General features: G+C 64.9%; 96 protein-coding genes (1 of these 96 only partly in view). 59 read left to right on the top strand and 37 right to left on the bottom strand.

The features are described 5' to 3' along the window. On the top strand, nucleotides 1-207 hold the final stretch of the coding sequence (locus FSY45_RS13315; RefSeq protein WP_003069542.1) for an ABC transporter substrate-binding protein. Its footprint begins 798 nt before the window's first position; 207 of the gene's 1,005 nt are visible here — the last part of the coding sequence; its start codon lies beyond the left edge, outside the window; its stop codon occupies nucleotides 205-207. Between the two features lie 27 nt (nucleotides 208-234). Here the strand turns inward: FSY45_RS13315 and FSY45_RS13310 are convergent, their stop codons facing one another. The 8 genes from FSY45_RS13310 to FSY45_RS13275 form a co-directional block, all read right to left on the bottom strand. Beyond that, nucleotides 235-1,536, bottom strand: a complete 1,302-nt coding sequence (locus FSY45_RS13310) for a cyclopropane-fatty-acyl-phospholipid synthase family protein (protein ID WP_148748105.1) — start codon at nucleotides 1,534-1,536, stop codon at nucleotides 235-237. A 47-nt stretch (nucleotides 1,537-1,583) separates the two neighbouring features. After that, entirely contained in the window at nucleotides 1,584-2,483 is a 900-nt protein-coding gene (locus FSY45_RS13305) for a hypothetical protein (protein ID WP_080944431.1), read from the bottom strand. After that, entirely contained in the window at nucleotides 2,480-3,541 is a 1,062-nt protein-coding gene (locus FSY45_RS13300; RefSeq protein WP_046461139.1) for a GNAT family N-acetyltransferase, read from the bottom strand. Before FSY45_RS13300 ends, FSY45_RS13305 begins: the two co-directional genes overlap by 4 nt. Nucleotides 3,542-3,729: 188 nt before the next feature. Continuing rightward, nucleotides 3,730-5,103, bottom strand: a complete 1,374-nt coding sequence (locus FSY45_RS13295; protein WP_003069536.1) for an aspartate aminotransferase family protein — start codon at nucleotides 5,101-5,103, stop codon at nucleotides 3,730-3,732. 265 nt (nucleotides 5,104-5,368) lie between these two features. Next, nucleotides 5,369-7,279: a DNA helicase RecQ gene (gene recQ / locus FSY45_RS13290; RefSeq protein ID WP_003069534.1), complete on the bottom strand. Its 1,911-nt coding sequence runs from the start codon at nucleotides 7,277-7,279 to the stop codon at nucleotides 5,369-5,371. A 137-nt stretch (nucleotides 7,280-7,416) separates the two neighbouring features. Then, nucleotides 7,417-8,151, bottom strand: coding sequence for a histidine utilization repressor (gene hutC / locus FSY45_RS13285; RefSeq protein ID WP_223305653.1), 735 nt, complete (start codon nucleotides 8,149-8,151; stop codon nucleotides 7,417-7,419). Nucleotides 8,152-8,196: 45 nt separating this feature from the next. Beyond that, nucleotides 8,197-9,345 carry an acyl-CoA dehydrogenase family protein gene (locus FSY45_RS13280; RefSeq protein ID WP_003069530.1) on the bottom strand — a complete coding sequence of 383 codons (1,149 nt, stop codon included), beginning with the start codon at nucleotides 9,343-9,345 and terminating at the stop codon, nucleotides 8,197-8,199. Between the two features lie 32 nt (nucleotides 9,346-9,377). After that, nucleotides 9,378-10,667: a CaiB/BaiF CoA-transferase family protein gene (locus FSY45_RS13275; RefSeq protein ID WP_187427556.1), complete on the bottom strand. Its 1,290-nt coding sequence runs from the start codon at nucleotides 10,665-10,667 to the stop codon at nucleotides 9,378-9,380. Between FSY45_RS13275 and FSY45_RS13270 the strand changes: the two genes are divergently transcribed. The 6 genes from FSY45_RS13270 (at nucleotide 10,646) to hutH (ending at nucleotide 16,874) form a co-directional block, all read left to right on the top strand. Then, entirely contained in the window at nucleotides 10,646-11,578 is a 933-nt protein-coding gene (locus FSY45_RS13270) for a LysR substrate-binding domain-containing protein (protein WP_080944432.1), read from the top strand. The two genes, FSY45_RS13275 and FSY45_RS13270, sit on opposite strands and share 22 nt — an antisense overlap. 262 nt (nucleotides 11,579-11,840) lie before the next feature. Continuing rightward, nucleotides 11,841-12,809: an ABC transporter substrate-binding protein gene (locus tag FSY45_RS13265; protein ID WP_034363122.1), complete on the top strand. Its 969-nt coding sequence runs from the start codon at nucleotides 11,841-11,843 to the stop codon at nucleotides 12,807-12,809. 17 nt (nucleotides 12,810-12,826) lie between these two features. Beyond that, complete coding sequence (locus FSY45_RS13260; RefSeq protein WP_034351359.1) at nucleotides 12,827-13,690, top strand: ABC transporter permease; 864 nt, start codon at nucleotides 12,827-12,829, stop codon at nucleotides 13,688-13,690. Then, nucleotides 13,690-14,469, top strand: a complete 780-nt coding sequence (locus FSY45_RS13255; protein ID WP_003069521.1) for an ABC transporter ATP-binding protein — start codon at nucleotides 13,690-13,692, stop codon at nucleotides 14,467-14,469. The genes FSY45_RS13260 and FSY45_RS13255 overlap by 1 nt, the downstream gene beginning before the upstream one ends. A gap of 10 nt (nucleotides 14,470-14,479) precedes the next feature. Further along, a complete protein-coding gene (gene hutC / locus FSY45_RS13250) occupies nucleotides 14,480-15,247 on the top strand; it encodes a histidine utilization repressor (protein ID WP_003069519.1) in 768 nt (255 codons plus the stop codon). A 67-nt stretch (nucleotides 15,248-15,314) separates the two neighbouring features. After that, on the top strand, nucleotides 15,315-16,874 hold the full coding sequence (gene hutH / locus FSY45_RS13245; protein ID WP_046461141.1) for a histidine ammonia-lyase: 1,560 nt from the start codon (nucleotides 15,315-15,317) through the stop codon (nucleotides 16,872-16,874). A 140-nt stretch (nucleotides 16,875-17,014) separates the two neighbouring features. On the opposite strand, the gene hutC (FSY45_RS13240) is transcribed toward hutH, so the two are convergent. Then, nucleotides 17,015-17,731: a histidine utilization repressor gene (gene hutC, locus FSY45_RS13240; protein WP_012836657.1), complete on the bottom strand. Its 717-nt coding sequence runs from the start codon at nucleotides 17,729-17,731 to the stop codon at nucleotides 17,015-17,017. A gap of 144 nt (nucleotides 17,732-17,875) precedes the next feature. Here hutC (FSY45_RS13240) and FSY45_RS13235 point away from each other — a divergent pair, with 144 nt between their 5' ends. The 10 genes from FSY45_RS13235 (at nucleotide 17,876) to hutG (ending at nucleotide 30,581) form a co-directional block, all read left to right on the top strand. Further along, on the top strand, nucleotides 17,876-19,345 hold the full coding sequence (locus FSY45_RS13235) for a cytosine permease (protein ID WP_045839262.1): 1,470 nt from the start codon (nucleotides 17,876-17,878) through the stop codon (nucleotides 19,343-19,345). A gap of 42 nt (nucleotides 19,346-19,387) precedes the next feature. Next, entirely contained in the window at nucleotides 19,388-21,085 is a 1,698-nt protein-coding gene (gene hutU / locus FSY45_RS13230) for a urocanate hydratase (RefSeq protein ID WP_003069512.1), read from the top strand. A gap of 20 nt (nucleotides 21,086-21,105) precedes the next feature. After that, nucleotides 21,106-22,437: an amidohydrolase gene (locus FSY45_RS13225; RefSeq protein WP_046461197.1), complete on the top strand. Its 1,332-nt coding sequence runs from the start codon at nucleotides 21,106-21,108 to the stop codon at nucleotides 22,435-22,437. Between the two features lie 108 nt (nucleotides 22,438-22,545). Then, nucleotides 22,546-23,112 carry a HutD family protein gene (locus tag FSY45_RS13220; protein WP_046461142.1) on the top strand — a complete coding sequence of 189 codons (567 nt, stop codon included), beginning with the start codon at nucleotides 22,546-22,548 and terminating at the stop codon, nucleotides 23,110-23,112. 139 nt (nucleotides 23,113-23,251) lie between these two features. Then, complete coding sequence (gene hutI, locus FSY45_RS13215; RefSeq protein ID WP_046461143.1) at nucleotides 23,252-24,514, top strand: imidazolonepropionase; 1,263 nt, start codon at nucleotides 23,252-23,254, stop codon at nucleotides 24,512-24,514. 25 nt (nucleotides 24,515-24,539) lie between these two features. After that, nucleotides 24,540-25,928, top strand: a complete 1,389-nt coding sequence (locus FSY45_RS13210; RefSeq protein WP_046461198.1) for an FAD-binding oxidoreductase — start codon at nucleotides 24,540-24,542, stop codon at nucleotides 25,926-25,928. Continuing rightward, complete coding sequence (locus tag FSY45_RS13205) at nucleotides 25,925-27,067, top strand: histidinol-phosphate transaminase (protein WP_003070563.1); 1,143 nt, start codon at nucleotides 25,925-25,927, stop codon at nucleotides 27,065-27,067. Before FSY45_RS13210 ends, FSY45_RS13205 begins: the two co-directional genes overlap by 4 nt. Nucleotides 27,068-27,070: 3 nt before the next feature. Next, nucleotides 27,071-28,300: an MFS transporter gene (locus FSY45_RS13200; protein WP_046461144.1), complete on the top strand. Its 1,230-nt coding sequence runs from the start codon at nucleotides 27,071-27,073 to the stop codon at nucleotides 28,298-28,300. Further along, the gene (locus FSY45_RS13195) at nucleotides 28,297-29,724 is read left to right on the top strand and encodes a formimidoylglutamate deiminase (RefSeq protein WP_046461145.1); all 1,428 of its coding nucleotides are present in this window, start codon (nucleotides 28,297-28,299) and stop codon (nucleotides 29,722-29,724) included. Before FSY45_RS13200 ends, FSY45_RS13195 begins: the two co-directional genes overlap by 4 nt. A 41-nt stretch (nucleotides 29,725-29,765) precedes the next feature. Continuing rightward, entirely contained in the window at nucleotides 29,766-30,581 is an 816-nt protein-coding gene (hutG, locus tag FSY45_RS13190; protein ID WP_046461146.1) for an N-formylglutamate deformylase, read from the top strand. A gap of 7 nt (nucleotides 30,582-30,588) precedes the next feature. Here the strand turns inward: hutG and soxR are convergent, their stop codons facing one another. Further along, a complete protein-coding gene (gene soxR, locus FSY45_RS13185; protein ID WP_046461147.1) occupies nucleotides 30,589-31,059 on the bottom strand; it encodes a redox-sensitive transcriptional activator SoxR in 471 nt (156 codons plus the stop codon). A gap of 341 nt (nucleotides 31,060-31,400) precedes the next feature. On the opposite strand from soxR, the gene FSY45_RS13180 reads away from it, so the two are divergent. From FSY45_RS13180 to bioF, 11 genes are all read left to right on the top strand, one after another. Further along, on the top strand, nucleotides 31,401-32,600 hold the full coding sequence (locus FSY45_RS13180) for an efflux RND transporter periplasmic adaptor subunit (protein ID WP_046461148.1): 1,200 nt from the start codon (nucleotides 31,401-31,403) through the stop codon (nucleotides 32,598-32,600). A gap of 11 nt (nucleotides 32,601-32,611) precedes the next feature. Continuing rightward, nucleotides 32,612-35,806 (top strand): efflux RND transporter permease subunit, encoded by a 3,195-nt coding sequence (locus FSY45_RS13175; protein WP_046461149.1) that lies wholly within the window; start codon nucleotides 32,612-32,614, stop codon nucleotides 35,804-35,806. Continuing rightward, nucleotides 35,799-37,271, top strand: a complete 1,473-nt coding sequence (locus tag FSY45_RS13170; RefSeq protein WP_046461150.1) for an efflux transporter outer membrane subunit — start codon at nucleotides 35,799-35,801, stop codon at nucleotides 37,269-37,271. The genes FSY45_RS13175 and FSY45_RS13170 overlap by 8 nt, the downstream gene beginning before the upstream one ends. Beyond that, nucleotides 37,268-37,942, top strand: a complete 675-nt coding sequence (alkB, locus tag FSY45_RS13165) for a DNA oxidative demethylase AlkB (RefSeq protein WP_046461151.1) — start codon at nucleotides 37,268-37,270, stop codon at nucleotides 37,940-37,942. Before FSY45_RS13170 ends, alkB begins: the two co-directional genes overlap by 4 nt. A gap of 66 nt (nucleotides 37,943-38,008) precedes the next feature. Then, nucleotides 38,009-39,085, top strand: coding sequence for a homocysteine S-methyltransferase family protein (locus FSY45_RS13160; protein WP_003070538.1), 1,077 nt, complete (start codon nucleotides 38,009-38,011; stop codon nucleotides 39,083-39,085). A gap of 188 nt (nucleotides 39,086-39,273) precedes the next feature. Continuing rightward, the gene (locus FSY45_RS13155) at nucleotides 39,274-40,419 is read left to right on the top strand and encodes a Fe-S oxidoreductase (RefSeq protein WP_148748104.1); all 1,146 of its coding nucleotides are present in this window, start codon (nucleotides 39,274-39,276) and stop codon (nucleotides 40,417-40,419) included. 259 nt (nucleotides 40,420-40,678) lie between these two features. Then, nucleotides 40,679-41,674: a porin gene (locus FSY45_RS13150; RefSeq protein ID WP_003070535.1), complete on the top strand. Its 996-nt coding sequence runs from the start codon at nucleotides 40,679-40,681 to the stop codon at nucleotides 41,672-41,674. Between the two features lie 547 nt (nucleotides 41,675-42,221). Then, entirely contained in the window at nucleotides 42,222-43,214 is a 993-nt protein-coding gene (gene bioB / locus FSY45_RS13145; RefSeq protein ID WP_046461199.1) for a biotin synthase BioB, read from the top strand. A gap of 131 nt (nucleotides 43,215-43,345) precedes the next feature. After that, a complete protein-coding gene (bioA, locus tag FSY45_RS13140; RefSeq protein WP_046461200.1) occupies nucleotides 43,346-44,689 on the top strand; it encodes an adenosylmethionine--8-amino-7-oxononanoate transaminase in 1,344 nt (447 codons plus the stop codon). After that, the gene (gene bioD / locus FSY45_RS13135; protein WP_046461154.1) at nucleotides 44,686-45,369 is read left to right on the top strand and encodes a dethiobiotin synthase; all 684 of its coding nucleotides are present in this window, start codon (nucleotides 44,686-44,688) and stop codon (nucleotides 45,367-45,369) included. Before bioA ends, bioD begins: the two co-directional genes overlap by 4 nt. After that, nucleotides 45,366-46,562 (top strand): 8-amino-7-oxononanoate synthase, encoded by a 1,197-nt coding sequence (gene bioF / locus FSY45_RS13130; protein ID WP_080771140.1) that lies wholly within the window; start codon nucleotides 45,366-45,368, stop codon nucleotides 46,560-46,562. Before bioD ends, bioF begins: the two co-directional genes overlap by 4 nt. Before the next feature lie 35 nt (nucleotides 46,563-46,597). Here the strand turns inward: bioF and FSY45_RS13125 are convergent, their stop codons facing one another. After that, a complete protein-coding gene (locus tag FSY45_RS13125; RefSeq protein WP_046461155.1) occupies nucleotides 46,598-48,079 on the bottom strand; it encodes a PLP-dependent aminotransferase family protein in 1,482 nt (493 codons plus the stop codon). A gap of 108 nt (nucleotides 48,080-48,187) precedes the next feature. On the opposite strand from FSY45_RS13125, the gene FSY45_RS13120 reads away from it, so the two are divergent. The 3 genes from FSY45_RS13120 (at nucleotide 48,188) to FSY45_RS13110 (ending at nucleotide 51,664) form a co-directional block, all read left to right on the top strand. Then, nucleotides 48,188-49,417 (top strand): benzoate/H(+) symporter BenE family transporter, encoded by a 1,230-nt coding sequence (locus FSY45_RS13120; protein WP_034363383.1) that lies wholly within the window; start codon nucleotides 48,188-48,190, stop codon nucleotides 49,415-49,417. A 4-nt stretch (nucleotides 49,418-49,421) separates the two neighbouring features. Then, a complete protein-coding gene (locus FSY45_RS13115; RefSeq protein ID WP_003070520.1) occupies nucleotides 49,422-50,246 on the top strand; it encodes a YggS family pyridoxal phosphate-dependent enzyme in 825 nt (274 codons plus the stop codon). 218 nt (nucleotides 50,247-50,464) lie between these two features. Next, nucleotides 50,465-51,664: an aspartate aminotransferase family protein gene (locus FSY45_RS13110; RefSeq protein WP_003070519.1), complete on the top strand. Its 1,200-nt coding sequence runs from the start codon at nucleotides 50,465-50,467 to the stop codon at nucleotides 51,662-51,664. Nucleotides 51,665-51,798: 134 nt separating this feature from the next. Here the strand turns inward: FSY45_RS13110 and alr are convergent, their stop codons facing one another. Continuing rightward, a complete protein-coding gene (gene alr, locus FSY45_RS13105) occupies nucleotides 51,799-52,905 on the bottom strand; it encodes an alanine racemase (RefSeq protein WP_003070517.1) in 1,107 nt (368 codons plus the stop codon). A 133-nt stretch (nucleotides 52,906-53,038) separates the two neighbouring features. Between alr and lplT the strand changes: the two genes are divergently transcribed. Further along, on the top strand, nucleotides 53,039-54,340 hold the full coding sequence (gene lplT / locus FSY45_RS13100) for a lysophospholipid transporter LplT (protein WP_003070514.1): 1,302 nt from the start codon (nucleotides 53,039-53,041) through the stop codon (nucleotides 54,338-54,340). An 87-nt stretch (nucleotides 54,341-54,427) separates the two neighbouring features. Continuing rightward, nucleotides 54,428-55,312 (top strand): DMT family transporter, encoded by an 885-nt coding sequence (locus FSY45_RS13095; protein WP_003070512.1) that lies wholly within the window; start codon nucleotides 54,428-54,430, stop codon nucleotides 55,310-55,312. 129 nt (nucleotides 55,313-55,441) lie between these two features. Here FSY45_RS13095 and FSY45_RS13090 read toward each other — a convergent pair whose 3' ends face one another. Together FSY45_RS13090 and FSY45_RS13085 are read right to left on the bottom strand one after the other, a co-directional pair. After that, nucleotides 55,442-55,957, bottom strand: a complete 516-nt coding sequence (locus FSY45_RS13090; protein WP_003070509.1) for an AmiS/UreI family transporter — start codon at nucleotides 55,955-55,957, stop codon at nucleotides 55,442-55,444. Nucleotides 55,958-56,081: 124 nt separating this feature from the next. Then, nucleotides 56,082-57,224, bottom strand: a complete 1,143-nt coding sequence (locus tag FSY45_RS13085) for a helix-turn-helix domain-containing protein (protein ID WP_046461156.1) — start codon at nucleotides 57,222-57,224, stop codon at nucleotides 56,082-56,084. A gap of 161 nt (nucleotides 57,225-57,385) precedes the next feature. Between FSY45_RS13085 and FSY45_RS13080 the strand changes: the two genes are divergently transcribed. Together FSY45_RS13080 and FSY45_RS13075 are read left to right on the top strand one after the other, a co-directional pair. Then, nucleotides 57,386-59,512 (top strand): PQQ-dependent dehydrogenase, methanol/ethanol family, encoded by a 2,127-nt coding sequence (locus tag FSY45_RS13080; RefSeq protein WP_046461157.1) that lies wholly within the window; start codon nucleotides 57,386-57,388, stop codon nucleotides 59,510-59,512. A 104-nt stretch (nucleotides 59,513-59,616) separates the two neighbouring features. Further along, on the top strand, nucleotides 59,617-61,047 hold the full coding sequence (locus tag FSY45_RS13075) for an aldehyde dehydrogenase family protein (protein ID WP_046461158.1): 1,431 nt from the start codon (nucleotides 59,617-59,619) through the stop codon (nucleotides 61,045-61,047). A gap of 55 nt (nucleotides 61,048-61,102) precedes the next feature. On the opposite strand, the gene FSY45_RS13070 is transcribed toward FSY45_RS13075, so the two are convergent. The 9 genes from FSY45_RS13070 to FSY45_RS13030 all read right to left on the bottom strand — a co-directional run bounded on the left by FSY45_RS13070 (nucleotide 61,103) and on the right by FSY45_RS13030 (nucleotide 70,907). After that, nucleotides 61,103-61,855: a ProQ/FinO family protein gene (locus FSY45_RS13070; RefSeq protein WP_003070502.1), complete on the bottom strand. Its 753-nt coding sequence runs from the start codon at nucleotides 61,853-61,855 to the stop codon at nucleotides 61,103-61,105. Nucleotides 61,856-61,931: 76 nt separating this feature from the next. Next, a complete protein-coding gene (glcF, locus tag FSY45_RS13065; protein ID WP_046461159.1) occupies nucleotides 61,932-63,185 on the bottom strand; it encodes a glycolate oxidase subunit GlcF in 1,254 nt (417 codons plus the stop codon). Between the two features lie 18 nt (nucleotides 63,186-63,203). Beyond that, the gene (gene glcE / locus FSY45_RS13060) at nucleotides 63,204-64,352 is read right to left on the bottom strand and encodes a glycolate oxidase subunit GlcE (RefSeq protein ID WP_046461160.1); all 1,149 of its coding nucleotides are present in this window, start codon (nucleotides 64,350-64,352) and stop codon (nucleotides 63,204-63,206) included. Between the two features lie 132 nt (nucleotides 64,353-64,484). Next, entirely contained in the window at nucleotides 64,485-65,837 is a 1,353-nt protein-coding gene (locus FSY45_RS13055; RefSeq protein WP_046461161.1) for an ammonium transporter, read from the bottom strand. A gap of 39 nt (nucleotides 65,838-65,876) precedes the next feature. Further along, nucleotides 65,877-66,215, bottom strand: coding sequence for a P-II family nitrogen regulator (glnK, locus tag FSY45_RS13050; RefSeq protein WP_003059648.1), 339 nt, complete (start codon nucleotides 66,213-66,215; stop codon nucleotides 65,877-65,879). Nucleotides 66,216-66,232: 17 nt separating this feature from the next. Beyond that, the gene (locus FSY45_RS13045) at nucleotides 66,233-66,985 is read right to left on the bottom strand and encodes a TorF family putative porin (RefSeq protein ID WP_046461162.1); all 753 of its coding nucleotides are present in this window, start codon (nucleotides 66,983-66,985) and stop codon (nucleotides 66,233-66,235) included. Between the two features lie 375 nt (nucleotides 66,986-67,360). Further along, nucleotides 67,361-68,689 carry a sulfatase gene (locus FSY45_RS13040; RefSeq protein WP_046461163.1) on the bottom strand — a complete coding sequence of 443 codons (1,329 nt, stop codon included), beginning with the start codon at nucleotides 68,687-68,689 and terminating at the stop codon, nucleotides 67,361-67,363. Nucleotides 68,690-68,802: 113 nt separating this feature from the next. Beyond that, nucleotides 68,803-69,795, bottom strand: coding sequence for a Bug family tripartite tricarboxylate transporter substrate binding protein (locus FSY45_RS13035; protein WP_046461164.1), 993 nt, complete (start codon nucleotides 69,793-69,795; stop codon nucleotides 68,803-68,805). Nucleotides 69,796-69,935: 140 nt separating this feature from the next. Continuing rightward, nucleotides 69,936-70,907 (bottom strand): tripartite tricarboxylate transporter substrate binding protein, encoded by a 972-nt coding sequence (locus FSY45_RS13030; RefSeq protein WP_046461165.1) that lies wholly within the window; start codon nucleotides 70,905-70,907, stop codon nucleotides 69,936-69,938. A gap of 92 nt (nucleotides 70,908-70,999) precedes the next feature. Between FSY45_RS13030 and FSY45_RS13025 the strand changes: the two genes are divergently transcribed. After that, complete coding sequence (locus FSY45_RS13025; protein WP_046461166.1) at nucleotides 71,000-71,551, top strand: MarR family winged helix-turn-helix transcriptional regulator; 552 nt, start codon at nucleotides 71,000-71,002, stop codon at nucleotides 71,549-71,551. Nucleotides 71,552-71,635: 84 nt separating this feature from the next. Beyond that, nucleotides 71,636-73,174 carry a YifB family Mg chelatase-like AAA ATPase gene (locus tag FSY45_RS13020; protein WP_046461167.1) on the top strand — a complete coding sequence of 513 codons (1,539 nt, stop codon included), beginning with the start codon at nucleotides 71,636-71,638 and terminating at the stop codon, nucleotides 73,172-73,174. A gap of 13 nt (nucleotides 73,175-73,187) precedes the next feature. On the opposite strand, the gene FSY45_RS13015 is transcribed toward FSY45_RS13020, so the two are convergent. Beyond that, nucleotides 73,188-74,117, bottom strand: a complete 930-nt coding sequence (locus FSY45_RS13015) for a LysR substrate-binding domain-containing protein (protein ID WP_046461201.1) — start codon at nucleotides 74,115-74,117, stop codon at nucleotides 73,188-73,190. A 111-nt stretch (nucleotides 74,118-74,228) separates the two neighbouring features. On the opposite strand from FSY45_RS13015, the gene FSY45_RS13010 reads away from it, so the two are divergent. Together FSY45_RS13010 and FSY45_RS13005 are read left to right on the top strand one after the other, a co-directional pair. Then, nucleotides 74,229-75,407, top strand: a complete 1,179-nt coding sequence (locus FSY45_RS13010) for a YbfB/YjiJ family MFS transporter (RefSeq protein ID WP_003070479.1) — start codon at nucleotides 74,229-74,231, stop codon at nucleotides 75,405-75,407. Between the two features lie 34 nt (nucleotides 75,408-75,441). After that, nucleotides 75,442-76,509: a nitronate monooxygenase family protein gene (locus tag FSY45_RS13005; protein WP_046461168.1), complete on the top strand. Its 1,068-nt coding sequence runs from the start codon at nucleotides 75,442-75,444 to the stop codon at nucleotides 76,507-76,509. A 130-nt stretch (nucleotides 76,510-76,639) separates the two neighbouring features. Here FSY45_RS13005 and FSY45_RS13000 read toward each other — a convergent pair whose 3' ends face one another. The 4 genes from FSY45_RS13000 to FSY45_RS12985 are packed head-to-tail and all read right to left on the bottom strand — an operon-like array spanning nucleotide 76,640 to nucleotide 81,605. Further along, on the bottom strand, nucleotides 76,640-78,445 hold the full coding sequence (locus tag FSY45_RS13000; RefSeq protein WP_046461169.1) for a feruloyl-CoA synthase: 1,806 nt from the start codon (nucleotides 78,443-78,445) through the stop codon (nucleotides 76,640-76,642). Between the two features lie 20 nt (nucleotides 78,446-78,465). Beyond that, nucleotides 78,466-79,413, bottom strand: coding sequence for a 3-hydroxyacyl-CoA dehydrogenase NAD-binding domain-containing protein (locus tag FSY45_RS12995; RefSeq protein WP_046461170.1), 948 nt, complete (start codon nucleotides 79,411-79,413; stop codon nucleotides 78,466-78,468). Further along, nucleotides 79,410-80,618, bottom strand: a complete 1,209-nt coding sequence (locus FSY45_RS12990; RefSeq protein WP_046461171.1) for an ABC transporter substrate-binding protein — start codon at nucleotides 80,616-80,618, stop codon at nucleotides 79,410-79,412. The genes FSY45_RS12995 and FSY45_RS12990 overlap by 4 nt, the downstream gene beginning before the upstream one ends. 48 nt (nucleotides 80,619-80,666) lie before the next feature. Then, on the bottom strand, nucleotides 80,667-81,605 hold the full coding sequence (locus FSY45_RS12985) for a 3-keto-5-aminohexanoate cleavage protein (RefSeq protein ID WP_046461172.1): 939 nt from the start codon (nucleotides 81,603-81,605) through the stop codon (nucleotides 80,667-80,669). A 191-nt stretch (nucleotides 81,606-81,796) separates the two neighbouring features. On the opposite strand from FSY45_RS12985, the gene FSY45_RS12980 reads away from it, so the two are divergent. After that, nucleotides 81,797-82,441 carry a Crp/Fnr family transcriptional regulator gene (locus tag FSY45_RS12980; protein ID WP_223305655.1) on the top strand — a complete coding sequence of 215 codons (645 nt, stop codon included), beginning with the start codon at nucleotides 81,797-81,799 and terminating at the stop codon, nucleotides 82,439-82,441. Here the strand turns inward: FSY45_RS12980 and FSY45_RS12975 are convergent. Then, nucleotides 82,438-83,367, bottom strand: a complete 930-nt coding sequence (locus tag FSY45_RS12975) for a LysR substrate-binding domain-containing protein (RefSeq protein ID WP_012836702.1) — start codon at nucleotides 83,365-83,367, stop codon at nucleotides 82,438-82,440. The two genes, FSY45_RS12980 and FSY45_RS12975, sit on opposite strands and share 4 nt — an antisense overlap. A 134-nt stretch (nucleotides 83,368-83,501) precedes the next feature. Here FSY45_RS12975 and FSY45_RS12970 point away from each other — a divergent pair, with 134 nt between their 5' ends. From FSY45_RS12970 to FSY45_RS12925, 10 genes are all read left to right on the top strand, one after another. Next, nucleotides 83,502-84,515 carry a tripartite tricarboxylate transporter substrate binding protein gene (locus FSY45_RS12970; protein WP_046461174.1) on the top strand — a complete coding sequence of 338 codons (1,014 nt, stop codon included), beginning with the start codon at nucleotides 83,502-83,504 and terminating at the stop codon, nucleotides 84,513-84,515. Between the two features lie 22 nt (nucleotides 84,516-84,537). Beyond that, nucleotides 84,538-85,428 carry a MaoC family dehydratase N-terminal domain-containing protein gene (locus FSY45_RS12965; protein ID WP_046461175.1) on the top strand — a complete coding sequence of 297 codons (891 nt, stop codon included), beginning with the start codon at nucleotides 84,538-84,540 and terminating at the stop codon, nucleotides 85,426-85,428. Nucleotides 85,429-85,489: 61 nt separating this feature from the next. Beyond that, nucleotides 85,490-86,656 (top strand): acyl-CoA dehydrogenase family protein, encoded by a 1,167-nt coding sequence (locus FSY45_RS12960; RefSeq protein WP_046461176.1) that lies wholly within the window; start codon nucleotides 85,490-85,492, stop codon nucleotides 86,654-86,656. Nucleotides 86,657-86,820: 164 nt separating this feature from the next. Continuing rightward, entirely contained in the window at nucleotides 86,821-88,017 is a 1,197-nt protein-coding gene (locus FSY45_RS12955) for a CaiB/BaiF CoA-transferase family protein (protein WP_046461202.1), read from the top strand. Between the two features lie 34 nt (nucleotides 88,018-88,051). Next, a complete protein-coding gene (locus tag FSY45_RS12950; RefSeq protein WP_046461177.1) occupies nucleotides 88,052-89,416 on the top strand; it encodes an MmgE/PrpD family protein in 1,365 nt (454 codons plus the stop codon). Between the two features lie 91 nt (nucleotides 89,417-89,507). Continuing rightward, nucleotides 89,508-90,506: a tripartite tricarboxylate transporter substrate binding protein BugD gene (locus FSY45_RS12945; protein WP_003070447.1), complete on the top strand. Its 999-nt coding sequence runs from the start codon at nucleotides 89,508-89,510 to the stop codon at nucleotides 90,504-90,506. Between the two features lie 22 nt (nucleotides 90,507-90,528). Further along, the gene (locus FSY45_RS12940) at nucleotides 90,529-91,401 is read left to right on the top strand and encodes a CoA ester lyase (RefSeq protein ID WP_046461178.1); all 873 of its coding nucleotides are present in this window, start codon (nucleotides 90,529-90,531) and stop codon (nucleotides 91,399-91,401) included. 71 nt (nucleotides 91,402-91,472) lie between these two features. Then, nucleotides 91,473-92,330, top strand: coding sequence for an SDR family NAD(P)-dependent oxidoreductase (locus tag FSY45_RS12935; protein WP_046461179.1), 858 nt, complete (start codon nucleotides 91,473-91,475; stop codon nucleotides 92,328-92,330). An 82-nt stretch (nucleotides 92,331-92,412) separates the two neighbouring features. Continuing rightward, nucleotides 92,413-92,841, top strand: a complete 429-nt coding sequence (locus FSY45_RS12930; protein ID WP_046461180.1) for a DUF4878 domain-containing protein — start codon at nucleotides 92,413-92,415, stop codon at nucleotides 92,839-92,841. 17 nt (nucleotides 92,842-92,858) lie between these two features. Continuing rightward, nucleotides 92,859-93,428: a YiiX/YebB-like N1pC/P60 family cysteine hydrolase gene (locus FSY45_RS12925; RefSeq protein WP_223305656.1), complete on the top strand. Its 570-nt coding sequence runs from the start codon at nucleotides 92,859-92,861 to the stop codon at nucleotides 93,426-93,428. A gap of 10 nt (nucleotides 93,429-93,438) precedes the next feature. On the opposite strand, the gene FSY45_RS12920 is transcribed toward FSY45_RS12925, so the two are convergent. The 4 genes from FSY45_RS12920 to FSY45_RS12905 all read right to left on the bottom strand — a co-directional run bounded on the left by FSY45_RS12920 (nucleotide 93,439) and on the right by FSY45_RS12905 (nucleotide 98,186). Next, nucleotides 93,439-94,209, bottom strand: coding sequence for an ABC transporter ATP-binding protein (locus FSY45_RS12920; RefSeq protein WP_003070442.1), 771 nt, complete (start codon nucleotides 94,207-94,209; stop codon nucleotides 93,439-93,441). After that, nucleotides 94,206-94,967: an ABC transporter ATP-binding protein gene (locus FSY45_RS12915; protein ID WP_046461182.1), complete on the bottom strand. Its 762-nt coding sequence runs from the start codon at nucleotides 94,965-94,967 to the stop codon at nucleotides 94,206-94,208. Before FSY45_RS12915 ends, FSY45_RS12920 begins: the two co-directional genes overlap by 4 nt. Beyond that, the gene (locus FSY45_RS12910; protein ID WP_046461183.1) at nucleotides 94,964-96,889 is read right to left on the bottom strand and encodes an ABC transporter permease; all 1,926 of its coding nucleotides are present in this window, start codon (nucleotides 96,887-96,889) and stop codon (nucleotides 94,964-94,966) included. The genes FSY45_RS12915 and FSY45_RS12910 overlap by 4 nt, the downstream gene beginning before the upstream one ends. 94 nt (nucleotides 96,890-96,983) lie before the next feature. Next, nucleotides 96,984-98,186 (bottom strand): ABC transporter substrate-binding protein, encoded by a 1,203-nt coding sequence (locus FSY45_RS12905; RefSeq protein ID WP_046461184.1) that lies wholly within the window; start codon nucleotides 98,184-98,186, stop codon nucleotides 96,984-96,986. Between the two features lie 398 nt (nucleotides 98,187-98,584). Between FSY45_RS12905 and FSY45_RS12900 the strand changes: the two genes are divergently transcribed. Next, nucleotides 98,585-99,358: a ferredoxin--NADP reductase gene (locus FSY45_RS12900; protein WP_003059561.1), complete on the top strand. Its 774-nt coding sequence runs from the start codon at nucleotides 98,585-98,587 to the stop codon at nucleotides 99,356-99,358. 105 nt (nucleotides 99,359-99,463) lie between these two features. On the opposite strand, the gene FSY45_RS12895 is transcribed toward FSY45_RS12900, so the two are convergent. Beyond that, nucleotides 99,464-100,444 carry a YihY/virulence factor BrkB family protein gene (locus tag FSY45_RS12895; RefSeq protein ID WP_046461185.1) on the bottom strand — a complete coding sequence of 327 codons (981 nt, stop codon included), beginning with the start codon at nucleotides 100,442-100,444 and terminating at the stop codon, nucleotides 99,464-99,466. A 365-nt stretch (nucleotides 100,445-100,809) separates the two neighbouring features. Here FSY45_RS12895 and FSY45_RS12890 point away from each other — a divergent pair, with 365 nt between their 5' ends. Then, entirely contained in the window at nucleotides 100,810-102,348 is a 1,539-nt protein-coding gene (locus FSY45_RS12890; protein ID WP_046461186.1) for an acetyl-CoA hydrolase/transferase family protein, read from the top strand. A gap of 128 nt (nucleotides 102,349-102,476) precedes the next feature. On the opposite strand, the gene garD is transcribed toward FSY45_RS12890, so the two are convergent. From garD to FSY45_RS12875, 3 genes are all read right to left on the bottom strand, one after another. Next, the gene (garD, locus tag FSY45_RS12885; protein ID WP_046461187.1) at nucleotides 102,477-104,042 is read right to left on the bottom strand and encodes a galactarate dehydratase; all 1,566 of its coding nucleotides are present in this window, start codon (nucleotides 104,040-104,042) and stop codon (nucleotides 102,477-102,479) included. 160 nt (nucleotides 104,043-104,202) lie between these two features. Then, nucleotides 104,203-105,201, bottom strand: a complete 999-nt coding sequence (locus FSY45_RS12880) for a tripartite tricarboxylate transporter substrate binding protein (RefSeq protein WP_012836720.1) — start codon at nucleotides 105,199-105,201, stop codon at nucleotides 104,203-104,205. 50 nt (nucleotides 105,202-105,251) lie between these two features. Beyond that, nucleotides 105,252-106,547 (bottom strand): glucarate dehydratase family protein, encoded by a 1,296-nt coding sequence (locus FSY45_RS12875; protein ID WP_046461188.1) that lies wholly within the window; start codon nucleotides 106,545-106,547, stop codon nucleotides 105,252-105,254. A 101-nt stretch (nucleotides 106,548-106,648) separates the two neighbouring features. On the opposite strand from FSY45_RS12875, the gene FSY45_RS12870 reads away from it, so the two are divergent. The 7 genes from FSY45_RS12870 to FSY45_RS12840 all read left to right on the top strand — a co-directional run. Continuing rightward, nucleotides 106,649-107,446, top strand: coding sequence for a FadR/GntR family transcriptional regulator (locus FSY45_RS12870; protein ID WP_041743873.1), 798 nt, complete (start codon nucleotides 106,649-106,651; stop codon nucleotides 107,444-107,446). A gap of 307 nt (nucleotides 107,447-107,753) precedes the next feature. Beyond that, nucleotides 107,754-108,731, top strand: a complete 978-nt coding sequence (locus FSY45_RS12865) for a tripartite tricarboxylate transporter substrate binding protein (RefSeq protein ID WP_003070432.1) — start codon at nucleotides 107,754-107,756, stop codon at nucleotides 108,729-108,731. A gap of 42 nt (nucleotides 108,732-108,773) precedes the next feature. Continuing rightward, nucleotides 108,774-109,685, top strand: coding sequence for a 5-dehydro-4-deoxyglucarate dehydratase (kdgD, locus tag FSY45_RS12860; RefSeq protein WP_012836723.1), 912 nt, complete (start codon nucleotides 108,774-108,776; stop codon nucleotides 109,683-109,685). Between the two features lie 56 nt (nucleotides 109,686-109,741). Next, entirely contained in the window at nucleotides 109,742-110,701 is a 960-nt protein-coding gene (locus tag FSY45_RS12855) for a tripartite tricarboxylate transporter substrate binding protein (RefSeq protein WP_046461189.1), read from the top strand. Nucleotides 110,702-110,808: 107 nt separating this feature from the next. Continuing rightward, nucleotides 110,809-111,774 (top strand): 2-hydroxyacid dehydrogenase, encoded by a 966-nt coding sequence (locus FSY45_RS12850; RefSeq protein ID WP_046461190.1) that lies wholly within the window; start codon nucleotides 110,809-110,811, stop codon nucleotides 111,772-111,774. A 37-nt stretch (nucleotides 111,775-111,811) separates the two neighbouring features. Next, nucleotides 111,812-113,149 carry an enolase C-terminal domain-like protein gene (locus tag FSY45_RS12845; RefSeq protein WP_046461191.1) on the top strand — a complete coding sequence of 446 codons (1,338 nt, stop codon included), beginning with the start codon at nucleotides 111,812-111,814 and terminating at the stop codon, nucleotides 113,147-113,149. Between the two features lie 163 nt (nucleotides 113,150-113,312). Continuing rightward, nucleotides 113,313-114,057: aldehyde dehydrogenase family protein (locus tag FSY45_RS12840; RefSeq protein WP_148748103.1), on the top strand; the 745-nt coding region annotated here is incomplete at its 3' end.

The following is a 114,057-nucleotide window of genomic DNA, read 5'->3' as shown; positions in this document are numbered from 1 at the left end:
GCAGCGTATCTGGCGTTTCATGCCGAGGCCAGCGGTTTCCCGGTGCCAGCGGTCAAAGCCTCTGTGGCATTGAGTAATCTGCCCGCTCAGGCCTATCCGGAGCAAGGCTTGCATTTGATCTCCGAGGCCAAACGCTTCCTGCTCAATGAAAAATTGGTGCGCAAGGATTTTTCCGTTGAGAGCTGGAAGATTCCCGGGTTTTCATGAGCTTTTCTTCTGACAAGATCATTGGAATCAAGCGATATTTTCCCTTGCTTCAGTGGGATCTGTCATAGCGGAGACTCTGCATTTCTGTCCGGACTCCCTGGCTTTCAGTGCTGTCTCGCGCTCGGCGATATAGCTGCGCGTGAGCGGTACGGCATCCTGCCTGCGCGCCAGCTGAACCTGGAAGATGGCGATGTCCTGATAGCGGAACGCGGTCTCCGACATGGACAGATAGAACTCCCACATGCGGCAGAAGCGCTCGTCATACAGGGCGGCGGCTTCGGCACGGCGTGCCATGAAACGCTCGCGCCACAGGCGCAGGGTCTGGGCATAGTGCAGGCGCAGCACCTCGATATCGCAGATCACCAGCCCCGCGCGCTCTATGGCCGGCGTGAACTCCGACATCGACGGGATATGGCCGCCGGGAAAGATGTAGCGCTCTATCCAGGGATTGTTGAAGTCGGGCACATCGCTGTTGCCGATGAAGTGCAGCAGCATCACGCCGTCCTCGCTGAGCAGCTCATGGCATTTGCGGAAGAAGGCGTCATGGAATCTCGTGCCCACATGCTCGAACATGCCGACAGAGACGATGCGCTCGAACGGCCCCTGTGTGTCGCGGTAGTCTTCCAGCCGGTACTCCAGCCGCTCGCCATGGATGGACTGCGAGGCCCTGGACTGCGCGCCGGCCAGCTGCTCCGTGGACAGCGTGATGCCTGTGACATGGCCGGCACCGCCCACCTCGGCCAGATAGCGCGAGAGACCGCCCCAGCCGCAGCCTATGTCGAGCACGCGCTGGCCCGGCTCGATCAGCAGCTTGGCGGCGATATGGCGCTTCTTGGCCAGCTGTGCCGTTTCCAGGTCTTCGTTGCCCTGCTCGAAATAGGCGCAGGAGTACTGGCGCTCGCTGTCGAGAAACAGCTGATAGAGCCGGTCGTCCAGATCGTAGTGATGCGCCACGTTGGCACGCGACTTGCCGCGCAGATTGTTCTGCAGCAAGGGCCGCAGCTTCATGCGCCAGGCATCGAGCAAGCGTACCGTGGCGCTGACGGGCACAAGCCTGGCGCCGCGCAGCACCAGCTCCAGCACGTCATAGACCGTGCCTTGCTCGACCAGCAGGCGCTGCTGCATGAACAGCTCGCCAAAGTTGAGGTCGGGATCGCGCAGCAGTGCAATGACGGCGCGTCTGTCGGCAAAACGCAGACGCGCCTGGGGTTGGCCGCCGTCGCCGAAGATCAGCGCCTTGCCTGAAGGGGTGGTGACTTCGAGCCGTCCCGTTTTGACCAGAGGTGCAAATACCTGTTGCAGCAATTTTTCGGTCAACCGGTCCAGCATGTCAGCTCCTTGAAGTGAAGTGTTGAAAAGTGGTCGGTGGAATCGCTCTAACTCGTGCTGCTGAGCGCTATGTGCTGTATCAGCCGCTGGTTCAATGCATGCTGCCCGGCCTGCCAGCCGGCCAGCGTAGCGGCGTCAATCTGTGTGTCCTGGCCGTCGCCCGCGCTCATCAGTCGTTTCCACCAGGTGCCATAGTGCCATGACGACACGTCACCCGTGATATCACTGCCCGTGATCTGTCCGCGCAGCGCATCGATCAGCTGCACGGCCTGCTCTTCCAGCATCCGGCCCTGGTCCCAGTTGGTGCGCACGACTTCGGCGGCGAACACATCCTTGTCTATGCTCAGATAGGTGTCCTGCGGCCAGTCATGCAGATGGTTGGACAGCGTCTGTACCAGCTCCGAGATATTGGCAAAGCTGCGAAACGCCTTGCCCGCGCCCAGGCGCCGGGCCCAGCCGGTGTCCACGCCGCAGCTCCAGTAGGTGAGCTTGCCGGCGCGCAGCGGCCGCAGATAGTTTTCCCAGGCGTGGCCCGAGCCTATGTCCTGCGAGGTGATGCCTGCCACATGGACCTGCGACACGGCCGGGTGCATGGCCACGCGTCGCACCCAGGAGCCGCAGTGCACGCCCCAGGGAAAGCGCATATTGTCCGGGTGGTTGTCCAGCACCACCACGCGCAGCGGATGCTTGGCGCTGAAGCCCTTCTGGGCGATGCAGCGCTCGATCAGCGGCCAGCTCAGATGGTGAAAGTCGCCGCTGCCCATGAGCACGGTACCGTGCTGCGCGGGCAACTGCTCCTGCATGGCCAGGCTGAAGCGCCTGAAGCTGCGCAGGCCGCAGCCAAAGCGCACCAGCTCCTGCCACTGGGCGAGCGCAAGCCGCTTCTCCTGGAGCAGCGGGCCTACCGATCCATCGACATCCAGCACCACAGGTGTTTGTTGCATCATGGCTTGTCACTCCACTGGCGATCGCTTTCAAACAGACCGGAGAAGCGTCGCCCCAAGGCGCGCAGCACGGGATTGCGGATGAAGACCAGATGCTGCGTCATGGTGAAGCTGGCGCCGAGCTGGGCCTTGACTTCCGGGTCGGTCCAGCCCGCCACATAGTGGGACAGGCCCCGCTCCAGTGCGTATTCGAGATTGACCATCCAGCTCACGAAATAGAGATTCGCTTCGCGCGCTGCGGGGTAGCACAGACCTATGTATTTGTCGATCAACCTGCCGTCATGCTCGAAGCACAGATTCCAGCCCAGCAGAGCATCGCTTTGCCGATCCCGGTACTCGAACACGATGCCGCCGTTGTCCGCATCGCGCAGTAAGTCGGCAAAGAAGCCGCGCGTGAGTTTGTCGAAGTGAATGTCGCTTTGCGCATACACCGCATCAAACAGCGCATAGTAGGCGTCCACCTGGGCATCAGCGGCAAAGGCTGCGCCGGTAGGGATACGCTGGACGGAGAGCTGTGCGCGGCTCTTGAGCTTGCGCCTGAGGCTGCTGCGGCGGTTCTTGGACAGGCCGGCCAGATACTCGTCCGTGCTGGCAAAGCCAAGAGGTACATAGGCCAGTGCCTGGCCTTCGAGCGCCACAAAGCCTTGCTCGGCCAGTGCCTGGGACAAGGCCTTGGCAAAGTCGTTGTCGCTGGCGCTCAGCAGGGGTGATGCCTGCGGCAGATCCTTGACGATGGTGAGCATGGTCCGGCCCGCCACGGCGCGCAGTTGCCGCGCCAGCGTGGCCGCATCCACGCCCTGGGGCAGGGGCGCATACTCGCTGACCGTGCTGCCGATGAAGTCCGTCTTCAGCCTGAGCCTGGAGCTCAGCCAGCGCCCGCCCGGCAACGACAGAAGACGCGCCTTGAGCGCGTCTTCTGCGGTGGTCAGCAAATCGAAGGGGGCGGTGAATGCTGGCGCCGGCCATTCCTTCAGCAAGGCAAAGCCTTCTGGAGGATGGTTGGAGAACTGCTGCAGCAAGCCACTGGGTTCGAGCTGGTTGCGGAAATTTTCCGTCGCCATTTCGCCTTTTTGTAGTCGGTTTTGATGGCGCCTGAGTGTGTCTGCAGCGCAGAAAACTGGCACAACCCAAGCAAGAGACAACGAGCAAGACCTGGGCGGCCCCCGCCGCCGCACAGCGAGGCTGTCTTCCCCTTCCCGAAGACAGAGGGGGAAGCGGCGGGGCCGCCTAGGCAAAGCCGCTCAGGGGGTTACGCCTTTTTAGCCTTGGTCAGCAACTGATCCAGCAGCACCATGGCTTCGTCGATCTCGCTGCGCGAAATCATCAGCGAAGGCGCGAAGGTGATCACGTTCTTGTAGTAGCCGCCCACGTCCAGCACCAGGCCGCGTTTCTGGCCCTGGTATTCCAGGCCGCCTTCGAGGCCGATGTCCACCATCTTGTCCAGCAGCGCCTTGTTGGGCGTGAAGCCGTCCTCGGTGCAGATTTCGGCACGCAGCGCCAGGCCCAGGCCGTCCACATCGCCGATTTCCTTGTGGCGCTTTTGCAGCTCCTTGAGGCCTTCGAGGAAGTAGGCACCTGATTCGCGCACCTGACGACCGAAGTCCATCTCGTGGGTCATCTTCATGACTTCCAGGCCCAGGGCCGTACCCAGCGGGTTGGAGGCAAAGGTGGAATGGGTGGATCCGGGCGGGAACACCGTGGGGTTGATCAGCTCTTCGCGTGCCCACAGGCCGGACAGCGCATTCAGGCCATTGGTCAGGGCCTTGGCAAACACCAGCACATCGGGCTGGATGCCGAAGTTTTCCACCGACCACAGCTTGCCGGTACGCCAGAAGCCCATCTGGATTTCATCGACCACCAGCAGTACGCCATGGTCGTCCAGTACCTTCTTCAGGCCGGTAAAGAAGTTGGCAGGTGGGATCACGTAGCCACCGGTGCCCTGAATGGGCTCGATGTAAAAGGCTGCGTATTCGCACTGATTGGTCTTGGGGTCCCAGACCGCGTGGTATTCGTTTTCGAACTTGCGACGGAAGTCGGCCACGATGGATTCCGCGTACTCCTCTGCCGTCATGCCCTTGGGGCGGCGGAAGGGGTAGGGGAAGGGGATGAACTGTGCTCGGTCGCTGAAATGGCCGAAACGGCGGCGATAGCGGTAGCTGGAGGTGATCGAGGACGCGCCCAGCGTACGGCCGTGATAGCCGCCTTCGAACGCGAACATCAGGCTCTTGCCGCCGCTGGCGTTGCGCACGACCTTCAGCGAGTCCTCGATGGCTTGCGCGCCGCCCACGTTGAAGTGCACGCGGCCGTCGTGGCCCCATTTGCTCTTGGCGTCTTCGGCAATGAACTTGGCCAGTTCGATCTTGGTGGGGTGCAGATACTGGCTGGCCACCTGGGGCAGCTCCTGCAGCTGCTCGATCATCTTGGCTTCAAGACGCTTGTTCTTGTAGCCGAAGTTGACGGCCGAATACCACATCTGCAGATCGAGGTAGGACGTGCCGGCATCGTCGTACATATAGCTGCCTTCGCAGCCCGTGAAGATCTTTGGAGGATTGACGTAGTGGACGGTGTCGCCAAACGAGCAGTATTTGGCTTCGTCAGCCAGCAATTGGGCAGTATTGATCACAGCAGAAAGCGCTCCGCAAAAATGGATTCGGTCAACGGTATGCGGCAGCAGTGTGCGTTTGCAATATTTCCGGGCTGTCGAGCATTTGTGTGGGAATTGTGGAGAGCTCTGCGTCGGGCGATTTCCAGCGCCGCAAACGGCGGCAACAGGTGTCCGGGCGCGCGCAGCTGCCAGCAGCAGCTTGCCCGACCCTGTTCAAGGTCCGGGGCGCGGCTTGCTGCAGGTCCTTGAGGCGGCGTCCAGACCGCTGTCGAATCCGGGCCGATCAGCCCAGTGCTACCACGCGCAGCACCTCGGCACCATAGGCATCGAGCTTCTTGGCGCCCATGCCGCTGACGCCCTGTAGCTCCTGCAGGCTCTGGGGATTGAGTTCGGCAATCGATGCCAGGGTGGCGTCGTGGAAGATCACATAGGCCGGCAGATTGTGAGATTTGGCCACTTCGGCGCGCCAGGCCTTGAGGTTGATGAAGCGCACCTGTGCGTCGGGACCCAGATTGACCGCAGCTGCATTGGCAGCGGACTTCTTGCCCTGCTTCTTGCTGCGCGATGCGGCCACGGCCTCGCGCAGCTGTACCTGCACCTCGCCCTTGAGCACGGCACGCGAGCCCGCGGCCAGGCACAAGGTGTCAAACACATGGCCGCTGTTCTCGCTCACCACCTTGTGCAGGCCCAGGGCCCCCGTGGCCAGCAACTGGCGCATCACAGCGCGCAGCTGTGGCTCCGAATACTCCTTGCCGATGCCGAAGGTGGATACCTTGTCATGCCCGTACTGCGTGACCTTGTCCGTCTCCTTGCCGCGCAGCACGTCCATGATGTGGCCCGCACCATAGGTCAGGCCGCTGGCCTCGTGCACGCGGAAGATGGTGGACAGCAGCTTGCGTGCCGCATCCGTGCCATCCCATAGCGCCGGCGGTTCCAGGCAGTTGTCGCAGTTGCCGCAATGGGTGCGGGCAACGGCCTGCAGTGGCTTGCCATCCAGGCTCGGCTCCTGTCCATACTGCTCGCCAAAATAGGCCAGCAGCCGCACGCGGCGGCAGTCCGTGGCCTCGGCCAGACCGAGCAGGGCATCGAGCTTGCCGCGCATCACCTGCTTGAACTGTTCTTCGGCGGGGCTTTCGTCGATCATGCGGCGCTGGTTGACCACGTCGCTGAGACCGTAGGCCATCCAGGCATCGGCGGGCAGGCCGTCGCGGCCCGCACGGCCGGTTTCCTGGTAGTAGCCCTCGATGTTCTTGGGCATGTCCACATGGGCCACAAAGCGCACATCGGGCTTGTTGATGCCCATGCCGAAGGCGATCGTGGCGCACATCACCACGCCTTCTTCGCGCAGAAAACGGTCCTGATGATTCTGGCGCATTTCCTGGGGCAGGCCGGCGTGATAAGGCAGGGCATTGATGCCGTTTTGCACCAGGGTCTGGGCCAGCTCCTCGACACGCTTGCGCGACTGGCAATAGACCACGCCGGCCTCGCCCTCATGCTCGCGCTCGATAAAGCGCAGCAGCTGGTTGCTGACGTCCTTTTTCTCGGCGATCTTGTAGCGGATGTTCGGGCGGTCGAAACTGCTGATGAAATGCTGGGCTGCTTCCAGCTGCAGGCGCTCGATGATGTCGGCGCGCGTCAGCGCATCGGCCGTGGCCGTCAGCGCGATGCGCGGCACCTCGGCATAGCGTTGGTGCAGCACGCTCAGCGCGCGGTATTCGGGGCGGAAGTCGTGTCCCCACTGACTCACGCAATGCGCTTCGTCGATGGCGAACAGCGACAGCTTGCCCTGGGCATGCAGATCGTCGAGCAGACCCAGAAAACGTGGCGTGTTCAGCCGCTCGGGAGCGGCATAGAGAAGGGTGATGTCGCCGCTTTGCAGGCGCAGCTCCACCTCCTGCGTCTCGTCGTAGCTCAGGGTGGAGTTCAGATAGGCGGCGCTGATGCCGGCCTCATGCAGCGCCCCGACCTGGTCGTGCATGAGCGCGATCAGCGGCGAGACCACGATCGTCACGCCATGGCCGAGCTGCTGGCGCGCAATGGCCGGAACCTGGTAGCACAGCGATTTGCCGCCGCCCGTGGGCATGAGCACCAGCGCATCGCCGCCGTTGATGACATGCGAGACGATGGCCTGCTGGGGGCCACGGAATTGCTCGTAGCCAAAAACGGCTTGCAGAATGGATTGCGCGGAAGACACCGGGTACTCTTGAATCGATAGCTGGTAGCGCCTGCTGGATATGGGGAAGAGGCCGATTTTGCCTCTGGTGCAAGCATCAGGACTGGCCCTATTGTGCGCCGCGACCCGGCGCGCTGCCCAGGCCGGGTTATGCGCAATCAGCCAGCCTGCCCTATGGTGGAGGGTGAAAAATGCGCATCCAGCTCGTAGAGATCGGCGGGATAGGTCAGGCGCACAAAGGTGATGGGCAACTGCCCGGTCCAGGTACGGCGGTCGATCACCAGACAGGGAAAGCCGGGCTTGATCTCCAGCAAGCCGGCGGTTTCCTCGCTGGCCGCTTCGGCACGAATGCGGTGTTCGGCCGAGCTCCAGGGCACGTGGTTGACCATCCATGAGCTGGGACTGTGCTCGGTGAAAGGCTCGTGCTCGGCGTCCGGCACGGATTCGAGATTGATCAGGCGGTCTTCGATGCAGAACGGACGCGATCCCGCCATGTGCAGGCACAGCACATGGACGATGGAGGCAGGCCGGGCCATGCGCATGGCCTCCATGTCCTCGCGCGTGCTGCGCCGCTGCGTGCGGCCGAGCAGCCTGCTCGAATACTCCTGGCCCATGCCCAGCACCACCTGGCGCAGATCGGGAATCTCCAGCACGGCAGAGCTGGTTTGCGGGCGCGTCACAAAGCTTCCCGCCTTGCGCTTGCGCACCAGCAGACCGGCTTCTGCCAGCTTGTTGAGCACCTTGCTCACCGTCATGCGCGAGCATTGGTAATGGACGGTCAGCTCCATCTCCGACGGGATGCGATAGCCGGGCGGCCAGCGGCCACTGAGAATGTTCTGTTCAATCTCGGTGAGAATTTTCCCGTGCAGCGACATGGAAGAGTGTTTGTCCATGGAGTGGATTACACCAGCAAATCCGGCCGGGTGCCGCTGCGCCTTCTAAGCGTTCAATACGGAGCGTGCAATGATGGTGCGCTGAATCTCGGAAGATCCTTCGTAGATGCGCAGGATGCGGGCATCGCGCACATAGCGCTCCAGGGGCATTTCCCGGGTATAGCCGTAGCCGCCATGAATCTGCAGCGCCTCGTCGGTCACGAAGCCCACCATTTCCGAGGCGAACAGCTTGGCCATGGCCGACTGCTGGGTGAAGGGCTGGCCCTGCTGGCGCAGTGCCAGGGCCTGCATGGTCAGCGCCCAGGCGGCTTCCAGGCGCAGCTTCATGTCGGCGAGCTTGAACTGTATGCCCTGCTTGTTGGCTATCGGTTCGCCGCCCACCAGACGCTGGTTGGCCCAGTCGGCCGCTGCCTTGAGTGCGGCCTCGGCAATGCCCAGAGAGGTCGCAGCCACGTCCAGGCGGCTGTTGTCCAGCACCTTCATAGCAGTCTTGAAGCCGCTGCCCTCGGCGCCGAGGCGATTGGCCGCCGGGACACGCACGCTGTCCAGCGAAACTTCAAAAGCATGGCCGCCGCGAATGCCCATGAGCTTCTCGGGCGACGAAATCTGTATGCCGGGCAGATCGCGCGGCACGATGAAGGCGCTGACCCCGCGTGCCGCAGCCTCCGCATCGGTCTTGGCGAACACCACCATGAAGCGGGCCTCCGCCGCATTCGAGATGAAGTGCTTGACGCCCGTGATCAGATAGTCGTCGCCGTCGCGCACGGCCCGGGTACGCATGTCTGCAGGGTGGGAGCCGCCGCGCGGCTCGGTCAGCGCAAAGGCCGCCAGCCATTCCCCACTGGCGCAGCGCGGCAGCCATTGCTCGCGCTGCGCCTCGTCACCGCCGATGAGAACGGCATCCGTGCCCAGGTAGTGAGCACCGATCATGGACGAGGTCGCGGCGCAGGCGCGCGAGATGGCGACCAGCGACATCAGCATGGCGGTGGGGGTGACGCCCGGTCCGCCAAAGCGTTCCGGCAGATTCATGCCCATCACGCCCAGTGCGGACAGGCCGGGCACATGGCGCGTGGCGGAAAAGGCTTCCTCGTCCATGGCCTGGGCCACGGGGGCCAGGGTTTCCTCGGCAAAGCGTGCAACGGCATCGGCAACGGCCTGATCTTCTTCGGTCGCGCCCAGACGAATCAATGACATGGCGGTCTCTCCTTGTTTTCTGTCAATCAAAATCAACCCAAAGCGCCTGCTTCGCGCAAGGCGGCAATGGCGTCCGTGCTGCGGCCCAGCCAGCTTTGCAGCAGCAGCTCCGTGTGCTCGCCCAGGGCCGGTGCGCGTTGCGCCCGATTGGGCAGAGCGCCGTTGAAATGCACGGGCTGTGTCGGCAGCTGAAGGCCCGGAAGGCGTTCGTCCTCGACCTCGCAGAGCAGGCCACGCGAGCGGATCTGCTCGGAGTTCAGGGCCTGCTCTATGTTCCAGATGGGGGCTGCGGGAACGCCTGCCGCTTCGAGCCGCGCCACCACATCGGCCACATCGTGCTGCGTGCTCCAGCCCTCCAGCGCGGCGCGCAATGCGGGCTCGTTGGCCGAGCGGGTTTCATCGCTGGCAAAACGCGGATCGCTGGCCAGCTCGGGCAGGTCCATCGCGGCAGCGGTGGCGTCGAACAGCTTCTTGTTGAGCACGGCCAGAGCGTAATGGCCGTCACGTGCCCTGTAGACGCCAAACGGCGCCGAGAGCGGATGTCGGTTGCCCACACGCCGGGCAGGCTGGCCGGTGAACAGATAGCGCGACATCGATGTCGCCAGAAAGCTCAGCGTGGTGTCGAACATGGCGACATCGACATGCTGGCCGACTCCGGTTCTCTGCGCCTGCAACAGGGCCGCCAGTGTCGCCCAGGAGGCAAACAGGCCGGCAACCACATCGCTGACCGCCTCGCCGACCAGGGTGGGCGCGCCTTGAGGCTCGCCCGTGGCCTCCATCAGGCCGCTCATGGCCTGAACAATGATGTCGTAGGCCGGGCGGTGGGCCAGCGGGCCGGTCTGGCCGAAGCCGGAGACGCTGACATACACCAGCCGGGGATTGAGGGCGCGCAGCGTTTCGGGGCCGATGCCAAGGCGCTCGGCCACGCCCGGCCTGAAGTTCTCGACCACCACATCGACCTGCCGGGCGAGCTCATGCACCACGGCGACCGCATCCGCATGCTTGAGGTCCAGCACCAGGCTTTGCTTGTTGCGATTCATGACTGTGAACAAGGCGCTTTGCTCGTTCTTCATGGGGCCGATGGCGCGGTAGTCGTCGCCCTGAGGCGGCTCCACCTTCACGACTTCCGCGCCCAGATCGGCCAGCAAGGCCGTGGACATGGGGCCCGCCAGAACCCGGGTGAAGTCCAGGATGCGGATGCCGTCCAGCGGACGGGAGGCAGTTTTTTCGGTTGATGCAAGCATGGGAGTCCTGCTGTTGATCTGAAGCGATGCCTGCATGCTGCCCAAAACATGAATCAATGGAAAATATTCATTTCCCATTCACTGGATTCAAAAAATTGATTCAGATAAATCTGCGCCAGCTCGAATATTTTGTCGCCGCCGCACGCCACGGCAGCACGGCCAAGGCGGCGCTGGCCATCAATGTTTCACAGCCCTCCATCTCCAAGGCGATTGCCGACCTGGAGGCCCAATGGGGCGAGAAGCTTTTTGTGCGCAAACATGCCGTCGGGCTGGACCTGACCGCGGCAGGACTGGCCAGAAGCCGGGAGGCCCTGAGTCTTCTGGAGGCTGCGCAACTGCTTCAGGAGCCACGCAAGCAGGCGGTTTCCGGCACGCTGAGGCTGGGCTTTCTGAGCACGCTGGGCGCGCTGTGGATTCCGCAACTGCTCACCCAGATGCAAAAGCGCCACCCGTCCATCGACATCGAGCTGATCGAAGGGGACATCGCCTCCCTGACGCGGCAAGTGGAGCGAGGGGAGATCCATGCCGCACTGCAATATGACCTGGGCCTGGCTCGCCCTTTGTTGACCATGCACCCGGTTGCCGCGTTGCCGCCCTATGCCTTGCTGCCTGCCAGGCACGCCCTGTCTGCGGCGCCCAGCGTGAGCCTGGCGGAGCTGGCCCAGTCGCCGTTGCTGCTGATCAACCTGCCTCAGAGCCGAGAGTACTTTCTCTCGCTGTTTCGGGAGGCGGGCGTGGTTCCCACGGTGAACTATGAACTGGCGTCGATAGAACTGGTGCGTTCCATGGTCGCCAACGGGCATGGCGTCAGCGTTCTGACCACGCGGCCGGTGGTCGACCGAACCCACGACGGCAAGCGGCTGGTCTGCAAAAGAATCAAGGGCCGCGTCGCCAAGCAGGCCGTGGTGCTGTCGGTGCCCAGGAGCAATGCCTCGGCGCTGATTGCACCATTTCTGACCGTGGCAAAAAGCGTGATTGCACCCGACTAGCGCAACGCGGGTGCTGTTTTGGTGCGCGACCCCAGGAGCCGGCGGTGGCGGTCTGTGGGCGAGCGAGTTGGCACATAGCTTGCTCTTGTGGATTGTTGACTCATGTCTATACAGCTGGGAAATGCGGCAACTATGGCGCTCGGGTAAGCCTGTATATACATGTTCAATCAGCAATCGCAAACTTCGCTGTCTGCACTGTCGTGCAAGGCTTGAAGTCCGCATCAACAACCGAACTGCTCTGGCATCGACCGAGGAGAGTCCCATGAAATCGACACGTCGCGTTCCAATCTGGCAACTGGCATTAGCCGCAACCGTTCTAGTGTCTGCTGCACAACATGCAGCGGCTCAGGAGACCAAGATCGTCCTGGGCATGTCGGGATGGACAGGCTTCGCGCCGCTGACGCTCGCGGACAAGGCCGGGATCTTCAAGAAAAACGGCCTCAATGTCGAAATCAAGATGATTCCCCAGAAGGACCGGCATCTGGCGCTGGCCTCGGGGGCCGTGCAATGCGCCGCCACCACCGTGGAGACGCATGTGGCCTGGAACACCAATGGTGTGCCGATCGTGCAGATCTTCCAGATGGACAAGTCCTATGGCGCGGACGGCATTGCCGTGCGCAACGACGTCAAGAACTTTGCCGATCTGAAAGGCAAGACCGTCGCCGTCAGCGCGCCGGGTACGGCTCCCTACTTCGGGCTGGCCTGGATGCTGAACAAGAACGGCATGACCATGAAGGACATCAAGACCGTGTCGCTGGAGCCTCAGCCTGCGGCACAGGCCTTTGTCTCCGGTCAGAACGATGCGGCCATGACCTATGAGCCCTATCTGTCCACGGTGCGTGCCAACCCCAGCGCCGGCAAGATTCTGGCCACCACCATCGACTACCCGATGGTGATGGATACCGTGGGCTGCGATCCCAAGTGGCTCAAGGCCAACACGGCAGCCGCCAAGGCGCTGACCCAGTCCTATTTCGATGCCATCGCCATGATCAATTCCGACAAGGAAAAGAGCTACGAAATCATGGGCGCGGCCGTCAAGCAAAGCGGCGAGCAGTTCGGCAAGTCGGCAGCCTTTCTGAAATGGTCGGACAAGGAGGCCAACCAGAAGTTCTTTGCCAGCGATCTGCTGCCTTTCATGAAGGAGTCTGCCGCCATCCTCAAGGAAGCTGGCGTGATCCGCAGCATTCCTGAGAACTACGGCGTCATGTACGACGCCAGCTTCATCAAGTAAGCGCAAAGAGGTTGCAAATGGAAGCGGTATCACCTTCTATCAAGTCTGCATCACCCGCATCGGTTCAGGTGGCATCGCCTTCCGTGAGGCCGGCTCGCCGGCGCTATATGGCCCCTTTGGAGCCCGTCAGCCCCAAGGCCAAATGGCTGCTGGGCACGGGCTTCTTCGTGCTGTTCCTGCTGATCTGGTCGGCCGTCACCTTTGGCGGACTGGTCTCGCCGACCTTTCTCGCCAGCCCGCTGACGATGCTGCGCGAAGGCATTTTGCTGTTCACGGAGTTCGACTTTCACCATGACATCGGCATGACTGTATGGCGCGTCATGGGGGGCTTCATCCTGGCCAGCGTCGTAGCCGTGCCGCTGGGCATTGCCATGGGGGCCTGGAAGCCTGTGGAGGCGTTCTTCGAGCCCTTTGTCTCGTTCTGCCGCTACCTGCCCGCCTCGGCTTTCATCCCGCTGCTGATTCTCTGGGCCGGCGTGGGCGAAGCCCAGAAGCTGTTGGTCATCTTCATCGGCTCCGTGTTCCAGATCACCCTCATGGTGGCCGTGACCGTGGGCGGTGCGCGCAAGGACCTGGTGGAGGCCGCCTACACACTGGGCGCCAGCAATACCGGCATCGTCAAGCGGGTGCTGATTCCCGGTGCCGCACCGGGCATCGCGGAAACCCTGCGCCTGGTGCTGGGCTGGGCCTGGACCTACGTGATCGTCGCAGAGCTGATCGGCTCGTCCTCGGGCATCGGGCACATGATCACCGACAGCCAGGCGCTGCTCAACACCGGACAGATCATCTTCGGCATCATCATCATCGGGCTCATCGGTCTGGTGTCGGATTTCATCTTCAAAACCGTCAACCGTCGCATGTTCGAATGGAGTTCCCTGTGATGAACCAGCTGTCCATTCAAGGCGTTTCGCGCACCTTCACCAGCCACAAAGGCGTCAGCACCCAGGCTCTTTTGCCGGTGGATTTCGAGGTCCGCGAGAACGATTTCGTGACCATTCTCGGGCCCTCCGGCTGCGGCAAATCGACAATGCTGCGCATTGTTGCGGGCCTGGATTTTCCGACGACAGGGCAGGTGCTGTTGGACGGGAAACTGGTGCAGGAGCCCGGCGCCGACCGCGGCATGGTGTTTCAAAGCTACACCTTGTTCCCCTGGCTGACCGTGGCGCAGAACATCCGCTTCGGACTGCGCGAGAAAGGCGCGAGCGAAGCCACCCAGAAAGAGCGTAGCGACTATTTCATTGCCAAGGTGGGTTTGCGCGGGTTCGAGAATCACTACCCCAAGCAGCTGTCTGGAGGCATGCAGCAACGCACGGCGATCGCGCGTGCGCTGGCCAACGACCCCAAGATCCTGCTCATGGACGAGCCCTTCGGTGCGCTGGACAACCAGACCCGGGTTCTGATGCAGGAATTGCTGCTGGGCATCTGGGAGGCCGAGCGCAAGACGGTGATGTTCGTGACCCACGATATCGATGAAGCCATCTTCATGGCCAATCGCGTGGCCGTGTTCAGCGCGCGTCCGGGTCGCATCAAGGCAGACATTCCGGTCCATCTGCCGCACCCGCGCCACTACACCGTCAAGACCTCGCCCGAGTTCATGGAGCTCAAGGCCCGGTTGACGGAAGAGATTCGCGCCGAGTCACTGGCTGCGGCTGCTCACTGAGGCCTGCATCATGAATGTCCGAGATCCTGCCCAGCGCAAAACGGCTCCTGCAGCCCAGATGCCACTCGCGTTGTACCAGCAGGTCAAGGACCATGTGCTGCGCAAGATCGGCGACGGTTCGCTGGCGGCCGGTGCGCGCGTGCCTTCCGAGCAGGAGCTGGTCAACGAGTTCGGCGTGGCGCGCATGACGGTGAACCGTGCGCTGCGCGAACTGGCAGAGCAGGGCGTGATCGTGCGCGTGGCGGGTGTCGGCTCCTTCGTGGCCGAGGAAAAGCCGCAATCGACCCTGCTGCGCATCGCCAATATCGGTGAAGAGATCACCCAGCGTGGGCATGACCATCGCTTCGAGCTGCTCGATATGCGCCGCGAGTCCGCCTCGCCCGAAGTCGCTGCGGCGCTGGATCTCGCGGTCGGCGCTTCGGTCTTTCATCTGCATGGCGTGCACTTCGAAAACGAGCTGCCGGTTCAGATCGAAGACCGCTATGTGAACCCCCGTCTGGTCCCCGACTTCATGGACCAGGATTTCTCTGCCGTGCAACCCTCGGTCTATCTGGTGCGCAATGTGCAGTACGACCAGATCGAGCATGTGGTCGATGCGATCTTGCCGACGGCCGAGCAGGCCCGGCTGTTGCAGATGGCTCTCGACCAGCCTTGCCTGATGCTCACGCGCCGTACCTGGCTGCGCGGCGTCCCTATCACCTGGGTGCATTGCGTGCATCCGGGCATGCGCTACCGACTCGGTAGCCGTTTCCGAACCGATTCAGTGCACGGCGGCTGATCCCGGCCAGGCCCTTGAATCCCTCAGTACGTTTTTGTTTCTCTTGACTGTATAGACAGGTATAGCCATGAACACTACCACCACCCAAGAGCTCTCGAACTCCGAACTGGAACTGCATCCCGGCGAGCTCACGCTGGCTCAGCTGCGCCGCATTCAGGACGGCGGCGTGCAGCTCAGCATGGCGCAGGCCGCCTATGCGGCCATGCGCAAGGCCGAGGCCCATGTGCAGCACATCGTCGATGAAGACCAGGTGGTCTACGGGATCAACACCGGTTTCGGCAAGCTGGCTTCGACCAAGATCGCGCATGAGCGCCTGGCCGAGCTGCAGCGCAATCTGGTGCTTTCGCACAGCGTGGGCACGGGCGAGCCGCTGCCGGATCATGTGGTGCGCCTGGTGCTGGCCACCAAGGCCGTGAGTCTGGCCCGCGGGCATTCGGGAGCCCGCACGGCGCTGGTGGACGCGCTGCTGGCGCTGGCCAATGCCGATGTCCTGCCCGTGATTCCCTCCAAGGGTTCGGTGGGCGCTTCGGGCGATCTGGCGCCGCTGTCGCACCTGGCCTGTGTGCTGATCGGCGAGGGGCAGGCCAAGGTGGGTGGCAAGCTCGTTTCCGGCCGTGAGGCCATGCAGCATATCGGCCTGGAGCCCTTTGTGCTCGGCCCCAAGGAAGGGTTGGCGCTGCTCAATGGAACCCAGGTCTCCACCTCGCTGGCGCTGGCGGGTCTGTTCCAGGCCGAAAGCGTGCTGGCCGCAGGCCTGGTGGCCGGTTGCCTGACGCTGGAAGCCATACAGGGTTCCATCAAGCCCTTCGATGCGCGCATCCACGCGGCACGCGGCCAGCATGGACAGATCGCCGTGGCGGCTGCCGTGCGCTCGCTGCTGGACGGCAGTGCCATCGACCCCTCGCACCCCAATTGCGGGCGCGTGCAGGACCCCTATTCCATCCGCTGCGTGCCGCAGGTCATGGGCGCCTGCCTGGACAATCTCAGCCATGCTGCGCGCGTGCTGGTCATCGAAGCCAATGCCGCCTCGGACAATCCGCTGGTGTTCGACAACGGCGACGTGATTTCGGGCGGTAACTTTCATGCCGAACCCGTGGCTTTCGCCGCCGACATCATGGCCTTGGCGATCGCTGAAATCGGCGCCATCTCCGAGCGTCGCATGGCCTTGCTGCTGGACACCGGACTGTCGCGCCTGCCGGCCTTTCTGATCGAGGACAGCGGCGTCAACTCGGGCTTCATGATCGCCCAGGTCACGGCGGCTGCCCTGGCTGCCGAGAACCAGTGCCTGGCCCATCCCAGCAGCGTGACCAGCCTGCCCACCTCGGCCAACCAGGAAGACCATGTCTCCATGGCCACCTATGGCGCGCGTCGCCTGGCCGACATGGCCAGAAACACGGCGGTGATCGTGGGCGTGGAGGCCATGGCCGCGGTCCAGGGCATGGATTTCGACCGCCGGCTCAAGAGCTCGCCGCTGATCGAGGAGCAGTACGCGTTGATCCGCAGCCAGGTGCCTTACCTGGACAAGGACCGCTATCTGGCCCCCGATATCGAAATCATGCGTCTGTGGGCGCTGGAAACCGCCTGGCCCGAGGTGCTGCAGAGCATTCTGCCGAGCACGGAGCGCTGAAACTGCTGCCTACAACCCACACCGCAAAAATCGCCGGTGCCCCAGGCCAGGGGTTCCGAGCAAGAGCCTCAGCCGGCCGCGCCGCCTCGCAGCGAGGGCGCTGTCCCCTTGGGGGAAAGCGGCGCAGCCGCTCAGGGGGATCAAAAACTTCCCGCGAACTGGTAGCGCGAAGCCGGGTGCCACAGGGCCGAAACCGAGGCCACCTGGCCCTGGGAGCGGGTTCTGCGGCGCAATACCAGACAGGGTTCGGTGACCTCCATGCGCAAAAGCTCCGCCACCTCGGCCGTGGGCATGCTCGCTTCGATGGAGAAATTCACGCCCTGCAGCGGAGCCACGCGCACCAGATAGGCATTGGGCGTCTGGCTTGCAAAGTCCTGGCTCAGATAGTCGGGAGCCACGGCCGGATTCACATAGCGGTCTTCGACCTGGATGGGGACATCGTTCTCGAAGTGCACGACCACGGAGTGAAACAGATGGGTGGCGGTGCTCAGCTCGAACTGGCGCAGCAGGGCGGCATCGACCTTGCAGCGCTCGAGCCGCTGCAGCTCCCCCCGGTGCCGGTGGCCGCGCGCACCAATTTCGTCGGCGATATTGCGCAGCTCGACCAGGGTGGCCTGGTACTTCTGCTGGGCCACGAAAGTGCCCGAGCCCTGGACGCGCGTCAGTGTCTTTTCGTCGCTGAGCTCGCGCAGCGCGCGGTTGACGGTCATGCGCGCCACATTGAACTGCTTGACCAGGGCGGCCTCGCTGGGAATGGCCTGGCCTTCCTGCCATACGCCACTTTGAATCTGCTGCAGCACATGGTCTTTGATGCGCTGGAACGCAGGTACGGCGGCGGTGGTATCGGTTCGCGACATAGGGTTTGTGTGGATCAGAAAAGCTGTCTAGATGATTGACGTGGGTGGGAGTAAATCACAAAATTCGTCTATACAACTTCGCGGAAATAAATGAAAGTTGTTCGGACATATAAGAGACATCCAGAGGGATTGACGGAGCAATTCATGAGTATTGATACAGCCACGCTGGGTTCCTCTGGCGCCATCGAGACCAGAACCATAGACATGGTTCCGGAGAGCGAGCGCCATGGCTCGCCCTCCAGCCAGTTCACCCTCTGGTTCGGAGCCAATTGCCAGATCACGGCCATTGTCGACGGAGCGCTGGCCATCGTGTTCGGCGCGGAGGCCATGACGGCCATCATCGGTCTGCTGATCGGCAACATCCTCGGCGGCATCGTCATGGCCCTGCACTCGGCCCAGGGCCCGCGCCTGGGCCTGCCCCAGATGATTTCCAGCCGCGTGCAGTTCGGCGTCAAGGGCGCGGCCCTGCCGCTGCTGCTGGTGATCCTCATGTACCTGGGCTTCGCGGCCACGGGCACGGTTCTCTCGGGCCAGGCCATCAACCGCATGTTCGATTTCTCGGCCCCGCAGACCGGCATGATCATCTTCGGCACGCTGACCGCCATCGTGGCCGTGGTGGGCTATCGCCTCATCCACGTGCTCGGCCGCGTGGCCACGGTGATCGGGCTGCTGGGCTTTGCCTACCTGGCCGTGCGCCTGGGCATGCAGTACGACGTGGCCAGCGCCTTCGGCCAGAAGCCCTTCACCTGGGCGAGCTTCCTGCTCACCATCGCGCTGTCGGCCGGCTGGCAGATGACCTTCGCGCCCTACGTCGCCGACTACTCGCGCTACCTGCCGTCCAACACGCCTACGTCGCGGGCTTTCACCACGACCTTCATGGGCAGCGTGATCGGCGCGCAGATCGCCATGACGCTGGGCGTGCTGGTCGCCGCGCTGGGGGGCCAGTTCCTGAAGAACCAGGTCGGCTTCATCGGTGACCTGGCCGGCCCGGCCGCCATCGTGATCTACCTGGTGATCGTCTCGGGCAAGCTCACGGTGAACTGCCTCAATGCCTACGGCGGCTTCATGACCATCCTGACCACGGTCAGCGGCTTCAACAACAAGACGCAGATCTCGCCCGTCGCGCGCATCGCCTACATCGTCGGCTTCGTGCTGCTGTCGCTGGTGGTGGCCTTGCTGGCCAGCGCCGATTTCCTGAACAACTTCAAGAACTTCGTGCTGCTGCTGCTCGCCGTCTTCGTGCCATGGAGCGCGGTGAATCTGGTGGACTACTACCTGGTGTCCAAGGAGCGGGTCGACATTCCCGCGCTATACGACCCCCAGGGCCGTTATGGCAGCTACAACTTCATGGCGCTGGGTTGCTATGTGCTGGGCATCCTGGTGCAGATCCCGTTCCTGAACCAGGCGCTGTACAAGGGTCCGCTCGCCTCCATGCTGGGCGGTGCCGACATCTCCTGGATCGTCAGCCTCCTGGTGACATCGCTGGTGTACTACCCACTGGCCAAGCGGTCCATGAAGGTGCCTGCGGCCATGATCTATCCCAAGTGCAGCCCGGCCCCAGCCGTCGAGCCCGACTTCTACGCCGAGGCAACCCGCTTCCGAGCCGAGCCGTAACGCCTTTTCCATATTCTCTCCATTACTGTCAAAGGAGCAGCCATGACTACCCCTAACGATTCGCGCATCGACCCCACCCGCGTCATCCGCGCCCCTCGCGGCAACCAGCTCAGCTGCAAGAACTGGCTGACCGAAGCGGCCTACCGCATGATCCAGAACAACCTCGACCCCGAGGTCGCCGAGAACCCGCAAGCCCTGGTGGTCTACGGCGGCATCGGCCGCGCCGCCCGCAACTGGGAGTGCTACGACCAGATCCTGGCTTCCCTCAAGGAACTCAATGAGGACGAGTCCCTGCTGGTCCAGTCGGGCAAGCCTGTGGGCGTGTTCAAGACCCATCCGGGCGCGCCCCGCGTGCTGATCGCCAACTCCAACCTGGTGCCCAAGTGGGCCACCTGGGAGAAGTTCAACGAGCTGGACCGCAAGGGCCTGTTCATGTACGGCCAGATGACGGCCGGCAGCTGGATTTACATCGGCAGCCAGGGCATCGTGCAGGGCACTTTCGAGACCTTTGTCGAAGCCGGTCGCCAGCACTACAACAACGACCTGACCGGCAAGTGGATTCTCACGGCCGGCCTGGGCGGCATGGGCGGCGCCCAGCCCCTGGCCGCCACGCTGGCCGGCGCCTGCTCGCTGAACATCGAATGCAAGCAGTCCAGCATCGACTTCCGTCTGCGCACCCGCTATGTGGACAAGCAGGCCAAGGACGTCGACGACGCGCTGGCCCTGATCAAGCATCACACCGAAAAGGGTGAGGCGGTCTCCATCGCGCTGCTGGGCAATGCCGCTGAAATCCTGCCCGAGCTGGTCAAGCGCGCCAAGGCCGGCGGCCCCAAGCCCGACATCGTGACCGACCAGACCTCGGCCCACGACCTGATCAACGGCTACCTGCCCGTGGGCTGGACCGTGGCACAGTGGGAAGCAGCCGCTGCCGACCCCAGCCAGCACGCCAAGCTGACCAAGGCCGCGGCCCAGGGCTGCGCCGTGCACGTGCAGGCCATGCTGGACTTCCAGGCCATGGGCATCCCCACGGTGGACTACGGCAACAACATCCGCCAGGTGGCCTTCGACGAGGGTGTGAAGAACGCCTTCGACTTCCCCGGTTTCGTGCCCGCCTACATCCGTCCGCTGTTTTGCGAGGGCAAGGGCCCGTTCCGCTGGGTGGCGCTGTCGGGCGACCCCGAGGACATCTACAAGACCGACGCCAAGATCAAGGAACTGTTCCCCGAGAACAAGCACACCCACCGCTGGCTGGACATGGCGCGCGAGCGCATCGCCTTCCAGGGCCTGCCCGCACGTATCTGCTGGCTGGGTCTGGGCGAGCGCCACAAGGCGGCCCTGGCCTTCAATGAAATGGTCAAGAACGGCGAACTCAAGGCCCCCATCGTCATCGGCCGCGACCACCTGGATACCGGCTCCGTGGCCAGCCCCAACCGTGAGACCGAAGCCATGAAGGACGGCACGGATGCCGTCTCCGACTGGCCGCTGCTCAACGCCCTGCTCAACACTGCCGGCGGCGCCACCTGGGTCAGTCTGCACCACGGCGGCGGCGTGGGCATGGGCTACTCGCAGCACTCCGGCATGGTCATCGTGGCCGACGGTACCGATGAAGCTGCCGCGCGGCTGGCGCGCGTGCTGGTCAACGACTGCGGCTCGGGCGTGATGCGCCATGCGGACGCAGGCTACGAGCTGGCCATCGAGACCGCACGCAAGCAGGGCCTGAAGCTGCCCATGGTGAAGTAAGCGCCATGGCCGCCGCGCACATGACTCAACGGAGAAGCCTCCGTGCTCCCGCATTGCTGCGCGGCGTTGCCCTGGCTGCGGCGCTGCTGGTGCCCGGCTGGGCGGCCGCGCAGGAGCCCGCCGCGATCGATCGCCTGCTGGGCCAGATGTACCCGCAGCTGGATACGCTGTACAAGGATCTGCACGCCCACCCCGAACTGGGCTTTGCCGAGACCCGAACCGCCGCCCGGCTGGCGAAGGAACTGCGCGGCCTAGGTTTCGAGGTGACGGAGCAGGTCGGCAAGACCGGCGTGGTGGCCCTGCTGCGCAACGGCACGGGCCCCACGGTGATGGTCCGTACCGACATGGACGCGCTGCCTATGGAGGAAAAGACCGGCCTGCCCTATGCCAGCCGCACCAAGACCACCTGGAACGGCCGCGAGACCTTCGTAGCGCATAGCTGCGGCCACGACGTTCACATGGCGGCGTGGGTCGGCGTGGCGCGCACGCTGTCGGCTCTGAAGTCGCAGTGGCGCGGCACGCTCATGCTGGTTGCCCAGCCCGCGGAAGAAACCGGCGCCGGTGCGCGTGCCATGCTGGCCGACGGCCTGTTCACCCGCTTTCCCAAGCCCGACGTGGCGCTGGCGCTGCACACCGACCCGCGCCCCATCGGCACCGTCAGCTATGCGGTGGGGCCGATGACCTCGGCTGCCAACGAGGTGCAGATCACCTTCAAGGGCCGTGGCGGCCACGGCTCGGCGCCACACAAGGCGCTCGATCCGGTGATGATTGCCGCGCGCTTCATCGTCGACGTGCAGTCGGTCGTCAGCCGTGACAAGGACCCGATGGAGTTCGGCGTCGTCACCATCGGCGCGATGCAGGCAGGCAGCTCGGGCAACATCATCCCCGACCGGGTGGTGCTGCGCGGCACGATCCGCAGCTACGCACCGGCGGTGCGGGCACAACTGCTCGACGGCGTGCGCCGTGTCGCGCTTGCCTCGGCCGCAGCGGCTGGCGCGCCGGAGCCCGATATCGCGCTGCCGGACACCAGCTCCGCCACCGTCAATAACCCGGCCGTCGTGGCGAAGGTCGAGTCGGTGCTGAAGGCCGCATTGGGGGCCGACAACGTGACGCGCACGCCGCCGCTGACCACCAGCGAAGACTTCGCCGAATACGGCGCCGAGGGCGTGCCCTCGATGTTCTTCCTGGTCGGCGTCACCGACCCGCAGGAAGTGGCCGCCTCGCAGCGCCCCGGTGGCAAGCCGCTGGTGTTCAACCACTCGCCGCAGTTCGCGCCGCTGCCGGAGCCTTCCATCAAGACCGGCGTGAAGGCCATGAGCCTGGCGGCGCTGGGCTTCCTGGACAAGCCTTGACACGCATCATTGCTTGCCAGACGGCTGCGGCCCCTGCTCGGTACTTCCGCGCTGGGGCACGCCGGTTCTAGCGCGGCGTTTTGTTTTAATTTTTTGTGCTTTTGATCGATGCAACGCTTTGACCTGAACCAGATTGCGCCCAGCCCGTGGAAGAACGGGGGCGGCAGCACGCGCGAGATTGCCTGCTGGCCGCAGGGTGCGGGCATGGACAGCTTTGGCTGGCGCGTGAGCGTGGCCACGATTGCCCAGGCCGGCCCGTTTTCTGCATTTCCGGGCATAGACCGCCAGATCATGCTGCTCGATGGCGACGGGGTACGGTTGCACAGCGCCCATGCCGGGCTCGAGCATGCATTGACCGAGCGCTGGCAGCCATTCGCCTTTTCGGGCGATATGGCGCTGGATTGCGATCTGCTGGGCGGGCCGTCCAGCGACTTCAATGTCATGACCCGGCGCGGACAGTGGTCGGCCAGTCTGGAGCAGCTCGGCGGCCGGGCCGAGGCGGGGCTGAGCGCCGCAGGGCTTTGCATGGTGCTGGAGGGGGGCTGGAAATGGGCCGACGGGCGGATACTGCAAGCCGGTCAAGGCCTCTGGTGGACCAGCCCCCAGGCCGAGCCGCTGTTGGCGCAGGACGAGCAGGCCAGGCTGATCCTGGTCAGCCTGACGCCGCACAGCTAAAACACGAGCAGCTTGCACCCTTGAATTGGACGTTTCAATGCGTATTGATATGAAAAATCAGGAGTGGCAAGCGCATGAAGCTATGAAATCAGTAGTTTCATGGTTTGAATTGCCGTAATCGAACACTAGGAGCATCGCCATGACGCAAGTTATTTCCCATCCCGCAGTCTCTGCCGACGGCTGCTGGTACAACCTGCGTCTGGCGCCGGAGCTGTATGTCTCCGAAGTGGCGGATATTCCCGAGGGCACGCTGGCCTGTCTCGTGGTGCAACAAGGCCGCATGGTCTGGGTGGGCCCGCAGGATGCCATGCCCGCCGAATACCAGGCGCTGCCCCGGCATGATGGCGCAGGGCGCCTGGCCACGCCGGGCCTGATCGACTGCCACACCCACCTGGTCTATGGCGGCGAGCGTGCCAACGAGTTCGCCATGCGCCTGGCCGGGGCCAGCTACGAGGAAGTGGCTAGGGCCGGCGGAGGCATCGTCTCCAGCGTCAGGGCCACGCGCGAAGCGTCGGAGGACGAGCTGGTGGCGCTGGCGCTGCCGCGTCTCGAGCAGTTGCTGGCCGAAGGCGTGACGGCCATAGAGATCAAGTCGGGCTACGGCCTGGCCCTGGAACACGAGCGCAAGCAGCTGCGCGCCGCACGGCGCCTGGGCGAGTTGTGTGCCGTGACCGTGCGCACCACCTTTTTAGGGGCCCATGCGCTGCCGCCTGAGTACGCGGGCCGCAGCCAGGAATACACGGATCTGGTCTGTCAGGTCATGCTGCCGGCGCTGGCCGCCGAAGGCCTGATCGATGCCGTCGACGTGTTCTGCGAGCGCATCGCCTTCTCGCTGGCCGAGACCGAGCAGGTCTTTCGGGTGGCCAAGGCCTTGGGCCTGCCCGTCAAGCTGCATGCCGAGCAGCTGTCGAATATGGAGGGTGCAGCCCTCGCGGCCCGCTATGGCGCGCTGTCCTGCGACCATATCGAGCACTTGTCCGAACACGGCATTGACGAGATGAAGAAGGCCGGTACCGTGGCCGTGCTACTGCCCGGAGCCTTCTATACGCTGCGCGACACCAAAGTGCCGCCGATTGAGGAATTAAGGGCCGCCAAGGTCCCCATGGCCGTTTCTACCGATCACAATCCGGGTACCTCCCCGTGCTTGAGCTTGCTGCTCATGGCCAATATGGCTTGCACGCTGTTCCGTCTGACGGTTCCCGAGGCTCTGGCGGGCATCACCCGGCATGCCGCGCAGGCTCTGGGTCTGCAGGACGAGCAAGGCCTGATTGCCGTGGGCCGTCCCGCCAACTTCGTGCTCTGGCCCGTGAAGCAGGCTGCCGAACTGGCCTACTGGTTCGGCAGCAAGCCTGACTGTACGGTGGTGCGCCAGGGCCTGATTGCGCAGCAAGCCAAAGCCTGAAAGCGGGGAGCGCGAAAGGTTGCTGATGTCTCACGAACAATTTCTCAATGAACTGATTTCCACCCTGGGCGCCGATGTCGCGCTGCGCGGCACGGACACGCCCGAGCGTAGCCGCACCGACTGGAGCGGCACGCCCCCCCAGCAGCCGCTGGCGCTGGTGCGCCCACGGACCACGGAGGAAGTCAGCGCGGTCATGCGTCTGTGCAGCGCCCACAGGGTTGCGGTGGTTCCGCAGGGCGGGCTGACCGGGCTGGCCGGTGCCGCGGTCCCTACGGAGGGCGCTGTCGCGCTGTCGCTGGATCGCATGAACCGCATCGAGGACATCGATGCCAAGGCCGGGCTGATGCAGGTGCAGGCCGGCGCCACCCTGCAAGCCGTGCAGGAGGCGGCCGTCGATGTCGGCATGGTGTTCGGTGTGGATCTCGGTGCTCGCGGCAGCTGCCAGATCGGCGGCAACGTCTCCACCAATGCGGGCGGCAACGGCGTGCTGCAGCACGGCATGATGCGCGAGCAGGTGCTGGGCCTGGAAGTGGTGCTGGCCGACGGCACGGTGCTGCCCATGCTGCGCCCCATGATCAAGAACAACACGGGTTATGACCTCAAGCAGTTCTTCATCGGTGCCGAAGGCACGCTGGGCATCATCACGCGCGTGCTGCTGCGCCTGCGCCCCGCGCCCCAGGCCACGGCCACGACGCTGGTGGCCATGCCCGATTTCGACTCGGCGCTGGCCGTGCTCAAGCGCATGCAGTCGCGCTTCGGCAACAGCGTCGCGGCCTACGAGCTGATGTGGGACAGCTTTGTGCAGGCCTCCATGGCCTGGCTCAAGCTCGCTGCGCCTTTTGAGCAGCGCTACCCCTTGCTGGCCCTGATCAATGTGGATGGCAAGGACGAGGCGCAGCTGCAGGGCGATCTGCAGCAGGTGCTTGAGGAAGCCATGGAAGCCGGCGAGGTGCTCGATGCCATCGTGGCCCAGTCGGTCGCCCAGGTGCAGCAGCTGTGGAAGCTGCGCGAGGCCCCGGCCGAGCTCAACAACAATATGCATCCCGCGATCAACTTCGACGTGAGCCTGCCCCAGGCCGACATCGGCCGCTTTGCCGAAGCCTGCATGCAGGCTTTTGCCGCGCGCTGGCCTGCGCACCAGGCGCTGTACTTCGGTCATGTGGGCGACGGCAATCTCCATGTCTCGGTGGATGGCAAGACCGTCAACGGCGAATGCGAGCAGGTGGAGGAGCTTCTCTACCGCATCGTGGGCGAGATGCAGGGCAGCGTCTCCGCGGAGCACGGCATAGGTCTGCACAAAAAGCCGTATCTGAGCAACAGCCGCACGCCCGCAGAGCTGGCGGCGATGCGGGCCATCAAGCTGGCCCTCGATCCCCTGGGCCTGATGAATCCCGGAAAGGTGTTTGATCTATGACGAATTCCCTGGTGGCCTCGCTGGCCCGGGCCCAGGTGCGCCCGCTGCCCGCGTACAACGCCGGCCTGTCCAACGAAGCGGTGCGGGCGCGCTATGGCGTGACCGATATCGCGCGACTGGCCAGCAATGAAAATCCCTTCGGTGCCAGCGCCTCGGTGCGCCGGGCGATTGCCGAGGTGGCCAACGATGTGGGTAACTATCCCGATGCCAACTGCACGGCCTTGCGCGAAGCCATTGCCGAGCGCACGGGGCTGCCCGCCGGGCGCCTGGTCTTCGGCGACGGCTCGGAAGACCTGATCAAGATTCTCTGCGAGGTCTTTCTCGCTCCCGGCGATCTGGTGGTGACACAGCGTCCCGTGTTCGGCCTGCACGAAATCTATCCAAAGATGATGGGCGCGGAGGTCGAGCTCCTCGACCTCAACGAGGAGCTGGGCTTCGATCTGGGCGCCTGGTGCGCTGCCGTGGCCAAGGCCCCCAAGATCGCCTTCCTGCCCAACCCGTCCAACCCCGTGGGCTGCATGATGGATGCGGCGCAGTTTGCGCAGGTGCTGGAGGCCACGCCCGCCAACACCGTGCTGGTGGTGGATGAGGCCTATTACGAATACGCGCTGCATGACGATGACTACCCCGATGTGCTGGCCATGCTGGAGGCGCGTGTCGGGCCCTGGATCGTGCTGCGCACCTTCTCCAAGGCCTGGGGCCTGGCCGGTCTGCGCGTGGGCTACGGCATGGCCGACAGCGCCGAGCTGGTGGGCCTGATGGACAAGGTGCGCTCGCCCTTCAACGTGAACATGGCGGCCCAGCGCGCAGCGCTGGCCGCCTGGAACGATCCCGCGCACATGCGCAGCGGTGTGGCGACCACGGTGGCGCTGCGCGAAGATCTGCGCAGACAGCTGCTGGCGCTGGCAGGGCCGGGCCGGCCGCTGCAAGGCCTGCGCATTGCGCCTTCGGTGGCCAACTTCCTGTTTCTCGACCTCGGCCGTCCCAATGGCCCGGTGACCGAAGCGCTGCTCAGGCAGGGCGTGATCGTCAAACCCTGGAAGGAGCCGGGCTTCGAGCATTTCCTGCGCGTGTCCATAGGCACCGAAGGCGACAACGCGCGTTTTGTACAGGCCTTGCTGGCCGCACTCGAGGCCTGAGCCATGAAGCTGTTCCGGGGCTGGACGATTGTGGCGGCGGCCCATGGCCTGCTCGCCCTGGCCTTCGGCGCAGCTTATTCCTTTGGCGCTTTTTTCAAGAGCATCCAGACGCAGTTCGATGCGGGCCGTTTCTCGGTGGGCTCGCTGTTTGCCGTGACGGCTTTGCTGTACTACTGCGTGGGCGCTGTTGCCGGCCCTCTGGCCGACCGCATAGGCCTGCGCCGCGTGACCGGTGCGGGGGTCTTGCTGCTGGCCACAGGCTTTGCGCTGGCCAGCCAGACCCGCTCGCTGGCGCAGCTGTTCGTGGTTTTCGGCCTGTTCGTGGGCGGTGGTGTGGGCCTGATCTACGTACCGGCCCTGGTGGCCGTGCAGCGCTGGTTCATACGGCTGCGCAGCCGTGCCTCCGGCCTGGCCTCGGCCGGCACCGGCGTCGGCACCTTCGCCGCGCCGCTGTTTGCGGGCTGGCTGCTGGAGTTGCAGAGCTGGCAGATCACCATGCAGTGGTTTGCGCTGGCCATCTTGCTGCTGGGACTGCCGGCCGCGCTGTCCATGGTCGGCCAGCCATCGCAGCTGGGTCTGAGCTGCGACGGCGATCCTCACCCTGCCCAGGCTGCAGCCCAGGCGCAGGGCATGGAGCTGTCCCAGGCCGTGCGCAGCAGCAGCTTCGGCTGGTTTTTCCTCGCCATTTTCCTGGCTTCGGTGAGCCTGTTTGCGGCCCTGGTGCATATCGCTCCCATGGCCCAGGGCCTGGATATCGATGCCGTTTCAAGCCAGTGGCTGATCGCCCTGATAGGCGCTGGCAATGTGCTGGGCCGGCCCCTGCTGGGCGGTCTCGGCGACAGGCTGGGAGCTCTGCGTCTGCTTATGGGTCTGAGCATTTTTCTGGCCCTGCTGCACTTGCTGTGGTGGCAGGCCCATGGCTGGGCCGCGCTTGCCGTGTTTGCCCTGCTGTTCGGCGCGGCGCATGGCGGCTGCATCGCCCTGTTTCCCGTCCTTGCCGCCCAGTGGTTCGGCACCTTGCGGCTGGGTGCCATTTTGGGCATTCTTTACATCAGCGTGGGGCTGGCGGCAGTCGTCGGCGCCAGCGCGTCCGGCTGGGTGTTCGACCAGACTGGCGGCTACACCCAGGCCATCCAGGTCAGCGCCGCGCTGGCCTTGCTGGCTGTGGCTGCGCTGGCGCTTGCGGCCCGTGGCCAGCGTTTGGTTTCCTCTCCTTCAGGCATTTCGAAATGATCATGCACTCTTCCTCCTCCAGCGGCACACTTTTTGCCGAAGACGCCTTACTGCCCACGGGATGGGCGCGCAATGTCCTGCTCAGCTGGGATGAGGGCGGGCGTCTGGCCGAGGTGCTCACCGATGTGGATCCGCAAAGCGGCGAGGCCGGCGAGGTCGATACCGCCATCCGCGCCGCCGGCCCGGTGATCCCAGGCATGCCCAATCTGCACTCGCATGCCTTCCAGCGTGCGTTCGGCGGTCTGACCGAGTTCCGTGGCCAGGCGCAGGACAGCTTCTGGAGCTGGCGCAAGCTGATGTACGGCTTTGCCAACCGCATGACACCCGAGGCGCTGGAAGCGATTGCGACCTGGCTGTACCTGGAGATGATGGAGGCAGGTTACACCTCGGTCTGCGAGTTCCACTATGTGCACCATGATGTAGGCGGCAAGCCCTATGCCAACGATGCCAGCCTGTCCCTGGCGCTGCTGCGTGCGGCGCAGAAGACGGGCATAGGCATGACCTTGCTGCCCGTGCTCTATCAGACCAGCGGCTTCGGGGGCCTGCCGCCTCGTGGGGATCAGGCCCGCTTCATTCGCAGCACGGACAACATGCTCTCCTTGCTGCAGCAGCTGGAGCCCGTGACCAGGGCGCAGCAGGCAGCCCTGGGCCTGGCTCCGCATTCGCTGCGCGCCGTGCCGCCGGACAGCCTGAAAGCCGCGCTCGCAGGCCTGCACGCCATGCTGCCCAAGGCGCCGGTGCACATTCATATCGCCGAACAGACCCAGGAGGTGGACGACTGCCTGGCCTGGAGTGGCCAGCGCCCCGTGCAATGGCTGCTCGAGCATGCGCCCGTCGATGCGCGCTGGTGCCTGGTTCATGCCACGCATATGACGCCCGAGGAATATGCGGGCGCGGCTCGCAGCGCTGCCGTGGCCGGCATCTGTCCCACCACCGAAGCCAATCTTGGTGATGGGATTTTCGATATGCCGGTGTGGCTCAGGCATGGCGGCCGCTGGGGCATTGGCTCGGACAGCCACGCCACGGTCAACGCGGCCGAAGAGCTGCTGATGCTCGAATACAGCCAGCGCCTGAACCTGCGCCAGCGCAATGTGCTCGGCGGCGGTGCCCAGCCCCAGGTGGCGACCTCCATGACCTTGCAGGCGGTGGCCGGCGGTGCCCAGGCATCCGGCCGCGCCATTTCCGGTCTGGCCGTGGGCCAGCAGGCCGACTTCGTGGTGCTCGATGCCCGGCATGTGGCCCTCAACGGCCTGCCAGCCGACAGCGGCCATGCAGCCCATGTGTTTGCAAGCCATCGCACCTCGGCCATAGCCGATGTCTGGGTTCGCGGCCAGCAGCGCGTGCAGGCAGGCCGCCATGCGCTGCACGAGGTCGCGCAACAGGGCTTTGTCCTGGCCCGCAAGGCATTGCTGCAAGGCGCCTGAGGGTGGCTGCATTCAGATTTTTGACAGAAGAGAGACGCTCCATGAGCCAAGCCATCGCCCCCTTTGTCTTCCACCAGGGTACGGCACCGCTGCTGATTTCCATGCCGCATACCGGCACCCATGTACCGGCCGACATTGCGGCCAGGCTCACGCCCGAAGGGCGCGAAGTCCACGACACCGACTGGCATATGCCGCAGCTCTACGACTTCGCCAAGGCGCTGGGCGCATCCATTCTGGTTGCCACGCATTCGCGCTATGTCATCGATCTGAACCGTCCGCCCGATGGTGCCAGCCTCTATCCGGGCCAGAGCGTGACCGGGCTGTGTCCGGTTGACGGCTTCGACAGCAAGCCCCTGTATGCCAGCAAGGACCTGGAGCCCGACGAGGCAGAAGTCGCGCGCCGCCGCGAACTCTACTGGCAGCCCTATCATGCGCAGCTGCGCGCCGAGCTCGACCGCATCAAGAGCCAGCATGGCGTGGCCATGCTGTGGGATGCACACAGCATCCGCTCGGTGCTGCCGCGCTTTTTCGAGGGCAAGCTGCCCGACCTGAACCTGGGCACCGCCGACGGCAAGAGCTGCGCGCCGGCGCTGGCCCAGCAACTGCTGGACATTGCACGGCAGGCACCGGGCCACACCAGCGTGCTCAACGGTCGCTTCAAGGGTGGCTTCATCACGCGCAACTATGGTCAGCCGGAGCAGGGCTTTCACGCCGTGCAGCTGGAGATGACGCAGTCCAGCTATATGCAGGAGCAGATGCCTTTTGACTACCTGCCCGAGGTCGCGGCCCGTATCCAGCCCACCATGCAGCGTCTGCTGCAGGCCGTGCTGGCCTTCGCCCAGACCAGCGGCCGCTGAGCCCAGGCTAGTGGCCCTCGGCCTGCAGCTCGTCGCCTAGCCAGCGGCGGGGCCCTGGGCCGCCGCGCTGGCATTGGTCGCCGGGGTTGTACATGCTGCAGACCTTGAGCGACAGACAGCCGCAGCCTATGCACTGGTTGAGGCTGTCGCGCAGGCGCTGCAGCTCGGTGATGCGCTCGTCCAGCCGCTGCTGCCAGATGCGCGACATCTTCTGCCAGTCGCCGCCTGTAGGCACGTGCCGCGTCGGCAACCGTGCCAGCTGCGCGGCGATCTCCTCCAGCGTGAAGCCCACACGCTGCGCAAACACGATGTAGGCAATGCGCCGCAGGCCCGAGCGGTGGTAGCGCCGCCTGCCGCCGGGGCTGCGCACCGATTCGATCAGACCCAGCGACTCGTAGAAGCGCAGCGCCGATGCGTTGACGCCGCTGCGCTGCGCGAAGTCGCTGATGCTCATCAGCGGATCATCCTCAGTTTTCATGATGTCTTTATCCGGAGCTTGACTTAAAGTTCACTTGAACTTGAAGAATGCCGCCATTGTGATCGATAGCCGGTGGAGCCGCAATCAGCGGCCCAAGTGCTGGCCGGAGTTCTTCTGATATCCGTAGCTGTATTCGCTTGATGAAAAACGACTTCAGATGGTTTTGTGCCTGAAGTCATTTGGTGAATTGCGGCAGCAGCTATCTTTATTGAATCTCTCTCAGCCACCTGCCAATGCTTGTCACAAGCCTGGCTGCTCCTGCGTCTTGTAGGCAGAGGTGGCCGTTCCGTCAGGCCTGCTGCCGCCAGCAGGGCGGGCGCATTCATTCTGGGAGAGTCCATATGTCAGTCCATTCCACGCCGCCGCTGCGGCCCTTGCTGCTGGCCGGCGGCCTCGCGGCGCTGGTCCTGCTTTCGGGCTGCGACCGTCCCGGCGCGGGCGATGCCCATGCCGGCAACGGCCCGCCGCCCGCGCCCGAGGTGCAGGTAGTCGAGGTTGCCTTGCAGGCCATACGCCCCTGGGACGAGTTCAATGGCCGCATCGAGGCCGTGGAGTCGGTGCAGCTGCGCTCGCGCGTGTCGGGCTATATCGAGCGCATCGCCTTCGTCGAAGGCCAGGAGGTGAAGAAGGGCCAGCTGCTGTTCGTGATCGACCAGCGGCCCTATCGTGCGGCCCTGGCCAGCGCCCAGGCCCAGCTCGAACGCGCGCGTGCCGCTGCCGGGCTGGCGCAGACGCAGGACCAGCGCGCGCGCCAGCTGGTGGCCGAGAATGCGGTCTCGCGCGAGGAGGCCGACACGCGGGCCGCAACGCTGGCCCAGGCCACGGCCCAGGTGCGTGCGGCCGAGGCCGAGCTGGCCACCGCACGGCTGCAGCTCGACTTCACCGAGGTGCGTGCGCCCATCACGGGCCGTGCCAGCCGCGCCCTGCTCACCGTGGGCAATATGGCCCAGGCCGACCAGAGCGTGCTGACCACCCTGGTCTCGCAGGACCCGGTGTATGCGTATTTCGATGCCGACGAGCACAGCTTTCTGCGCTACCAGAAGGCAGGTCTGGCCGGCCTGAGGGGCCAGGGCCGCGCGGTGCGCGTCGCCCTGGTCGGCGACAGCGGCTTTCCCCATGCGGGCACGCTGGACTTCAGCGACAACCAGCTCCAGTCGGGCACGGGCACCATGCGTTTGCGCGCGCGCCTGGCCAACCCAGACCGGATGCTGACGCCAGGCCTGTTCGCACGCGTGCAGATGCAAAGCGGCCCGGACCGGCAAGAGGCCGAGACCCAGGCGCTGCTGATCGACGACAAGGCCGTGCTCACCGACCAGGACCGCAAGTACGTATATGTGGTGGGCGCAGGCAATCTGGCCGAGCGCCGCGACCTTACGCTGGGTCGCATGGTCGATGGCCGGCGCCTGGTAGAAAAAGGCCTGGCTGCGGGTGACCGGCTGGTGGTGGGCGGCGTGCAGCGCATCTACTACCCCGGCATGCCCGTCAATCCCAGGCCGGTGGCATCAGCTACCGCGCAGCCCGTGCCCGCCGCTGCGCAGTAAGGGGGAGTGCCATGGACTTCTCCAAATTCTTCATAGACCGGCCCATCTTCGCGGTCGTGCTCTCCATCATCATGTTCGCCGTCGGTCTGGTGGCCATTCCGCAGCTGCCAGTGGGCGAGTACCCCGAGGTCGTGCCGCCCAGCGTGGTGGTGCGCGCCACCTATCCGGGAGCCAATCCCAAGGAGGTCGCAGAGTCGGTGGCCGTGCCGCTGGAGGAAGCCATCAACGGGGTCGAAGGCCTGATGTACATGAAGTCGGTCGCGGCTTCGGACGGCAGCCTGCAGGTGGTCGCCACCTTCCGCCCCGAAATCGACCCCGACACCGCCGCCGTGCGCGTGCAAAACCGCGTCAGCCAGGCCCAGAGCCGGCTGCCCGAGGAGGTGCGGCAGTTCGGCGTGACCACGCAGAAGCAGGCGTCCACGCCGCTGATGTACGTGGGCCTGGTCTCCAAGGATGGCAAGCATGATGCGCTGTACCTGCGCAACCATGTCACGCTCAAGATCAAGGATGTGCTGGCGCGCATTCCTGGCGTGGGCGACGTGGGCATCTACGGCGCGGGCGACTATGCGATGCGCGTCTGGCTGGACCCGCACAAGGTGGCAGCACGCCAGCTCACGGCCGGCGAGGTGATCGCCGTCATCCGCGAGCAGAACATCCAGGTCTCGGCCGGTCAGCTGGGCGCCGAGCCCAGTGCACAGAAGTCCGACAAGCTGCTGTCCATCAATGTGCGCGGGCGGCTGAAGACGGCCGAGGAGTTCGGGGACATCGTGCTCAAGAGCGGCGAGGGCGGCCAGGTCGTGCGTCTGGCCGACGTGGCGCGCATCGAGCTGGGCGCCAGCGACTACACGCTGCGCTCGTGGAGCGACACCAAGAACATGGCGGCCGTGGGCATCTTCCTGTCGCCGGGTGCGAATGCACTGGGCGTGGCCGAGCAGGTCTATGCGGCCATGGACCGGCTCTCCAAGGACCTGCCCGAAGGCGTGGCCTTCGAATCCGTCTGGGACCCCACGGTCTTTGTGCGCGACTCGATCAAGGCCGTGCAGAGCACGCTGATCGAGGCCGTGATCCTGGTGGTGCTGGTGGTCATCGTCTTTCTGCAGACCTGGCGCGCCTCCATCATTCCGCTGCTGGCTGTGCCCGTGTCCATCATCGGCACTTTTGCGGGCCTGTACCTGCTGGGCTATTCCATCAACACGCTGACGCTGTTCGGCCTGGTGCTGGCGATCGGCATCGTGGTGGACGACGCCATCGTCGTGGTCGAGAACGTGGAGCGCTACATCGAGCAAGGCCACAGCCCGCAGGAGGCGGCCCATCTGGCCATGAAGGAGGTCTCCGGGCCCATCATCGCCATCGCACTGGTGCTGTGCGCGGTCTTCGTGCCCATGGCTTTTCTCAGCGGCGTCACGGGCCAGTTCTATCAGCAGTTCGCGGTGACCATCGCCATCTCCACGGTGATCTCGGCCATCAACTCGCTGACCCTGTCACCGGCACTGGCGGCCAAGCTGCTGCAGCCGCACGGCGCACCGCGCGACGCGCTGGCACGCGTCATCGACAAGGGCCTGGGCTGGCTCTTCCGGCCCTTCAACCGCTTCTTCGATCGCAGCGCCCACGGCTACCAGAACTCGGTGGGCCGCTCGCTGCGCCGACGCGGCCTGGTGTTCGCGGTCTATGCGGCGCTGCTGGCCGGCACTGCCGTGCTGTTCCATGCCGTGCCCGGGGGCTTCATCCCCATGCAGGACAAGCTCTACCTGTTTGCCGGCGCCAAGCTGCCCGAAGGCGCGTCGCTGAACCGCACCGATGCGGTCACGCGCCAGATGGTGGAGACGGCCAAAAGCGTGGATGGCGTGGACATGGTCGCGGCCTTCGCGGGCTTCAATGCGCTGCAGTCCACGACCACGCCCAATCTGACCAGCTCCTACATCATGCTCAAGCCCTTCGGCGAGCGCACACGCAGCGCCGAGGCCATCAATGCCGAACTGGGTGCCAAGTTCGCGCAGATCGAGGGCGGCTTCGCCTATGCGCTGATGCCGCCGCCCATCCAGGGCCTGGGCAACGGATCGGGCTATTCGCTGTTCCTGCAGGACCGCGCAGGCCTGGGCTATGCAGCGCTGCAGCAGGCGCTTGAGGCCTTTCAGGCCGAGATTGCCAAGACGCCGGGCATGACCTACCCGGTCAGCAGCTACCAGTCCAACATTCCGCAGCTGGAAGTGAAGGTGGACCGCATCAAGGCCAAGGTCCAGGGCGTGGCGCTGACCGATCTGTTCCAGACCCTGCAGGCCTATCTGGGCTCGGTCTACGTCAATGACTTCAATGCCTTCGGCCGCGTCTGGCGCGTGATGCTGCAGGCCGATGCCGACTACCGTCAGGCCGTGGAGGACATTGCCCAGTTGCGCACGCGCAACGCGCGCGGCGAGATGGTGCCCATAGGCTCCATGGTCACCGTGGTGCCCAGCTACGGACCCGATCCGGTGCTGCGCTACAACGGCTTTCCGGCCGCCGACCTGATCGGCGACTCCGATCCGCGCCTGCTGTCCTCGGCCGAGGTGCTGACCAAGCTGCAGGAGATCGCGCAGCGCACGCTGCCGCGCGGCATCGAGCTGGCCTGGACGGATCTGAGCTACCAGCAGGTCGAGCAGAGCCATGCCGCGGCCGTGGTCTTCGTGATCGCCGTGATGCTGGTCTTCCTGGTGCTGGCCGCGCTCTACGAAAGCTGGACCCTGCCGCTGGCCGTGATCCTGATCGTGCCCGTGTGCATCTGCGCGGCGCTGTTCGGCGTGTGGCTGGCCGGGGGCGACAACAACGTCTTCGTGCAGGTGGGCCTGGTGGTGCTGATGGGCCTGGCCTGCAAGAACGCGATTCTGATCGTGGAGTTCGCACGAGAGCTGGAGATGCGCGGCTCGCCAACAGTCGATGCCGCGCTGCAGGCCTGCCGCCTGCGGTTGCGTCCCATCGTCATGACCTCCATCGCCTTCATCGCGGGCGCCGTGCCCTTGCTGATCGGCGGCGGCGCAGGCAGCGAGGTGCGGGCGGCCACGGGTGTGACGGTGTTCTCGGGAATGCTGGGCGTGACCCTGTTCGGCCTCTTCCTCACGCCGGTGTTCTACGTCACGCTGCGCCGCCTGTCGGGCCGGTCGCTGGCGACCCGCACGCCTGTCCAACCCGCTTCAACTGTTGCACCCGCATCCCTGGAGGGCCGCCATGTCTGAGATCCCCCAACCTCTGCGCCGGCATGCTCTGGCATATGCCGTGGCGGGCCTTGCGACCCTGCTGGCAGGCTGCGCCGTCGGCCCCGATTTCCGCACGCCCGAGCTGCCTCAGGCCGGCGCGCAGTTTGCGCGGGCCGAGCCGTCTGCAGTCCTGAAGCAGGCATCGCCCGAGGCCGGTTCGGATGCCGCGTTCTGGCGCCAGTTCCAGGATGCGCAACTCACGCAGCTGGTCGAGCAGGCCCTGCGGGCCAACCAGGATCTGCGCGCTGCGCTGGCGCGGCTCGATGCGGCCCAGGCCCTGCTGCGCGAAAGCCGTCTTGATCAGTTCCCGACGCTTACCCTGTCGGGCCAGGCGCTGCAGCAAAGACGCAGCGAAAGCCAAGCCATGGGCGGGTCGCGCAGCCAACGCAGCTACAGCGCCGGAATCAATGCGACCTGGGAGCTGGATCTGTTCGGTCGCGTGCGCCGCAACATCGAAGCCGGCAGCGCCGAGCTGCGTGCCAGTGCCGCCGATCTGGCTGCGCTGCAGGTCGCCATTGCGGCCCAGGTCGCGGCCAGCTACGCCGACCTGCGCGGCTGGCAGCAGCGCCTGCAGCTGGCCGAGGCCAATGCCGCCAATCAGCAGGACACGCTGCGCCTGGTTCAGCTGCGGCTGGCGCATGGCAGCGGCACCGATTTCGACCTGGCGCGCGCCCAGGCGCAGCTGGAGACCACGCGCTCGCGCATTCCCGTGCTGCAAGCCCGGATTGCCGTGGCACAGCATCGGCTGGCCGTGCTCACCGGCCAGGTGCCCGAGGCACTGATCGCGGCGCTGAACGCGCCCACCGCGTTGCCTCAGTTGCCAGAGACCATCGCTCCCGGCACGCCCGCCGAGCTGTTGCGTCGTCGCCCCGATGTAGCCGCCGCCGAGGCGCGTCTGCATGCGGCCACGGCGCGGGTGGGCGTGACTACGGCCGAGCTGTTCCCGCGCCTGTCGCTGGGCGGTCTGCTGGGCAGCTCCGCTCTCAGCACGGGCGCGCTGTTCGAGGCCGGCAGCGTCAGCCGCAGCGTGTTCCTGGGCGTGGACTGGTCTTTCCTCGACGTGGGCCGCGTACGCGCGCGCATCGCTGCCAGCGAAGCGGGCGCCCAGGTCGCGCTGGCCCAGTACCAGCAAAGCGTGCTGCTGGCGCTGGAGGACACCGAGAACGCCCTGGTGCTTCTCACGCGCACCCGCAGCGAGGACGCCCATCTGGCCCAGGCCGCCGAGCAGCGAGCACGGGCCGAGCAGCTCGCGCAGCGCCGCTACCGCCTGGGTAGCGTGGGCCTGTACGAGGTGCTGGACGCGCAGCGCGACCTCTACGCGGCCCAGGACGCGGCGGCCGACAGCCGCGCGCGCGGCCTGCGTGCCGCCGTGGCGCTGTACCAGGCGCTGGCTGGCGGCTGGGAGGGCCAGTCGCCGGCCAGGCCTATGATGGCGTTGCAATGACGCTTTCGCTGTTTCCTGCCGACTCCCTGCCCGCCGAAATCATTGATGACGGTGCCGTGCTGCTGCGCGGCTTTGCGGCAGCCGAGGAGCAGCGCTGGGTGGCCGAGGTGACGGCCTTGCAGACGCGGGCCGCATTTCGCACCATGCAGGTGCCCGGCGGCAAGTTCATGTCGGTGGCGATCACCAACGCCGGCGGCTGGGGCTGGATTTCGGATCTGCAGGGCTATCGTTACAGCGCCGTCGATCCGCAGACCGGCAAGCCCTGGCCTGCCATACCGGCTTTTCTGGGCGAGCAGGCCGCCAGGGCGGCGGCGCTGGCCGGCTATCCGGGTTTTGCACCCGATGCCTGCCTGATCAACCGCTATCAGCCGGGCGCGCGCATGGGCTTGCACCGCGACCAGGACGAGCATGACTTTGCTGCGCCCATAGTCTCGGTCTCGCTGGGCTTGCCCTGCCGTTTCCTCTGGGGCGGGCTGACGCGTCAGAGCCCCACCCGGCGCCTTGCGCTCACCCATGGCGATGTGCTGGTCTGGGGCGGGCCCTCACGCCTGGTGTTCCATGGCGTCGCTCCGCTCAAACCGGGCCAGCACCCGCTGCTTGGCAATGAGCGCTGGAATCTGACGTTCCGCATGGCCAAGGCTCGCTACCCGGCAGGCCAGCCATCGGAATAGGCGCTGGCGGCAGGGCAATGCCCGGCTGCCCGGCAAAGCCGGCCAGCTTTCCTACAATGGCGTTCTATGAGCCAGTCGCACCCCACCCCCGCCTACACCCGAGCCCAGGAGCTGCCCGCAACGCTTGCCAAGCGCCTCGTCATTCTTGACGGCGCCATGGGCACCATGATTCAGCGTTTCAAGCTGGGCGAGGCTCAGTATCGCGGCGAGGGCTATGCCGGTGCCGACGGTGCGGGCGAGCGCTTCAAGGACTTCGCCCATGACGTCAAGGGCAACAACGAACTGCTGTCGCTGACCCGTCCCGACGTGATTCGCGACATCCATGAGAAATACCTGGCTGCCGGCGCCGATCTGATCGAGACCAATACCTTTGGCGCGACCACGATTGCGCAGGAGGACTATCACATGGCCGACCTGGCCTATGAGATGAACCTCAAGAGCGCCCAGCTGGCGCGTGCGGCCTGTGACAAGTACAGCACGCCCGATCACAAGCGCTATGTGGCCGGCGCCCTGGGCCCCACGCCCAAGACGGCCTCCATCAGCCCCGATGTGAACGACCCTGCCGCGCGCAACATCACTTTCGAGCAGCTGCGCCAGGCCTATCTGGAGCAGACGCTGGCGCTGATTGAAGGCGGCGCCGACGTGATCCTGGTCGAAACCATCTTCGACACCCTCAACGCCAAGGCCGCGCTGTTTGCCGTGGACGAGGCCTTCGAGCAGACCGGCGAGCGCCTGCCCATCATGATCAGCGGCACGGTGACCGATGCCTCGGGCCGGATTCTGAGCGGACAGACCGTGACGGCCTTCTGGCACAGCGTGCGCCACAGCAACCCGCTGTCCGTGGGTCTGAACTGCGCCCTGGGCGCCACGCTGATGCGTCCCTATGTGCAGGAACTGGCCAAGGCGGCTCCCGACACCTTCATCAGCTGCTATCCCAATGCCGGCCTGCCCAACCCCATGAGCGACACCGGTTTTGACGAAACGCCCGAGATCACCAGCCGTCTGGTGCACGAGTTCGCGGCCGAAGGTCTGGTCAATATCGTGGGCGGCTGCTGCGGCACCACGCCCGACCATATCGGTGCCATTGCCAAGGCCGTGCAGGCCACGGCCACGCGCAAGCTGTTCTACCCGGCCGAGGCCTGATTCCGCCTGGAATGGTTCGCCCCTGATCCGCGCATCGGATCGCCGGCGTGAACCATGCGGCCCGGCACGATCCGGGCAGCCCTGGTGCTTGAGCCACAAGCATTGGCAGCATCTTTTTCCGATGCTTATTCGCAGGGGCGGGCACAATGGCCTGATTCCGGCTTTGATACCCTGCCACCGTCGACCGCATGACTGCACCACTGCAACCCGTTGCCCCCGTACTGCCCATGTCCGTGCCCACGGGCCAGGCGGCTGCGCAGGCCGGCAATGTGGCAGCAGCCGCTGTCCCGGAGCTTCCCGCAGCGCAGCAGCTGCCCGCCGCTCAGGCGACGCCCCCGGCGACCAGCATGGTGCAGTGGTCGCCGCAAACCTTGCAGAACCTCAAGCTCCAGGCCTTTGAGCATCTGATTGCGCAGCTGGCACTGCAGGTGCAGGCCCAGCCCGGTGCACCTGCGGCAAGCTGGCCCAGTCAGGGCCTGCCAGCGGCCGTGCAGCAGTTTGTGCAAAGCCTGCTCGCGCAGGTTCAGGTCAGCCTGCAGGGACAGGCACAGCCCTTGCAGCTGCTGGCCGGCCAGCAGGGATCGGTTGCGCTGATGCAGGCCTTGGCGCAGGCAGCGGTGTCTGGCGCGCAGCCGCCCAGCTCGGCTTTGCAGACGGCGACGGCCCTGTCGCCCACGGCGGCCGTGGCGCTGGAGCAGGCACAGCAGGGCATGGCGGCAGCACCTGCAGGTGGCGCTGCCGCACCGCGTCTGCCCCAGCTGCAGAACTGGCTGGTGCAGCAAGGCACGCTGGTCACGCCGCAAGGCGAGCGCAGCTTTTCCCTGACATTGCAGGTGCCCGCAGCCTGGGCGCAGGCTGTGGGCGCGGCAAGCATCCCGACAGCCCAGGGGCCGGGGACGGCCCTGCGCCTGCCCATGGCGGATCCGGGTGTCTTGAGCAGCGGTCCTCTGGCTCTGGTGGTGCAGCCGCAGTCGTCGGTGGCGACCAGCACACTTGCCACCAGCGCATTGCTGTGGCTGGAGCTGCAGCCCGTCACGGCGAGTTCCGCTCAGGCGACGCCGGCACAGATGGCCGGTCTGCCTCTGGCCATGCCCGCACCGGCGCTGGCGCAGGAAGTGCAGCAACTGCTGCAGAACAAGTCCGATCCCTGGCTGATGATGGCCGCGGCCCAGGCCGCCAATGCCCTGCCTGTGCCGCGCCGCAGCGGCGAGCACCGTTCGCATCTGTGCATGACCGAAGGCTGCCAGTACCAGGGCCTGGCTCCCTGCGCCCAGCCGTTCTGCAGCGAGATGAATCGCATCTGGGCAGCCTCCGGCGTGGCGCACAGCGGCTGAACCAAGCTGACGCAGGGCTGGACTCTGCGCGGGCCGCACTTTCATAATGCTTCCCGTTGCCTGCTTTTTGAGCAGGCTTCTCGGGTCGGAATTGGCAGCCAGGCTGCCAGCCATGTTCCGGCTGTCTTCAGTGCATCAGGCAGGGCCTGACTGCCTGTCATCACCTCATCTCACAGGTCTTCGGCCTTCTCTGTCTTCTGCTGTGCCAAGAGCTGGCTGCGGGGGGCAGTGACTTCACAATTCAAGGAGAACCACCGGCATGCGCTTGCGTACTGGCATTGCTTGTTCCACATGTTTCACTCTTTTGTCTGCCGTGCTGCCTGCGGCGGCCCAGTCGTCCAGCGTCAGCATTGGCGGTCTGATCGACGGCGGCATCTATCGCGGCTTTGATGGCACGGCGCAGGCCGGCACGATTCAGCGCAGCAATCTTGCGATTGCCGGCTGGGAGGACCTGGGCGGTGGCCTCAAGGCCACCTTCCGCCTGAGCGCACGTTTCGATATCGATACCGGGCGCCTGGAGGATCAGGGCCGCAAGCCGTTCTGGCACGACGAGTCCACGGTGGGCTTGCAGGGCGGCTTTGGCCACTTGCGCCTGGGCCGCGCCCTGTCGGCCATGTGGTCGCAGGACTGGAAGTTCGACCCTTGGGCCAATTTCAACCGCATTTCCTCGCCCGCCTGGTATCAGTGGCACTACCTCACGCCTACCGACCGCTACAGCAACAACGGCACCGCCGAGTATGGGCGCATGGCCAATGGCATCTTCTACGACTCGCCCACGGTGGCCGGCTTCACCCTGCATCTGAGTGCCTCGCCGGAGCGCACCGAGGTACCGCTGACCTTGCGCCGCGAAGGGCGCGGTTATTCGGCCTCTCTCAACTACGACTCGGACAGCCTGAGCGGGATGCTGGCCTTCGAGCGCAACGGCAGCGGTGACAAAGACACTTTCGTGGCTGGCAAATACCGCTTTGGCGCAGCCGCCGTGATGGCCGCCTGGGACTATTCGCGCGTGGCCCAGACGGCACTCTCGGCCAAGGCCGTGACGTTGGGCGCCACCTATCAGATGGGACAGACCACGCTGAAGGCCGGTTATGGACGCCAGCGCATGCAGGAGCAGACCAATCATTTCTACTCCCTGGGCGCCGACTACGCGCTGTCCAAGCGCACCACGCTCTATGCCAGCCTGGGGCGCAAGAGCTACGAGTACGGCGCGGACTCGGGAACTTCGTTCGGCGTGGGCATGGCTCACGCCTTCTAAGCCCAGGCCTCCAGCCCCACAGCCGCAGCCTTGCTGCGGCTTTTTTTGCGCCCGGTGCGAATGTCCAACAAGAGTTGAGGGAATTAAATCCGCCAGTTTGGGGTGTTTGTGCGCCTTTGCACGGGCGGTACAGCACTGTTTCTGGCCCTGATCCAGGCCTTGTCCGGGTAAAAATCGCCAAAAACCGTGTTTTTTTGCCGATATCTACGCTCTTCCTCGTTGAAATCCAAGGTCTGAATCTGGTGTATTCCATTTAATTGAGTGCACAAGAGCTCAATTTGGCAGAAGTTATGGCTGGCTGTTTCTAATGAGTGCTGAAAATCCGTTAAATGCATTGAAATTGCGCTCAAAAATAGCGCTTCTTTCTGCAACTCTTTGGCTGGCAACTATTTGCATGCGGGCTCTGTAAATCCTTGATTTTTTTGCCCAAAATGCGCGGCATTCCCCCGATTGAGGAGAGACCGCGATGTCCTATTCCGTGCCCGAGCAAGACAACCCAGTGCGCGCCGCCGACGCGCCGCAAGCCGCCGCCTGCGGCAGCCAGACCATGCACTGGCATGCGCCGGCCAAGCCCGCCGCGGCCTCCGAAGCGCAGCGCTGGCCCGTGGAGGCAGTGCAGTCATTGTTGGACCTGCCTTTTCTGGACTTGTTGCACCGTGCTCAGAGCGTGCACCGTGAGAACTGGCCTGCAGGCGAGATCGAGCTGGCGACCTTGCTGTCCGTCAAGACCGGCGGCTGCCCCGAGAATTGCGGCTATTGCCCGCAGTCGGCCGAGTTCGATACGGGCGTGAAGGCCGAGAAGCTGATGAGCGTGGAGGAAGTCACCCGCGCCGCCAAGGCGGCCCAGGATGCCGGAGCCACCCGCTTTTGCATGGGCGCTGCCTGGCGCGCGCCCAAGGACCGCGACATCGAGAAGATGAACGAGCTGATCGGTGCCGTGAAGGGGCTGGGCATGCAGACCTGCGCCACGCTGGGCATGCTGCAGCCCCATCAGGCGGCATCGCTGCGCGATGCGGGTCTCGACTATTACAACCACAACCTCGACACCGCGCCCGAGTACTACAAGGATGTGGTCAGCACGCGCCAGTACCAGGACAGGCTGGACACGCTGGCTGCCGTGCGCGATGCGGGCATCAGCGTCTGCTGCGGCGGCATCATCGGCATGGGCGAGACCGAGGTCCACCGTGCCGGCCTGATTGCCCAGCTCGCGAACATGGAGCCCTATCCCGAGTCCGTGCCCATCAACAGCCTGGTGCCCGTGCCCGGCACGCCGCTGGCCGACAGCGAGCCGGTGGATCCGCTGGACTTTGTCCGTGTGATCGCCGTGGCGCGCATCACCATGCCCAAGGCCCGCGTGCGCCTGTCGGCGGGCCGCCAGCAACTGGGCGAGGCCGTGCAGACCCTGTGCTTCATGGCGGGAGCCAATTCCATCTTCTACGGCGACAAGCTGCTGGTGACCGGCAATCCCGATGTGGAGGCCGATACCACCTTGATGCGCAAGCTGGGCCTCAAGGGCCTGGGGGCATCGGCCGCAAGCTGATCCCTGAATCTTCCCCGGCCATCGCGCCGGGGCTTTCTCATTGCAAATTGCATGGCCCTGCCTCTGGTGCGGGCCAGGCCGCGCTGCGCCTGCGTTTTGACAAGGCGGGTGATTCGCCTCAGGAGTTTTTGATGGAACACAGTCTTGCCAGCCGCAGCGTGCGCCATGTCTGGCATCCCTGCACCCAGATGAAGCGGCACGAAGCCGCGCCGCCGATTGCCATTGACCACGCCACCGGGCCCTGGCTGGTGGACACCGAGGGCCGCCGTTATCTGGACGGCATCAGTTCCTGGTGGGTCAATCTGTTCGGTCACTCGCATCCGCATATCCGGGCGGCGCTGACCGAGCAGATGCGCAAGCTCGATCATGTGATGCTGGCCGGTTTCACCCATGCCCCCGTGGTCGAGCTGTCCGAGCGCCTGGCCGGCCTGACCGGCCTCGGTCATGCGTTCTACGGCAGTGACGGCGCTTCGGCCACGGAGATCGCGCTGAAGATGAGTGCGCATTACTGGCGCAATCAGGGGCAGCCTGCCAAGCACCGTTTCGTGGGTCTGGCCGGCGGCTACCACGGCGAGACCGTAGGCGCGCTGTCGGTCACCGATATTGCGCTGTTTCGCGATGCCTATGGCCCTCTGGTGCGTCTGTCGGCCACGGTGCCCAGCCCCGATGCCCGTCAGGCCCGGCCTGGCGAAACCGCTGCCGATGTGGCACGCCGCGCAGCAGAGGGTCTGGAGTCCTGGCTGCAAGCGCATCACCAGGAGACTGCAGCCTTGATTCTGGAGCCGCTGGTGCAGTGCGCCGCCGGCATGGCCATGCATGACGCCGAATACCTGCGTCTGGCCCGGGCGCTGTGCGACCGTTATTCGGTGCATCTGGTGGTGGATGAGATCGCCGTGGGCTTTGGCCGTACCGGTAGCCTGTTTGCCCATCAGCAGGCAGGTATCAGGCCGGACTTCATCTGCCTGTCCAAAGGCCTGACGGGCGGCACGCTACCCCTGTCTGCCGTGCTGACGACCGATGAGGTCTATGCCGCTTTTTATGACGACGATGCTGCGCGCGGCTTTCTGCACTCGCATTCCTATACCGGCAACCCGCTGGCCTGCCGCGCTGCCGTGGCCACGCTGGAGCTGTTCGAGCAGTTGGACCAGCTGGCTGCCAATCGGCAGCTGGCCCTGAAAATCAGTGCAGCATTCGCCGGGCTGAATGCTCACCCCCGTGTCAGCAACCCGCGCCAGCAGGGAATGATCTGGGCCTGGGACATCGATACCTCCCTGCCGGACTTTGCGCAGCGCTACCACCAGGCGGCGCTGGATCTGGGCCTGCTGCTGCGCCCCATAGGACGCACGTTGTACTGCATGCCGCCCTATGTGCTCGACGATGCCGACATCGCCCACCTGGGTCAGGCCGCGCTGGCCGCGCTGAACACCACTTTGCAGCAGGAAGCGCAGCTTTGCGCGCAGAAGGGAAAGGCATGATCGGCTGTTTCGTCACGGGCACCGATACCGGTGTGGGCAAGACCCTGGCCAGCTGCGCGCTGCTGCATGCACTGGCAGGCCATCATTCGCGCGTGGTGGGCATGAAGGCCGTGGCCGCAGGCGCCGAGCCCGACGGGCATGGGGGCTGGGCCAACGAAGACACGGTAGCCCTGCGTGCTGCCTCCACGCTGGCCGTGCCGGCAGTGCTGGACAACCCCGTGCTGCTGCCAGACCCCATGTCGCCGCATATCGCGGCCCGGCGCGCGGGCGTGGAGGTGACTTTGGCGCCGATTCTCGATGCCTACCGGCAACTGGCCGCGCAGGCCGATGCCGTGGTGGTCGAGGGGGCGGGTGGCTGGCGCGTGCCGCTGTCCGAGACTCTGTGCATTGCCGATCTGGCCGTGGCGCTGCAGTTGCCGGTGGTGCTGGTGGTCGGAGTCAAGCTCGGCTGTCTGAACCATGCGGTGCTGACCGCAGAGGCGATTCGCGCAGCAGGCTTGCCGCTGGCGGGCTGGGTGGCAAGCCGTGTGGAGCCGCAGATGCTGGTGCCCGAGGAAAACATGGACTGGCTGCGCAACCAGCTGGGACGGCTTGGCGCGCCGCTGCTGGCCGATATTCCGTGGCAGGCCACTCCCGATCCTCGCCTGACCAGTTTCTCCTTGCCCAAGGAATGGCAATGACCGCATCTTCCAATTTCTGGCTGCAGGATATTCCACAGCAGCTGGCAGCCCTGGACGCCGCCGCGCTGCGCCGTACCCGCCGTACCGTAGCGCCCCTGCAAGGCGCGCGCATTCTGGTCGACGGGCAGCCCATGCTGCAGTTCTGCAGCAACGACTATCTGGGGCTGGCACAGCACCCGGCCATGATTGAGGCGGCCTGCGCCGGTGCGCAGGATTTCGGTGTGGGCTCGGGCGGCTCTCCCATGGTCAACGGCCATAGCACGGCCAATGCCGCGCTGGAGGAGGAACTGGCCCGCTTTGTGCAGCTGCCCCGTGCGCTTTACTTCTATGCCGGGTTTGCCACCAATGCCAGCATCATCCCGGCGCTGGTGGGGGCGGGCGACGCCATTTTCTCTGACGCTCTGAATCACGCCAGCCTGATCGATGGCTGTCGCCTGTCGCGTGGCCAGATCCACCGTTTCGAGCATGGCGATCTGGCTGCATTGGAGCAGCTGCTGGCTGCTTGCCCGGTGCAGCGCAAGCTGGTGGTGAGCGATGCCGTCTTCAGCATGGATGGCAATGTGGCAGATATCGAGGGGCTGCTGGCACTGTGCGAGCGCTACGACGCGTTGCTGCTGCTCGACGATGCCCACGGCTTCGGCGTGCTCGGCCCGCAAGGCCGTGGCAGCCTCGCGGCTGCGGGGCTGACGGGGGTCAAGGCCTCGCCGCGTGTGCTTTACATGGCCACGCTGAGCAAGGCGGCCGGCGTCTCGGGCGCCTTTGTGGCAGGTCATGAGTTGCTGATCGAGTGGCTGCTGCAGAAAACGCGCAGCTACACCTTTGCGACGGCCGCCCCTGCGATGCTGGCGCGTGCATTGCAAACCAGTCTGCAGCTGATTGAGGAGCAGAGCGCTTTGCGCGAGCAGCTGCAGGCTCGTATTGCCCAGCTGCGCGCGGGTCTGCAGCCCTTGTTGCAGGGCAAGGGCTGGCGGCTTTTGCCATCGGACACGGCCGTGCAGGCACTGGTGGTGGGCGGCAACGACGCTGCGCTCGGCCTTATGGAGGGGCTGCGCCGCCATGGCCTGTGGGTGCCCGCGATTCGCCCTCCCACCGTGCCCGTGGGCACGGCTCGGCTGCGTATCGCCTTGTCGGCGCTGCATACCGAGGCCGATGTGAAGCAATTGCTGGCGGCGCTGCAGGAGCTTGCCGGCTGAGGCCTGGCCGTTTTGCGCTGGCGCGCCGGTCGCTGTCAGTGGCGTAGCGCCTGCAGCACCTGCGCCAGCTTCCTCGCGGCGACTTCCAGTTCATGCGGTGCGTGAGCGGCAAATCCCATGAGAAAACCCGTCTGTTGCGGGCTCGATGCATGCAGCTGCGTCAAGCCGAGTAGGTCTATGCCCGCCCTGCGCGCACCATCCACGGCGGCGCGTTCAGCAATGTCGTGCAACAGGGTGCACGGCATCTGCATGCCTCCCGCCGGCACCCGTGGCTCGAGGAAGTCGCCCAGATGCTCGCGCACCAGCCGCGCCAGCACATCGCGTCGCTCGGCGTAGACGGCGCGCATGGTACGCACATGCGCTCCCAGGTGCCCGCCTTCGATGAACCGCGCCAGCGTCAATTGCGCAATCGCTGCGCTGTGTCCATCCAGCAAGGTTCGCGCCACCGTCATGGGGGCGACCAGCGAAGCCGGCAACACCATATAGCCTATGCGTAGCCCAGGGAACATCGATTTGGTGAAGGTGCCGACATAGATCGTGCGCTCGTGCTGATCCAGCCCCTGTACGCAGGCCATGGGCTTGCCGGCGTAGTGAAATTCGCTGTCGTAGTCATCTTCGATGATCCAGGCCTGCTCCTGCTGCGCCCAGGCTATGGCGGCCAGCCGGCGATCCAGAGCCAGCGTGGTGCCCGTCGGGAACTGGTGGGATGGAGTCAGGAACACCGCCCTGGCAGCGGGTAGGGTCTGCAGTAAGTCCACCCGCATGCCGTCGCCGTCCAGCGGCACGGGCACACATTCCAGCCCCGCCGCATCGAAGGCTTTGCGTGCGCCGTGATACACAGGGTCTTCGATGAAGATGCGATCACCGGCATCGAGCAGTACATTGGCGCACAGGGTCAGAGCCTGTTGCGAACTGGTCAGCACCAGCACGCGCTCGGGCGCGGCGCGCGCGCCGCGCTCCAGGTTGACATAGGCGGCAATGGCCTGGCGCAAAGCCTCGGTGCCCTGCGGTGGACTGTGCAGCAGAGCCCGGGTGCCGTGCTCCTTGAGCACCTGCCGCTGAAGGCGCTCCCAGGTCTGAAGCGGGAAGTTGCGTGTCTCAGGCACACCGGGCGCAAAAGCGCGTGGCGCGAGGAAGTCACGCAGGCCACCGCCCGCGAACATGGCTGCGCCGCGTTGGCTCAAACGCAGGGCGGGAACGCGCGCCAAAGGACTTTGCATCAGGCCGCGCCCCGGAAGGCGTTGCACCTGCTCGGACACAAAGCTGCCGCTGCCCGTGCGTCGTTCGATAAAGCCTTCGGCATGCAACTGGCCATAGGCGGCCTCCACCGTATCGCGCGAGACACCCAAGGATTGGGCCAGGGCTCGCGATGCCGGCAGGCGCCGGCCCACGTCCAGCGCGCCATCGAGGATCAGCTGCCGTATGGCCCGTTGGATGCGGACATGCAGCGGCAAGGCGCCATGAGCGGGGTCGCCGATCCAGGCTTTGACGGATTCGAGTTGGGCGTGCTTGAACAAATGGTCTGTATTCCTGCAAAAAAGTGGCCGGGAGTATCAGGCCATTTCGATTCTATAAATCTGCTACCCCATGGGGTCAAACACTTTTCCGGGAGCCCTTGCAAGACCATGTCAACCACCCACTCGCCTTCGTCTCTTCGCTGGAACGATCTCACACATCCCGTCGTGGCAGGCCTGATCTCGGTCATCGTCAACTACGGCGGTACCTTCATCCTTGTGTTCCAGGCGGCCAAGGTGGCGGGCCTCGGCCCCGAGCTGACGGCCTCCTGGGTATGGTCGATCTCGATTGGCGTAGGGCTGACAGGTCTGCTGCTCAGTTGGGTGACGCGCGAGCCCATCATCACGGCCTGGTCCACACCTGCTGCGGCATTCCTGGTGACTGCCCTGGCGAGCACGCCCTATGCCGAAGCAGTGGGGGCCTACCTGCTCTCCGCGCTGGCTTTCGTGGTGCTGGGACTGTCGGGATATTTCGAGCGCGTCATCCGGCTTATTCCTGCCGGCATTGCGGCCGGACTGCTCGCGGGCATCCTGCTGCAATTCGGTATCAAGGCGTTTGGTGGCATGAGCGTCGATCCCATGCTGGCGGGCCTGCTGATCGCGACCTATGTGGTGCTCAAACGGATTTCGGCACGCTATGCCGTCGTCGGCATCCTGGTGCTGGGGCTGGTCTTTTTGCTGTCGCAGAATCGGGTCGATCTGTCCGGGCTGGAGTTGCAGCTTGCTGCCCCAGTGTTCACCAGGCCGGAGTTCTCGCTCAATGCCCTGCTCAGCGTCGCGCTGCCGCTGTTTCTCATTACGCTGACCGGCCAGTACATGCCCGGCATGCTGGTGCTACGCAACGATGGCTTCAAGACCAGCGCCAATCCCATCGTCACGATCACGGGCCTGGGCTCGCTGCTCATGGCTCCGTTTGGTTCGCATGCGTTCAACATCGCCGCGATAACGGCTGCAATCGCTACGGGCCCGCAGGCGCATGAAGATCCCTCCAGGCGCTGGATTGCCGGCGTTGCTGCAGGCATGTGCTACATCCTGGTCGGCGTGTTCGGGGTCACGCTGGCGGCGGTCTTCATGGCTTTTCCTGCCACCTTCATCACCACGCTGGCAGGCCTCGCCCTGCTGGGCACCATTGGCGCCAGCCTGGCCACGGCCCTGGCGGATGCCAAGGTGCGCGAGGCCGCGTTGATCACCTTCCTGGCTGCTGCCGCCAACATCACGTTGCTGGGTATTGGCGGCGCCTTCTGGGGACTGGTCATAGGGCTGCTCGCCTATGCGGTCCTCAACGGCCGGCTGCCGTTGAGCGCACAGTCGGGCGCGATAGCCGCCATGGAAAAAGGATGAGGTGATGCCCATGACTTCAGAAACCCCGACCCGTCACGATCAACATGGCCTGTACCCCGAGGCCGGCACGGTAGAGGACTTTCGCCGCAACCTCGCCACCGTGCAGGAGCGCATTGCAGCTGCCTGCCAGCGCGCGGGGCGTGATCCAGCCAGCGTGCGCTTGCTGCCCGTCAGCAAGACCAAGCCGCAAGCCAGCCTGCGTCTGGCCTATGCAGCGGGCTGCCGCCTGTTGGGCGAGAACAAGGTACAGGAAGCGTTTGGGAAATGGGAGTCCATGCAGGACCTGGCCGATCTGCGCTGGTCGGTCATCGGCCACCTGCAGACCAACAAGGCCAGGCTGGTGGCACGTTTTGCCAGCGAGTTCCAGGCCTTGGACAGCCTGCGCGTGGCAGAGGCGCTGGACAGGCATCTGCAGGGCCAAGGGCGGTCGCTGGACGTGTTCGTGCAGGTCAATACCTCGGGCGAGGCCAGCAAATATGGCTTGAATCCCGAGGATGTGCCGGGTTTCATCCAACAACTGCCCGTGTTTTCCGCGTTGCGCGTGCGTGGTCTGATGACGCTGGCGCTGTTTTCCGCCGAAGCCGAACGGGTGCGTCGGTGTTTCATTCTCCTGCGCGAGCTGCGCGATCAGCTGCAGCAAAGCGCGCCTGCGGGCATGGAGCTGGATGCGCTGTCGATGGGGATGTCCGGCGATTTCGAGATCGCCATCGAGGAGGGCGCTACCGTGGTGCGCGTGGGGCAGGCCATCTTCGGCGCGCGTCCGTTACCCGATAGCTATTACTGGCCAACGCGCTCTGATCCGCAGACGCCGGAATCCGTTACCGATTGATATGGCATAGGCGCAATCGCAGGTGGCTTGTGCCCGCGCTGTGCGTTGCGGCCGTAGCAAGCCGGCCAATCTGCCGCCAGGTCCTGCGGGTGCTGCGCCATGCCCGGCAAGCGCAATGCGCGATTTTTGCCGCTGAGACCGGGCATTGGCCTGCTGCAGAGTTCTCTTGAGCTGGCTGATGTCTGCCAGTTTTCTTTTACATCCCACCGGAGCATTGCATGCCACAAACCGACTCCCATTTGATGAGGGCATACGCCCGCCAACCTGTTTCTTTTGTGCGCGGTCGCGGCGCCAGCCTCTGGGACGAGCAGGGGGTGGAATACCTGGACGCCATCGCCGGCGTGGCGGTCACCAGCCTGGGCCATGCCCATCCGGAGATCGCCGCCGTCATGGCCGAGCAAGCCGCGACGCTGCTGCATACCTCCAACGTGTTCCGTATCGACTGGCAGGAGCAGCTTGGCGAGCGCTTGTGCGCGCTCGCCGACATGGAAAAGGTGTTCTTCTGCAATTCGGGTGCCGAGGCCAATGAGACGGCTCTCAAGCTCGCCCGCTTGCACGGGCATCGCAAGCAGGTGGCCGAGCCGCAAATTCTCGTGATGGAGAACGCTTTTCATGGCCGCACGCTGGCGACACTCGCCGCCACGGGCAACGCGGCCAAGCAACAGGGCTTCGAGCCGCAGATGCCGGGCTTTGTGCGCGTGCCCTATGACGACATCGATGCAGTGCGCCGTGCGGCCCAGGAAGTACCAGGTATCGTCGCCGTGCTGGTCGAGCCCGTACAGGGCGAAGGCGGCATCCGTGTCGCCAGTCCCGGCTACCTGCGCGCTCTGCGCGAGCTCTGCGACAGCCAGGGCTGGCTGCTGATGCTCGACGAGATCCAGACCGGCCTGGGCCGTACGGGGGCCTGGTTCGCGCACCGGCACGCCGGTATCACGCCCGATGTGATGACCCTCGCCAAAGCACTGGGCAACGGTGTTCCCATTGGCGCCTGTCTGGCGCGTGGCTCCGCCGCGAACCTGTTCTGTCCCGGCCAGCACGGCTCCACCTTCGGTGGCAATCCGCTGGCATGCCGCGTGGCCTGTGCCGTGCTCGACATCATGGAAAGAGACGGCATTGCGCAGCGGGCAGCACAGCTGGGCGAGCGCCTGCTGGCTGGGCTGCGGCGGGCTCTGGGAGGACACCCGGGTGTGCAGGCCATCCGAGGCCTGGGCCTGATGGCTGGGATCGAGTTGAACCGGAACTGCCAGGAGCTGGTCGGCCGCGCGCTGGCCGAACAGCGATTGCTGATTACCGTGACCCGTGAGCGCACGATCCGGCTGTTGCCGCCGCTGATCTGCGACGAGGCACAGATTGACGACATCGTTGCCAGAGTCGCCAGCCTGTGCCAGGACAGCGCACCAAGCCGCCACGCTGTTTAGCTGCCGGTGCGTGAGCGCTGCGGCCGAAGTCGTCGCTGGTCCGATGAGGTCGTTCCTGGCGCCGCATTCCGGACTCTGATGCGCGGTCCTGCCTGCCTGCCTGCCTGCCTGCATCGCGTCGGGAGCAGGCCGGTCTACTTGCCCGCACCCTCCACCTGCTTGGGGACGCGGGGAGCCACGGCACACATCAGCTCGTAGCCCAGCGTGCCGGCAGCAGCGGCGACCTCGTCGATGGGCAGTACGGCACCATTGCTGGCGCGACCCCAGAGCGTGACTTCGCTGCCCAGCCTGGCCTTGGGAACGGGGCTCAGGTCCACAGCCATCATGTCCATGCTGACGCGGCCCAGCGTGCGGGTGCGCACACCGTCCACCAGCACGGGCGTACCCGTGGGGCAGACGCGCGGATAGCCGTCCGCATAGCCGCAGGCCACCACGCCCAGGCGCAGCGGTCCGTCGCATTGAAAACGCGAGCCGTAGCCCACGGTGTCGCCGGCATGCAGCTCCTGCGTGCCGATGATTTTTGACGACAGCGTCATGGTCGGCTCAAGACCCCAGTGAGCCGCATCATGGGTGGGAAAGTCGGGCGAGCTGCCGTAGAGCACGATGCCGGGCCGCACCCAGTCGCAGCGCACATTGTTTTCATCACCATGCAGCAAGGTGGCAGCGCTGTTGCTGACGCTGCGCTCGCCGGGCAGGTCCAGCGTGGTTTCGTGAAAGACCCTGAGCTGGTGATCCAGGCCATGCTCCACATCGGCATCGCTGAAGTGGGTCATGAACGAGATCTCGTCGACCTGGGGCAGAGCGTTCAGCCGCGCATAAGCCGCACGAAAACGCTCGGGTGTAAAGCCCAGCCGGTTCATCCCGCTGTTCATCTTGAGGAAAACTCGGTGGCCGACCTGGGTCTTGTGGGCGGCCAGCCAGTCGATCTGCTCGTCGCAGTGCACTGCATGCCAGATGCCCAGACGCGAGCAGATTTCCAGGTCGCGCAACTCGAACACGCCTTCGAGCAGCAGGATGGGGCCGCGCCATCCCAGATTGCGCACGCGCTGGGCCTCATCGAGGTCCAGCATGGCAAAACCGTCCGTCGCTCGCAGACCCTCAAACACGTTTTCGATACCGTGGCCATAAGCGTTGGCTTTGATCACGGACCACAATTTGGCATCAGGGACGGCTTGCCGTACCCGCTCCAGGTTGTGGCGAACGGCTTCAGGATGGATGGTGGCAGTAATGGGACGAGGCATGGTTTTTCTCAATCAGACCAGTGGGATTCTGGCACTGTCAGCTGGAGCCTGCGTGATATAACCGCCAGTCACTTGCCACGGGGTCTATTATTTCCTTGGCATCGGTCCGTCCGGTGCCAGTTACAGCTAATTCATGAAGCGCGGTTTCTACACCATCATGTCAGCGCAGTTTTTCAGCTCGCTGGCAGACAACGCCTTGTTTGTGACCGCTGTAGAGCTGTTGCGTGCCAATGGTGCCCCCGAGTGGCAACGTGCTGCCCTGGTGCCCATGTTCGCCCTGTTCTATGTGGTCCTGGCCCCCTTTGTCGGAGCCTTTGCGGACGCCTTGCCCAAGGGCAGGGTCATGTTCATCAGCAATGCCATCAAGGTGATGGGCTGTCTGATGATGCTCTTCGGCCATCATCCCTTGATCGCCTACGCCGTCATCGGGCTGGGCGCGGCCGCCTATTCGCCGGCCAAGTACGGCATCCTGACCGAGCTGCTGCCGGCCTCTCAACTGGTCAAGGCCAATGGCTGGATCGAGGGGCTGACCATCACCTCCATCATTCTGGGCGTGCTGGTGGGCGGCCAACTGGTGGGGCCGACCGTTTCCCAGCATCTGCTGGGCTTTGACTTCCCGTATTTCAATACCGGCGTGGACACCCCTGCCGAGGCCGCAATTGCCCTGCTGATCCTGATCTACGTCGTTGCGGCCTGGTTCAATCTGCATATTCCGCTGACGGGCGTGGCCATGCGCCCGCTGCGCGAAGACCCGAACAAGAGCCTGGTTGCCAATCTGCTGGGCCTGCTGCCCGACTTCTGGCAGTGCAGCAAGCGCCTGTGGGCCGACAAGCTGGGCCAGATTTCGCTGTCCACCACCACGCTGTTCTGGGGGGCTTCGGGCAATTTGCGCTATATCGTGCTGGCCTGGGGAGCTGCGGCTCTGGGTTACAGCACCACCCAGGCCTCGGCCCTGGTGGGGGTGGTGGCAATCGGTACGGCCGTCGGTGCGGTGCTGGCATCCATGCGCATGCGCCTGGACAACGCCACGCGTGTGATCCCCCTGGGCGTGCTCATGGGCCTGCTCGTGGTCTGCATGATCTTTATCGACAATCTCTGGGTGGCCGTGCCCTTCCTCATTCTGCTTGGTGGTTTGGGCGGTTTTCTGGTCGTTCCCATGAATGCGCTGCTGCAGCATCGCGGCCATAATCTCATGGGCGCGGGCCGCTCGATTGCGGTGCAGAACTTCAACGAGCAACTGGCCATTCTGGCCATGGGCGGCTTCTACAGCCTGTCCACCAAGATGGGGCTGACTGCCTTTGGTGCGATCACGGTATTCGGTCTGCTGGTTGCCGCTAGCATGGTGCTGATCGGCATCTGGCACTGGAATAATTGCAGAAGGCACCCGGCAGAGGTTGAAAAGCTGCTGGAAGTCGCCCGCCGCGACTGCCATTGAAGCTCTGCAGCTGGCGCCGACAAGCTGCATTCACTACACGATCAATAGCTTCTAACGCTTGCAGAGCAAACGTTAGAAGCCTTTTTTATGCATAGTCCACTGCCTGTATTTGCGCTGCTGCTCAATGCCCTGATCTGGGGCTTGTCATGGTGGCCGTTTCGTCTCATGCATGAGGCCGGACTGCATCCGCTGTGGGCCACGGCAGCGATGTATGCACTGGTGCTGGCCGGTCTGCTGATACTGCGCCCGGCCAGCCTCAGGCAGGCCTGGCAATACCCGGTGCTCCTGCTGCTGGCTGCCAGTTCGGGCCTGAACAACGTGGCCTTCAACTGGGCCGTGACCGTGGGCGACGTGGTGCGCGTCATCCTCTTGTTCTATCTCATGCCGGCCTGGGCGGTGCTGCTGGCCTGGAAGCTGCTGGGCGAAAAGCCCACGCCCATGGCGCTGCTGCGCCTGTTGCTGGCCTTTGGCGGTGTGGTGCTGGTGTTGCTGCCCGCCGATGCCTCGCTCTCCGGGTTGTTTGCCGGTCTCACCCTGGCCGATGCGCTGGCCGTGTTCGGCGGCTTCATGTTTGCACTGACCAATGTGTTGCTGCGCCGCTTTCAAGGCATTCCGGCCCAGGCCCGCATGCTGGCCATGTTTGCCGGCTGCATGAGCATGGGCCTGCTGACCGCCTTGAGCGCCAGCAGCGCTGGCATGGTGCCGGGCTTTCCTGCTTTTGATGGCGGTTGGGCCTTTCTCGCACTTGGCTTGGCCGTGGTTTTGATGTTTGGTAACTGGGCTCTGCAATTTGGCGCAGCGCGTCTGCCCTCGGGCGTGACCTCGGTGGTCATGCTGTCGGAAGTGGTGTTTGCCAGCATCTCCTCGGTGCTCATCGCCCACGAGCAGCTCAGCGCACGCACGCTGGCCGGCGGTGCGCTCATCATGGGAGCAGCCTTGCTGGCCACCTTGGGCCGAGCCCCGAAAAAATAGCCCAAACCACATCAAGGACACCGAGGAAGGGCCTGGGCCGGCCGCGCCGCCCCGCACCGAAGGTGTAGTCCCCCTCCCGAAGAGAGAGGGGGAAGGCGGGGCCGCCCAGGCGCACAGCGCCTCAGGGGGTCACATCAGCTTCCCCGCCAGGATCAGGTATCCGGGTACCCAGCCCGTGAGCACGCCCTGGGCAATGCACAGCCAGCCCGTGGGGCGTTCAATGCTTTTCCTGAGGGCCAGCAGAGCAAAGAACAAGGCCCAGAGTACGGCCCAGGCGGCCCAGTTGACGCCCATCCACCAGTCCAGCCCCGAACTGGCGCTGGTCAGCGTATCGAGGGCGACGGGAACAGCGGTGATCGCCACGAACAGGCTGAACCAGCCCAGACCGCGGCCGTCGGCACCGCTGAAGCGATTGAAAGCCACCCAGAGATAGGTGAAGGCGAACAGCAGGGTCAGAGCGCCGCTCTTGACCGATGCCGCGTCGGCCGCCGGGCCGAAGATGCTGGCCAGGCCGATGCATAGCGACACCACCCCGGTGAAGATATTGATGACCCAGATTTCCTTGTCGGCAATCTTGCCCAGCATCCACAGGCCGTTGAGAAACAGCACCGCACCCACATAAAACAGCGACAAACCCAACCACATACACGCTCCTTGGCTGCAGGCCGGTGCAGCGCGGCGAGGATTGTGGGGCCGAGCGGGGCGGGGCGGAACCCTGGGCGAACGCAAAAGAGTCTTGCACCATGGGTCGGGAATGGGCTCAGAAACCCTAGTCCCGACCGCCGCGCAGGCGGCGGTACAGCGTGCCGCGCGAGATGCCCAGGGCGCGCGCTGCCTGGGAGACATTGCCGCCATGCTGGTCCAGCGTCTCCCTGATCAGCTGCGCGCTGTGCTCGCGCAGCGTCGCTAGAGGCTGCGCCTCGGCGACGGGCGTTGCTTCGGTGGTTGCAGGGCAGGCCAGGTCTTCCGCGCTGCAGGCGTCCAGGTGCGAGCCAAGGCCATGCGAGGTTTGCAGATGCGCCTGCATCCAGACGCCCAGGCCGCTGGCCAGGCGCAGCGGCGCGGGGCTGGGCTGGCCGCTCAGTTGCAGCAGGCGCGATAGATCATGGCCCAGCAGTTCCTGCGCGCTGCACTCTGTATCCAAGGGCTGGCCGATGAGCTGGGCTGCGGTGCCGTTCATCCAGGCGACGCGGCCATCGGCAGCCACGCCCATCAGCGCCTGCAGCGGCGTGTGCAGCAGGGCTGGCGTCACTTGAAAGCGCAGCACCAGATGCTCGTGCGACTGAGCCTGCAGCAAGGTGTTTTCGATGGTCGTGGCGTACATGCCGACCACGGGACCGGCATCGAAGCTGAAATGCTGCTCCTCCACCATCAGATTGAGCACCCCGGCCAGGCGGCCGTGCACGTCGCGTATGGGTGCTGCTGCGCAGCGGAAGGCGTGCAGCTCGTCGAAATAGTGCTCGCCGTTGGTGACGGTGCAGGCCTGGCCGGTGGCGGCGACGATGCCCGGTGCGTTCGTGCCCATGGCCTGCTCGGACATATTCAGGCCGACCCGCTCGTCACGGGGCCGCATGGATGCCGGGGAGACATGGAGCACGATGCCCTTGTCGTCCGTCAGCATCACGCGCGTGCCGGTGCCCGCTAACGCCTGCTCCAGGGTCGGCAACTCGTGCTGCAATGCCTGCAGCAGGCCGCGGCAGCGCTCCTGCGTGGCATGCAGCCGGCTGGGGCTGACCGGAGCCAGAGCCAGCCGCCGTCCATTGCAGTGCTGGCGCTGGCTGCGCAGCCAGGACTGGATGACCGCCTCGCTGACCAGGCCCGAGGGGCGTATGCCGGCCTCGAAGAACTGGCGGCGAGCCTGCAAGGCCCGCTCCGCCCCGGTGCTCGAGAAGCACTGCTGTAGCGCGTCCATCGCGCGTGGCTCATCAACGTTCATGTCATGTCCAGGCTGTCCGCAGGAGCGGTCAATGTGTTCCGCAATGGAACAGTTCTAGCCTGGGGAAATCCCGATCATGAAGAAAAACAGGCGATACACCATGCTTTGCGGCATAGCAATCACAACAGGAGACCTCGATGAAACGGCTGATCGACAACTCTCATGGACGGCCCGGCCGCATGGCCTGGATGCTGGCCGCCTGCCTGGGCAGCGCAGCGGCCCTCGCGCAAGCCGACCCTGCGGCGCAGGCCGCGGCCGCTGTGCAGCGAGTCGATGGCGCTTTCATCAGCGCCAATGCCGCCAAGACGCCCGACTGGCCCACCATCGGCGTGGACTATGCCGAGACCCGCTACAGCCGCCTCGATCAGATCAATGCCACCAACGTCAAGGACCTGGGCCTGGCCTGGTCGTACAACCTCGAATCCACGCGCGGCGTGGAGGCCACGCCTGTGGTCGTGGACGGCATCATGTACGTCAGTGCCTCGTGGAGCGTTGTGCACGCCATCGACACCCGTACCGGCAACAGGATCTGGACCTATGACCCGCAGGTCGACCGCAGCACCGGCTTCAAGGGGTGCTGCGACGTCGTCAACCGTGGCGTGGCGCTGTGGAAGGGCAAGGTCTTTGTGGGTGCCTGGGACGGCCGCCTGATCGCGCTCGATGCCGCCACCGGCAAGGAGGTCTGGCAGAAAAATACCTTCGAGGGGCAAAAGGGGTCGCTGACCATCACGGGTGCGCCGCGCGTGTTCAAGGGCAAGGTCATCATCGGCAACGGCGGCGCCGAATATGGCGTGCGCGGCTACATCACGGCCTATGACGCCGAGACCGGCGAGCAGAAATGGCGCTGGTTCAGCGTGCCCGGCGATCCGTCCAAACCCTTTGAGGACGAATCCATGAAACGCGCCGCCAGGACCTGGGATCCCAGCGGCAAATGGTGGGAGGCCGGCGGCGGCGGCACCATGTGGGACAGCATGACCTTCGATGCCGAGCTCAACACCATGTACGTGGGCACGGGCAACGGCTCGCCCTGGTCGCACAAGGTGCGCAGCCCCAAGGGCGGCGACAACCTGTATCTGGCTTCCATCGTGGCTCTGGATCCCGACACCGGCAAATACAAGTGGCACTACCAGGAAACGCCGGGCGACAACTGGGACTACACCTCCACCCAGCCCATGATCCTGGCCGACATCAAGATCGCCGGCAAGCCGCGCAAGGTCATATTGCATGCGCCCAAGAACGGTTTCTTCTTCGTGCTCGACCGCACCAACGGCAAGTTCATTTCGGCCAAGAACTTCGTGCCTGTGAACTGGGCCAGCGGCTACGACAAGAACGGCAAGCCCATGAACATTGCCGCGGCACGCGACGGCAGCAAGCCCCATGACGCGGTTCCCGGCCCTTATGGCGCGCACAACTGGCACCCCATGTCCTTCAACCCCCAGACTGGCCTGGTGTATCTGCCTGCGCAGAACGTGCCCGTCAATCTGATGGACGACAAGAAGTGGGAGTTCAACCAGGCCGGACCGGGCAAGCCCCAGTCGGGCACGGGCTGGAACACGGCCAAGTTCTTCAATGCCGAGCCGCCCAAGAGCAAGCCTTTTGGCCGCCTGCTGGCCTGGGACCCGGTTGCGCAAAAGGCTGCCTGGAGTGTGGAACATGTCTCGCCCTGGAACGGCGGCACGCTGACCACGGCGGGCAATGTGGTGTTCCAAGGCACGGCCGATGGCCGCCTTGTGGCCTACAACGCGACCAGTGGCGAAAAGCTGTGGGAAACGCCCACGGGTACCGGTGTGGTGGCCGCGCCCAGCACCTATATGGTGGACGGCAAGCAGTATGTCTCGGTGGCCGTGGGCTGGGGCGGTGTCTACGGCCTGGCTGCGCGCGCCACCGAGCGCCAGGGCCCGGGCACGGTCTATACCTTCGTCGTGGGCGGCAAGGCCAGGATGCCGGAATTCGTGGCCCAGCGCACAGGCCGGTTGCTGCAGGGCGTGAAATACGACCCCGCCAAGGTCGAGGCCGGCACCATGCTGTACGTGGCCAACTGCGTGTTCTGTCATGGCGTGCCTGGCGTGGACCGCGGCGGCAACATTCCCAACCTGGGCTATATGGACGCGAGCTATATCGAGAACCTGCCCAGCTTCGTCTTCAAGGGCCCGGCCATGGCGCGCGGTATGCCGGACTTCACGGGCAAGCTGTCGGGCGATGACGTGGAGTCCATAAAGGCCTTCATCCAGGGCACGGCGGACGCCATCCGGCCCAAGCCCTGAAGCCTGCACTTCACCACGCTGGACCACCGGTGCGCCCGAGCCACGCACCGGCGGCTCCGGATCGCAAACCTCTTCTTTTGACTCGACACCAAGGAAATAGCCTCATGCAAGACCATCTGCAGTTCTATATCGACGGCCAATGGGTGAATCCGGTCAGCCCGCGCAGCCTGGAGGTCATCAATCCCTCCAACGAGCAAGCCATTGCCCGCATCAGCATGGGATCGGCCGCCGATGTGGACAAGGCTGTGGCCGCCGCGCGTCGCGCGTTCGAGAGCTACTCGCGCACCAGCCGCGAAGAGCGCCTGGCCCTGCTGGCCAAGGTGCTGGAGGTCTACCAGAGCCGCTACGGCGACTTTGTGCAGACCATCTCGCAGGAGATGGGGGCGCCGCTGTGGCTGTCCAAGGCGGCACAGGCCGCCATGGGCGTGGCCCATCTGAGCTCCACCATCGAGGTCCTCAAGAACTTCGCCTTCGAACATGTGCAGGGCAGCACGGCCGTCGTGCATGAGCCCGTGGGCGTGGTCGGCATGATCACGCCCTGGAACTGGCCCATCAACCAGATCATGTGCAAGGTCGCCCCGGCCCTGGCCGCCGGCTGCACCATGGTGCTCAAGCCCTCGGAGGTCGCCCCGCTCAACGCCCTGCTCGTGGCCGAGGTGCTGCACGAGGCGGGCGTGCCGGCCGGCGTCTTCAACCTCGTCAACGGCGACGGCCCCGGTGTGGGCGAGGCCATGTCCTCCCACCCCGACATAGACATGATGACCTTCACGGGCTCCACGCGCGCGGGCATTGCCGTGGCCAAGGCCGCAGCCGACAGCGTCAAGCGTGTGGCCCAGGAACTGGGCGGCAAGTCTGCCAACATCGTGCTGGATGACGCCAACCTGCAGAAGGCCGTGACCCAGGGCGTGCAGGCGGTGCTGATGAATTCGGGCCAGAGCTGCAACGCACCCACGCGCATGTTTGTGCCGCGCGCCCTGCATGGGCAGGCCGTGGAGATCGCCCGTAGCGTCGCCGGCGCAGCGACCGTGGCCGATGCGCTGGCCGAGGGCATGCACATGGGCCCCGTGGTCAGCGAGGCGCAATGGGGCAAGATCCAGGCCCTGATCCGCAAGGGCATTGAAGAGGGGGCGACCCTGGTGGTGGGCGGCACAGGCCGCCCCGAAGGGCTGGTCCAGGGCTACTTTGTCAAACCCACGGTGTTTGCCGACGTGAGCAATGACATGAGCATTGCGCGCGAGGAAATCTTCGGTCCCGTGCTGGTGATGATTCCCTACGATGACGAGGAAGACGCCATCCGCATGGCCAACGACACGGTGTACGGCCTTTCGGGCTATGTGCAATCGGGCAGCCTGGAGCGTGCGCGCCGCGTGGCCGCGCGCCTGCGCACAGGCATGGTCCACCTCAACGGCGCGGGGCCTGACTTCAATGCGCCGTTCGGCGGCTACAAGCAGTCAGGCAATGGCCGTGAATGGGGCGAGCACGGTTTCCGCGATTTCCTCGAAACCAAGGCAGTCATGGGCTACGGCGCGGCCTGATCTATTCAAAATCAATAGCTGCTGGTGCTTATCTGATGGGCGCCAGCAGCTATTTTTACTGAATATTCTGCTGACGGCGACGCGCGCGTTCCAGCTGCTGTACGACCTGACGCGGATTCATGCCGTACATCTCGGCGAACTCCTGCTCCGAAGTCTGGCCGCTGAGCTGGAAGGAGCGCAGCAGCGCCTCGTCCTTGGCTGCGCGGGCATCGGCCTCGGCCAGGGCATCTACCACCAGGGCGTTGGTCTTTTCGTCACGGCCCTGCACGCGCTCGGCGTATTCCTCGCGCGTGAGACCGGAGGCTTCGTAGGCGATGACGATGCGGTTGCGCAGCTTGGGCGTCAGGTCTTCCTGCGTGCGCTGCTGGCGGCGGCGGAAGACTTCGATCAGCGCGTGGTGCACATGCTCGGGCAGCGTGGCTTCCACGGGCTGACCGCTCAGGTCATGGCGCTGCTGGCCGCTGGCCATGGCAGCCAGATAGCGACCGGAGCGGGTGTGCTGCTGCAGTGCGCTCTTGAGCGCGTCCTTGTCCAGCTCCGGGTGGGCGGCCAGCAGGTCTTCAAAAATGCCGCGCTTGAAGGGCAGCAGCTGCTCGCCGAACAGGGCCGGGTGCCACTGCGCCAGCTGCTCCAGCAAGGGGTGTTGCGGACGTGCGGCCTGCGGGGCGGCTTTGGCTGCAGGGGCCGGGTTCTGGCGGCCACGGCCGCCTCGGCGCGAGCGTGAGCCGGGCTGCGAGTCCTGCACGCTGTGCTGCGATGCCGCTTGCGAGGCTTTCTGCTCTTGTGATTCAGACACGATTTCAGTCATGGCAAAGCCCGTGGGCCTGGGAAAACAAAACCCCCAATCATGCCAGCATTGCAAACTGCAGTGGCATGCGGGGGTGTCAGCCGGCGGCCAGCGCCTGATCCAGCAGCTCCACCCAGTGCATGACCGGGACCTCGGTGCCGTTTTGCAGATGGACGATGCAGCCCATATTGGCCGAGAGAATCGCCGCGGGCTTTTCTGGGGCGAACGGCTCGTCCAGTGCGGCGATCTTGCGGTCGCGCAGCTGGTGCGAGATTTCAGGCTGCAGCACCGAGTAGGTACCTGCAGAGCCGCAGCACAGATGGGATTCGGTGCGCGCCACGCGCAGATCGAACCCCAGCTCGCGCAGGCCCGCTTCCACGCCGCCGCGCAGTTTCTGTCCATGCTGCAGCGTGCAGGGCGGGTGGTAGGCCACGGGAGCGGGGGGCACCGTGACGCGGTCCTTGAGCTTGTCCACCAGCTCGGGCAGCATGGCGGGCAACAGTTCGCTGAGGTCGCGGGTCAAGGCGCTGATGCGCGCGGCCCTGTCTGCGTATTGCGGCTCCAGCCGCAGCAGATGGCCGTACTCCTTGACGGTGACACCACAGCCCGAGGCGTTCATCACGATCGCCTCGACCTCGCCGCGTTCCACCAGCGGCCACCAGGCGTCGATATTGGCGCGCATCTGGGCCTTGCCGCCGTCCTGGTCGTTGAGGTGGAATTTCACCGCACCGCAGCAGCCCGCCTTGTCGGCAATCACGGTCTGCACGCCCACGGCGTCCAGCACGCGGGCCGTGGCGTAATTGATGCGTGGCATCATGGCCGGCTGCACGCAGCCTGCCAGCAGCAGCACCTTGCGCGCATGCTCGCGCACGGGCCAGGCCCCGGCATCCTGGACGGTCGGTATTTTTTCGCCCAAAGACTCCGGCAACAGACCTTTGACGGCGCGGCCCAGCTTCAGCGCGGGGGCGAACAGCGGGGAATTCATGCCCTCCTTGAGCAGCCAGCGCTGCAGCTTCTCGCCTGTGGGGCGCTCGACCTGCTCATCGACGATCTTGCGGCCGATATCGACCAGGTGGCCGTACTGCACGCCGCTGGGGCAGGTGGATTCGCAGTTGCGGCAGGTCAGGCAGCGGTCCAGATGCAGCTGCGTGGCCCGCGTGGGTGTTTGCCCTTCCAGCACCTGCTTGATCAGATAGATGCGGCCGCGCGGGCCGTCCAGCTCGTCGCCCAGGGTCTGATAGGTGGGGCAGGTGGCGGTGCAAAAGCCGCAATGCACGCATTTGCGCAAGATGGCTTCGGCTTCCTGGCCTTCTGGCGTGGCACGGTATTCGGGCGCGAGATTGGTTTGCATGGGGTGCTGTCCTTGTTCTTACCAATGCGCCGAGAGACGGCCCACATTGAGAATGCCGGCGGGGTCGAAGGCCTGCTTGAGCCGGGCATGCAGCTGTGCCGATGTGCGGCCTGCCGGGCTGGCCTGTGCATGCACATCGAGATCGCTGTTGGCGCTTGTCTGGCTGGCGTCCTCGGCTCTGAAAAGAGAAGCGGATCCGCCGGCTGCCTGCGCGAGTTGCTGCAAGGCTGCGGCGGCCGAACGCGGGGCCTGCACCCAGCGCTGAGCGCCATGCCAGTCGATGAACGGGCCTGCCGCGCCTTGCGGCAATGGCAGCGGCGCTGCGGTCGCAGGAGTGGACAGACGCCACAGGCAATGATCGGCAGCGCGCTGTTGGAACCAGGGCAGGTTCAGATCGCGGCTTGCGCTCCAGTCGGCGGCGACGGCGTCGCTGTCCAGCCGCTCGCCACCCAGGCGCAGCGTGGCGGCCTGAACGGCGGCGCGGGCGCCGCGCAGGCGCAGATACAGCGTGCCCTTGCCGTCTTCTTCCAGCCAGTTGCTGGCATTGAGCGGCAGAGGCTGGCCGCCCCAGTGATTGAGCCAGTCCAGCGCCTGCGCCTGGCTGCAGCTATCAAAGCGCAGAGTGGCCTCGGCCGGAGCCACGGGCAGGACCTTGAGGCTGATCTCGGTGATCAGGCCCAGCGTGCCCCAACTGCCCGTCATCAGGCGCGAGACGTCATAGCCGGCCACATTCTTCATGACCTGGCCGCCGTAGCGCAGCAGCTCGCCCTGGCCGTTGATCATCTCCAGGCCCAGCACAAAGTCGCGCACTGCGCCCACGCTGGCACGCGACGGGCCGGACAGGCCTGCGGCGACCATGCCGCCCACGGTGCTGCCCTCGCCGAAGTGCGGCGGCTCGAAAGCCAGGCACTGGCCCTGGCTGGCCAATGTTGCCTCCAGCTCGGCCAGCGGCGTGCCGGCGCGTACGGTGACAACCAGCTCGCTGGGCTCGTAGCTGACGATGCCGCTGAGCGCGCGCGTGGACAGCGGCTCGCCCTGCAGACGCAGGCCGTAGAAGTCCTTGCTGCCGCTGCCGCAGATGCGCAGCGGGGTCTTGTCACTGGCAGCGGCGCGAATGCGCTCGCTGAGCTGATTGATTTGGCTGGTGGCTGAATCCATGGCCTGCATGGTAGCCGGGGCGCCCCTTGGGCAGGAAGGTCTGGTCTTTGATTTTTTTGAAAAGCAGGCGTGAATAAAAAAGCCCCGCAGTTCGCACTGCGGGGCAACGTAATGAAACTGAACTTGCGAAGAGCCTGCCGCTTAACGGGTGTAGGCCACCTCACCATGGGATGTGATGTCCAGGCCCTGGCGTTCGGACTCTTCCGAGACACGCAGACCCACGGTCAGATCGGCAATCTTGTAGGCCACGTAGGAGACCACGCCGGACCAGACGATGGTCACCAGCACGCTCTCGACCTGCACCCACAGCTGATGGGCCATGTTGTAGCCCTCGGGTTCGATACCGCCCAGGCCCTTGGCGCAGAACACGCCGGTCAGGATGGCACCCAGGATACCGCCGACACCGTGGACGCCGAACACGTCGCAGACATCGTCAACCTTGAGCAGGTGCTTGAGGCCAGACACGCCCCAGAAGCACAGAGGGCCGGCGATGATGCCCATGACGATGGAGCCCATGGGGCCGACGAAACCGGCGGCGGGGGTGATGGTCACCAGACCGGCCACGGCACCCGAGGCGGCGCCCAGCATGGAGGCCTTGCCGCGCAGCAGCGCTTCGGCCACGATCCAGGAGATGGCGGCAGCGCCGGTCGCGAGGATGGTGTTGATGAAGGCCAGGCCGGCAGCGCCATTGGCGGCACCGGCAGAGCCGGCGTTGAAGCCGAACCAGCCCACCCACAGCAGCGAAGCGCCCACCATGGTCAGCGTCAGGCTGTGAGGGGGCAGGGCTTCCTTGCCGAAGCCGATGCGCTTGCCCAGCATGTAGGCACCCACCAGACCGGCCACGGCGGCGTTGATGTGCACCACGGTGCCGCCCGCGAAGTCCAGCGCGCCGTCTGCACCCAGCAGACCGCCGCCCCACACCATGTGGGCCATGGGGATGTAGCTGAAGGTGAACCACAGCACGGAGAACACGATCACGGCCGCGAACTTGATGCGCTCGGCAAACGCTCCCACGATCAGCGCCACGGTGATGGCGGCGAAGGTGGACTGGAAGGCCACGAACACATATTCGGGGATGGTCTTGAGCATGGACGACAGCGTGTCAGGCGTGATGCCCATGAGGAACAGCTTGTCGAAGCCGGCGAAGAACTTGCCCTCGCCGCCAAAAGCCAGCGAGTAGCCGTAGATGGCCCACAGCACGGTGATCAGCGAAAAGATCACGAAGACCTGAGCCAGCACGGACAGCATGTTCTTGCTGCGCACCAGGCCGCCGTAGAACAGCGCCAGGCCGGGGATGACCATCAGGATCACCAGCATGGTCGAGGTCAGCATCCAGGCGGTGTCGCCGGCGCTCAGGGTGGGCACGGCCTCGGCTGCGGCTTCGGCCACAGGCGCTGCGGCGGCGGCAGCCGTTGCAGCTTCCTGGGCAAAGCCGGTGGCGCCGGCAGCCAGCAGGCCCAGTCCCAGGCCTGCGCTCAATAGTTTCTTGATCATGGCAATCTTTCTCAAAACGGTTCCAGAGAGACTGGGCCTTTACAGGGCCGCGTCGCCGGTTTCTCCTGTACGGATACGGATCGACTGCTCCAGCGCCTGCACAAAAATCTTGCCGTCGCCGATCTTGCCGGTACGGGCTGCGCCCTCGATGGCGTCGATGGCGGCATCGACCAGATCGTCGGCAATCGCGGCCTCGATCTTCAGCTTGGGCAGAAAGTCCACCACATACTCGGCACCGCGGTACAGCTCGGTGTGGCCCTTCTGACGGCCAAAGCCCTTGACTTCGGTCACGGTGATGCCTTGAACACCGATTTGGGAAAGAGCTTCACGCACTTCGTCGAGCTTGAAGGGTTTGATGATGGCGATCACCATTTTCATGACGGGCTCCTGAAAAATTAGAAAGTCTTGGAGAGCGTCAGAATCAGACGCGCCTTGTTCACATCGCCGAAGTAGGCCTTCTTGTTGGCGCCAGTCACCGCTGCACCTGCAGAGAAGCCGTCGCCCAGGTCATAGGCACCACCGACGCTGTAGTCCACATAGTTGGGAACGCCCAGGTCCTTGATGTCGCTGGAGAAATGGGTGTAACCAACTGATGCTTTCAGTGTCACCTTGGGCATCACTTCCTGGCTGTAGGAGAACTGCAGATAACCGGTGTTGCGGCCCTTGAGACCCGAGCCCGCCTTGGCGCCGGCCCAGCCGAAGTAGTCCTTGGACACTGTGTGCGAGTACTTGGCCGTGAACGGGCCATAGGTGCCGGAGCCGTAGATCTCGGTGGTGTTGCCGTTGGCATTGCCCGAGTACACATAGGTCAGCATGCCCACGTCCCAGTCCACATCGGCGGCCTTGAACTTGTAGCCGCCGTAGAAGTCGGTTTCCAGCGAGTTGCCGGGCAGCCAGTCCACGGAGGAGTTCCAGTTGCCGACGTAGAAGCCGCTGTCGCCGAACGTGTAGTCAAAACCGCCTTGCAGCGCGGGCTTGACGGCCTTGGTGCGGCTGGCGTCCTGATCCTGGCCACGGAACTTGTAGTTGGTGGTCAGGGCAACGTTGGCGGAGAGCTGGGCATGGGCCCACATGGGGGCGACAACGGCGCAGGCCAGGGTGGCAGTCTTGGCGAAAGTCTTGAAACGGCTTGCAGCGGGACTAGGCATTCAGGGTTCCTCCGGTTTGAAAATTTCGTGGCAAAAATCTCGGATGAACTCTCAAAGCACAGACCGTGCCAGTCTCTGCGGCGGCTGCGGCGCGGTTCGCTGCCCAAGGCCCTGGAACAGGCAGCGGGCCATAGCTGCCCGGTACAAAAAGCTACGAGTTTTCACAATCACTGTGCGCAACTTTCGCCACCCGGGCTGCGGCCTGAACCGGATGCACCAGGATGGTGCGTTTTTGCGATGCACCGCCATGGCCCGGCTTTTGCGCGGCTTTTTGCACCAATCAGGGGATTTGAAAGTGAGCACATGCTCTTTATCTGGGCGCAGGCAAAGAAAAAGCCCATCGGCTGGGCGATGGGCTTGGGGGGCGGCCGCAATTCAGAAGCTGGCTTGGGGCAGGTCTGCCTTGGTGAACACCAGCGAGACCTTGGCTTCCTGCGGAATCGGCGGCAGCTCCTGATTCCAGCGCTCCCAGGCGCTGCGCAGCTCGGCCAGTTTCCGGGGCTCGCGATCACGCAGATTGGCGCGCTCGCGCGGGTCGCTGGCGATGTTGAACAGGTATTCGATGCCCTCGATCTGCAGATATTTCCAGTCGTCGCGTATCAAGGCCTTTTGCTCGCGGTGCTTCATGCGCCAGGCCAGGTCGCGTTCGGGCATCCAGCTTTGATCCTGCATCAGGGGCAGCAGGCTGATGCCGTCCAGCGGATAGTCGGCATGCGCGTCCACGCCCGCTGCAGCCAGGAAGGTGGCCGACCAGTCCATGGTCAGGCTGGGCGTGTCGCAGACGGCGCCGGCCGTCATGCGCGCCGGCCAGCGTGCCAGCAAAGGCACGCGGATGCCGCCTTCGAGCAGGTCCATCTTCTGGCCCACGAAAGGCCAGGTATTGGAGAAGCGCTCGCCGCCGTTGTCGCTGGTGAAGACGATGAGCGTGTTCTCGCTCAGGCCGTTCTCCTCCAGCGCGTCCAGCAGCCAGCCTATGCCTTCGTCCATGTGATGGATCATGCGCTGGTAGGTGTCGATGGAGCCGCCGTCGATATGCTTGCCCATGCCTTGCAGGCGCTCGGATTCGGCGCGGTCCTCGCGCGTCAGCCAGGGCCAGTGCGGGGCGCTGTAGTGCAGCGAGAGGTAGAAGGGCTGCTCGGCGCTCTGGCGCTTGACGAAGTCCACCGCGCGGCGGCTCAGCAGATCGGTGAGGTAGCCGTCTTCGGTGTGCGGCTCCTCGTTGGTCCAGAAGTCGGGGCGCCCGCGCGGGTCGCAGTGGGCGAAGTAGTCGGCGCCGCCGGCATGAAAGCCGTAGAACTCCTCGTAGCCCGACAGGCGCGGGCCGAAATGCGGGGGGTAGCCCAGATGCCATTTGCCGACCAGGGCCGTGGCGTAGCCGGCATCGCGCAGCAGCGAGGCCACCGTGGGGTGATCGGGCGGCAGGCCCAGCACCTTGTCGCCATGCACGCTGGCGATGGGTTCCTCGGCCGCACCGCGCAGGCGGTACTGCCAGCGGCCCGTGGCCAGCGCAAAGCGCGTGGGCGAGCACACCGAGGAGTTGGAGTAGCCGCGCGTGAAGCGCAGGCCCTGGGCGGCCATGGCGTCCAGGCGCGGCGAGACGTCGGTGGCGTTGTTGTGCGCATCGCGCGCACCGGTGCAGCCCAGGTCGGCATAGCCGAGGTCATCGGCCAGGATGAAGATCAGATTGGGGCGGGAGTCGGTCATGGGAGATCGGGGAACATTCAAAAACAGGAGCTTTTATCGCTTGTTATGCAAGGATTCTGGATAGATTTGATGCTGAAGATATTTGGTAGCAAGCGATAGATGCTCCTCAAATATCAGGGCTTGAAGCCCGAGCGCTGAACCACCGGCGCCCATTGCGCGCGGTAGGCCTTGAGCATTTTTTCCGTGTCCTGCGCGCTGCTGACCACGGGCACCAGGTTGGAGGCGGCGAACTTGTGCTGCGTGTCGGCTTCCTTCATCACCTCCTGCACCAGTTGGGACAGGCGCTGCACCGTGGCCGGCGCCATGCTCTGCGGCGCGAACAAGGTGTTCCAGCCCGTGCCGACCAGGTTCACGCCCAGCTCCTTGAGCGTGGGAATGCCGGGTGCCATGGTGCTGCGGCGCTCGCCCGAGGTGGCCAGCACGCGCAGCTTGCCTGCTTCGTGCTGGGCGATCTGGGTGTCTAGAGTGTCCACGGCGATGGGGACCTGCCCGCCCATCAGATCGGTGAGCAGCGGACCCGAGCCCTTGTAGCCCACGACCTCGACGGGCACCTTGGCGGTCTCGCCCAGCATCAGCGCAAAAAAGTGCGGCAGGCTGCCCGTGGCCGGCACGCCGAAATTGGCCTGCTGCGGATTGGCCTTGAGCCAGGCCAGCAGGTGCGGCAGCTCCTTCACGGGGACGGCACTGGCCACGGCCAGACCGAACTCGTAGCGGTTCACCTCGCTGATGGGGCGGAAGTCCTTTTCCGGGTCGTAGCCCGAGTCCGGAAACACCAGCGGCGCCACCACCATCACGGCAGGATTGGCCAGCAAAATGGCGGGCTGGCCCGCTGCTGCATTCTTCACGTACTGGGCTGACAGACGGCCGCCCGCACCGGGCTTGTTTTCCACGATGACCGGGCTGCCGAGGCGGGCCTGCAGCCGGTCGGCCACGATGCGCGCCACGCGGTCGGTGGCGCCGCCGGGCGGATAGCCGACCACCATGCGCAGCGGTGTCTTGCTGGGAAACAGGGCATGGCTCTCCTGGGCCTGCAGCGCGCCGCCGCCCAGCAAGCCTGCGCTCAGGCCGAGCCCCGCCGCGAGCTTGCCGAAGATTCTTCTTTGCATCGTCATGTCTCTCCTGGTCTGTGGTCCGCGCTGGTACCGGCTCGCGAATTCACACCATTAATGATTGGAAACCGGGCAGTGTAGGTGGGCTCCGGCACCGGCCTGACATGCTCAGATGGCCGGCGCCCGGGCTTGGGGCATCAATCGGGTTTCAGATTGATCTTGCGGGTCAGCGCCTCCCATTTGTCGGAGATCTCGCGCACCCTGGCCTGGGCCTGCTCGGGGCTGCTGCCCACCATCTCGATATCCACGGCCTTGACCCGCTCCTGCTGCTGCGGCGAGCGGATGGCGGCATCCATGACTGCGAGAAAGCGCTTCTGGATCTCGGCAGGAACGCCCTTGGGGGCGGCGAGCAACAGCCAGTAAGTGCCGTCGAAATCGGGGTAGCCCGACTCGGCAATCGTGGGCAATGTCGGCAGTAGCGGCGAGCGCGTGCGGCCCGAGGTGGCCAGGGCGGTGACGCGACCGCTCTGTATCTGTGGCAGCACCGTGGGTGCCGCCAGGAAGCCGCAGTTCACCTGGCCGCCCATGAGGTCCTGCATGGCCGGTGCCGGCCCCTTGTAGGGCACATGCACCATTTTCACGCCGGTGCTGGACAGCAGGGACTCCATGACCAGATGACCGGGCGAGCCCGCGCCGCCGGTGGCATAGGTCAGCTCGCGCGACTTGGCGGCCTCCAGCATGTCCTTGACGGACTTGAAGCCGAGGCCGGGGTTGCAGATCAGGGTCTGCGAGAACCTGGCGGCGGCGTTGAGCACCACGATGGCATCGCTGGAGTAGCCGATGTTCTTGTAGATATGCTTGTTGACGGTGAGCACCGGGTCCATGGCCCACAGCCAGGTGTAGCCGTCGGCCGGGGCTCGGGCGACCTCGGCAGCACCGATATTGCCGTTGGCACCGGCCCGGTTTTCCACGATCACGGCTTGACCTAGCGCCTTTTGCACGGCCGCCGCGAGCGGGCGCACGGCGATGTCGGAAGGGCCGGCTGGCGGCGTGGGAACGATGATGCGTATGGGCTTGGCGGGCCAGTTGTCGGCAGCATGGGATGCCGTCAGAAGCGCGGCGGCCGCCAGCCCGGCCAGAGTGCGGCGGGCGATACGGGTGCAAGGCATGGTGTCTCCTGTCGTTTTCTTTGGAGCCACTGTAAGCAGTGACTCGATAATGGATCTAATCCATCATTCCTAGAGAAAACCCACAAAGACCCATGACCAAGGCGCAGCGCCACCCCTGGCGGCAGCCGTCCGAGCTGGACGATCTGTTCCTCTACCATCTGGCCCGCCTGATGAGTTCGGCCGGAACCATGGTGGTGCGCCTGTGCGAGGGCGGCTTCGGCATCACCCGGCGCGAGTGGCGCATGATCGGCCTGCTGGCCACCAAGGGCGCCATGCAGCCGTCCCAGCTCGCGGAGCTGGCGCAGCTCGATCGCACGCGCACCTCGCGCACCATCTCCACGCTGATTGCCAAAGGGCTGCTGCACAAGCAGGGCATGGCCGGCGACGGGCGCCAGGCCATGGTGCAGCTGACCGACGCCGGGCTGGCGCTGCACACCCAGCTGTTCCCGCAGATACAGGCGATCAACCAGGAGCTGCTCGGCGACGTCAGCGATGCCGAGCTTGAGGTGCTGTCGCAGGTGTTCGAGCGCGTGCGCAATCGGGCGGCGCTCATGCAGGAGCAGGGCAGCTTTCCCAAGGCCGAGCGCCGCCGTGGCCGGGCTGCCGGCAGGCAGCCTGCCCGTGACGACGACGCCGCCGGCTGACGGCCTGTGCACACCCCTATTGCCTGTTTGAGCCGCCCGCGCATACGCTAGGCCCTACAGTCCGGCTTGAAGGGGAGGAGCGTGATGGGTCTGGCACTGGTTCAAAGTCGTGCACTGCTGGGCTTGCAGGCACCGGCTGTCACGGTGGAGGTCCATCTGGCCAACGGACTGCCTTCGTTCACCCTGGTGGGTCTGGCGGATGTGGAGGTCAAGGAGGCCCGCGAGCGCGTGCGCGCCGCCATCGTCAATGCAGGGCTGGAGTTCCCGAACAACCAGCGCATCACGGTCAATCTGGCTCCGGCGGATCTGCCCAAGGACTCAGGCCGCTTTGACCTGCCGATAGCGCTGGGCATTCTGGCGGCCAGCGGGCAGATCGATGCACAGCGGCTCGCCGATTATGAGTTTGCAGGAGAGCTGTCCCTGACCGGTGCCCTGCGCCCGGTACGCGGCGCCCTGGCTACTGCGCTGGCCCTGCAGCGTCAGCAACAGCGTGTGCGGCTGGTGCTGCCGCCAGACAGTGCGCTGGAGGCCGCCTTTGTGCCGGCCATCGAAGTCTTCGGCGCCGCGCATCTGCTGGATGTGGTCAGGCAGTTCATCGCGCATGACAGCACCCTGTCGGATCAGGGAGAGGGCGTGGAGGGCTGGCAGCGGGTGCACTCCAGACCTGCTGAAGCCTCTTTGCAGTCGCTGGATCTGCGCGAGGTGCGCGGCCAGATGCAAGCCAAGCGTGCTCTTGAAATTGCAGCTGCTGGAGCTCACGGTGTCTTGATGATCGGCCCTCCGGGTTCGGGGAAATCCATGCTGGCTCAGCGCTTTGCGGGTTTGCTGCCCGGCATGACCGATGAGGAAGCGCTCGAAGCCGCAGCCATTGCCAGCCTCAGCGGCCGTTTCACGCCGCAATTGTGGCGTCAGAGGCCGTTTGCCGCTCCCCATCACACGGCCAGCTCCATCGCGCTGGTCGGCGGCGGCTCTCCGCCCCGGCCTGGCGAGATTTCATATGCCCATTGCGGGGCGCTTTTTCTGGACGAGTTGCCCGAGTTCGCGCGCAGTGCCCTGGAGGCCTTGCGCGAGCCGCTGGAGACCGGGCGCATCACCATCGTGCGGGCTGTGCAGAGGGCGGAGTTTCCGGCCCGTTTCCAGCTGGTGGCAGCCATGAACCCCTGCCCCTGCGGCTACTGGGGCTCGCGCGTGAGAGCCTGCCGCTGCTCGCCCGATCAGGTGGCCCGCTATCAGGCACGCATCAGCGGTCCCTTGCTGGACCGTATCGATCTGCATGTGGAGGTGGCGGCACTGTCGCCCGAGGAGTTGCTGGCAGCGCCCGAAGGGGAGAGCAGCGCTGCCGTGCAGCAACGCGTGAGCGCGGCCAGGGACAAGGCCTTGCAGCGCCAGGGCCTGCCCAATCATCAGTTGCAGGGGGCACAGCTCGACACGCATCTGCAGCTGGAGCCCGAGGCGCTGACCTTTGCCCACAAGGCTGCAGCGCGCCTTGGCTGGTCGGCGCGCGGCACGCACCGGGCCTTGAAGGTGGCGCGAACCATTGCCGATCTGGCGGACTCGGATTCCATCACGCAAACCCATCTGGCCGAGGCATTGCAATACCGCCGAGCGCTGATGCAGCCGTGATGTCCTGCCGCTCTCAGGCGGCAAGAGCCAGCGCCACGGGCTGTGCCCGTGTGGCCTGCGGATTGACACCCAGTACCTGCGCAAATGCATGCAGTGCCGGCGACCAGCCTTGTACGGCAGCGGTCACAAAACAGGTGTCGACAAAGGCCAGCTCCTGTCCGCTCTTGCCGGGCAGAGTCATCCAGTGCACGCCAAAGCGCTGCTGCTGGGCTTCGACCAGCGAGCGCGACAGCAGCGCATAGCCCATGCCGGCGGCCACGCAGCCGAGGATGGTGTCCAGCATGCCCAGCTCCATGATGCGTACCGCCGTCACACCCATCGAAGCCATCAGCAGCTCGATCCGCTGACGGTAGCTGCAGCCCTGGCGAAAGGCCAGAAACACGGAGCTGCTGAACTCTGCGGCGGTGGGGAAGCGCGTCAGCGGCTGTCCGCTGACCAGCACCAGCTCTTCACGAAATACCGGCCAGGATTGCAGCTCGTTTTGTGGTGCGGCACCGTTGATGAAGGCACAGTCGATGCGACCGGCCGCCAGCTCCATCAGCAATGCGGCGCTGGGCTGGGCGTCCAGCTCCAGGTCGATACCCGGATGCTGCCTGCGCAACTCGGCCAGCAGTGGCGGAAGACGCAGTGCGGCCGTGGTTTCCATCGAGCCTATGCGCAAGGCGCCCTTGACCTGGCCGGCGGCAAACTGCCGGGCTTGCAGCATGGCCAGTACCTGGTCATGCGACTGCAGCATCTGCCGCGCAGATTCCAGCAGCGTACGTCCGGCCGGAGTCGGAAAGACCGGGTTGGCCCGCATGAGCAATTGCACGCCTGCTTCGTCCTCGAGCTTTTTGATATGGGCCGTGACATTGGATTGCACGGTGTGCAGCCGCTGGGCTGCGGCACCAAAGCTGCCGCTTTCGCAGACGGCTTCGAACATGCGCAGGGATTTGAGTTGCATATGCGGCTCCAATATCTTTAAATGAGATGCAAGTCATCATTTTGAATCATTGGACATGATCGAGTCGCAGCGTTTAGGCTTGATGCCAATTTCCCCTCCATAACCCGAGCTGTGATCGAACGCAAAGAACTTCCCCTGCTGTTGACCGGCTTCATGGCCACCCTGAGCGGCGTCGGCCTGGCCCGTTTCGCCTATACCGCGCTGATGCCGCAGATGGTGCATGCGGGCTGGTTCAGCGGCGAGCAGGTGGCTTATCTGGGCGCCGCCAATCTGCTCGGCTATCTGATCGGCGCCCTGGTCGCCGCGCCGCTGGCCGAGCGCATGGGCGCGCTGCGCGTGCTGGTGATCTGCTGGGTGGCCGTGATGCTGAGCTTTGCAGGCTGCAGCCTGCCCCAGCCCATGGCCCTGTTCTTTGTCTGGCGGCTGGTCTCGGGTATTGCCGGTGCCGCGCTGATGGTGCTGGGCCCGTCGGTGGCCATGGCTGCAGCAGCGCCGCAGCGCCGTGCCACGCTGGGCCCGCTGATGTTCTGCGGCATTGGCGTGGGCGCCTTGCTGGCCGCCACGCTGGTGCCCATGTTTGCGCGCAGCAGCCTGAGTGCCGTATGGTGGGCGTTGACGGCGCTGTCTGCGCTGGCGCTTTACAGCGGCCGGCATGCTGCGCGCCAGATCCCGCTGCATGCACCGGTGGCGATCCAGCCCACGGCGGTCGCAGCCTCCAGCACAACGCCGTGGAGCCTGGCGGTGATTCTGGTGCTGGTCGCCTATGCCTGCGACGCCTTCGGCTTTGTGCCGCACACCGTGTTCTGGGTGGACTACCTGGATCGCGAGCTGCAGCTGGGCGGCGCCTATGCCTCGACGCAATGGGCATTCTTCGGGCTTGGCGCGATGGTCGGGCCGCTGTGCGCGGCCTACTGTGCCACGCGCTGGGGCTGGTGGGGAACGACCACGGGCGCCTATGCCCTCAAGGCCGTGGCCATCGGCCTGCCGCTGGCCTGGGCCGGTTTCGGTGGCCATGCGCTGTCGGGCTTTGTGGTGGGGGCGCTGTCGCCTGGCATGGCTGCCATCACCTCGGGCTATCTGATGCAGCTCATCGGCCCCGGCCAGCACAAGAAAATGTGGGGCTACGCCACGGCGGCATTTGCGCTGCTGCAGGCCAGCTCCGGCTATCTGATGGCATTTGTTTACGCCAGCAGCGGCAGCTATCGCCAGCTGTTCGTGCTGGGCTGCGCGGCGCTGGGCCTGGGGGCGCTGCTGGTGGCCTCTAGCCGCCTGGCCCGCACTGCGCAATGATCAGGATCGAGAAGTGACAACCAGGAGACGTGCGATGAGCAAACTACCTTTGTGGATGACAGGCCTGGGTCTGCAGCATCCCATCATTCAGGCCCCGATGGCCGGGACCTCGACCCCGCAGCTGGCGGCTGCCGTGAGCAATGCATACGCCCTGGGCTCGATCGGCATAGGCGCCTACGGCCTTGAGCAGGCGCGCCAGCACATCGAACAGACGCGTGCGCTGACCAACCGCCCCTTCAACGTCAACCTCTTTTGTCACCGTGCGCCGGTAGCAGATGCGGAGCGCGAAGCACAGTGGCTGCGCTACCTGGCGCCGGAGTTCGAGCGCTACGGCGCGTCCGCGCCGCCCAGCCTGCGCTGCATCTACGAGTCAGCGCTGGGCAATGAGCGGTTGCAGGCCATGCTGCTGGAGCTGCGTCCCGCCGTGGTGAGCTTTCATTTCGGCCTGCCGGAGCAGGGCTTTGTCGATGCCTTGCGCGCCGCCGGCATCACCACGCTGGCCTGCGCCACCAGCCTCGACGAGGCGCGCCAGATCGAGCAGGCCGGGGTGGATGTGATCGTGGCTCAGGGCATGGAGGCGGGCGGCCATCGCGGCGCTTTCGTGCCCGAGCAGGACAGACTGATGGGGACTTTGGCGCTGGTGCGGCTGCTGGCGCGCGAGTCCCGCCTGCCCGTGGTCGCCGCAGGCGGCATCATGGACGGCGCAGGCATTGCTGCCGCTTTGCAGCTCGGAGCCTGCGCCGTGCAGATGGGAACGGCCTTCATCCTCTGCCCCGAATCCGCAGCCAGCCAGGCCTACCGCGCCGAGCTGCAAGGCGACAGCGCGCAGCACACGGCCATCACCGCCGCCATTTCCGGCCGTCCTGCGCGCGGCATGTTCAACCGTCTGCACCAGCTGGGACGAGACTATGCGGGAGCACTGCCCGCCTATCCCATGGTGTATGACGCAGGCAAGGCGCTGCACCAGGCCGCCAGCGCGCAGGGCAGCAGCGACTATGCCGCACACTGGGCCGGCCAGGGCGCACCGCTGGCTCGCGCCATGCCAGCGGCCGAGCTCGTGCGCACGCTGGCGCAGGAGCTGGAGCAGGCGGAGCACGCCTGACCGGGCTTGAGCGGATTTCGGTGCGCCTGGAGTAACCATCTGATTTGATAGCTGTCATCGCTTGTAATGCATCAGATCTGGATTGTTTGAGCCAAGATTTGAATACTGACTTGTGATGACTGCTATGGCTTTAGCTGTTGCAGCGAATGACCGATGCATCCTTTGAAGCGAACAGACGTCGCACCGCATCGGCGCGCCGCGTCAGCACCGCGCGTTGGTTGACGTAGCCCTTGTCGGTGATCTCCCCGGCCTCTGCGTCCGGCGGATCGGCCAGCACCAGCGCGCAGCCGGGGCTTTGCGAGCTGCCCGCGCCTGCGTCGCGCTGCTCGTGCATCACGCGGCGCAGTGCCTGTGTCAGGGTTTCGGGGGCGGCAGCGCCTGCGGGCGTGGCAAATACCAGCAGGCCCAGCTCGTCACGGTCGTGGCCTGCGATGACGATGTCCTGCACCCATGGCGCCAGGCGCGACACCAGTTCCACGCGCAACGTTCCCACCGAGACCCAGGTGCCGCTGGAGAGCTTGAAGTCCTCGGCCACGCGGCCGTTGAAGATCACGCCGCGCTCGGGCCGCTGCTCGTCCACGACGAAGCCTGCGTCGCCGATGCGGTAATAACCTTCCTCGTCGAAGGCCGCTGCCGTTTCGCGCGGTGCGTCGCGGTAGCCGGGGAAAACCGACACGCCCTTCACGCGCATTTCCTGCTTGTTGCCGTTGGGTACGAACTTGAGCTCCAGCCCGGGCAGTGGCGCACCTATGCAGCCTGCGCTGTCAAGCTGCCAGTGGGCCGAGGTGATCGCGGGCGAGGTCTCGGTGCAGCCCCAGGAAGTGGTCAGCCACAGGGGGCGGCCCGGGCGCACGCGCTGGGCCACCGCCTCCAGTCGCTTCCAGGTCGAGGGGGCCAGCGCCGCAGCCGCATAGAAGGCCAGGCGAAGGCGCGAGAGCATGTCTGCCGCCAGCGCGTCGTCGGCCTCCATCAGCGGCAGCACCATGTCGAAGCCGCGCGGCACGTTGAACCACAGCGTGGGGCGGACTTCGCGCAGATTGCGCACCGTCTTCTCGATCAGACCCGGTGCGGGCCGGCCCTCGTCGATGTAGAGCGTGCCGCCGTGCGCCAGTACCAGATGCAGGTTGTGGTTGCCGCCGAAGGTGTGGCTCCAGGGCAGCCAGTCCACGAGCACGGGCTTTTCCTGCTCCAGGAAGCGCCAGGTCTGCGCCATTTGCTGCTGGTTGGCGCACAGCATGCGGTGCGTGTTGATGACCACCTTGGGCGTGCCTGTGGAGCCCGAGGTCAGCAGGTATTTGGCATGCGTGTCGGGCGCGATGGCCTCGTATGCAGTGCGCACGGCGGCCGTCTCGGGTCTGGCCATGAGCGCCTCGAAATCCAGCCCGCCAGGCCAGTGCGGTGCATGTGCGCTGAAGACGCAGGGCGCGCGGGTTTCGCAGGCTGCCAGCGCCGGTCCGTACAGGCGCGCGTCCGATGCGTAGATCAGCGCGGGCTGCAGCACCTGGAGCATCTGGCGCAGCCGCCCGAAGTCGCGCGCCGTGCGCGAGTAGGCACTGGACAGCGAGCAGGCTGCCCGGCCCACGTGCATGGCGGCCAGCATCAGCACCGCGTGATCGATGGCGTTGTCCGACAGGATGACCACAGGGCCGGGGGGCAGATCCAGGTCCAGCAGCCCCTGGGCCGTGCGTCCCACGGCCTCGCGCAACTCGCCCCAGCGGAGCATGCGCCAGCCGCTGCCGTCGGGCGTGCGCTCGGCCAGAGCCGGCGCCTCGGGGGTCTCGCGCGCCCAGCGTTCCAGCCACTCGCCCACGCAACGTGCATAGGGCTTGAGCGCCACGGGCGATCGCAGCACGAAGCTGCCGTCGTCGAGATCGATGCGCAGGCTGCGCGGCGGGGCGACCTGCTGCGGGTCGGACAGGAAGTCTATGGCTTGCATGCATGCTCCTTTATGTGGGCTCAGAACAGCGAGCCCTGGACCTTGGCACGTATCAGGTCGGTCAGCAGTTCGTCGCGCGTGCGCTCCAGCTCCTCCTCGCGGCGCATGCCGCGCGCCTCGGCCACGCCCTGCACCACACTGTCCTTGAGCGCCTCTGTCATGGCTGGATTGCCAAGATCGCGCCACCAGCTCTCGATGGGGCCGCCCAGGTGCTCCAGCAGATGCTGCATGCCGCCCTGTCCGCCAGACAGATGCAGGTTCATGAATGGTCCCATCAGCGCCCAGCGCAGGCCGGGGCCGTGGGCGATGGCCGTGTCGATGTCGCTGACGCTGGCCACCCCCTGGTCAACGAGGTGAAAAGCCTCGCGCCACAGCGCTGCCTGCAGACGGTTGGCGATGTGGCCAGCGATTTCGCGCCGCACATGAATGGGGCGCTTGCCCAGCGCTGCATAGAAGTCCATGGCGCGCTGGATGCTGTCTGGCGAGGTGGCATCGCCACCACCCACCTCCACCAGCGGAATCAGGTGCGGCGGATTGAAGGGATGGCCCAGAACCACGCGCTGCGGCGTCTTGCAGCGTGCCTGCATGCCGCTGACCGGCAGACCCGAACTGCTGCTGGCCAGCAGTACCTGGGATGGTGTGGCCGCGTCCATGCGCGCATAGAGGTCAGCCTTGAAGTCGGCGCGCTCGGGGCCGCTTTCCTGCACGAAGTCGCAGCCGTCCAGCGCACGCTCCAGTGCGGCATCGAAGCGCAGGCGTTCGGGCGAAGCTCCATCCGCCAGCCCCATGCGTTGCATGGTCGGCCAGTGGCGCTGCACCGCTTCGCGCAGGCGCTGCTCGGCGCCGGGTGCGGGATCGGTGGCCGTCACATCCAGGCCGCGCGCCAGGAAGAACGCTGCCCAGCTGGCACCGATCACGCCGGTGCCGACCACGGCCACGTGCCGTATCACGGTTGCGGCCGCGCTCATGATGTCTTCCATTGCGCGCAGCGTGTCTCTGCGCGGGTAGTCCAGGCGGCCTCGCCCCGGATGGTCTCGACCACCTTGTAGTAGTCCCAGGGCTCTCTGGATTCGGCTGGCGTCTTCACCTGCATCAGATGCATGTCATGCACCATCAGGCCGTCGGCGCGCAGCCAGCCGTCCTTGACGAACATGTCGTTGAATCGGGTCTTCCTGAGCTGTTCCATCACCTTGGTGCCATCGTCCGTGCCCGCGGCCTGCACGGCCTTGAGGTACTGCAGCGTGGCGGAGTAGTCGCCCGCATGGAAGGAGGTGGGCATGCGCTTTTGCTTGTCGAAGAAGCGCCGCGCCCATGCGCTGGCCTCGGGGCTCTGGTTCCAGTACCAGCTGTCGGTCAGATACATGCCTTGTGCCGTCTTCAGGCCCAGGGCGTGTACGTCCTGAATGGTGATGATCATGCCCGCGAGCTTCATCTTCTGCGCCAGCCCGAATTCCGCCGCCGACTTGATGGCGTTGACCGTGTCGCCACCCGCATTGGCCAGGGCCAGCACATCGGGCTTGGCCGCCAGAGCCTGCAGCATGAAGGACGAGAAGTCGCTGGCGCCCAGCGGGTGCTTGACCGCACCGGCCACGTTGCCGCTGCCGGCTTCGAGCACCTTGGCGGCATCGGCCTGAAGCGCATTGCCGAAGGCATAGTCGGCCGTCACGAAGAACCAGCGCTTGCCGCCGCTCTTGAGCACGGCGCTGGCCGTTCCGCGCGCCATGGCCACCGTGTCGTAGGCATACATGACCGTGTAGGGCGAACACTGCTCGTTGGTGAGGCTGGAAGCACCCGAGCCGACCACGAAATAGGGCTTGCGCTTATCGCGCGCCACGCCCGCCATGGCAATGGCCGCACCCGAATTCACGCCACCGATCAGCATGTCGAAGCGCTCCACGTCGAACCATTGGCGCGCCTTGGCTGCGGCGATGTCGGCCTTGTTCTGGTGGTCGGCCGCCACCAGCTCGATCTTCTTGCCGTTGATGGCTCCGCCCATGTCGGCGATGGCCATGCGTATGGCCTCTGCGCCTGCCGGCCCGTCGTAGTCGCGGTATACGCCCGACATATCGCTGATGAAGCCTATGCGTATCACATCGTCCGAAATCTGAGCTGCTGCCGTGGCCGCACCGGCCAGCGTCATGGCGCCAGCCAGGGCCTTGCATGTGAAGTTCATGATGCTGTCTCCTCGTTGTTTTGTGAGCTGTGCTGCGCCGTGCGCGGCTCAGGCCGCCTGTGCCATGGCGGCGGGCGCGAACGCGGGCAGCGGCATGCCACTGCGTTGTAGCCCCATGATTTGACGTGCCTCCTCGGGTGTGGCGGGCTCCATGTCGAGCTCGCGGATCAGGCGCACGATGCGCTCCGTCAGCTGCACATTGGTGGCCAGTTCGCCCTGGCGGTAGTAGAGGTTGTCCTCCAGGCCCACACGCGCATGGCCGCCCAGCAGCAGCGCAGCCACATTGGCCTCCAGCTGCGAGGGGCCGATGCCGCTGACGCAGAAGATGCTGTTGGCGGGCAGAACGTCCACCATCTGCTGCAGATAGCGCGGCGAGAACGGCATGGCGTTCTGGAAGTTGCGGTGGACATTCATCACCAGGTTGATGAAGTGCGGTGCGGCATCGTGGTCTTCCTCGATCAGCGTCGTCACGTCCTGCAGGATATGGGTGTGTGCGAAGACTTCCCACTCTGGCTTGATGCCGCGCGCCTTCATGCCTACGGCCAGCTCGCGGCCCCGGGACAGCGGCGTGTCCATGAGGATCTCGCGCCCGCCGAAGCTCAGGTTCAGCGTGGTCGCATCCAGCGTGCACATCTCGGCGCCTGCGTCCATGCCCTTGATGCGTTCCTCCCAGGCGATTTCCCAGCGCCCGCCCTGCAGCTCGCGCACCATGTCGCCGTGCACGCCGCCGCCCGTGGAGTTGTTGATCACGATGTCGCAGCCCGCAGCGCGGATGCGGGTGTTGATGTCGCGGTAGATGTCGGCATTGCAGGTGGCGCCGTCGTCGGGGCGGCGCGCATGGATGGCGGCAACGCTGGCGCCTGCATTGCAGCAGCGCACCACGTCCTCGGCGATCTCGTCCGGCTGGGTAGGGAGATGGGGGTTCTGCGATTTGTGGGCCATGCCGCCCGTGGGGGCAATGGTCACGATCACCTTGCGCTTGCTCATGGCGTCTCCTGATGCGTGGGATTGGGTCGTCAGCTATTATTTTTTTCACCCCTGCACGAATCAGTCGTTGCGATGACATTTGACCTCGGGGTAAGTACGCAAGGAGCTTCACCATCGCCCGCCATCACCGCTCAACGGCCGCGGCCCGTCCCACCCTCGACGAACTGCTCTCCGGCTCGGCCTGGTTTCCCGTGCTCGACGTTGCCGTGCGCGAACGCGTGCGTGCCGAGATGCGCGAGGTGGACCTGCCCGCGGGCACTGCGCTGTGCCGTATGGGCGATGCGCCTCGGCACTGGTATGGCGCCATCGAAGGGCTGCTCAAATGGTCGGTGAGCAGCGCCGACGGCCGCTCTGTCACGCTGGGCGGCCTGTCGGTGGGCAGTTGGTTCGGCGAGGGAACGGTGCTGCGCGGAGTGGCGCGCACCGCGGACGTGATCGCTCTGCGCGACAGCCGCGTGGCCTTGATGCCTGCCGAGGTCTTTGAATGGCTGCGCGGCAGCGAGCGCAGCTTCGAAGCCTTTTTGCTGCGTCAGATCAACGAGCGCATGCACTGGTTCCTGGGCAACTTTGCGGCCCACCATCTGCTCGATACCGACAGTCAGGTGGCGCGTGCACTGGTAGGCCTGTTCCACCCCTGGCTGCATCCGGGAAGCGACCCGCGCCTGCGGGTGTCCCAGGAAGAGATTGCCAACCTCTCTGGCCTGTCGCGCCAGCGCTGCAACGCAGCGCTGCGGCGCCTGGCGGCGGCCGGCCTGATAGAGATCGAATACGGCGGCATCACCGTCGTCGACCTGCCGCGGCTGCGATCACGCGTGCTCGCAGCCGCGTCGTTCTAGCGGCCAGATTCGCTCTGCGTCACGTTGCTCTCGCCGTGCTCATGGTAGGCAGCGATGGCGTCCATCAGTTCCTGCAGCTGGACCGATACCTGCTGTTCCTCGCGCACCAACATATAGCGGGGGCGCACTGCCCAGGCGTCGGTCAGCGGCACGCGGCAGACGCGCGGCAGGCCGCGGTAGCGCTGGGCCACGGTCTCGGGCACCACGGCCACGCCCACACCTGCCGCGACCATGCGGCACATCGAGTCGAAGCTGGACAGCTGTATGCGCAGCTTCAGCGTGGTGCCCAGTTGCTGGCTCAGCCGCTCCAGAAAGGTCTGCAGCGTGCTGCCACGGTGCATGCCCACAAAGCGCTCGTGCAGCACATCGGCAAAGGCCACGCTGCTCATGTCCGCCCAGCGCGCGGTGTCGGGGGTCACCAGCACCAGCCGGTCGGTGCTGAAATGCAGCACGCGCAGGCCGTGCGTGTCCACCTCGCCGGCCACGATGCCCAGGTCGGCGCGGCCGTCGCGGATGTCGGCGGCAATGCCGGCATTGGGGCGCTCCTGCAGGTCCACGCTGATGTGCGGGTGCTGGGTGAGGTAGGCCGCAAGTATGTCGGGCATGAACTCCGTCACGGCCGTGGTGTTGGCGAATACGCGCACATGGCCGCGCAGGCCCGCGCCGTACTCCTGCAGGTCGGCTTGCAATTGCTGCGAATGCTGCAGCATGGCGCGCGCATGGTGCAAAAAGGCCTCGCCGGGTGCAGACAGCTTTACCCCTCTAGCCTCTCGTATCAGCAAAGGCATGCCGGCCTGCTCCTCCAGTGCCTTGACACGTGCGCTGGTGGCTGCAAGCGATAGGTGAGACTGTTCAGAAGCCCTTGTCAGGCTTCCTGTCTGTGCTATCAAAACAAAGAGTCTTAAATCCTTGAGATCGAATTGTATGGCGGCTCATGGTTTATACCAATCAAGTCAAGGCTTCGGAAAAACAAAAGGCTTGATTCCAATATCAGAGATTGTGCACAGAGCTGGCGCCAGCGAGCATAGGGCTATCAACCCCAAAAGAGGAGACAGTCGCCGTGCCAGTCCGATCAGCCCCGCCCTCCACTCCATCGGTATCGCGCCGCAGCCTCTGCGCCGGCGCCCTGCTGACCCTGGGCCTGCCGACCTGGGCGCAGACCTCCTATCCCGCCCGCCCCATCGTGCTGGTAGTGCCCCAGGCAGCGGGCGGAACCAATGACATCGTGGGCCGCATCGTGGCACAGAAACTGGGCGAGAAGCTGTCCGTGGGCACGGTGGTCGAGAACCGCCCCGGTGCGGGTGGCAACATCGGTACCCAGGCCGTGGCGAAGGCCGCCAGGGACGGCCATACATTGCTGATGACCATCAGCAGCAGCCAGGCCATCAATCCCGCACTCTACAAGTCGCCGGGCTTCGATCCCGTGGGCGACTTCACGCCGGTGAGCATGATCGGCGCCGTGCCCAATGTGCTGCTGGCCCATCCATCATTTCCTGCCCGGACTGTTCCCGAGCTGCTGGCCCTGGCCAGGTCCAAACCCGGCGAGTTGCAATATGCATCGGCAGGCAACGGTACGCTCAACCACCTGCTGGGCGAGATGCTTAACCAGATGGCCGGCGTGCAGCTGCAGCATGTCCCCTACAAGGGCGTGGCGCCGGCGCTTAACGATGTGCTGGGCGGGCAGCTGCCGCTGCTGTTCGGCAGCCTGCCGTCCACGCTGCAGTACATCAAGTCGGGCAAGCTGCGGGCACTGGCGGTCAGCAGCGCAGCGCGCTCGCCCTTGCTGCCCGACGTGCCATCGCTGGGTGAGTTCGTGCCCGGCTACAACGGCACGCTGTGGATTGCCCTGTTCGCGCCGCGCGGCCTGCCGCCTGCGGTGATGAGCCGGCTGCGCGAAGGCATGCAGCAGGCCATGGCGGACAAGGACATGCGCGCCCAGTTGCAGGCTCAGGGCGTGGAGCTTGCGGGCACGCCAGAGCGTCAAGTCACGCCCGACGAGCTGGCTGCCGTCCTCAAGCAGGACATCGCCAAATGGGCGCAGATCGTGAAGACCTCCGGCGCCACGGTGAACTGAATCTCTTCCAGCACTTCCATCCATGAACCCGAACACTGTCCAGATCGACGCACCCACCCTGACCAAGCTCCAGTCTTGGCAGGAGCGCAGCGAAACCATGTCCGACATCATCACCGCAGCTCCGCTGCGTGCCCTCTCGGCCACGCTGGACCGTGACGATCCCGTGCCTGAGGATGGCTCAGCCGTGCCTGCGCTATGGCACTGGCTGTATTTCCTGCCGCATGCGCGCCAGAGCGAGATCGGCCCCGACGGGCATCCCCGGCGCGGCGGCTTCCTGCCGCCCGTGCCGCTGCCGCGCCGCATGTGGGCGGGCGGGCGGCTGCGCTGGGAAGCAGACAATCCGCTGCGCCTGGGGCAGGAGGTGCAGCGCATCTCCACCATCCGCAGCGTGCAGCACAAGACCGGACGCTCGGGCGAGCTGCTGTTCGTGCTGGTGGAGCACCGGTTCTTGAATCACGACGGCCTGGCGCTGGTCGAAGAGCACGACATCGTCTACCGGGCCGCTGCAAGACCCGGCGACCCGGTGCCGCCACCGCAGCAGCCTCCGCTCGCCGGCCAGGCTGCCTGGTCGCGCAGCATCGTGCCCGATGACGTTCTGCTGTTCCGCTACTCGGCGCTGACCTTCAACGGTCACCGCATCCACTACGACCGCCGGTACGTGACCCAGATCGAGGGCTACCCGGGCCTGATCGTGCATGGTCCGCTGATTGCCACGCTGCTGCTCGATCTGCTGCGCCGCCAGCTGCCCGGCGCCAGGGTGGTCGCGTTCGACTTCAAGGCCTTGCGACCGACCTTCGACCTGCATCCTTTCAGCGTGCACGGAAAGCCGCGCGATGACGGCAGGACCATCGACCTGTGGGCGCAGGACCACGACGGCTTTCTCACCATGCAGGCTACGGTCACAGTGGCTTGAAGACTGAAACCCATAGCTGATAGCGCTTGCTGGACAAGCGTTTGTCGCCAGAAGGCTTGAAATGATCGAACACACCAGCTCCAACAACCACCATGAGATCCGCGATGCCATCCGTGCGCTGTGTGCGGAGTTTCCCGACGAGTATTTCCGCAAGATCGACGAGCAGCGCATCTACCCCGAAGCCTTTGTCAACGCGCTCACGAACGCAGGCTGGCTGGCCGCGCTGATTCCGCAGGAGTACGGCGGCAGCGGCCTGGGCCTGACCGAGGCCAGCGTCATCATGGAGGAGATCAACCGCTGCGGAGGCAACTCGGGCGCCTGCCACGGCCAGATGTACAACATGGGCACGCTGCTGCGCCATGGCTCGCAGGCGCAGAAGGAGAAATACCTGCCGCGCATCGCCTCGGGCGAATGGCGGCTGCAGTCCATGGGTGTCACAGAGCCCACCACGGGCACGGACACCACCAAGATCAAGACCAGCGCTGTGAAGAAGGACGAGCGCTATGTGATCAACGGCCAGAAGGTCTGGATCAGCCGCATCCAGCACAGCGACTTCATGATCCTGCTGGCGCGCACCACACCGCTGGCAGAAGTGAAGAAGAAAAGCGAGGGCATGTCCATCTTCATGGTCGATCTGCGCGAGGCCGAGAAGAAGGGCATGACCGTGCGCCCCATCCTCAATATGGTCAACCACGAGACCAACGAGCTGTTCTTCGAGGATCTGGAAATTCCCGAGGAGAACCTGATCGGCGAGGAAGGCAAGGGTTTCAAGTACATCCTCGACGGCCTGAACGCCGAGCGCACGCTGATTGCGGCCGAGTGCATAGGCGACGGCTACTGGTTCCTGGACCGTGTGACGAACTACGTGAAGGACCGCCAGGTGTTCGGCCGTCCCATAGGCCAGAACCAGGGCGTGCAGTTCCCGATCGCCGATGCCTTCATCGAGGTCGAGGCCGCCAATCTCATGCGCTGGAAGGCCTGCGAACTGTTCGACGCGCGAGAGTCCATGGGCGCTCAGGCCAATATGGCCAAGTATCTTGCGGCCAAGGCCAGCTGGGAGGCCGCCAATGCCTGCATCCAGTTCCACGGTGGCTTCGGCTTTGCCTGCGAGTACGACGTGGAGCGCAAGTTCCGCGAAACCCGCCTCTATCAGGTGGCGCCGATCTCCACCAACCTGATCTATTCCTATGTGGCCGAGCACCTGCTGGGTCTGCCACGTTCGTTTTGATGTGCGACACCCCCTGAGGCGCTGCGCGCCTTCCCCCTGAAAGGGGGACGACAGCCTCGCTGCGGGGCGGCGCGGCCGGCCCAGGCCCTTGCTTGCTGTCCCTGGCTTTAAGCGCGTCAGTTGTTCGGGTCGTGAGTTTCGCCAAAGTGCAATGGATTTCCAAGATGAAAAAGCATAGTCTTCGACCCCTCGACGGCATTACCGTGGTCTCGCTGGAACATGCGGTGGCTGCGCCTTTCTGCACCCGCCAGCTCGCCGATCTGGGGGCGCGCGTGATCAAGGTGGAACGTCCGGGAAGCGGCGATTTCGCGCGCGGCTACGACCAGCGCGTCAACGGCCAGTCCTCGCACTTCACCTGGATCAACCGCAGCAAGCAAAGCCTGGCGCTCGATCTCAAGCGGCCCGACGCACTCGAGGCGCTGATGCAACTGCTCGAAGGCGCCGACGTGCTGGTGCAGAACCTGGCGCCCGGCGCGGCCGCGCGCATGGGTCTGTCCTGGGAGGTGCTGAAGGCCCACAATCCCAAGCTCATCGTCTGCGACATCAGCGGCTATGGCGCCGACGGTCCCTACCGCGACAAGAAGGCCTACGACCTGCTGATCCAGAGCGAGGCGGGGTTTCTATCGGTCACGGGCACGCCCGAGGTGCCGTCCAAGGCAGGTATCTCGGTGGCCGACATCGCGGCCGGCATGTACGCCTACACCAACATCCTGTCGGCCCTGCTGCTGCGCGGCCGCACGGGTGAGGGGAGCCATATCGATGTCTCCATGCTGGAGGCGCTGGGCGAGTGGATGGGTTACCCCATGTACTACGCCTGGGAGGGCGCGCCGCCGCCGCCGCGCACGGGCGCATCGCATGCCAGCATCTACCCCTATGGCCCCTTCGAGGCGGGCGACGGCGGCACGGTGATGCTGGGCCTGCAGAACGAGCGCGAATGGAAGCTTTTTTGCGAGCAGGTGCTGCTGCAGCCGGCACTGGCCAGCGATGCGCGCTTTGACAGCAATGCGCAGCGCAACGCCAACCGCGAAGAGCTGCGAGCGCTGATTCTGGATGTGTTCAACGCGCTGAATGCGGCCCAGGTCGTGCAGCGGCTGGACGCGGCCGGCATTGCCAATGCGCGAGTCAACGACATGGCCGGCCTGTGGGCCCATCCGCAGCTGGCCGCGCGTCAGCGCTGGTGCAGCGTGGGAACGCCGGCCGGGCCGGTGCAGGCACTGCTGCCGCCCGGTGCCAACAGCGCCTTTGACTACCGCATGGAGGCTGTGCCGTCCGTAGGCGAGCACAGCGAGGCCATCCTGGCCGAGCTGGGCTGGTCGGCCGAGCGCATCCGTGCCCTGTACGCCGAAGAAGCAACTCTGTGAAAGCTGTGCGCAGCGTATGCGCGGGAGTGATTCCATGAAGAACGAGACCCAAGTGAGCATTCATCCGCTGGCCCGGTTCGCGGCCATGCTGTGCTGGGAGGATGTCCCGCTGCAGGTGCAGCGCCGCGCCGAGGATCTGTGGGTGGACTGGTTCGGCTCCGCTCTCGCAGGCCAGAACGCGCGCCCCGTGCAGAGCATCACGCGCTTCGCGCTGTCCCAGGGCCCGGCCGCGGGCCCCTGCGAGATACTGGGCAGTGCCGCCACCAGTTCACCTCTGATGGCGGCCCAGGCCAACGCCGCTGCCTCGCATGTGGCCGAGCAGGACGATGTGCACAACGGCTCGGTGTTCCACCCTGCGGCCGTGGTCTTCCCGCCCGCGCTGGCGGTGGCGCAGAGCCTTGGTGCCAGCGGCGTCGAGCTTATGCAGGCCTGTGTGGCCGGCTATGAGGTCGGCATCCGGGTGGGCGAGTTTCTGGGCCGCAGCCACTACCGCATCTTCCACACTACGGCCACGGCAGGCACGCTGGCGGCGGCTGCCGCCGTGGGCCGTCTGCTCAAGCTGACGCCCGAGCAGATGCAGCATGCCTTCGGCTCGGCCGGCACGCAGTCGGCGGGGCTGTGGGAGTTTCTGCGCACAGGCGCCGACAGCAAGCAGCTGCACACGGCGCATGCTGCCGCCGCGGGCCTGATGTCGGCCTATCTGGCGCAAGACGGTTTCACGGGCGCACAAGACATCTTCACGGGGCCGCAGGGACTGGCGGCAGGCATGTCCACGGATGCCGACCCGGCACGGCTCAGCGACGGGCTGGGCACACGCTGGGCCACGGCCGAGACCTCGTTCAAATGGCATGCCTCATGCCGCCACACCCACCCGGCCGCCGATGCGCTGCTGCAGGTCATGCAGGACCATGACCTGACCCCCGCCGACCTGGCCCAGGTCACCTGTCATGTGCATCAGGGCGCCATCGATGTGCTCGGCCCCGTGGTCAGGCCGAGCACCGTGCACCAGAGCAAGTTTTCCATGGGTACCGTGCTGGCGCTGGCGGCGCGTCACGGCCATGCGGGGCTGACGGAGTTCGACGGCGACTATCTGGCACAGGAAACCGTGGAGCTGCGCGACAAGGTGAGCATGGAGCTTGATGCCGAGGTCGACGCTGCCTATCCCCGACGCTGGATAGGCAAGGTCAGCGTGCAGACCACGGATGGCCGTTTGCTCAAGGGCCGTGTCGACGAGCCCAAGGGCGACCCCGGCAACACGCTGTCGCGCGAGGAAATCACGGCCAAGGCGCTGCGGCTGATCGCCTACGGCGGCCATGTGCCCGCCGAGCACGCCCAGGCAGCGGTGGCAAGGCTGTGGCAGGTCGCGCAATGGCCGCGCGTGCGGCGTCTGCTGGACTGAGTTCTCCCGCCGGTCCAGGCCGGCGGATCCAAGGGAAAGGCGCCGTCACAGAGCGCCTCCCGCTTCCACCAAAGTGCACAGGAGACAAACCATGCAAAGCACAAACCCTTTCCGCCGCCGCCTTGTTCACGCAGCGGCCGCCGCCTGCGCGCTGGCGGCATGCGCGGGCGCCCAAGCCAGTTCCTGGCCGGAGAAGCCGGTTGTCCTTGTCGTTCCCTACAGTGCGGGCGGACCTACCGACGTGGTGGCGCGCCTGCTGGCCATCCCCATGGGGCAGGTGCTGGGCCAGAGCGTGCTGGTGGAAAACACCGTGGGCGCGGGCGGCACCATTGCACCGGCCCGCGTAGCCAAGGCCAAGGCGGACGGCTACACCATCCTCATCCACCACATGGGCATGGCCACGGCACCCGCGCTGTACAAGAAGCTGCCCTATGACCCGCTCAAGGACTTCGAGTACATCGGCCAGGTGCTGGATGTGCCCATGACCCTGTTGTCGCGCAAGGACTTCCCGGCCAGCAACTTCGCCGAGCTGCTGGACTACGTGAGGAAGAACCAGGACAAGGTCTCGCTGGCCAATGCCGGTATCGGTGCCGTGTCCCAGTTGTGCGGCATGCTGTTCATGCACCAGGCGGGCGTCAAGCTCACCACCGTTCCCTACAAGGGCGCGGGCCCTGCCATGAACGACCTCATGGGCGGCCAGGTGGACCTGCTGTGCGACCAGACCACCCAGACCGTGCCCGTGATCAAGGACGGTCAGCGCGCCAAGGTCTTCGGCGTGACCACGCCTCAACGTCTGTCGTCCCTGCCCAGCATTCCGACGCTGGACGAGCAAGGCCTCAAGGGCTTTGACGTCAAGGTCTGGCACGGCATGTATGCGCCCAAGGGCACGCCCAAGGAGGTGGTCATGGCCATCAACAAGGCACTGAACGTGGCCATCAAGGACGAGAACGTCAGAAAGCGCATCGCCGAGCTCAGCTCCGACCTGGTATCGCCTGAGAAGGCCACGCCCGAAGGCCTGCGCACCCATCTGCAGGCCGAAGTGGTGCGTTGGAACAAGGTCATCAAGGCCGCCGGCGTTTCAGCCGAATAAGCCATTCTTCAAGGACATACGCATGCACGATCTGGCGCGACAGGCCACCTCCTTTCTTTTCGTTCCTGCCACGCGCCCCGAACGCCTTGGAAAGGCCATGGACAGCGGTGCCGACATGGTGATCGCCGACTGGGAGGACGCCGTGGCACCGGCCGACAAGGAGGGCGCGCGCCAGGCGCTGGCCCAGGCCGTGGAAGCGCTGGAAGGCACGCAGCGCGCACGCCTGCTGGTGCGCATCAACGCCGAAGGCACACCCTGGCATGCCGAGGACCTGCGCGCGCTGGCGCAGCTGGTGGAGATGGGCGTGGCCGGCGTCGTGGTCTCCAAGGCCGAGCGTGCCCAGACCCTGCATGCGGTGGCCCGGGCTGCGGGGGCACAGGCGGCCTTGCTGCCCCTGATCGAGAGCGTGGCCGGACTGGACGCTGCGGCTGCCCTGGCTGCCGCTCCCCAGGTGGTGCGGCTGGCCTTCGGCCATCTGGACTTCCAGGTCGATGCAGGCATGGCCTGCGGGCTGGAGGAGGAAGAGCTGCTGCCCATTCGAATGGCCCTGGTCCTGGCATCGCGCCGCGCCGGCATTGGCGCGGTCGTGGACGGCGTGACCGTGGAAACGCGCAACCCCGAACGACTGGCATTGGACGCGGCGCGCGCCAGGCGCATGGGCTTTGGCGGCAAGCTGTGCATTCACCCGGCCCAGGTGCAGCCCCTGCACGCCGTCTTCGACCCCGACCCCGCAGCCGTGGCCCATGCGCAGCGCCTGTGCCAAGCGCTGTCCGAGGCTGGCGGCGGTGTCTGCGTGCTGGACGGCCGCATGGTCGATGCGCCGGTGCTCCACATGGCACAGCAGACGTTGGCTCGTCACGCCCGGGCACAGCAGCGCATGCATCGCAAGATATAGTCTTATCAGACGTTGCCGGGCGCCGCAGTTTGCTCCAGATTCATGCTGCTTCAAGACACAAAGGGAAGAGCATGAACCAGGCTTTGATATGTGTGGTGACGGGGGCCAGCCGTGGCGTGGGCCGGGGTGTGGCGCTGGCGCTGGGTGCGTCGGGTGCAACCGTCTATGTGACGGGGCGCAGCGTGAAGGAGGGCGACTCGCCGCTGCCCGGCACGGTAGGCAGAACAGCTGCCGATGTGACGGCAGCCGGCGGCCACGGCATTGCCGTGGCCTGTGACCATGGCGATGATGTCCAGGTGGCGGCGCTGTTCGAGCGTGTGCGCCGCGAGCATGGTCGGCTCGACATTCTGGTCAATTGTGCGATTGCGATTCCCGATGCGCTGACCGTTCCCGGCCCCTTCTGGCAGAAGCCGCTGGAGATGACAGGGCTGCTCGATGTGGGTCTGCGTTCCACCTACGTGGCCAGTCATTGCGCGGCCGGCCTGCTGATCGCGGCGCGCGGCCTGGTGGTCAATATCTCGTCGGCAGGCAGCCGCTGCTATATGCATGGGCCGGCTTATGGCGCGGGCAAGGCCGGCACGGACAAGATGAGCTTCGACATGGCCCACGATTTCAAGCCTGCCGGCGTGAGTGTGGTTTCGCTCTGGCCCGGACTGGTCAGGACCGAGCGCTCCGAACGCGTCTGCGCGGCCGAGCCCGACAAGTACGGCGACAGCTTCGACAGCGCCGAAACGCCGCAATTCATAGGTCGGGTGGTACTGGCCTTGCATGGCGATGCCGACTGTCTGGAGCAGCGCTCCGGCGGCGTGTTCTATACGGCCGAGCTGGCCAGTGAGTATGGCGTGCAGGACATCGATGGCGCGCAGCCTGCGTCGCCGCGTGCCTACTTCGGCGCGCCACCGGAGTTCAGCCCGGTGGTGGTCGAATAGGCCGGTGCACTGACTGCACGCAAGAGCAGGGCCGTTGTGGCGACTACACTGCGGCCTTCCTTGTTTTTGCTGTACCCGGTCCGTGTCTGCTTCTGTCTCCCTTTCCCGCCGCCGATGTCTGCTTCTCCCCTTCTCGCTGTCTCTGGCTCTGGGTCTGTCGGCCTGTGCCACGACCACCCCTGAACAAAGTCAGGATGAACTGGTCCAGCACTTTTACCAACTGATTGCCGAAGGCGATTTCGACGCTTGCATGCGTTTGATTTCGGCACGCCATATTTCCAAGCAAGAGCTGGCAGGTTTCGAGAGCAAGCTGCGCCGGATACTGACCAGCGGTCAGAAGCTGATCAACTCCCGCGGCGGTTTGCTCAAGGTCGAGGTGCTGGAGCGAGTTGTGTCCCAGGAAGAGCAGGTCACCAAGCTCAGGGTTCAGGTTTACTACCGCGATGGCAGCAGTCGTCGTGAGCGCATCAATCTGTTCCAGGAACAGGACGTCTGGAAAGTGCAGCTGTGATTTCTCGGCGGCTGGCAATGGCCGCTGTGATGGCGCTGTCGGCCTGCTGTGCTGGCCTGGCTTTTGCAACGCCGCAGCTGCCGCCGCAGGCTGCGCCGGGTGATCTGATCTTTCGCCAGGGTACGGAGAACGTCAGCCAACTGGTGCAGGCCGTGGACGGTGGTGACTTCAGCCATGTGGGCATGCTGGTGGGCCGGCCCGGTCACTGGCAGGTGCTGCATGCCACGCCGTCCGAACGCGAGGGCCAGCCCGATGCCGTGGTGCTGGATTCGCTGGACTTTTTCCTGGGCGTTCAGCGCGCTCAGGCCTTTCGCCTGTATCAGGTCACGGCAGACCCCGGCACGCGTGAGCGGGCCGTGGCCTGGGCCATGGCGCAGCAGGGTAAGCCGTTTCAGCTGCAGGGTTCGGGCCAGGGCGTCTATTGCACCACGCTGGTCTGGCAGGCCTGGCTGCAAAGTGGAGCGGATCTCGAGGTGGTATTTACCGAGGTGGAACTGCCGATTCTGGGTGGCCGTTATCTGCTGCCGAGCAGCCTGTTGCGCTCCAGCCGGCTGCGCGCGCTGACGCCCTTGCTGCCGACGCGCTGAACCTCGGCTTTCAGACGCCCAGATATTGCTGGCGTGCCGCCTTGTCGCTCGCCAGCTCGGCCATGCTGGCCGCGTGCACGATCTGGCCTTTTTCCAGCACATAGGCCCGGTCGGCCACGACTTCGGCAAACGGCAGGTTCTGCTCGCTGAGCAAGATGCCTATGCCCTGTGCCTTCAGCTCCAGAATCGTGCGCGCCATCTGCTCGACGATCAGCGGAGCAACCCCCTCGGAGGGCTCGTCCAGCAGCACCAGACAGGGCTGGCCCATCAGCGTGCGGGCCACGCTCAGCATCTGCTGCTCGCCACCGCTCATGCGCCCGCCAAGGCGCTCGGGCATCTCGCCCAGGTTGGGGAAAAGCGCAAACAGCTTTTCGGGCGTCCAGTGCGGCACGGCCTGGCCGTCGGGCCAGAGGCGTGGCTTTTGCTTGCCGACCTCGAGGTTTTCCAGCACCGTCAGCTCGGTGAAGATGCGGCGATCCTCGGGCACATAGCCCAGGCCGCGCTGCGCGATCTGGTGCGAGGCTTTTTTCTCTATCGCCTCTCCCATGAAGCGAATGCTGCCCTCCCGGCGCGGAACCAGGGCGGCAATGCTTTTGAGCGTGGTGGACTTGCCAGCGCCATTGCGACCCATCAGCGCCACGACCTCGCCGCGTCCCACGGCCAGTGATACCTGATGCAGGATATGGGCCGCGCCATACCAGGCATCGAGGTTCTGAACTTCAAGCAATTTGGGGCTCTTGCCCTTATCCATCAAGCGCTGGTTGCTATGCATTTGATTCATTGCTGTTTTTCAAGAACGAGGCCGGTACCGAGGTAGGCCTGCTGTACGCGTGCGTCGTCGCGAATGGCTTGCGGCCTACCTTCGGCCAGCAGCTGGCCGCGCACCAGCACGGCCACACGGTCGGCCTGACCGAAAACCACGTCCATGCTGTGTTCGGTAAACAGCACGCCCATGCGGCGCTGCTGCGCCAGCTGGCGCGTCAGCTGCATCAGGGCCACACGCTCGCCCGGGGCCATGCCGGCCGTTGGTTCGTCCATGAGCAGCAGCAGAGGATCATGGGCCAGCGCCATGGCCAGCTCCACTCGCTTCACATCGCCATAGGCCAGAGCGCTGCAGGGGCGATCGGCCTGAGCCGCCATGCCCACCTGTTCCAGCAGGGCCAGGGCGTCCGCACGCCGGTGGCTGGCGGCACGCGGCCACCAACTGAAGATCCTGCGATCGGCCGACAGCAAAGCCATCTGCACGTTTTCCACCACGCTGAGCGAGGCAAAAGTCTGTGCAATCTGGAAGGTGCGTCCCACGCCCTTGCGCCAGATGGCGCGCGGCGGCAGGCCTGTGATGGACTGGCCATTGAGCAGCACCTGGCCGCTGTCGGGCGGCAACTGGCCGCCGACCATATTGAAGGTGGTGCTCTTGCCCGCGCCGTTGGGGCCGATCAGGGCCAGCAGCTCGCCTGCCTGCAGGCTGAATGAGACCTGCTGCACGGCCTTCACGCCGCCAAAGGCCTTGCTGAGGTTCTGTACTCGCAGCAGGTTCATGTCCTGGCTCCTGCTTTGTCCTTGCCGCATACCTTGCCACATGTGCGCGACCACAGCAGTTGTGCATAGCCTGCAATGCCCTGCGGTGCCAGCAGCACCAGAATCAGCATGGTCGCCCCCATCAGCGCGCGCCAGTATTCGGTGTTGCGTGCCACGGTGTCGTGCAGCCAGGTAAAGGCGGCCGCGCCCACCACGGGGCCGGCCAGTGTCTGCACGCCGCCCAGCAGCACCATGACCAGTGCATCCACCGACTTGGTGACAGACATGGTGTCGGGCGCAACGCCGCCCTTGCTGAAGGCAAACAGCGCTCCGGCCAGACCGGCAAACAGCCCGGCGATCACGAATGCCGTCCACTGAATGCGGCGCACGTCGATGCCGATGGCATCGGCCCGCAGAGCCGAGTCGCGCGATGCGCGCAGCGCATAGCCCAGCGGCGAAAACAGCAGGCGGCGCAGCAGATAGATGCCAAGCGCGCAGATGCCCAGAGCCAGCCAGTAGAACGCCAGGCCCTGCGATGCCCATTCGGGGGGCCAGACGCCGGTCAGGCCGTTGCTGCCGCCCGTGAAGTCATCCCACTGAAAGACGATGGCCCAGCTGATCTGCGCAAACGCCAGCGTCAGCATGGTCAGATAGACGCCCGACAGCCGCACGCAGAACCAGCCATAGAGCAGGGCGCCCGCAGCGGCGGCCAGGGGGCCGAGCAGCAGCGCCGCTTCCATGGACAAATCCAGCGTACGCACCAGCAGTGCCGCACCGTAGGCACCCAGGCCAAAGTAGGCCGCGTGACCAAAGGAGTGCATGCCGCCAGGCCCGAGTATGAAGTGCAGACTGCTCGCAAACAGCGCGGCGACAAAGATATCGGCCAGCAGCACGGTGGCATAGCTGCCGCCTTCGGCGACACCCGTCGTCAGCGGCAGCAGCACCAGCGCGCTCAGCAGACCCAGCCAGGCGGCCGTTGCACCACGCCCCGAGCGGCGCAGAGGTTGTTCAGGCTCGCCCGCGTTGCGAGCCAGCGCCTGTGGCTTGCCCAGCAGGCCCCAAGGCCGCCAGATCAGCACCACGGCCATGACCAGGAACTCCACCACCAGCGTGAGCTTGGAGAACGACAGCTCAAGACCCGCGATCTCCTGCACGCCCAGCCAGATGCAGACGGCTTTGAGCTCTGCCACCAGCAACGCGGCAATGAAGGCGCCCGGTATGCTGCCCATGCCGCCGACCACGACCACCACAAACGCGGCGCCAATGGTGAGCATGTCCATCTCGAGGCTCGCGGGCTCGCGCGGCAGCTGCAGCGCTCCGCCCAGGCCTGCCAGCAGCGTACCCAGTGCGAAGACGGCGGTGAACAGCCAGGCCTGGTTGACGCCCAGGGCGCCCACCATTTCGCGGTCCTGCGTGGCGGCACGCACCAGGGTGCCAAAGCGGGTCCTGGTCAACAAAAGCGTCAGGCCCAGGAGGACGCAAGGGCCGACAGCTATCAAGAACAGATCGTAAGTGGGGAACTGGCGGCCCAGAATCTCCACCGAGCCTTCAAGCCCTGCGGCACGCGGGCCGAACAGTTCTTCGGGGCCCCACAGCCACAGCGCCGCATCCTTGATGACCAGTACCAGCGCAAACGTGGCCAGGAGCTGGAACAGCTCGGGCGCCTTGTAGATGCGGCGCAGAAGCAGTGTCTCGGTCAGCGCCCCCAGTGCGCCGCAGGCCAGCGGAGCCAGCAGCAGCGCGGGCCAGAAACCGATATGGGGCGAAAGCCGGTCCACGCTGCTGTAGGCGATGAAGGCGCCCAGCATATAGAAGGAGCCGTGGGCGAAGTTGATGGTGCGGGTGACACCGAAGATCAGCGACAGCCCGACCGAAACCAGAAACAGCGACGATGCGCTGGCCAGTCCGTTGAGCAACTGGGCCAGCAGGCCGGATGCACTCATGCTGCGTAGCTCCTGAAGCTCGACATAGTGTTTTCGGAGATGAAAAAGCCACCTGCTGCAGTGCAGGTGGCCTGGCATTTTCGCCGAAGCGGAATCAGTTCGCAGTCGCGGGGCGCAGCTTCTTCACTTCCTCGTCCGTGGGCTGGTAGTTCTTGCCGTCGGCATAGTGGTAGTCGACCAGCACGCCGCGTCCCAGCTTCTCGTCATAGGCGGTCTTGCCGATATAGGCGCCCATGGTGGACTGGTTGTCCTGTGCCCGGTAGGTGATGGGGCCGAAAGGCGTGGAGACTTCCAGGCCCTTGAAGGCCGCAATCAGCTTTTCAGTGTCGGGGTCACCCTTGGTCTTGCGCAGGCCTGCGGCAATCGACTGTATGGCGTTGTAGCCCACGATGGTGCCCAGGCGCGGGTAGTCCTTGAACCTGGCCTGATAGGCCTTGAGGAAGGCTGCGTGTTCGGGGGTGTTGATGGAATACCAGGGGTAGCCGGTCACGGTCCAGCCGATAGGCGCTTCCTTCTTGAGCGGATCCAGGTATTCGGGTTCTGCCGTCAGCAGGCCCACGACTTCACGGCCCTTGAACAGGCCGCGTGTATTGCCTTCGCGCACGAATTTGCCCAGGTCGGTGGCGAACAGCACGTTGAAGATGGCATCGGGCTTGGCGTCAGCAAGCGCCTGCACGACGGAGCCGGCGTCGATCTTGCCCAGCGCAGGTGCCTGCTCGGCCACAAACTCGATATCGGGCTGCTTGGCCTTCATCAGCGTCTTGAAGGTGGCAACCGCGGACTGGCCGTATTCGTAGTTGGGGTAGACGATGGCCCAGCGCTTCTTCTTGAGCTTGAGCGCTTCCTCCACCAGCATGGCGGTCTGCATATAGGTGGAGCCGCGCAGACGGTAGGTGTAGTGATTGCCGTCGGCCCAGACGATCTTGTCGGTCAGCGGCTCGGAGGCGAGGAAGAAGCGCTTTTTCTGCTTGGCGTAATCGGTCAGTGCCAGGCCCACATGCGAGAGAAAACTGCCCGTGAGCACATTGATCTTTTCGCGCGTGTAGAGCTCTTCGGCGGCACGCACGGCATCGCCCGGCGTGGCGTTGTCGTCGCGCACGATGAGCTGCAGCTTCTTGCCGGCAATGCCGCCTGCGGCATTAACCTGTTCAACCGCCAGTTCCATTCCCTTCTTGTAGGGCTCCAGAAACGCGGGTTGAGCCTTGTAGCTGTTGATTTCGCCAATCTTGATCACGCCCTGTGCCCAGGCGGGCAGGGCGGCCAGTGTCAGCAGGGGCAGGGACCAGCGCAGCTGCATTGTCATTCTCCTTGGTGCTAGATGGGCGACCATGGCCTGAGACACAGGGTCGCCGCAATCACTAATGCTCAATCTGAGCATTTATATAGACAAATAAAGCGCTTGTTCAAAGCGCGTGGGGAATGATCCTAGAGCAGCGTTTTCCCTGAGTCAAGAACGGCGGGGCAGTTTTTCGTCGATACCGCAGTATCGGACAGCTTCATTCTGCTTATCACTATTCGATCTCAAGACATTGATGGGTGATTCACCCGTTTCTGTGCAATTGCCGGACAATATAGGTCTTGTCCCGCTTGGCAACCGGCAGCCAACGCGCTAGCAGCCCTGACCTGCAGTGCCCCGCCACCGCCCAGCATTTGCCGCGCAGGTTTTCTGCTTAGAGTTTTTATTTCAGACGAATCATGAGTGCTTTTCTTGAAGAACGCGTGCTGTCCGTCCACCACTGGACCGACCGTCTTTTCTCCTTCACCACCACCCGCGACACATCGCTGCGCTTTTCCAACGGCCACTTCACCATGATCGGCCTGAAGGTGGATGGCAAGAACCTGCTGCGCGCCTACTCCATCGCCAGCCCCAATTACGAAGAGCATCTGGAGTTCCTGTCCATCAAGGTTCCCGAAGGCCCTCTGACTTCCAAGCTGCAGAACATCCAGGTGGGTGACACCATCATCGTGGGCAAGAAGCCCACAGGCACGCTGCTGATCGACTATCTGCTGCCCGGCAAGAATCTGTATCTGATCGGCACGGGCACCGGCCTGGCTCCCTGGCTGGCTGTGGCGCGAGACCCCGAGACCTATGAGCGTTTCGACAACGTGGTCGTGGTGCATGGCGTGCGTCAGGTGCAGGAGCTGGCCTATCAGGAGCTGTTCGAGAAGGAATTGCCCGAGCATGAATTCCTCGGCGATATCGTCAAGGGCAAGCTGCACTACTACCCCACGGTGACACGCGAGCCCTTCCGCAACCAGGGCCGTATCTCGGCCCAGATCAACAACGGCACCTTCCCACAAAACCTGGGTCTGCCCGATCTGAATCCCGAGACCGATCGCGTCATGCTGTGCGGCAGCCCCGCCATGCTGTCCGAACTCAAGGAGCTGCTGGAAAAGCGCGGCTTCAAGGAAGGCAACACCACCACGCCCGGCGACTTCGTCATTGAGCGTGCATTTGTGGAAAAGTGATTCCACCTTGCCCCGAGCAAAAGGCCTGCATCAGCAGGCCTTTTTACATTGTCGACATGACGCAGATGGTTGCGAGCCCAGGTATGGCAGTCGATCTCGGCGGCTTCATATGTTCTCCCCTGCATTTTCGGGAAGACGCTGCACATCCATGGGTGTGGCGCTGGACGGCTTGCGCGAGACAAACGGGATGCCCAGCTGGACCTTGGATTTGCTGCAGGCCTTGGCCGTGGCGGCCGAGAACAGCAGGATGGCCGAGGTGAAATAAAACCACATCAGCACGACCACCAGCGAGCCGGCTGCGCCATAGGCCGATACCACGGCGGCGGTGGACAGATACCAGGCCAGGGCCTGTTTGCCGATGGTGAACAGGGCTGCTCCCGTCAGCGAGCCCAGCAGCAGGTATCTGGTGACGGGTTTGATGCCGCTACCCATGCGCATCAGACCCCAGAACAGCAGCACCGCAATGCCGAAGGACAGGCCCTCGTTGATCAGTCCCATCAGCGGGCCCAGCGGCACAAGCTGCAACTTGTCATTGGCCCATTTGGTGATCATCTGGATGGCGGTCGAAAGCACCATGGACACCAGCAGCAAAAAGCCCAGGCCCACGACATAGCTCAATCCCCACAGACGTGAGATGGCCATGCTCCACCAGGGCTTGTTTTCCTGCGGGCGAGACTCTTCGCCCATGGACCAGAGCTTGTCCAGCGAAGCCTGCAGCTCCACAAATACACCGGTGGCGCCCGAGAGCATCATCACCAGACCGAGTACGGACGCTAGCGAGCCCTGATTGGCATTCTGGGCGCTGGCCAGAGCGCTCTTGACGACCTGTGTCGCGCGCTCCCCGACCACGCTTTGTATCTGGCTGATCAAGGTGCTTTCCACATAGCTGCGATCCAGCCACCAGCCCAGTAGCCCCACGACGGCCAGCAACAGCGGCGCCAGGCTCAGCATGCCGTAAAACGACATGGCGGCACTCATGCGCAGACCGTCGGCCTGCAGCCAGAGCTGTACGGAGTCGATCAGCGGTTGCAGGGGTTGGGCGAGGCGTCGCAGCTTGTGCTGCCAGCCGGAGGTATCAAAAGCCATGTGTCGAATTCTGGTTGCTGAACCATGGTGGTTCTGTCAGCCTATGTCTGCTGGCAGTGAGTACGGGCAAATATTTTGTAATTTCCGCCTGCATTCTGGCAACTCTGCCATGGTGGTCGATTTCAGCGGTTTCAAGTTTTCATCCTTTATCCGTTGAGCGATGAATGCTCACTTTTTTGAGTTATGAATCCAACTTCGTCGGCTTCTTTAAAGAAAGCGCATCGGGGTTTTCTCTAGTCAACTACGCTTGGCGACTCTCTGTGTGTCGTAGTTCAATCCGGGTTTGCACCAGTCAAAGTGCAACTATTGAACTACAAAAAAATACCATCCCTCTTCAAGAAGGCTGGCAAGACGAGACACATTACATGCAGACTTCCTTTTCCACCGCTTCTCCTGCAGATCGCGTGCTTTGCCCTGTCTTGCGCGAGCGCATCATGACGGCGGACCAGGCCGCCGGCCTGATTCAATCCGGCATGACGCTGGGCATGAGCGGCTTCACACCCGCAGGTGCACCCAAGGCTGTGCCCCAGGCACTGGCACGCCGCATTGAAGAGCGCAACGCCAACGGCGGAAACTTCCGCATCAGTCTGTGGACGGGGGCTTCGACCTCGCCCGAACTCGATGGCGCACTGGCCAAGGTACATGGCATTGAACGCCGTCTGCCCTATCAGTCGGACCCAACAGTGCGCAAGGAGATCAACGAGGGCCGCATGCAGTATGTGGACATCCATCTGTCCCATGTGGCGCAGCATGTGTGGTTCGGCTTCCTTGGTCATCTTGACGTGGCGGTGATCGAGGTTGCGGGAGTCTTGCCAGACGGTCGCCTGATTCCGTCGACCTCGGTGGGCAACAACAAGACCTGGCTGGAGCAGGCCGACAAGATCATTCTCGAGGTCAACAGCGCACAGCCCGCCGAACTCGAAGGCATGCACGATATCTACTACGGCGCGGCCGTGCCGCCAAAGCGCAAGCCCATACCCATGGAGCATCCGTTCGACCGCATCGGCGAGCCCTATCTGCATTGCGATCCGAGCAAGGTGATTGCCGTGGTGCCCACTGCCCAGCGCGACAGGCTGGCGGCATTCACGGCACCCGATGAAGGCTCCATGCGCATTGCCGAGAACATCATCGACTTTTTGCAGCACGAGGTGAAGGCGGGCCGCTTGCCGCCAGAGTTGCTGCCTCTGCAGTCGGGCGTTGGCAATATCGCCAACGCCGTGCTGGCGGGGTTGAACAAGGGCCCGTTCGACCACCTGAATGCTTATACCGAGGTTCTGCAGGACGGCATGCTGGACATGCTGGAGTCGGGCAAGCTAGATACCGCATCGACCACCTCGCTGGCGCTGAGTCCAGCGGCCATGGAGCGCTTTCTGGCCAACATCGACTATTACCGCCAGCGCATCATGCTGCGCCCGCAGGAGATATCGAACCACCCGGAGCTGATCCGCCGCATGGGTTTGATTTCGATGAACGCGCTGATCGAGGCCGATATGTACGGCAACGTCAACAGCACGCATGTCATGGGCTCGTCCATCATGAACGGCATTGGCGGCAGCGGCGACTTTGCACGCAACGCCTATCTGTCCATCTTCATGACGCCATCCACGGCCAAGGACGGCAAGATCAGCTGCATCGTGCCCATGGTCTCCCATGTCGATCACACCGAGCACGACGTGCAGGTCATCGTGACCGAGCAGGGCCTGGCCGATCTGCGCGGCCTGGCTCCGGTGCAGCGCGCGCGTCTGATCATCGAGAAATGCGTGCACCCCGACTACAAGGCGGCGATGAGCGAGTACCTGGAGCGCGCGCTGCGCGACGCACCGGGCAAGCACACGCCGCATTTGCTCGACCAGGCTTATGCCTGGCATCAGCGCTATCTGAAGACGGGCTCCATGCAGGCCTGAGGGCGCATGCGCAAACCGGAAACGCTGCCATGGCAGCGTTTCTGGCGATTCTGTCTGCAGCTCAGGCAACAGCTTCGCAAAGCGCTCTGGATTTGCAAGCGTTTCAGAGGTGAGGGCGCCGTACGGCTTCAGGTCACCGGGGCCGGGTTGAACAGCACCAGCGCGTTGTGCAACTGCCAATGTTCGGCCCAGGTCTTTTTGCGACCGCTGGCGACATCGAGCATCAGCCTGAACATTTCCCAGCCTATGTCTTCGATCGTGGCCTCGCCGTCGGCAATGCGTCCGGCGTTGATATCCATCAGATCGTGCCAGCGTCGCGCCAGATCGCTGCGCGTGGCCACCTTGATCACCGGCACCTGTGCCAGACCGTAAGGCGTGCCGCGGCCCGTGGTGAAGACATGCAGGTTCATTCCCGCCGCCAGTTGCAGCGTGCCGCAGATGAAGTCGCTGGCCGGCGTGGCAGCATAGACCAGACCCTGGCTGATGTCGCGATCGGCCAGCCGCTGGCCCGGCGACAGCACGCCGGTGATGGGGGCCGTGCCGCTCTTGACGATGGAGCCCATGGCCTTCTCGACGATGTTCGACAATCCGCCTTTTTTATTGCCCGGCGTGGTGTTGGCGCTGCGGTCCACGCGGCCCTTGTCGAGATAGGCGTCGTACCAGGCCATTTCCTCGATCATGGCTTCGGCCACCTCGGGGCTTGCGGCGCGCGAGGTGAGCTGGTCGATGCCGTCGCGTACCTCGGTCACCTCGCTGAACATCACGGTGGCGCCCGCGCGCACCAGCAGGTCGGTGCAAAAGCCCACGGCCGGGTTGGCCGTGACGCCGCTGAAGGCGTCGCTGCCCCCGCATTGCACGCCTACCACCAGGGCGCTGGCGGGTACAGTTTCGCGGCGGCGGGCGTCGAGGCGGCGCAGGTGCTGCTTGGCCTGGCGCATGATGGAGTCGATCATGGACATAAAGCCCACATGGGCCTCGTCCTGCAGACAGACCACATCGAGTGCTGGTTCGCGCTCGTCGACGATGGGAAAGCTGCCCGGCGGCAGCAGGCGCTCGGGCTGCAGCTTTTCGCAGCCCAGGCTGACCACCATGACCTCACCGCCGAAGTTCGGGTTGCGGCTGATATTGCGCAGCGTGCGCTGCGGGATCTCGGCGCCCACGGCGTCGATGGCCACGCCGCAGCCATAGCTGTGCTCCAGGCCCACCACGTCGTCGACATGGGGGTATCGGGGCAGCAGCTCGGACTTGATGCGGCGCACGGCAAAGTCGAGCACCCCGGCCACGCATTGCACCGTGGTGGTGATGGCCAGGATGTTGCGCGTGCCTACCGTGCCGTCCGCATTGCGGTAGCCCTCGAAGCTATAGCCTGTCAGCGGCTCCAGCACGGGCGGCTTGACGGTGGCGATGGGCAGGCCCTCAAGCGAGCGTGCCTCGGGCATCTGTAGCAAGCGCTCGTGCACCCAGCTGCCGGCGGCAATGGGCTTGAGCGCATAGCCGATGATCACGTTGTAGCGGCGCACCTCGCCGCCCTCGGGAATGTCCACCAGCGCCACCTTGTGCGCCTGCGGCACCTTGTCGAGCAGCGTGAGGCCGGACGGCAGCACGGTGCCCGCAGGCAGGCCGCCGTCATTGGCCACGATGGCCACGTTGTCGGCCGCGTGCATGGTGATGGAAAGCGGAAGTGGGGTACTCATGGCAATGTCTCAATTTCCTAGGTGCCTGTCGCAATCGGAGTGCAGCCCTCGCAAACTTCACGTCCCAACTCAGGAACGCCGAGCAAGAGCCGCCTCGCGGCGAAGGCGTTGTCCCCCTCCGCGAAGCGAGAAGGGGGAAGGCGCGAAGCGCCTCAGGGGGTCATTCAGCCTTTATTCCAGCAGACTTGATCACCTTGGCCCACTTGCTCACCTCGGCCTTCTGATAATCGGCCAGCTCGACGGTGCTCATATTCGACGGCAGCATGCCGAAGTTCTTGAGGCGGGCCTGGACTTCGGGGGTGGCCACGATCTTCAGGATTTCGGCATGCAGGCGGTCCACGATGGGCTTGGGTGTGCCGGCAGGGGCGAAAACGGCCTGCCAGGAGCCCATGTCGAAACCCTTCTCGCCGGCCTCGGCAATCGTCGGTACATCGGGCAGCGATTCCAGACGCTTGGAGCTGCTCACGGCGATGGGGCGCAGCTTGCCGGACTGGATGTGCGGGCCGACGACCAGGGCAGTGTCGAACATCATGTCCACCTGTCCGCCCATGACATCCTGCACGGCGGGGCCGCTGCCCTTGTAGGGAACATGGGTGAACTTCACGCCGGTCTGATAGGCCAGCAGTTCCAGCGCCATGTGGTTGGAGGTGCCGTTGCCCGGAGAGGCCGAGGTCAGGCCGCCCGACGAGGCCTTGGCCTTGCTGCCAGCCAGCACGTCAGCCAGAGTCTTGTAGGGGCTGGAGGCAGGCACTACCAGCACCAGAGGGCCGGAGCCGAGCATGGCGACGGGCGTGAAGGACTTGACGGGGTCATAGTCCAGCTTGGAGTACAGGCTGACATTGATGGCGTGCGAGCTGATGGTGCCGCCCAGGATGGTGTAGCCGTCGGCCGGGGCGCGTGCCGCAAGGGCCGAGCCCACGCTGCCGCCGGCGCCGCCCTTGTTCTCTATGACCACGGGCGTGCCCAGGGCCTTGCTCAGCGGCTGCGCAATCACGCGCGCCAGGGTGTCGGTATTGCCGCCGGGGGGGAACGGCACCAGATAGGTGATGGGCTTGCCCGTGGGCCAGTTGCCCTGCGCGGCGGCGGGCATGGCGGCCAGGGCCGTGCCCAGCAGCAGGGCGCTGGCGAGGGAATGTTGGATGAGTGTGCGGCGTTGCATGGTGCTTGTCTCCGGGAAGGGTTTGTCGTTGGAATGGCGTGGAAGCGGGTTCAGAAGCGCGGCTGGTGGCCGGTGAACGCGGGGTCGTACTTGCGCATCTGCCCCAGGTCGTCGCGGTTGCGGATGCCGCAATGCAGATAGTTGTCGTGTAGCCGGGCCAGGGCCTCGGGGTCCAGGCTCACGCCCAGGCCGGGCGTGGTGGGCACGCGCAGGCTGCCCTGCTCGAACTGCAGGCGGCCGCCTTCGACGACTTCCTCGTCCTGCCACGGATAGTGGGTGTCGCAGGCATAGGTCAGCAGGGGCACGCTGGCGCACAGATGCGTCATGGCCACCAGGCTCACGCCCAGATGGGAGTTGCTGTGCATGGACAGGCCCAGGTCGAAGGTGCGGCACAGCGTGGACAGGCGCTGTGTGGCACGTAGGCCGCCCCAGTAATGGTGATCGCTGAGTACGATCTTCACGGGGCAGCCCATGTCGGCGTTGCGGCGGAACTCGGCAAAGTCCGTCACCACCATATTCGTGGCCAGTGGCACATCGCACTCGCGTGCCACGGCGGCCATGCCGTCCAGGCCCGGGGCCGGGTCCTCGTAGTACTCAAGCACGCCGCGCAACTGCTGCACGATCTTCAGGCTGGTTTCCACGGTCCAGTTGCCATTCGGGTCGATGCGCAGCGGTGTGCCGGGGAAAGCCTCGGCCAGCGCCAGGATGCCGGCAGCTTCCTGCTCGGGCGGCAGCGTGCCGGCCTTGAGCTTGATGCTCTGGAAACCGTATTGGTCGATCATGCGCCGGGCCTGGGCCACGAGCTGGGCCGGCGTCAGGGCTTCGCCCCAGGCGTCGGGTGCATAGGGCTGGCCCACATGCTCGGCGTATTTGTAGAACAGATACGCCGAGTAGGGCACGCGGTCGCGTGCGGGTCCGCCCAGCAAGTCAACGATGGGGGCCTGGGCCATCTGGCCCTGCAGGTCCAGCATGGCGACCTCGAAGGCGCTGACCACCTTGGCCACGGTCTTGGAGACATGGGTGCCAGGGGCCAGCGAGACCTGCTGACCCAGAAATTCCGAGGCCGTGAGCTTGGGCGGAGTGACCAGGGCGGCGACACGGGCCTCCATTTCATTGAGGGCCCAGGGCGAGAGCCCGACCAGGGCCGGTGCGGCCTTGGCCAGGGCATCCAGCATGGGTTGGTCGCCATAGCTCTCGTTGATGCCGACCAGACCGGAGGCGGTCTCGATCTCGATGATGGAGCGCAGTGCCCAGGGCTCGTGAATGCCGGCGGCGTTGAGCAGCGGCGGATCACGGAAGGCAATCGGCGTGATGCGGATGTGGCGGATCTGGTGAGAAGTGCTCATCTTGAGATGACTGATGCGGCGCAGGAGCTGCGGGCCGAAGTTGAAATAGAGAGTCTTTGTGGTATGTTGTCGTACAACTGAAAGCCATTATCATCAGGCTCATGAGTACTCAGACATCGGAATTACCCCAATCAAGCCCGTCTTTGCCGCTGACGGAGGGGTACGCGCTGCGCAGCAAAACCAGCAAGGGCAGCCGCAGTCTGGCGAATCTGTTGTCCGAGGAGTTCGAGCACAAGATCCGCCAGGGCCTGCTGCATGAGGGGGACAAGCTGCCCACCGAGTCCGAACTCGTGCGCAGCTATGACGTCAGCCGCACCGTGGTGCGCGAAGCCTTGTCCAAATTACAGGCTGCGGGGTTGGTCGAAACCCGCCATGGCATAGGCACGTTTGTGCTGCCCGCGCGTCAGAGCGCAAGCCCCATGCTCAGCGCGCGCGAGCTCAGCGAGTCCGTCGATGTGCTGGCCGTGCTGGAGCTGCGCATCAGTCTGGAGACCGAGGCTGCGGGTCTGGCTGCCCAGCGCCGAAGCGAAGTCCATCTGAAGGTCATGAGCGAGGCTCTGCAGGAGTTCGAGCATCATTTCGCCCTGGGGCACGACACCGTCGAGCATGATCTGGCCTTTCACCTGAGCATCGCGCAGGCCACAGGCAACCGGTATTTTCAGGACATCCTGCAGCATTTCGGAACGTTGCTGATTCCGCGCAATCGCATCGCCTCCATGCATACGCCGGCACGCGATCCCGACTATCTGCGCCGGGTGAACCGCGAGCACGAGGAGATCTATGCCGCCATCGTGCGCCAGGATGCCGATTCGGCACGCGCCGCCATGCGCATCCATCTGACCAATTCGCGGGAGCGTTTGCGCCTGGCCCAGCGTCTGAGCCTGAGCGCAGAGTCCTGAGCCCGCCGTGCCCAGGCACCTGGGCGGGCGCTTGATGGAAGAGCCTGACCGCAGGAAAGCGCGGCGGACTGCCCGCGGCACGCGGCGGTCGCTGTGCCCCGCTGCGCCAAACATATGAAGGTGCTTTAAAAATAATAGCCTGAAGCGCTAGTCAGTATTGAGTTTGAAGCGTTCTGAATGGACGAAAGTGGCGCGCGCTGAAGCCTGATCAACAGCGGTGACCCGTGCTTACCCTTAGAAAAAATGTCTTGGTGTTCAAAAAAACCTAGTTGTATGATGACTGATCACAACAAGGAGACATTTCACCATGGTCCGACGCACGCACTTTCTGCGCTCTCTGCTGGCCCTGGCGGCCGGCGGTTTGCTGTCGTCCACATTGCTGGCTGCCGATGCCTGGCCCAGCAAGCCCATCCGTCTGGTCGTTCCCTATCCGCCCGGCGGCAGCTCCGACATCATTGCGCGCTCCATCGGGCAGCTGATCTCCCAGGAGCTCAAGCAGACCGTGGTGATCGACAACAAGCCCGGCGCCAATGGCAATCTGGGCGCTGAGTTCGTCGCCCGTGCACCGGCCGACGGCTATACCTGGCTGCTCTGCGATCTCGGCGCGCTGGCCATCTCTCCCTCCATCTATACCAAGCTCAGCTTCGATCCTTCCAAGGCGCTGCGCGGTGCAGCCATGCTGGCCTATTCGCCCCATATGCTGGTGGTGCATCCCTCCGTCCAGGCCAGCAATCTCAAGGAGCTGGTGGAGCTGTCCAAGAAGCAGGACCTGAACTTTGCCGTCACCGCATCGGGCAGTGCCCCCCATCTCGCTGGCGTGGAGCTGGCCCGCATCACTGGCGCCAAATGGGTGTACGTGCCCTACAAGGGCGGTGTGCAGTCGGTCCAGGACACGGTGGCAGGCCAGACCCAGGTGCTGATGAACGGCATGCTGGCCACCTATCCGCATGTGCAAAGCGGCAAGCTCAAGCTGCTGGGCATTTCCAAGAACACCCGCATGCCGCTGATCGCCGATGTGCCGACGCTGGCGGAGCAGGGCGCACAGGGTTTTGCCTCGGGCACCTGGCAGGGCGTGGTGCTGCCCGCCAAGACGCCTGAAGCCGTGGTGCAGCGTGTGAACCAAGTGCTGCTCGCTGCCATCCGCTCCACCGAGGTCCGCTCCCGACTGACCGGCCAGGGTGCCGAGGTCGTCACGATGACGCCCGCCGAAACCGACAAATTCTTCAACGCCGAGCGCGCGCGCTGGCGCGCCGTGGTGCAAGCCGCCCAACTGCAGCTGGACTGAGCTGCCAGATCTTTTTTTGCTCTCCTCTTTTCAAGGATTACCATGACACCCCAAGACCTCAAAGACGTGATGAGTTCCGGCCTGCTGTCCTTCCCCGTGACGGACTTCGATGCCCAGGGCAACTTCAATGCCAAGGGCTATGCCGCGCGCCTTGAATGGCTGGCTCCCTACGGCGCCAGTGCCCTGTTCGCCGCCGGTGGCACGGGCGAATACTTCTCGCTGTATGGCGAGGAATACGGCCAGATCATCAAGACCGCCGTGGATACCTGCCGCGGCAAGGTGCCCATCATCGCCGGCGCCGGCGGCCCCACCCGCAACGCCATCGCCCATGCCCAGGAGGCAGAACGACTGGGCGCCCACGGCATTCTGCTGATGCCTCATTACCTGACCGAAGCCGGCCAGGAAGGCCTGATCGCCCATGTGGAGCAGGTCTGCAAGAGCGTGAAGTTCGGCGTCATCGTCTACAACCGCGACCGTTCGCGTTTCACGCCCGAATCCCTGGCCATCCTGGCCGAGCGCTGCCCCAACCTGGTGGGTTTCAAGGACGGTCTGGGCAATATCGAGACCATGTCCTCCATCTTCATGAAGATGGGTGATCGCTTCGCCTATCTGGGCGGACTGCCCACGGCCGAGGTCTATGCGGCCGCCTACAAGGCTCTGGGTACGCCCGTCTACTCCTCTGCCGTCTTCAATTTCATCCCCAGGACGGCGATGCAGTTCTACGAGGCCGTGCGCAGCGATGACCAGGCCACACAGCACAAGCTGCTCAAGGAATTCTTCATGCCCTACCTGAAGATCCGCAACCGTGTCGAAGGCTATGGCGTGAGCATCATCAAGGCCGGCGCCAAGCTGGTCGGCCACGATGCCGGTCCCGTGCGCGCTCCCCTGACCGACCTCAAGCCTGCCGAGATGGAAGAACTCAAGGTCCTGATCGACAAGCTCGGCCCGCAATAAGACCCGATGCAGGGGCCAGGCCAAGAACCGGGCCCTGCGTCTTCAGGAGACAAGGCATGAAAAAAATACTGATCACGCTGGGTGCCGCCCTGGCCCTGGCCGCCCAGGCGGCCAGCAGCTTTCCCGACAAGCCCGTCAACATCATCGTGCCCTTCCCGGCCGGTGGCTCCACCGACACTGTGGCGCGTGCCCTGGCCCTGAGCATGGGCGAGCAACTGGGCAAGCCCTTTGTCGTGGAAAACCGTCCTGGAGCCACGGGCACCATCGGTGCGGGAGCCGTCAAGCGCGCCGCGGCCGATGGCTACACCCTGCTGGTGGCTTCGCTGGGCCCTTTCGTGGTGACCCCTCATATGGTGAAGAACGTGCCCTATGACGCCGGCAAGGATTTCGACTACATCACCATTCCCGTGCAGGCGCCCAATGTGCTTGTCGCCAGCCCGACGCAAAAGGCCCGCAGCGTGAGCGAGGTGATCGCCGCGCTCAAGGCCAATCCCGGCAAGATCAGTTTTGCCAGCTCCGGCAATGGTTCCTCGGACCACTTGTCGGCCGAGCTGTTCTGGCAGCAAACGGGTACCGAAGCCGTGCATGTGCCTTACAAGGGCGGAGCTCCGGCCATCACCGATCTGCTGGGTGGTCAGGTGGATTTCTCGTTCCAGAACGTCAACGCCGTGCTGTCCCATCTGCGTAGCGGCAAGCTGCGCGCCATTGCCGTGACCGGAACCCAGCGTTCGCCCGTGCTGCCCGATGTGCCCACACTGGCCGAGTCCGGTGTCAAGGGCGCGGAGGTCTATTCGTGGCAAGGCATGGCCGCTCCCAAGGGCCTGCCGGTCGATGTGAAGGCTAGATTGTCCAAGGCCGCGATCGCCGCCGTTCAGCAGCCCGACATCCGCAAGCGCTTTGTGGAACAAGGGCTGGAAATCGTGGGCAACACGCCCGAAGAATTCACGCGCTTTCAGGCACAGGAGAACGAGCGCTGGAAGCAACTGATCCATACCCGCAAGATCACCGCAGATTGAGCTAGAAACAACGGGACGGCCCCCAGGCCGTTTCCCGCAGGCCAGCCACCACGCAGGCCCTTTTCACCGGGGCTTTCAGTCCCCGCAAGTTCCAAGGATTTCAAGGCATGGCGACCATCCGACCACGCGTTCTTCAATACGGCCAGATGCCACTGGCCCAACTCGACGCCGAACTGGCTCAGGCCTATGACGTACATATCCTTTCTCAGGAAGCCGATCCCGACCGTTTCCTGGCCGAGCATGGAGCGCAGTTCGAATACCTGGTCACCTCGGCCGCCATGGGCCTGCCCGCCCGTGTGGTCGACGCTCTGCCAAAGCTCAAGTTCGTGAGCAGCTTTGGCGTGGGCTTCGATGCCCTGGACAAGGATGCCCTGCTGCGCCGCGGCGCGCGTGTGGGCTACACGCCCGGCGTGCTCGACGACTGTGTGGCCGACCTGGCCTTTGCCCTGCTGCTGGACGCTACACGCGGCCTCAGCGAATCCGACCGTTTCGTGCGCCGTGGCGACTGGAGCCGGGGCCGCTTCGGCATCCGCACCCGCGCCAGCGGCAAGCGTCTGGGCATCTTCGGCATGGGCCGCATCGGCAGCACCGTGGCGCGCCGCGCCTCGGGCTTCGACATGGAAGTGGCCTACCACAACCGCCGCCCCGTCGAAGGCTCGTCCCACCAGTACCTGCCCTCGCTGCTGGAGCTGGCGCGCTGGGCCGACATCCTGGTCATCACCGCCGCCGGCGGTGAAGGCACGCGCCACCTGGTGAATGCCGAAGTGCTGGCCGCGCTGGGCCCGCAGGGCTTCCTGGTCAACGTGGCCCGCGGCAGCGTGGTCGACGAGGTCGCCCTGGCCGATGCCCTGGAGAACAAGCGCATCGCCGGTGCGGGCCTCGACGTATTCGAGGACGAGCCCCGCCCCCTGCCGGCCCTGCTGGCCCTGGATAACGTGGTGCTGGCACCCCATATCGCCAGCGGCACCCACGAAACCCGCCGTGCCATGGCCGACCTGGTGCTGCTGAATCTGCAGCAGTTCATCGCCACGGGCCGCCCAGCGGCCGAGGTGCCCTGGTCCGCCGCGCAGTGATGTCCCTTTCCCTCCGAGTCTGTTGAAGAGTCTTCCCATGTCCACTACCCCGACCATCACCGCCATCGAAGTCATTCCCGTCGCCGGCCGCGACGGCATGCTCATGAATCTCAGTGGCGCCCACGCGCCCTACTTCACCCGCAACATCGTGCTGGTGCACGACAGCGCGGGCCACACGGGTGTGGGCGAGGTACCGGGCGGCGAAGGCATTCGCCAGGCGCTGGAGGACAGCAAGCAGGTGTTGATCGGCCGCTCCATCGGCCAGCACCTGCAGCTGCTGCAAGAGCTGCAGAAATCCCTGGAAGGCCGCGACACCGGCGGCCGCGGCTTGCAGACCTTTGACCTGCGCATCGGCGTGCACGCGGTCACGGCCATCGAATCCGCCCTGCTGGACCTGCTGGGCCAGCACCTGGGTGTGCCCGTGGCCGCCCTGCTGGGCGAAGGCCAGCAGCGCGATCGCGTGGAAATGCTGGGCTACCTGTTCTTCGTGGGCCCCAGCGACAAGACCGGCCTGGACTACGTCAAGCCCGGCGAAGACAAGCTGGGCACGGACGACTGGACCCAGGTGCGCCACATGACGGCCATGACGCCCGAGGCCATCGTGCGCCAGGCCGAAGCGGCCTACGCACGCTACGGCTTCAACGACTTCAAGCTCAAGGGCGGCGTGCTGGCCGGCGAGCAGGAAGTCGAAGCCGTGACCGCGCTGGCCAAGCGTTTCCCCGAGGCACGCGTCACCCTGGACCCCAACGGCGGCTGGCTGCTCAAGGACGCCATCCGCCTGATGCGCGATATGCGCGGCGTGCTGGCCTATGCCGAAGACCCCTGCGGCGCCGAAGGCGGTTTCTCGGGCCGCGAGGTCATGGCTGAATTTCGCCGCGCTACCGGCCTGCCCACGGCCACCAACATGGTCGCCACCGACTGGCGCCAGATGGTGCACGCCCTGTCGCTGCAGTCCGTGGACATCCCGCTGGCCGACCCCCATTTCTGGACCATGGCCGGCTCGGTGCGCGTGGGCCAGACCTGCCGCGACTGGGGCCTGACCTGGGGCTCGCACTCCAACAACCATTTCGACATCTCGCTGGCCATGTTCACCCATGTGGCCGCCGCGGTGCCCGGCAAGGTCACGGCCATCGATACACACTGGATCTGGCAGGACGGCCAGTACCTCACGCAGCAACCCCTGCAGATCAAGGGCGGTTTTGTGGAGGTGCCCAAGACCCCCGGCCTGGGGGTGACCGTGGACCGCGAGGCGCTCAAGCGCGCCAATGCCCTGTATCTGGAGCACGGCCTGGGCGCGCGTGACGACGCCATTGCCATGCAGCACCTGATCCCCGGCTGGAAGTTCGACAACAAACGGCCTTGCATGGTGAGGTAATGCCTCCCCCCTGAGGCGCTGCGCGCCTTCCCCCCAGGGGGACGACGCCATCGCTGCGGGGCGGCGCGGCCGGCCAGGCCCTTGCTCGGCGTCTCTGGCCTGGGCCGCGCCCTGATTTGCACGACGCTTGCTTCGCGTTCCTCTTTTTCTTACGGAGAACTCCATGTCCCGCTACGACAATCTCATCAATGGCCAGTGGACGGCTGCTGACAGTTATTCCCCCAACACCAATCCCAGCGATCTGTCCGATCTGATCGGCGCGTACGCCCAGGGCGGAGCATCCGATGTGCAGGCCGCCGTGTCTGCTGCCGCTGCAGCGTTTCCGGCCTGGTCCACCTCGGGCATACAGGCGCGCTCCGACGCCCTGGACAAGATAGGCACGGAGATCCTGGCGCGCAAGGCGGAGCTGGGCGAGCTGCTGGCCCGCGAAGAAGGCAAGACCCTGCCCGAAGCCATTGGCGAAGTCGGCCGCGCGGGCCAGATCTTCAAGTTCTTTGCGGGTGAATGCCTGCGCCTTACTGGCGAGACCCTGCCGTCGGTGCGTCCCGGCATAGGCGTGGAGATCACGCGCGAGCCGATCGGCGTGGTCGGCCTGATCACGCCCTGGAACTTCCCCATCGCTATCCCGGCCTGGAAGATCGCCCCGGCCCTGGCCTTCGGCAACTGCGTGGTCTTGAAGCCCGCCGATCTGGTGCCCGGCAGTGCCTGGGCCCTGGCCGACATCATCCACCGCTCGGGCATCCCCGCCGGTGTGTTCAACCTGGTCATGGGCCGAGGCCGCGTGATCGGCGAAGCCCTGGTGAACCATGCCGATGTGGCGGCCATCAGTTTCACGGGCTCGGTGGGCGTGGGCCGCGGCATTGCCGAAGCCTGCGTCAAAAGCGGCAAGAAGGTGCAGCTGGAAATGG

It is taken from the genome of Comamonas sp. Z1, from assembly GCF_008121555.1.
GTDB classification, from domain to species: Bacteria; Pseudomonadota; Gammaproteobacteria; order Burkholderiales; family Burkholderiaceae_C; genus Comamonas; species Comamonas thiooxydans.
This window is presented reverse-complemented; position numbering and strand designations above follow the sequence as displayed.

Excerpts from the sequence above, each read along its gene's own strand:
- FSY45_RS12935 (WP_046461179.1), top strand. The coding sequence starts at position 91,473 with ATGAACCAGGCTTTGATATGTGTGGTGACGGGGGCCAGCCGTGGCGTG.
- FSY45_RS13175 (WP_046461149.1), top strand. The coding sequence starts at position 32,612 with ATGGACTTCTCCAAATTCTTCATAGACCGGCCCATCTTCGCGGTCGTG.
- kdgD (WP_012836723.1), top strand. The coding sequence starts at position 108,774 with ATGACACCCCAAGACCTCAAAGACGTGATGAGTTCCGGCCTGCTGTCC.
- FSY45_RS12915 (WP_046461182.1), bottom strand. The coding sequence starts at position 94,967 with ATGAACCTGCTGCGAGTACAGAACCTCAGCAAGGCCTTTGGCGGCGTG.
- FSY45_RS13210 (WP_046461198.1), top strand. The coding sequence starts at position 24,540 with ATGTCTCACGAACAATTTCTCAATGAACTGATTTCCACCCTGGGCGCC.
- FSY45_RS12960 (WP_046461176.1), top strand. The coding sequence starts at position 85,490 with ATGATCGAACACACCAGCTCCAACAACCACCATGAGATCCGCGATGCC.
- hutC (WP_223305653.1), bottom strand. The coding sequence starts at position 8,151 with ATGGACAAACACTCTTCCATGTCGCTGCACGGGAAAATTCTCACCGAG.
- FSY45_RS13005 (WP_046461168.1), top strand. The coding sequence starts at position 75,442 with ATGAGCAAACTACCTTTGTGGATGACAGGCCTGGGTCTGCAGCATCCC.
- FSY45_RS12955 (WP_046461202.1), top strand. The coding sequence starts at position 86,821 with ATGAAAAAGCATAGTCTTCGACCCCTCGACGGCATTACCGTGGTCTCG.
- FSY45_RS12905 (WP_046461184.1), bottom strand. The coding sequence starts at position 98,186 with ATGCAGCTGCGCTGGTCCCTGCCCCTGCTGACACTGGCCGCCCTGCCC.
- hutC (WP_003069519.1), top strand. The coding sequence starts at position 14,480 with ATGAATGTCCGAGATCCTGCCCAGCGCAAAACGGCTCCTGCAGCCCAG.
- glnK (WP_003059648.1), bottom strand. The coding sequence starts at position 66,215 with ATGAAAATGGTGATCGCCATCATCAAACCCTTCAAGCTCGACGAAGTG.
- FSY45_RS13310 (WP_148748105.1), bottom strand. The coding sequence starts at position 1,536 with ATGCTGGACCGGTTGACCGAAAAATTGCTGCAACAGGTATTTGCACCT.
- FSY45_RS13205 (WP_003070563.1), top strand. The coding sequence starts at position 25,925 with ATGACGAATTCCCTGGTGGCCTCGCTGGCCCGGGCCCAGGTGCGCCCG.
- FSY45_RS12940 (WP_046461178.1), top strand. The coding sequence starts at position 90,529 with ATGCACGATCTGGCGCGACAGGCCACCTCCTTTCTTTTCGTTCCTGCC.
- FSY45_RS12925 (WP_223305656.1), top strand. The coding sequence starts at position 92,859 with ATGGCCGCTGTGATGGCGCTGTCGGCCTGCTGTGCTGGCCTGGCTTTT.
- FSY45_RS13180 (WP_046461148.1), top strand. The coding sequence starts at position 31,401 with ATGTCAGTCCATTCCACGCCGCCGCTGCGGCCCTTGCTGCTGGCCGGC.
- FSY45_RS13115 (WP_003070520.1), top strand. The coding sequence starts at position 49,422 with ATGCCCATGACTTCAGAAACCCCGACCCGTCACGATCAACATGGCCTG.
- bioB (WP_046461199.1), top strand. The coding sequence starts at position 42,222 with ATGCACTGGCATGCGCCGGCCAAGCCCGCCGCGGCCTCCGAAGCGCAG.
- glcE (WP_046461160.1), bottom strand. The coding sequence starts at position 64,352 with ATGCAGGCCATGGATTCAGCCACCAGCCAAATCAATCAGCTCAGCGAG.
- FSY45_RS13275 (WP_187427556.1), bottom strand. The coding sequence starts at position 10,667 with ATGGGAAATGAATATTTTCCATTGATTCATGTTTTGGGCAGCATGCAG.
- FSY45_RS12865 (WP_003070432.1), top strand. The coding sequence starts at position 107,754 with ATGGTCCGACGCACGCACTTTCTGCGCTCTCTGCTGGCCCTGGCGGCC.
- alkB (WP_046461151.1), top strand. The coding sequence starts at position 37,268 with ATGACGCTTTCGCTGTTTCCTGCCGACTCCCTGCCCGCCGAAATCATT.
- FSY45_RS12890 (WP_046461186.1), top strand. The coding sequence starts at position 100,810 with ATGCAGACTTCCTTTTCCACCGCTTCTCCTGCAGATCGCGTGCTTTGC.
- FSY45_RS13280 (WP_003069530.1), bottom strand. The coding sequence starts at position 9,345 with ATGTCATTGATTCGTCTGGGCGCGACCGAAGAAGATCAGGCCGTTGCC.
- FSY45_RS13270 (WP_080944432.1), top strand. The coding sequence starts at position 10,646 with ATGGAAAATATTCATTTCCCATTCACTGGATTCAAAAAATTGATTCAG.
- FSY45_RS12850 (WP_046461190.1), top strand. The coding sequence starts at position 110,809 with ATGGCGACCATCCGACCACGCGTTCTTCAATACGGCCAGATGCCACTG.
- FSY45_RS13160 (WP_003070538.1), top strand. The coding sequence starts at position 38,009 with ATGAGCCAGTCGCACCCCACCCCCGCCTACACCCGAGCCCAGGAGCTG.
- FSY45_RS13110 (WP_003070519.1), top strand. The coding sequence starts at position 50,465 with ATGCCACAAACCGACTCCCATTTGATGAGGGCATACGCCCGCCAACCT.
- FSY45_RS13080 (WP_046461157.1), top strand. The coding sequence starts at position 57,386 with ATGAAACGGCTGATCGACAACTCTCATGGACGGCCCGGCCGCATGGCC.
- FSY45_RS12855 (WP_046461189.1), top strand. The coding sequence starts at position 109,742 with ATGAAAAAAATACTGATCACGCTGGGTGCCGCCCTGGCCCTGGCCGCC.
- lplT (WP_003070514.1), top strand. The coding sequence starts at position 53,039 with ATGAAGCGCGGTTTCTACACCATCATGTCAGCGCAGTTTTTCAGCTCG.
- hutG (WP_046461146.1), top strand. The coding sequence starts at position 29,766 with ATGAGCCAAGCCATCGCCCCCTTTGTCTTCCACCAGGGTACGGCACCG.
- FSY45_RS12920 (WP_003070442.1), bottom strand. The coding sequence starts at position 94,209 with ATGAATCAAATGCATAGCAACCAGCGCTTGATGGATAAGGGCAAGAGC.
- FSY45_RS13255 (WP_003069521.1), top strand. The coding sequence starts at position 13,690 with ATGAACCAGCTGTCCATTCAAGGCGTTTCGCGCACCTTCACCAGCCAC.
- FSY45_RS13030 (WP_046461165.1), bottom strand. The coding sequence starts at position 70,907 with ATGCCTTGCACCCGTATCGCCCGCCGCACTCTGGCCGGGCTGGCGGCC.
- FSY45_RS13235 (WP_045839262.1), top strand. The coding sequence starts at position 17,876 with ATGAGTATTGATACAGCCACGCTGGGTTCCTCTGGCGCCATCGAGACC.
- FSY45_RS12985 (WP_046461172.1), bottom strand. The coding sequence starts at position 81,605 with ATGAGCAAGCGCAAGGTGATCGTGACCATTGCCCCCACGGGCGGCATG.
- FSY45_RS13300 (WP_046461139.1), bottom strand. The coding sequence starts at position 3,541 with ATGGCGACGGAAAATTTCCGCAACCAGCTCGAACCCAGTGGCTTGCTG.
- FSY45_RS12910 (WP_046461183.1), bottom strand. The coding sequence starts at position 96,889 with ATGAGTGCATCCGGCCTGCTGGCCCAGTTGCTCAACGGACTGGCCAGC.
- alr (WP_003070517.1), bottom strand. The coding sequence starts at position 52,905 with ATGCCTCGTCCCATTACTGCCACCATCCATCCTGAAGCCGTTCGCCAC.
- FSY45_RS13220 (WP_046461142.1), top strand. The coding sequence starts at position 22,546 with ATGCAACGCTTTGACCTGAACCAGATTGCGCCCAGCCCGTGGAAGAAC.
- FSY45_RS13305 (WP_080944431.1), bottom strand. The coding sequence starts at position 2,483 with ATGATGCAACAAACACCTGTGGTGCTGGATGTCGATGGATCGGTAGGC.
- FSY45_RS13095 (WP_003070512.1), top strand. The coding sequence starts at position 54,428 with ATGCATAGTCCACTGCCTGTATTTGCGCTGCTGCTCAATGCCCTGATC.
- bioF (WP_080771140.1), top strand. The coding sequence starts at position 45,366 with ATGACCGCATCTTCCAATTTCTGGCTGCAGGATATTCCACAGCAGCTG.
- FSY45_RS13150 (WP_003070535.1), top strand. The coding sequence starts at position 40,679 with ATGCGCTTGCGTACTGGCATTGCTTGTTCCACATGTTTCACTCTTTTG.
- FSY45_RS13070 (WP_003070502.1), bottom strand. The coding sequence starts at position 61,855 with ATGACTGAAATCGTGTCTGAATCACAAGAGCAGAAAGCCTCGCAAGCG.
- FSY45_RS13020 (WP_046461167.1), top strand. The coding sequence starts at position 71,636 with ATGGGTCTGGCACTGGTTCAAAGTCGTGCACTGCTGGGCTTGCAGGCA.
- FSY45_RS12950 (WP_046461177.1), top strand. The coding sequence starts at position 88,052 with ATGAAGAACGAGACCCAAGTGAGCATTCATCCGCTGGCCCGGTTCGCG.
- hutI (WP_046461143.1), top strand. The coding sequence starts at position 23,252 with ATGACGCAAGTTATTTCCCATCCCGCAGTCTCTGCCGACGGCTGCTGG.
- FSY45_RS13040 (WP_046461163.1), bottom strand. The coding sequence starts at position 68,689 with ATGACCGACTCCCGCCCCAATCTGATCTTCATCCTGGCCGATGACCTC.
- FSY45_RS12845 (WP_046461191.1), top strand. The coding sequence starts at position 111,812 with ATGTCCACTACCCCGACCATCACCGCCATCGAAGTCATTCCCGTCGCC.
- FSY45_RS13045 (WP_046461162.1), bottom strand. The coding sequence starts at position 66,985 with ATGCCTAGTCCCGCTGCAAGCCGTTTCAAGACTTTCGCCAAGACTGCC.
- FSY45_RS13090 (WP_003070509.1), bottom strand. The coding sequence starts at position 55,957 with ATGTGGTTGGGTTTGTCGCTGTTTTATGTGGGTGCGGTGCTGTTTCTC.
- FSY45_RS13195 (WP_046461145.1), top strand. The coding sequence starts at position 28,297 with ATGATCATGCACTCTTCCTCCTCCAGCGGCACACTTTTTGCCGAAGAC.
- FSY45_RS13260 (WP_034351359.1), top strand. The coding sequence starts at position 12,827 with ATGGAAGCGGTATCACCTTCTATCAAGTCTGCATCACCCGCATCGGTT.
- FSY45_RS13225 (WP_046461197.1), top strand. The coding sequence starts at position 21,106 with ATGACTCAACGGAGAAGCCTCCGTGCTCCCGCATTGCTGCGCGGCGTT.
- FSY45_RS13155 (WP_148748104.1), top strand. The coding sequence starts at position 39,274 with ATGACTGCACCACTGCAACCCGTTGCCCCCGTACTGCCCATGTCCGTG.
- hutH (WP_046461141.1), top strand. The coding sequence starts at position 15,315 with ATGAACACTACCACCACCCAAGAGCTCTCGAACTCCGAACTGGAACTG.
- FSY45_RS13170 (WP_046461150.1), top strand. The coding sequence starts at position 35,799 with ATGTCTGAGATCCCCCAACCTCTGCGCCGGCATGCTCTGGCATATGCC.
- bioD (WP_046461154.1), top strand. The coding sequence starts at position 44,686 with ATGATCGGCTGTTTCGTCACGGGCACCGATACCGGTGTGGGCAAGACC.
- FSY45_RS12990 (WP_046461171.1), bottom strand. The coding sequence starts at position 80,618 with ATGAACTTCACATGCAAGGCCCTGGCTGGCGCCATGACGCTGGCCGGT.
- FSY45_RS12875 (WP_046461188.1), bottom strand. The coding sequence starts at position 106,547 with ATGAGCACTTCTCACCAGATCCGCCACATCCGCATCACGCCGATTGCC.
- FSY45_RS13025 (WP_046461166.1), top strand. The coding sequence starts at position 71,000 with ATGACCAAGGCGCAGCGCCACCCCTGGCGGCAGCCGTCCGAGCTGGAC.
- FSY45_RS12895 (WP_046461185.1), bottom strand. The coding sequence starts at position 100,444 with ATGGCTTTTGATACCTCCGGCTGGCAGCACAAGCTGCGACGCCTCGCC.
- garD (WP_046461187.1), bottom strand. The coding sequence starts at position 104,042 with ATGAGTACCCCACTTCCGCTTTCCATCACCATGCACGCGGCCGACAAC.
- FSY45_RS13200 (WP_046461144.1), top strand. The coding sequence starts at position 27,071 with ATGAAGCTGTTCCGGGGCTGGACGATTGTGGCGGCGGCCCATGGCCTG.
- FSY45_RS13000 (WP_046461169.1), bottom strand. The coding sequence starts at position 78,445 with ATGCAAGCCATAGACTTCCTGTCCGACCCGCAGCAGGTCGCCCCGCCG.
- hutC (WP_012836657.1), bottom strand. The coding sequence starts at position 17,731 with ATGTCGCGAACCGATACCACCGCCGCCGTACCTGCGTTCCAGCGCATC.
- FSY45_RS12995 (WP_046461170.1), bottom strand. The coding sequence starts at position 79,413 with ATGAGCGCGGCCGCAACCGTGATACGGCACGTGGCCGTGGTCGGCACC.
- bioA (WP_046461200.1), top strand. The coding sequence starts at position 43,346 with ATGGAACACAGTCTTGCCAGCCGCAGCGTGCGCCATGTCTGGCATCCC.
- soxR (WP_046461147.1), bottom strand. The coding sequence starts at position 31,059 with ATGAAAACTGAGGATGATCCGCTGATGAGCATCAGCGACTTCGCGCAG.
- FSY45_RS12965 (WP_046461175.1), top strand. The coding sequence starts at position 84,538 with ATGAACCCGAACACTGTCCAGATCGACGCACCCACCCTGACCAAGCTC.
- FSY45_RS13265 (WP_034363122.1), top strand. The coding sequence starts at position 11,841 with ATGAAATCGACACGTCGCGTTCCAATCTGGCAACTGGCATTAGCCGCA.
- FSY45_RS12900 (WP_003059561.1), top strand. The coding sequence starts at position 98,585 with ATGAGTGCTTTTCTTGAAGAACGCGTGCTGTCCGTCCACCACTGGACC.
- FSY45_RS13035 (WP_046461164.1), bottom strand. The coding sequence starts at position 69,795 with ATGCAAAGAAGAATCTTCGGCAAGCTCGCGGCGGGGCTCGGCCTGAGC.
- hutU (WP_003069512.1), top strand. The coding sequence starts at position 19,388 with ATGACTACCCCTAACGATTCGCGCATCGACCCCACCCGCGTCATCCGC.
- FSY45_RS13085 (WP_046461156.1), bottom strand. The coding sequence starts at position 57,224 with ATGGACGCGCTACAGCAGTGCTTCTCGAGCACCGGGGCGGAGCGGGCC.
- FSY45_RS12945 (WP_003070447.1), top strand. The coding sequence starts at position 89,508 with ATGCAAAGCACAAACCCTTTCCGCCGCCGCCTTGTTCACGCAGCGGCC.
- FSY45_RS13120 (WP_034363383.1), top strand. The coding sequence starts at position 48,188 with ATGTCAACCACCCACTCGCCTTCGTCTCTTCGCTGGAACGATCTCACA.
- FSY45_RS13015 (WP_046461201.1), bottom strand. The coding sequence starts at position 74,117 with ATGCAACTCAAATCCCTGCGCATGTTCGAAGCCGTCTGCGAAAGCGGC.
- FSY45_RS13055 (WP_046461161.1), bottom strand. The coding sequence starts at position 65,837 with ATGATCAAGAAACTATTGAGCGCAGGCCTGGGACTGGGCCTGCTGGCT.
- glcF (WP_046461159.1), bottom strand. The coding sequence starts at position 63,185 with ATGCAAACCAATCTCGCGCCCGAATACCGTGCCACGCCAGAAGGCCAG.
- FSY45_RS12870 (WP_041743873.1), top strand. The coding sequence starts at position 106,649 with ATGAGTACTCAGACATCGGAATTACCCCAATCAAGCCCGTCTTTGCCG.
- FSY45_RS12880 (WP_012836720.1), bottom strand. The coding sequence starts at position 105,201 with ATGCAACGCCGCACACTCATCCAACATTCCCTCGCCAGCGCCCTGCTG.
- FSY45_RS13075 (WP_046461158.1), top strand. The coding sequence starts at position 59,617 with ATGCAAGACCATCTGCAGTTCTATATCGACGGCCAATGGGTGAATCCG.